Annotated in this window: 101 protein-coding genes, 5 tRNA genes and 1 pseudogene (2 of these 107 running past the window's edge); 40 read left to right on the top strand and 67 right to left on the bottom strand. The window is 63.2% G+C overall.

Translation table 11 applies throughout. From position 1 onward, the window contains the following. Window positions 1-430: the 5' portion of an LL-diaminopimelate aminotransferase gene (locus AAFN55_RS10150; protein WP_347798722.1), read on the bottom strand. 788 nt of this gene lie to the left of the window's left edge; 430 of the gene's 1,218 nt are visible here — the first part of the coding sequence; its start codon is at window positions 428-430; its stop codon lies off the left edge, out of view. Window positions 431-515: 85 nt separating this feature from the next. Continuing rightward, window positions 516-857, bottom strand: a complete 342-nt coding sequence (locus AAFN55_RS10145) for a hypothetical protein (protein WP_347798721.1) — start codon at window positions 855-857, stop codon at window positions 516-518. 196 nt (window positions 858-1,053) lie between these two features. Here AAFN55_RS10145 and phaC point away from each other — a divergent pair, with 196 nt between their 5' ends. From phaC to AAFN55_RS10130, 3 genes are all read left to right on the top strand, one after another. Then, the gene (gene phaC, locus AAFN55_RS10140; protein ID WP_347798720.1) at window positions 1,054-2,886 is read left to right on the top strand and encodes a class I poly(R)-hydroxyalkanoic acid synthase; all 1,833 of its coding nucleotides are present in this window, start codon (window positions 1,054-1,056) and stop codon (window positions 2,884-2,886) included. A gap of 268 nt (window positions 2,887-3,154) precedes the next feature. Beyond that, window positions 3,155-4,459 carry a YcbK family protein gene (locus AAFN55_RS10135; protein ID WP_347798719.1) on the top strand — a complete coding sequence of 435 codons (1,305 nt, stop codon included), beginning with the start codon at window positions 3,155-3,157 and terminating at the stop codon, window positions 4,457-4,459. Between the two features lie 92 nt (window positions 4,460-4,551). After that, window positions 4,552-4,626 (top strand) — tRNA-Glu (locus AAFN55_RS10130). 81 nt (window positions 4,627-4,707) lie between these two features. On the opposite strand, the gene AAFN55_RS10125 is transcribed toward AAFN55_RS10130, so the two are convergent. Further along, the gene (locus AAFN55_RS10125) at window positions 4,708-5,085 is read right to left on the bottom strand and encodes a DUF305 domain-containing protein (RefSeq protein WP_347798718.1); all 378 of its coding nucleotides are present in this window, start codon (window positions 5,083-5,085) and stop codon (window positions 4,708-4,710) included. An 89-nt stretch (window positions 5,086-5,174) separates the two neighbouring features. Further along, window positions 5,175-5,375: a hypothetical protein gene (locus AAFN55_RS10120; RefSeq protein WP_347798717.1), complete on the bottom strand. Its 201-nt coding sequence runs from the start codon at window positions 5,373-5,375 to the stop codon at window positions 5,175-5,177. Between the two features lie 270 nt (window positions 5,376-5,645). On the opposite strand from AAFN55_RS10120, the gene AAFN55_RS10115 reads away from it, so the two are divergent. The 4 genes from AAFN55_RS10115 (at window position 5,646) to radC (ending at window position 9,984) form a co-directional block, all read left to right on the top strand. Next, a complete protein-coding gene (locus AAFN55_RS10115) occupies window positions 5,646-7,094 on the top strand; it encodes an aldehyde dehydrogenase family protein (protein ID WP_347798716.1) in 1,449 nt (482 codons plus the stop codon). Window positions 7,095-7,203: 109 nt separating this feature from the next. After that, window positions 7,204-8,259 carry a hydratase gene (locus AAFN55_RS10110; protein WP_347798715.1) on the top strand — a complete coding sequence of 352 codons (1,056 nt, stop codon included), beginning with the start codon at window positions 7,204-7,206 and terminating at the stop codon, window positions 8,257-8,259. A gap of 61 nt (window positions 8,260-8,320) precedes the next feature. Continuing rightward, entirely contained in the window at window positions 8,321-9,148 is an 828-nt protein-coding gene (gene map, locus AAFN55_RS10105) for a type I methionyl aminopeptidase (protein WP_347798714.1), read from the top strand. 44 nt (window positions 9,149-9,192) lie between these two features. Beyond that, complete coding sequence (gene radC / locus AAFN55_RS10100; RefSeq protein ID WP_347798713.1) at window positions 9,193-9,984, top strand: DNA repair protein RadC; 792 nt, start codon at window positions 9,193-9,195, stop codon at window positions 9,982-9,984. 16 nt (window positions 9,985-10,000) lie between these two features. Here radC and AAFN55_RS10095 read toward each other — a convergent pair whose 3' ends face one another. The 6 genes and pseudogenes from AAFN55_RS10095 to AAFN55_RS10070 form a co-directional block, all read right to left on the bottom strand. Next, a complete protein-coding gene (locus AAFN55_RS10095) occupies window positions 10,001-10,627 on the bottom strand; it encodes an NAD(P)H-binding protein (protein WP_347798712.1) in 627 nt (208 codons plus the stop codon). A gap of 171 nt (window positions 10,628-10,798) precedes the next feature. Further along, window positions 10,799-12,292 (bottom strand): trigger factor, encoded by a 1,494-nt coding sequence (tig, locus tag AAFN55_RS10090; RefSeq protein WP_347798711.1) that lies wholly within the window; start codon window positions 12,290-12,292, stop codon window positions 10,799-10,801. A 216-nt stretch (window positions 12,293-12,508) separates the two neighbouring features. Continuing rightward, window positions 12,509-12,593: transfer RNA gene (locus AAFN55_RS10085), tRNA-Leu, on the bottom strand. 100 nt (window positions 12,594-12,693) lie between these two features. Further along, window positions 12,694-12,816: pseudogene (locus AAFN55_RS10080) on the bottom strand (VapC toxin family PIN domain ribonuclease); the annotation flags it as partial. A gap of 2 nt (window positions 12,817-12,818) precedes the next feature. Further along, window positions 12,819-13,400: a GDYXXLXY domain-containing protein gene (locus AAFN55_RS10075; RefSeq protein ID WP_347798710.1), complete on the bottom strand. Its 582-nt coding sequence runs from the start codon at window positions 13,398-13,400 to the stop codon at window positions 12,819-12,821. Further along, a complete protein-coding gene (locus tag AAFN55_RS10070) occupies window positions 13,397-14,494 on the bottom strand; it encodes a DUF2157 domain-containing protein (RefSeq protein WP_347798709.1) in 1,098 nt (365 codons plus the stop codon). Before AAFN55_RS10070 ends, AAFN55_RS10075 begins: the two co-directional genes overlap by 4 nt. 246 nt (window positions 14,495-14,740) lie before the next feature. Here AAFN55_RS10070 and AAFN55_RS10065 point away from each other — a divergent pair, with 246 nt between their 5' ends. Both AAFN55_RS10065 and trmFO read left to right on the top strand, forming a co-directional pair. Continuing rightward, complete coding sequence (locus tag AAFN55_RS10065; RefSeq protein ID WP_347800233.1) at window positions 14,741-14,881, top strand: DUF1127 domain-containing protein; 141 nt, start codon at window positions 14,741-14,743, stop codon at window positions 14,879-14,881. A gap of 205 nt (window positions 14,882-15,086) precedes the next feature. After that, entirely contained in the window at window positions 15,087-16,511 is a 1,425-nt protein-coding gene (trmFO, locus tag AAFN55_RS10060) for a methylenetetrahydrofolate--tRNA-(uracil(54)-C(5))-methyltransferase (FADH(2)-oxidizing) TrmFO (RefSeq protein WP_347798708.1), read from the top strand. Here the strand turns inward: trmFO and AAFN55_RS10055 are convergent, their stop codons facing one another. The 6 genes from AAFN55_RS10055 to yajC all read right to left on the bottom strand — a co-directional run bounded on the left by AAFN55_RS10055 (window position 16,512) and on the right by yajC (window position 22,154). After that, complete coding sequence (locus AAFN55_RS10055; RefSeq protein WP_347798707.1) at window positions 16,512-17,465, bottom strand: sterol desaturase family protein; 954 nt, start codon at window positions 17,463-17,465, stop codon at window positions 16,512-16,514. Beyond that, window positions 17,462-17,899: a hypothetical protein gene (locus tag AAFN55_RS10050; RefSeq protein WP_347798706.1), complete on the bottom strand. Its 438-nt coding sequence runs from the start codon at window positions 17,897-17,899 to the stop codon at window positions 17,462-17,464. The genes AAFN55_RS10055 and AAFN55_RS10050 overlap by 4 nt, the downstream gene beginning before the upstream one ends. 75 nt (window positions 17,900-17,974) lie before the next feature. Continuing rightward, window positions 17,975-18,817, bottom strand: a complete 843-nt coding sequence (locus AAFN55_RS10045) for a phytoene/squalene synthase family protein (protein WP_347798705.1) — start codon at window positions 18,815-18,817, stop codon at window positions 17,975-17,977. After that, entirely contained in the window at window positions 18,817-19,206 is a 390-nt protein-coding gene (locus AAFN55_RS10040; protein WP_347798704.1) for an Mth938-like domain-containing protein, read from the bottom strand. The genes AAFN55_RS10045 and AAFN55_RS10040 overlap by 1 nt, the downstream gene beginning before the upstream one ends. A gap of 7 nt (window positions 19,207-19,213) precedes the next feature. Beyond that, a complete protein-coding gene (gene secDF / locus AAFN55_RS10035; RefSeq protein WP_347798703.1) occupies window positions 19,214-21,769 on the bottom strand; it encodes a protein translocase subunit SecDF in 2,556 nt (851 codons plus the stop codon). Between the two features lie 49 nt (window positions 21,770-21,818). Beyond that, complete coding sequence (gene yajC / locus AAFN55_RS10030; RefSeq protein WP_347798702.1) at window positions 21,819-22,154, bottom strand: preprotein translocase subunit YajC; 336 nt, start codon at window positions 22,152-22,154, stop codon at window positions 21,819-21,821. Between the two features lie 181 nt (window positions 22,155-22,335). Between yajC and AAFN55_RS10025 the strand changes: the two genes are divergently transcribed. Next, window positions 22,336-23,217: an ATP-binding protein gene (locus AAFN55_RS10025; protein ID WP_347798701.1), complete on the top strand. Its 882-nt coding sequence runs from the start codon at window positions 22,336-22,338 to the stop codon at window positions 23,215-23,217. A 92-nt stretch (window positions 23,218-23,309) separates the two neighbouring features. Here AAFN55_RS10025 and AAFN55_RS10020 read toward each other — a convergent pair whose 3' ends face one another. The 14 genes from AAFN55_RS10020 to AAFN55_RS09955 form a co-directional block, all read right to left on the bottom strand. Continuing rightward, window positions 23,310-24,656 carry a peptidoglycan DD-metalloendopeptidase family protein gene (locus tag AAFN55_RS10020; protein WP_347798700.1) on the bottom strand — a complete coding sequence of 449 codons (1,347 nt, stop codon included), beginning with the start codon at window positions 24,654-24,656 and terminating at the stop codon, window positions 23,310-23,312. 140 nt (window positions 24,657-24,796) lie between these two features. Then, the gene (locus tag AAFN55_RS10015) at window positions 24,797-25,450 is read right to left on the bottom strand and encodes a protein-L-isoaspartate(D-aspartate) O-methyltransferase (RefSeq protein ID WP_347798699.1); all 654 of its coding nucleotides are present in this window, start codon (window positions 25,448-25,450) and stop codon (window positions 24,797-24,799) included. Continuing rightward, complete coding sequence (surE, locus tag AAFN55_RS10010; protein WP_347798698.1) at window positions 25,447-26,205, bottom strand: 5'/3'-nucleotidase SurE; 759 nt, start codon at window positions 26,203-26,205, stop codon at window positions 25,447-25,449. The genes AAFN55_RS10015 and surE overlap by 4 nt, the downstream gene beginning before the upstream one ends. Beyond that, window positions 26,205-27,506, bottom strand: a complete 1,302-nt coding sequence (gene serS, locus AAFN55_RS10005) for a serine--tRNA ligase (protein WP_347798697.1) — start codon at window positions 27,504-27,506, stop codon at window positions 26,205-26,207. The genes surE and serS overlap by 1 nt, the downstream gene beginning before the upstream one ends. A gap of 96 nt (window positions 27,507-27,602) precedes the next feature. Beyond that, on the bottom strand, window positions 27,603-28,469 hold the full coding sequence (tatC, locus tag AAFN55_RS10000) for a twin-arginine translocase subunit TatC (protein WP_347798696.1): 867 nt from the start codon (window positions 28,467-28,469) through the stop codon (window positions 27,603-27,605). Further along, the gene (tatB, locus tag AAFN55_RS09995) at window positions 28,466-29,083 is read right to left on the bottom strand and encodes a Sec-independent protein translocase protein TatB (RefSeq protein ID WP_347798695.1); all 618 of its coding nucleotides are present in this window, start codon (window positions 29,081-29,083) and stop codon (window positions 28,466-28,468) included. Before tatB ends, tatC begins: the two co-directional genes overlap by 4 nt. Before the next feature lie 45 nt (window positions 29,084-29,128). After that, window positions 29,129-29,347, bottom strand: coding sequence for a twin-arginine translocase TatA/TatE family subunit (locus AAFN55_RS09990; protein ID WP_347798694.1), 219 nt, complete (start codon window positions 29,345-29,347; stop codon window positions 29,129-29,131). 57 nt (window positions 29,348-29,404) lie between these two features. After that, a complete protein-coding gene (locus AAFN55_RS09985; RefSeq protein WP_347798693.1) occupies window positions 29,405-30,505 on the bottom strand; it encodes an ABC transporter ATP-binding protein in 1,101 nt (366 codons plus the stop codon). An 84-nt stretch (window positions 30,506-30,589) separates the two neighbouring features. Then, on the bottom strand, window positions 30,590-31,312 hold the full coding sequence (scpB, locus tag AAFN55_RS09980; RefSeq protein WP_347798692.1) for an SMC-Scp complex subunit ScpB: 723 nt from the start codon (window positions 31,310-31,312) through the stop codon (window positions 30,590-30,592). Then, window positions 31,312-32,157 (bottom strand): ScpA family protein, encoded by an 846-nt coding sequence (locus AAFN55_RS09975; RefSeq protein WP_347798691.1) that lies wholly within the window; start codon window positions 32,155-32,157, stop codon window positions 31,312-31,314. Before AAFN55_RS09975 ends, scpB begins: the two co-directional genes overlap by 1 nt. A gap of 9 nt (window positions 32,158-32,166) precedes the next feature. Continuing rightward, on the bottom strand, window positions 32,167-33,186 hold the full coding sequence (nagZ, locus tag AAFN55_RS09970; RefSeq protein ID WP_347798690.1) for a beta-N-acetylhexosaminidase: 1,020 nt from the start codon (window positions 33,184-33,186) through the stop codon (window positions 32,167-32,169). 100 nt (window positions 33,187-33,286) lie between these two features. Further along, complete coding sequence (locus tag AAFN55_RS09965; protein WP_347798689.1) at window positions 33,287-36,496, bottom strand: SPOR domain-containing protein; 3,210 nt, start codon at window positions 36,494-36,496, stop codon at window positions 33,287-33,289. Between the two features lie 102 nt (window positions 36,497-36,598). Continuing rightward, window positions 36,599-38,356 (bottom strand): arginine--tRNA ligase, encoded by a 1,758-nt coding sequence (gene argS / locus AAFN55_RS09960; RefSeq protein WP_347798688.1) that lies wholly within the window; start codon window positions 38,354-38,356, stop codon window positions 36,599-36,601. A gap of 62 nt (window positions 38,357-38,418) precedes the next feature. Beyond that, the gene (locus tag AAFN55_RS09955) at window positions 38,419-39,633 is read right to left on the bottom strand and encodes a deoxyguanosinetriphosphate triphosphohydrolase (RefSeq protein ID WP_347798687.1); all 1,215 of its coding nucleotides are present in this window, start codon (window positions 39,631-39,633) and stop codon (window positions 38,419-38,421) included. A gap of 91 nt (window positions 39,634-39,724) precedes the next feature. Between AAFN55_RS09955 and erpA the strand changes: the two genes are divergently transcribed. The 3 genes from erpA to xth all read left to right on the top strand — a co-directional run bounded on the left by erpA (window position 39,725) and on the right by xth (window position 41,961). Then, a complete protein-coding gene (gene erpA / locus AAFN55_RS09950; protein ID WP_347798686.1) occupies window positions 39,725-40,075 on the top strand; it encodes an iron-sulfur cluster insertion protein ErpA in 351 nt (116 codons plus the stop codon). Window positions 40,076-40,269: 194 nt separating this feature from the next. Further along, the gene (locus AAFN55_RS09945) at window positions 40,270-41,004 is read left to right on the top strand and encodes an SH3 domain-containing protein (protein WP_347798685.1); all 735 of its coding nucleotides are present in this window, start codon (window positions 40,270-40,272) and stop codon (window positions 41,002-41,004) included. A gap of 168 nt (window positions 41,005-41,172) precedes the next feature. Further along, window positions 41,173-41,961: an exodeoxyribonuclease III gene (gene xth, locus AAFN55_RS09940; protein WP_347798684.1), complete on the top strand. Its 789-nt coding sequence runs from the start codon at window positions 41,173-41,175 to the stop codon at window positions 41,959-41,961. Window positions 41,962-42,019: 58 nt separating this feature from the next. On the opposite strand, the gene AAFN55_RS09935 is transcribed toward xth, so the two are convergent. The 5 genes from AAFN55_RS09935 to AAFN55_RS09915 all read right to left on the bottom strand — a co-directional run bounded on the left by AAFN55_RS09935 (window position 42,020) and on the right by AAFN55_RS09915 (window position 50,302). Next, window positions 42,020-42,826 carry a tetratricopeptide repeat protein gene (locus tag AAFN55_RS09935; RefSeq protein WP_347798683.1) on the bottom strand — a complete coding sequence of 269 codons (807 nt, stop codon included), beginning with the start codon at window positions 42,824-42,826 and terminating at the stop codon, window positions 42,020-42,022. Then, window positions 42,813-44,537, bottom strand: coding sequence for a dihydroxy-acid dehydratase (gene ilvD, locus AAFN55_RS09930; RefSeq protein ID WP_347800232.1), 1,725 nt, complete (start codon window positions 44,535-44,537; stop codon window positions 42,813-42,815). Before ilvD ends, AAFN55_RS09935 begins: the two co-directional genes overlap by 14 nt. A 259-nt stretch (window positions 44,538-44,796) precedes the next feature. Then, the gene (locus tag AAFN55_RS09925) at window positions 44,797-45,780 is read right to left on the bottom strand and encodes a TerC family protein (protein WP_347798682.1); all 984 of its coding nucleotides are present in this window, start codon (window positions 45,778-45,780) and stop codon (window positions 44,797-44,799) included. A 253-nt stretch (window positions 45,781-46,033) separates the two neighbouring features. Further along, complete coding sequence (locus AAFN55_RS09920; RefSeq protein ID WP_347798681.1) at window positions 46,034-47,155, bottom strand: outer membrane protein transport protein; 1,122 nt, start codon at window positions 47,153-47,155, stop codon at window positions 46,034-46,036. Between the two features lie 363 nt (window positions 47,156-47,518). Then, window positions 47,519-50,302, bottom strand: a complete 2,784-nt coding sequence (locus AAFN55_RS09915; RefSeq protein ID WP_347798680.1) for a valine--tRNA ligase — start codon at window positions 50,300-50,302, stop codon at window positions 47,519-47,521. A gap of 137 nt (window positions 50,303-50,439) precedes the next feature. Here AAFN55_RS09915 and AAFN55_RS09910 point away from each other — a divergent pair, with 137 nt between their 5' ends. Both AAFN55_RS09910 and AAFN55_RS09905 read left to right on the top strand, forming a co-directional pair. Next, window positions 50,440-50,679: a type II toxin-antitoxin system VapB family antitoxin gene (locus AAFN55_RS09910; protein WP_347798679.1), complete on the top strand. Its 240-nt coding sequence runs from the start codon at window positions 50,440-50,442 to the stop codon at window positions 50,677-50,679. Continuing rightward, entirely contained in the window at window positions 50,679-51,074 is a 396-nt protein-coding gene (locus AAFN55_RS09905) for a type II toxin-antitoxin system VapC family toxin (RefSeq protein ID WP_347798678.1), read from the top strand. The genes AAFN55_RS09910 and AAFN55_RS09905 overlap by 1 nt, the downstream gene beginning before the upstream one ends. 6 nt (window positions 51,075-51,080) lie before the next feature. Here the strand turns inward: AAFN55_RS09905 and AAFN55_RS09900 are convergent, their stop codons facing one another. The 5 genes from AAFN55_RS09900 to AAFN55_RS09880 form a co-directional block, all read right to left on the bottom strand. Beyond that, entirely contained in the window at window positions 51,081-51,746 is a 666-nt protein-coding gene (locus AAFN55_RS09900) for a PopZ family protein (RefSeq protein WP_347798677.1), read from the bottom strand. 207 nt (window positions 51,747-51,953) lie between these two features. After that, window positions 51,954-53,336: a TolC family outer membrane protein gene (locus AAFN55_RS09895; protein WP_347798676.1), complete on the bottom strand. Its 1,383-nt coding sequence runs from the start codon at window positions 53,334-53,336 to the stop codon at window positions 51,954-51,956. A gap of 199 nt (window positions 53,337-53,535) precedes the next feature. Continuing rightward, window positions 53,536-54,210: a protein-L-isoaspartate O-methyltransferase gene (locus AAFN55_RS09890; protein WP_347798675.1), complete on the bottom strand. Its 675-nt coding sequence runs from the start codon at window positions 54,208-54,210 to the stop codon at window positions 53,536-53,538. A gap of 58 nt (window positions 54,211-54,268) precedes the next feature. Further along, a tRNA-Cys gene (locus tag AAFN55_RS09885) sits at window positions 54,269-54,342 on the bottom strand. Window positions 54,343-54,497: 155 nt separating this feature from the next. Continuing rightward, a complete protein-coding gene (locus AAFN55_RS09880; RefSeq protein WP_347798674.1) occupies window positions 54,498-54,776 on the bottom strand; it encodes a PGPGW domain-containing protein in 279 nt (92 codons plus the stop codon). 194 nt (window positions 54,777-54,970) lie between these two features. Here AAFN55_RS09880 and AAFN55_RS09875 point away from each other — a divergent pair. The 4 genes from AAFN55_RS09875 (at window position 54,971) to AAFN55_RS09860 (ending at window position 57,142) form a co-directional block, all read left to right on the top strand. After that, a tRNA-Asn gene (locus AAFN55_RS09875) sits at window positions 54,971-55,045 on the top strand. Between the two features lie 144 nt (window positions 55,046-55,189). Further along, window positions 55,190-55,450: a hypothetical protein gene (locus AAFN55_RS09870; protein WP_347798673.1), complete on the top strand. Its 261-nt coding sequence runs from the start codon at window positions 55,190-55,192 to the stop codon at window positions 55,448-55,450. After that, complete coding sequence (locus AAFN55_RS09865; protein WP_347800231.1) at window positions 55,447-55,833, top strand: DUF1365 family protein; 387 nt, start codon at window positions 55,447-55,449, stop codon at window positions 55,831-55,833. The genes AAFN55_RS09870 and AAFN55_RS09865 overlap by 4 nt, the downstream gene beginning before the upstream one ends. A 37-nt stretch (window positions 55,834-55,870) precedes the next feature. After that, window positions 55,871-57,142, top strand: coding sequence for a cyclopropane-fatty-acyl-phospholipid synthase family protein (locus AAFN55_RS09860; protein WP_347798672.1), 1,272 nt, complete (start codon window positions 55,871-55,873; stop codon window positions 57,140-57,142). A 16-nt stretch (window positions 57,143-57,158) separates the two neighbouring features. Here AAFN55_RS09860 and AAFN55_RS09855 read toward each other — a convergent pair whose 3' ends face one another. The 5 genes from AAFN55_RS09855 to AAFN55_RS09835 all read right to left on the bottom strand — a co-directional run bounded on the left by AAFN55_RS09855 (window position 57,159) and on the right by AAFN55_RS09835 (window position 61,202). After that, window positions 57,159-57,902: a sulfite exporter TauE/SafE family protein gene (locus tag AAFN55_RS09855; RefSeq protein ID WP_347798671.1), complete on the bottom strand. Its 744-nt coding sequence runs from the start codon at window positions 57,900-57,902 to the stop codon at window positions 57,159-57,161. A 45-nt stretch (window positions 57,903-57,947) separates the two neighbouring features. Next, window positions 57,948-59,924: a bifunctional 2',3'-cyclic-nucleotide 2'-phosphodiesterase/3'-nucleotidase gene (locus AAFN55_RS09850; protein WP_347798670.1), complete on the bottom strand. Its 1,977-nt coding sequence runs from the start codon at window positions 59,922-59,924 to the stop codon at window positions 57,948-57,950. Window positions 59,925-60,072: 148 nt separating this feature from the next. Beyond that, entirely contained in the window at window positions 60,073-60,363 is a 291-nt protein-coding gene (locus AAFN55_RS09845; RefSeq protein ID WP_347798669.1) for an addiction module antidote protein, read from the bottom strand. A 1-nt stretch (window position 60,364) separates the two neighbouring features. After that, complete coding sequence (locus AAFN55_RS09840) at window positions 60,365-60,661, bottom strand: type II toxin-antitoxin system RelE/ParE family toxin (RefSeq protein ID WP_347798668.1); 297 nt, start codon at window positions 60,659-60,661, stop codon at window positions 60,365-60,367. A gap of 67 nt (window positions 60,662-60,728) precedes the next feature. After that, a complete protein-coding gene (locus AAFN55_RS09835) occupies window positions 60,729-61,202 on the bottom strand; it encodes an Lrp/AsnC family transcriptional regulator (protein ID WP_347798667.1) in 474 nt (157 codons plus the stop codon). Between the two features lie 151 nt (window positions 61,203-61,353). Here AAFN55_RS09835 and ald point away from each other — a divergent pair, with 151 nt between their 5' ends. Continuing rightward, window positions 61,354-62,469 (top strand): alanine dehydrogenase, encoded by a 1,116-nt coding sequence (gene ald, locus AAFN55_RS09830; protein WP_347798666.1) that lies wholly within the window; start codon window positions 61,354-61,356, stop codon window positions 62,467-62,469. Between the two features lie 147 nt (window positions 62,470-62,616). After that, window positions 62,617-63,228, top strand: a complete 612-nt coding sequence (locus AAFN55_RS09825; protein ID WP_347798665.1) for an inorganic diphosphatase — start codon at window positions 62,617-62,619, stop codon at window positions 63,226-63,228. Window positions 63,229-63,259: 31 nt separating this feature from the next. On the opposite strand, the gene AAFN55_RS09820 is transcribed toward AAFN55_RS09825, so the two are convergent. From AAFN55_RS09820 to AAFN55_RS09795, 6 genes are all read right to left on the bottom strand, one after another. After that, entirely contained in the window at window positions 63,260-63,814 is a 555-nt protein-coding gene (locus tag AAFN55_RS09820; RefSeq protein ID WP_347798664.1) for a DUF1203 domain-containing protein, read from the bottom strand. Window positions 63,815-63,927: 113 nt separating this feature from the next. After that, a complete protein-coding gene (locus AAFN55_RS09815) occupies window positions 63,928-64,482 on the bottom strand; it encodes an OmpA family protein (protein WP_347798663.1) in 555 nt (184 codons plus the stop codon). Window positions 64,483-64,605: 123 nt separating this feature from the next. Beyond that, on the bottom strand, window positions 64,606-65,145 hold the full coding sequence (locus tag AAFN55_RS09810; RefSeq protein WP_347798662.1) for a GNAT family N-acetyltransferase: 540 nt from the start codon (window positions 65,143-65,145) through the stop codon (window positions 64,606-64,608). A gap of 1 nt (window position 65,146) precedes the next feature. Beyond that, a complete protein-coding gene (sseA, locus tag AAFN55_RS09805) occupies window positions 65,147-65,998 on the bottom strand; it encodes a 3-mercaptopyruvate sulfurtransferase (RefSeq protein ID WP_347798661.1) in 852 nt (283 codons plus the stop codon). Between the two features lie 64 nt (window positions 65,999-66,062). After that, window positions 66,063-66,806: an alanyl-tRNA editing protein gene (locus AAFN55_RS09800; RefSeq protein ID WP_347798660.1), complete on the bottom strand. Its 744-nt coding sequence runs from the start codon at window positions 66,804-66,806 to the stop codon at window positions 66,063-66,065. Beyond that, window positions 66,806-67,840, bottom strand: coding sequence for a cysteine synthase A (locus AAFN55_RS09795; RefSeq protein ID WP_347798659.1), 1,035 nt, complete (start codon window positions 67,838-67,840; stop codon window positions 66,806-66,808). Before AAFN55_RS09795 ends, AAFN55_RS09800 begins: the two co-directional genes overlap by 1 nt. A 175-nt stretch (window positions 67,841-68,015) precedes the next feature. Here AAFN55_RS09795 and AAFN55_RS09790 point away from each other — a divergent pair, with 175 nt between their 5' ends. Together AAFN55_RS09790 and AAFN55_RS09785 are read left to right on the top strand one after the other, a co-directional pair. Further along, on the top strand, window positions 68,016-68,825 hold the full coding sequence (locus AAFN55_RS09790) for an SDR family NAD(P)-dependent oxidoreductase (RefSeq protein WP_347798658.1): 810 nt from the start codon (window positions 68,016-68,018) through the stop codon (window positions 68,823-68,825). Between the two features lie 212 nt (window positions 68,826-69,037). Then, window positions 69,038-70,015 carry an alpha/beta fold hydrolase gene (locus AAFN55_RS09785; protein ID WP_347798657.1) on the top strand — a complete coding sequence of 326 codons (978 nt, stop codon included), beginning with the start codon at window positions 69,038-69,040 and terminating at the stop codon, window positions 70,013-70,015. Here the strand turns inward: AAFN55_RS09785 and AAFN55_RS09780 are convergent. From AAFN55_RS09780 to ilvA, 4 genes are all read right to left on the bottom strand, one after another. Beyond that, window positions 69,981-71,210, bottom strand: coding sequence for an MFS transporter (locus AAFN55_RS09780; protein ID WP_347798656.1), 1,230 nt, complete (start codon window positions 71,208-71,210; stop codon window positions 69,981-69,983). The genes AAFN55_RS09785 and AAFN55_RS09780 overlap by 35 nt on opposite strands. Before the next feature lie 106 nt (window positions 71,211-71,316). Next, window positions 71,317-72,675, bottom strand: coding sequence for a DEAD/DEAH box helicase (locus tag AAFN55_RS09775; RefSeq protein ID WP_347798655.1), 1,359 nt, complete (start codon window positions 72,673-72,675; stop codon window positions 71,317-71,319). A 353-nt stretch (window positions 72,676-73,028) separates the two neighbouring features. After that, complete coding sequence (locus AAFN55_RS09770; protein ID WP_347798654.1) at window positions 73,029-73,577, bottom strand: DUF1697 domain-containing protein; 549 nt, start codon at window positions 73,575-73,577, stop codon at window positions 73,029-73,031. Beyond that, a complete protein-coding gene (ilvA, locus tag AAFN55_RS09765) occupies window positions 73,574-74,830 on the bottom strand; it encodes a threonine ammonia-lyase IlvA (protein ID WP_347798653.1) in 1,257 nt (418 codons plus the stop codon). Before ilvA ends, AAFN55_RS09770 begins: the two co-directional genes overlap by 4 nt. Before the next feature lie 151 nt (window positions 74,831-74,981). Here ilvA and AAFN55_RS09760 point away from each other — a divergent pair, with 151 nt between their 5' ends. The 5 genes from AAFN55_RS09760 (at window position 74,982) to AAFN55_RS09740 (ending at window position 80,826) form a co-directional block, all read left to right on the top strand. Beyond that, entirely contained in the window at window positions 74,982-76,439 is a 1,458-nt protein-coding gene (locus tag AAFN55_RS09760; RefSeq protein WP_347798652.1) for a TrkH family potassium uptake protein, read from the top strand. A gap of 116 nt (window positions 76,440-76,555) precedes the next feature. Beyond that, window positions 76,556-77,689 (top strand): alpha/beta hydrolase, encoded by a 1,134-nt coding sequence (locus AAFN55_RS09755; RefSeq protein WP_347798651.1) that lies wholly within the window; start codon window positions 76,556-76,558, stop codon window positions 77,687-77,689. A 158-nt stretch (window positions 77,690-77,847) separates the two neighbouring features. Continuing rightward, window positions 77,848-79,341 (top strand): CHASE3 domain-containing protein, encoded by a 1,494-nt coding sequence (locus tag AAFN55_RS09750; RefSeq protein ID WP_347798650.1) that lies wholly within the window; start codon window positions 77,848-77,850, stop codon window positions 79,339-79,341. 26 nt (window positions 79,342-79,367) lie between these two features. After that, a complete protein-coding gene (locus tag AAFN55_RS09745) occupies window positions 79,368-79,781 on the top strand; it encodes a response regulator (RefSeq protein WP_347800230.1) in 414 nt (137 codons plus the stop codon). Between the two features lies 1 nt (window position 79,782). Further along, window positions 79,783-80,826 carry a histidine kinase dimerization/phosphoacceptor domain -containing protein gene (locus AAFN55_RS09740; RefSeq protein WP_347798649.1) on the top strand — a complete coding sequence of 348 codons (1,044 nt, stop codon included), beginning with the start codon at window positions 79,783-79,785 and terminating at the stop codon, window positions 80,824-80,826. A 27-nt stretch (window positions 80,827-80,853) separates the two neighbouring features. Here AAFN55_RS09740 and ade read toward each other — a convergent pair whose 3' ends face one another. The 5 genes from ade to AAFN55_RS09715 form a co-directional block, all read right to left on the bottom strand. Continuing rightward, complete coding sequence (gene ade / locus AAFN55_RS09735; RefSeq protein ID WP_347798648.1) at window positions 80,854-82,671, bottom strand: adenine deaminase; 1,818 nt, start codon at window positions 82,669-82,671, stop codon at window positions 80,854-80,856. A gap of 111 nt (window positions 82,672-82,782) precedes the next feature. Then, window positions 82,783-82,867, bottom strand: a tRNA-Leu gene (locus AAFN55_RS09730). Window positions 82,868-82,980: 113 nt separating this feature from the next. After that, entirely contained in the window at window positions 82,981-83,220 is a 240-nt protein-coding gene (locus tag AAFN55_RS09725; protein ID WP_347798647.1) for a DUF982 domain-containing protein, read from the bottom strand. Between the two features lie 98 nt (window positions 83,221-83,318). After that, window positions 83,319-84,281, bottom strand: a complete 963-nt coding sequence (locus tag AAFN55_RS09720; RefSeq protein ID WP_347798646.1) for an alpha/beta fold hydrolase — start codon at window positions 84,279-84,281, stop codon at window positions 83,319-83,321. Window positions 84,282-84,347: 66 nt separating this feature from the next. Next, complete coding sequence (locus AAFN55_RS09715) at window positions 84,348-85,388, bottom strand: zinc-dependent alcohol dehydrogenase family protein (protein ID WP_347798645.1); 1,041 nt, start codon at window positions 85,386-85,388, stop codon at window positions 84,348-84,350. Window positions 85,389-85,551: 163 nt separating this feature from the next. Between AAFN55_RS09715 and AAFN55_RS09710 the strand changes: the two genes are divergently transcribed. The 9 genes from AAFN55_RS09710 (at window position 85,552) to AAFN55_RS09670 (ending at window position 97,768) form a co-directional block, all read left to right on the top strand. Beyond that, window positions 85,552-86,295, top strand: coding sequence for a competence/damage-inducible protein A (locus AAFN55_RS09710; protein WP_347798644.1), 744 nt, complete (start codon window positions 85,552-85,554; stop codon window positions 86,293-86,295). 75 nt (window positions 86,296-86,370) lie between these two features. Continuing rightward, window positions 86,371-87,210 carry a universal stress protein gene (locus AAFN55_RS09705; protein ID WP_347798643.1) on the top strand — a complete coding sequence of 280 codons (840 nt, stop codon included), beginning with the start codon at window positions 86,371-86,373 and terminating at the stop codon, window positions 87,208-87,210. Between the two features lie 111 nt (window positions 87,211-87,321). Further along, window positions 87,322-87,819, top strand: a complete 498-nt coding sequence (gpt, locus tag AAFN55_RS09700) for a xanthine phosphoribosyltransferase (protein ID WP_347798642.1) — start codon at window positions 87,322-87,324, stop codon at window positions 87,817-87,819. Between the two features lie 333 nt (window positions 87,820-88,152). After that, window positions 88,153-88,644 carry an NUDIX hydrolase gene (locus tag AAFN55_RS09695; protein WP_347798641.1) on the top strand — a complete coding sequence of 164 codons (492 nt, stop codon included), beginning with the start codon at window positions 88,153-88,155 and terminating at the stop codon, window positions 88,642-88,644. A gap of 99 nt (window positions 88,645-88,743) precedes the next feature. Then, on the top strand, window positions 88,744-90,306 hold the full coding sequence (locus tag AAFN55_RS09690; RefSeq protein WP_347798640.1) for an inorganic phosphate transporter: 1,563 nt from the start codon (window positions 88,744-88,746) through the stop codon (window positions 90,304-90,306). Between the two features lie 626 nt (window positions 90,307-90,932). Further along, window positions 90,933-94,742: a vitamin B12-dependent ribonucleotide reductase gene (locus AAFN55_RS09685; RefSeq protein WP_347798639.1), complete on the top strand. Its 3,810-nt coding sequence runs from the start codon at window positions 90,933-90,935 to the stop codon at window positions 94,740-94,742. Between the two features lie 603 nt (window positions 94,743-95,345). After that, a complete protein-coding gene (locus tag AAFN55_RS09680) occupies window positions 95,346-95,498 on the top strand; it encodes a hypothetical protein (RefSeq protein WP_347798638.1) in 153 nt (50 codons plus the stop codon). 145 nt (window positions 95,499-95,643) lie between these two features. Next, complete coding sequence (locus AAFN55_RS09675) at window positions 95,644-96,486, top strand: DUF3800 domain-containing protein (RefSeq protein WP_347798637.1); 843 nt, start codon at window positions 95,644-95,646, stop codon at window positions 96,484-96,486. A gap of 514 nt (window positions 96,487-97,000) precedes the next feature. Beyond that, entirely contained in the window at window positions 97,001-97,768 is a 768-nt protein-coding gene (locus AAFN55_RS09670; protein WP_347798636.1) for a metallophosphoesterase family protein, read from the top strand. A 74-nt stretch (window positions 97,769-97,842) separates the two neighbouring features. On the opposite strand, the gene AAFN55_RS09665 is transcribed toward AAFN55_RS09670, so the two are convergent. Beyond that, entirely contained in the window at window positions 97,843-98,274 is a 432-nt protein-coding gene (locus AAFN55_RS09665) for a hypothetical protein (protein WP_347798635.1), read from the bottom strand. 134 nt (window positions 98,275-98,408) lie between these two features. Here AAFN55_RS09665 and AAFN55_RS09660 point away from each other — a divergent pair, with 134 nt between their 5' ends. Then, window positions 98,409-98,996 carry a hypothetical protein gene (locus AAFN55_RS09660; RefSeq protein ID WP_347798634.1) on the top strand — a complete coding sequence of 196 codons (588 nt, stop codon included), beginning with the start codon at window positions 98,409-98,411 and terminating at the stop codon, window positions 98,994-98,996. A 30-nt stretch (window positions 98,997-99,026) separates the two neighbouring features. Here the strand turns inward: AAFN55_RS09660 and AAFN55_RS09655 are convergent, their stop codons facing one another. Continuing rightward, entirely contained in the window at window positions 99,027-104,444 is a 5,418-nt protein-coding gene (locus tag AAFN55_RS09655; protein WP_347798633.1) for a DUF4011 domain-containing protein, read from the bottom strand. 755 nt (window positions 104,445-105,199) lie between these two features. Between AAFN55_RS09655 and AAFN55_RS09650 the strand changes: the two genes are divergently transcribed. Next, the gene (locus AAFN55_RS09650) at window positions 105,200-105,667 is read left to right on the top strand and encodes a metallophosphoesterase (RefSeq protein ID WP_347798632.1); all 468 of its coding nucleotides are present in this window, start codon (window positions 105,200-105,202) and stop codon (window positions 105,665-105,667) included. A gap of 27 nt (window positions 105,668-105,694) precedes the next feature. After that, entirely contained in the window at window positions 105,695-105,904 is a 210-nt protein-coding gene (locus AAFN55_RS09645) for a hypothetical protein (protein ID WP_347798631.1), read from the top strand. Between the two features lie 14 nt (window positions 105,905-105,918). On the opposite strand, the gene AAFN55_RS09640 is transcribed toward AAFN55_RS09645, so the two are convergent. From AAFN55_RS09640 to AAFN55_RS09620, 5 genes are all read right to left on the bottom strand, one after another. After that, window positions 105,919-107,727 (bottom strand): AAA family ATPase, encoded by a 1,809-nt coding sequence (locus AAFN55_RS09640; RefSeq protein ID WP_347798630.1) that lies wholly within the window; start codon window positions 107,725-107,727, stop codon window positions 105,919-105,921. Window positions 107,728-107,920: 193 nt separating this feature from the next. Beyond that, window positions 107,921-108,541 (bottom strand): hypothetical protein, encoded by a 621-nt coding sequence (locus AAFN55_RS09635; RefSeq protein ID WP_347798629.1) that lies wholly within the window; start codon window positions 108,539-108,541, stop codon window positions 107,921-107,923. A gap of 215 nt (window positions 108,542-108,756) precedes the next feature. Next, complete coding sequence (locus tag AAFN55_RS09630) at window positions 108,757-110,970, bottom strand: DEAD/DEAH box helicase (protein WP_347798628.1); 2,214 nt, start codon at window positions 110,968-110,970, stop codon at window positions 108,757-108,759. After that, the gene (locus tag AAFN55_RS09625; RefSeq protein WP_347798627.1) at window positions 110,951-112,267 is read right to left on the bottom strand and encodes an ATP-binding protein; all 1,317 of its coding nucleotides are present in this window, start codon (window positions 112,265-112,267) and stop codon (window positions 110,951-110,953) included. The genes AAFN55_RS09630 and AAFN55_RS09625 overlap by 20 nt, the downstream gene beginning before the upstream one ends. Further along, window positions 112,264-114,486, bottom strand: partial view of a TerB N-terminal domain-containing protein gene (locus AAFN55_RS09620; protein WP_347798626.1) — the 3' portion only. The gene runs 141 nt beyond the window's last position; 2,223 of the gene's 2,364 nt are visible here — the last part of the coding sequence; the start codon falls outside the window, past its right edge — the gene reads right to left on this strand; it ends in the stop codon at window positions 112,264-112,266. The genes AAFN55_RS09625 and AAFN55_RS09620 overlap by 4 nt, the downstream gene beginning before the upstream one ends.

The following is a 114,486-nucleotide window of genomic DNA, read 5'->3' as shown; positions in this document are numbered from 1 at the left end:
GCATGGAGCGGATGACGCCGCCCGACATGATGAAGCCGAATGCGTGGATCGGATAGGTCGGGTTCGGACACAGGATCACGTCGCCCGGCGCGGTGATGGCCTGCGCCATGTTGGCGAAGCCTTCCTTGGAGCCCAGCGTCGCGACGATCTGGCGCTCGGCGTCGAGCTTCACGCCGAAGCGGCGCGCGTAATAGTTGGCCTGCGCGCGGCGCAAGCCGGGAATGCCACGCGACGACGAATAGCGATGGGTGCGCGGGTCGCGCACTGTATCGACCAGCTTGTCGACGATGGCCTTGGGCGTTGGAAGATCGGGATTGCCCATGCCGAGATCGATGATGTCGGCGCCATTGGCGCGCGCGGAGGCCTTCAGCCGGTTGACCTGCTCGAAGACGTAGGGCGGAAGCCGGCGGACCTTGTGAAACTCTTCCATTGCGTTTCCCTTGCGCGCGCCCCGCTGCCTGCGGGGTCAATACGGTCGCGGCCTATACACCCAAACGTCGAACCGGTCGATAGAGTCACTCGTTCTCGATCTCGGCGAGCGCAGCATTTCCGTGGCTTTGAGCGATGCGACGAAGCTCGGAACTCGTGTCGGGCACGCGCGTTGCGGCGGACGCGCCCGCCTGCGCACGTCTGGCGCGCAATTCGGCAGTGTCGGCAGCCTTCTTCGCGTCACTGATCTGCTCGCGAGCGGGCTGGGGCGGGACGTTGAGGTTGGGATATTCGCCGGGTGTCGCGAAGACCGCCTGCTGGGCACCTGCGTTTGGCGGCGATGCCGTCGAACAGCCGGCAACGACTGCCGCAAGCATGGCCCCTGCGACAAACTTCACCATATGAGCGGAGATGCGCGGCATTGTCATTCTTCCATCTTCTCGCGCCCATATAGAGCGTGGCTGGACGTTTGGTCCCATGGTAATGTGTCAAGAAAACGCATTAGAGCATCGGAGACCAAAGGGGAATTCGGTTTAATCACCGATCCGATGCAAGGAACAGACTGGAGCGCATTTGCAACGCGCTCGACCGGATACGGCGCACGAAGGAGGACGGACGCACAGCATGGCCAAGGTCGACGATTCGAACAGCAGCCATACGCAGGGACCGGCGTCCGTGGAGCAATATCTGGTGAAGGACCCGGAGCGCTTCGCGGTCAACCTCGCGCGCGTCATCGAGGAGGCCGGCAAGGCCGCCGCCGCGTGGGCCGGCCCGCGCGAAAAGGGCGAGGTGCGCGACACGATGGCCGAACCGGTCACCGACATGGTCAAGACCTTCTCGAAGCTCACCGAATACTGGCTGTCGGACCCGTCGCGGGCGCTCGAAGCGCAGACGCGGCTGTTCTCCGGCTACATGAATGTGTGGACGAACGCCATGCAGCGCATGGGCGACGCCGAGATCGAGGACGCGGTCCAACCCGAGAAGGGCGACAAGCGCTTCCAGGACCCGGAATGGGCGAAAAACGCGTTCTTCGACTTCCTGAAGCAGACCTATCTCGTCACGTCGAAATGGGCCGGCGACCTCGTGGAGCACGCCGACGGCCTCGACGAACACACGCGCCACAAGGCGCAGTTCTACGTCAAGCAGATCACGCAGGCGATCTCGCCCTCGAATTTCATTCTCACCAACCCCGAGATTTTTCGCGAAACCATATCCAGCAACGGCGAGAATCTTGTGCGCGGCATGCGCATGCTTGCCGAGGACATCACGGCCGGTGGCGGGGACCTCAAGCTGCGCCAGGCGGATTACTCGCGCTTCGAAGTCGGCCGGAACATCGCGACGACGCCCGGCAAGGTCATCGCCCGCAGCGACCTCGCGGAGATCATCCAGTATGAGCCGGCGACCGACACGGTCCTGAAGCGTCCGCTGCTGATCTGCCCGCCGTGGATCAACAAGTTCTACATCCTCGATCTCAATCCGGCGAAATCGTTCATCAAATGGGCGGTGGAGCAAGGCCACACCGTTTTCGTCATCTCATGGGTAAACCCGGACGAGCGGCACGGGCGCATGGATTGGGAGGCCTATATTCGCGAAGGACTGGGCGTCGCGCTGGACGCTATCGAGGACGCGACGGGCGAGCGCGAGGTCAACGCGATCGGCTATTGCGTCGGCGGGACATTGCTGGCCGCCGCCCTCGCCCTCATGGCGAAGGAAGGCGACGAGCGCATCCGCTCGGTCACCTTCTTCACCACGCAGGTAGACTTCACCTTCGCGGGCGACCTCAAGGTGTTCGTGGACAACGACCAGATCACCGCGCTCGAACGGTCGATGGAGGGCAAGGGCTATCTGGACGGCACGAAGATGGCGACCGCCTTCAACATGTTGCGCTCGGGCGACCTGATCTGGCCCTACGTGGTCAACAACTACATGCGCGGCAAGGATCCGATGCCGTTCGACCTGCTCTACTGGAACGCCGATTCGACCAGGATGAGTGCTGCGAACCATTCGTTCTACCTGCGCAACTGCTACCTCGAAAACAACCTGACGCGAGGCGAGATGACGCTTGGCGGCCAGAAGCTGTCGCTCGCCGACGTCACGGTCCCGGTCTACAATCTCGCCGCCCGTGAGGACCATATCGCCCCGGCGCGCTCGGTCTTTCTGGGCAGCAGCTATTTCGGCGGCGCCGTCGACTACGTGATGGCCGGCTCGGGCCACATCGCCGGCGTGGTCAACCATCCCTCGCAGAATAAGTACCAGTTCTGGAGCGGCGGCAAGCCGGAGGGCGACTTCGATACCTGGGTGGCCAAAGCTACCGAAACGGCGGGCTCCTGGTGGCCGCATTGGCAGGCCTGGATCGAGCGGCAGGACGGCACCAAAGTCGCCGCGCGAAAGCCGGGAGGCAAGCGGCTGAACGCGCTCGGCGACGCCCCCGGGGAATATGTTCGCGTCCGCGTTTGAGGCCCGCCAGGGCGTGGCGATGCCTCTTCCGTAAACGATTTGGTAAGGCGTTATCGGCAAGAGGTCCGCGCCTGATTTTGGCGGCGCGCCAAAATTGGGCAATTTCGCGGCAAAATCATGATCTTGCCTCAATTCATACTTAGCTCGGTGGTTGCGGAATGGTTCGAGATTCGGTACGTCTCGTCTCCGGGCAGGGGGAATTCGTGGTGCTGATCATTAGTCGGCACGCAACATGATTTCGTGTCCGGCTCTTGGAAGGGGTTCAACATTGAAAGTTGAGGAAACGCGCCTCGGACGCGGCCGCACGAACGCCGTGCTCGCCGCCCTCGCCTCGGTCCTCCTCGCATCATGTGCGACCTCTGGTAGTGAGCAGCCCTACGGCTTCGCCTCGATGGCGCAGGAAATCGCCGATCAGGGTACCGCCGACTTTGCCCAGCCAACCGTCAATTCCGCGACCGGCGAAAACGTCGCCCCGGCCAGCCAGTATGTGATGGAAGAAGGCGATCCCTCGCTTCCCGACGCCATCGCGTCCGCTCCATCCGGCCGACCGCTTTCGGAAGTCGAAGCCCAGACCATCGCCGCCGCGCAGATGCAGGCGCCGGATGCGCAATCGTCGCTTCAGCCGCAGTCTCTCCAGGCGCAGGCAGACGCCATTCTGGCGCAGCAGGCAGCCCAGAATCCGGCGGCACAGCCCGCTCCGCAAACCGAAGCCGTGGCGACAGCCGCAGCGCCGGACAGTGCCGCCCAGCAAGGCATGTCACCGGACATGCAGGTCGCCGCAGCCCATGCCGCCGGCCAGCCGCAGGGCGCTCCCGCCGCGGCGCAAGGCGCTCAGGCGACGCAGTTCGTCGAAAACGGCCCTGGGCCACAACAACAGGTTGCAGCCGTCGAACCGAAGAAGCGCGGCTTCCTGTCGTCGTTCTTCGGCGCATCGTCGGCGCGTGCGGCACCGGCGCCTTCGCGTCCGCTGGTGCAGCCACGCGAACAGGCACGCGGCGACGAGCCTGCAAAGCCGCTCGTCCAGCTCGCCTCGACAGGAGAGCCGACAAAGCCGCTCGTTTCCAGCGCCGCAGCCGACAGCCCTGCCCTTCCCGGCGTGCGCCAGAGCGGCCTGTTCGAAATCTCGCGCCGCTCGGGCATCGATGACGACAGCGACATCGATCTTCATGAAGGCGACGACAGCTATCAGGTCGCGTCGGCCGCGGGCCTGGCGCGTCTAGCGCCAAACGGACTGATCAAGCAGACCGAAAACGTCGATGTCGCCTGCCTCAAGCCTTCGCTCGTTCGCGTCCTCAAAACCGTCGAACAGCATTACGGCAAGAAGGCCGTCGTGACGTCCGGCTACCGGAATCCCGACCGCAACCGCAAGGCACGTGGCGCACGCAACTCGCTGCACATGTATTGCGCCGCCGCCGACGTGCAGGTCGAGGGCGTCAGCAAGTGGGAACTGGCCGAGTATGTGCGGACCATGCCCGGCCGTGGCGGCGTCGGCACCTATTGCCACACGAATTCGGTGCATATCGACGTCGGTCCCGAGCGCGACTGGAACTGGCGCTGCCGCCGCCGCAAATAGCCGCAGGCAAACGACAATTTTTTCGCATACGAGGGAAAAAGACGGGTTGCCCGCGAGCGTGATGCTCACTATAACCCACCTCGTTCTGGTCAGCGCCCTTCGTCTATCGGTTAGGACGGCACCCTTTCACGGTGCAGAGAGGGGTTCGATTCCCCTAGGGCGTACCAGAAACCCGCCGACTTTCGCAGATGCGAAAAGGCCCGCCGAAGCGGGCCGATGTCAGGTCCAGCGCAGCCGATCCGGTACCTTTATTCCTTGTTCTTTTCCAGCCAGTCCCTCAGAAATGCGATCTCGGTTTCCTGCGCGGCAATGATCTCGTTGGAGAGCTTGGTCAGTTCGGGATCACCGTCGCCGCTTTCGAGATAGGCCTTTGCCATGTCGATGGCGCTCTGATGGTGGGGAATCATCATCAGCGCGAAGTCGGCGCCGGGTTTGCCGGTCATCTCCATGTCGCCCATGGCGTCGTCCATCGCCGTCATCGCATCCATGTAGGCCTGCGATGCCGCGCTCATGTCCTGCATGGTCTCCTCGCCGTGTGCGCCGTGATTCGTCTGGGCGTGGGATACCCCTGCCGCAGAGCCGAACCCCAGCGCCATCGCAACGGCACCTGCTGCAATCCTGTTCATGTCAAACTCCTGTTCGAGAACACAAGGCGCAGGATGCCGGTTCCAGTGACTGGAAGGTCAAGCGTGCATTTTCACGACGGGAGAATCGGTCAGCGCGCGCTGCGGCGGCGACGCGTATCGAATTCGACGACGTTGTCCGTGCGCTTTTCGGTCGAAAACTCGGCCGCAAGAAATGCGTCGATAAGAATCTCGAGCGCCTGTCGCGACTTCTCGCTCAACTCGTCCTCACCGGAGATGAGGCGAAAGGCATCTTCAAGATGGCGGCGTGCCGTTGGGAAATTCGATTTCACCGTAGCCTCCTGTTTGCCCTTGCTGCCCTGTCGCTGGTTTGCCCCACCGCCCGTTTCCGTTTCGAAAACGCGATAGGATGCATTTTAGCGATCGGGCAGATAGGCTGTGGACAGGTGGACGCTTTCGCCGCCCGATGTCGGGTTTCGTGTCGTTTTCCCGCTCCACTGATCGCTGCCTGCCCCAATGTCCGTCGTTTCAGTGGCAGTCGCCGGGCTGATTTTCAGCTAGTAAGTCCCATATACGGGCTGCCAACGCTCAAGGAGACCAACATGCTGCGCAAGACCGACTTCTACATCGACGGCAAATGGACCGCCCCTGCCGCGCCCCGCGAGATCGAGGTGATCAATCCGGCGGACGAGCAGCCTTTTGCGGTGATATCGCTTGGCGCGCAGGCCGACGTCGACAAGGCGGTCGAGGCTGCACGGCGCGCATTCCCCTCCTGGTCGCCGACGAGCCGCGAAGAGCGCGTCGACGCCCTGGAGCGCGTGCTTGCCGCTTACAAGGCACGCCTTGCCGACATGGCGAAGGCGATCTCCGACGAGATGGGCGCGCCGATCAAGCTTGCGCTGGAATCGCAGGCGGCCGTGGGTGTCAGCCACATCAAGACATTCATCCGCACGCTCAAGGATTTCGAATTCGAACACGCGCTGGACGAGCGCAATCCGCAGGAGCGCATCCTGCGCGAGCCGATCGGCGTGTGCGGCCTCATCACGCCGTGGAACTGGCCGATGAACCAGGTCACCCTGAAGGTGATCCCGGCGATCGCAGCCGGATGCACGGTCGTGCTCAAGCCGTCCGAGATCGCACCGCTGTCCTCAATCGTCTTTGCCGAAATCCTCGATGCGGCGGATTTGCCGGCGGGCGTGTTCAACATGGTCAATGGCGATGGCCCCGGCGTCGGCGAAGCCATGTCCAGGCATCCCGGCATCGACATGATGTCGTTCACCGGATCCACGCGCGCCGGCATCGCGGTGACCAAGTCGTCGGCCGATACGGTGAAGCGCGTAACCCTCGAGCTCGGCGGCAAGTCGCCCAACCTCGTCTTTGCCGACAGCGACCTTGAGGCAGCGGTGGTTCGTGGGCTCGACCATTGCTTCGAGAACACCGGCCAGTCCTGCAACGCCCCCACCCGCATGCTCGTCGAGCGGCCGGTCTACGAGCGCGCGGTGGAGATCGCCGCCCGTCACACCCAGACGGTCAAGGTCGGCAATCCGGCGGACGATGGCGATCATATCGGGCCGCTGGTCTCCGAAGCGCAGTACAACAAGGTGCAGGGCCTCATCGAGGTCGCGATCAAGGAAGGCGCGCGCGTCGTCGCCGGCGGCCCCGGCCGTCCCGAAGGCTTCAATCGCGGCTACTATGTCCGCCCGACGGTGTTCGCCGATGTCGATAACGAGATGACGATCGCGCGTGAAGAGGTTTTCGGACCCGTCCTCGCCATGATCCCGTTCGACACGGAAGCCGATGCGATCGAGATCGCCAACGACACGCCCTACGGCCTGTCCAGCTACATCCAGACCGGCGATCAGGAGCGAGCGCGTCGCGTGGCGCGCCAATTGCGCTCCGGAATGGTGCAGGTGAACGGCACCGGCCGTGCGCCCGGCAGCCCGTTTGGCGGCTACAAGCAGTCCGGCTTGGGTCGCGAAGGCGGCACGTTCGGGCTGGAAGACTTCCTGGAAGTGAAATCGGTATCCGGCTGGCCCAACGGCGGCGCCTGATCCAAGCCGCAAGACAGGAACGGATCGGGACAATACCCAGCATTGTCCCGATCCAATCTGGACAAGACCCGCCTTGGCGTGGACTATCCCTCTCGAGGGGACTGCACGCATGAGCGAGATCGCACACTTCATTCTTGAAGCGCTGGACGATCGGCGACAGATCGCGCCGATCGTGGATGCGCGGCCGACATTTGGTCTCGCCGAAGCCTATGCCGCGTCCGACGCGGTCCTTGCGGCGCGCATCGCACGCGGCGAAAGGCCTGCCGGGTGGAAGATCGGCTTCACCAACCGCACCATATGGGACGAATACGATGTCCACGCTCCGATCTGGGGGCCGATGTATGATGCGACCATCCATGAATGGACATCCGTAGACGCCCCGATCCAGCTCGATGCCGACAACTTCGTCGAGCCGCGTATCGAGCCTGAGATCGTCTTTCGCCTCGCACGAACGCCGCGCGGCGACATGGACGATTCCGACCTGATCGGCTGCATCGACGCAGTCGGTCATGGCTTCGAGATCGTGCAGTCGCTGTTCCCCGGCTGGCGCTTCAAGGCCGCCGACACGGTCGCGGCCTTCGCTCTCCACGGCGCTCTCGTCCACGGCCCGATGCATTCCATCGCCTATGAAGGCAGGAGCGTCTGGGTCAGGCGGCTCGCCGATTTCCGCATCACGCTGTCGAGGGACGGCGAAGCGGTCGACACGGGCGCGTCCGAAAACGTCCTTGGAGGCCCTCTCTCCGCGCTTCGGCACTTCGTCCTGGGTATGGAACGCGCGCCGATGACGCGCGGCATCCTGCCGGGCGATCTCGTGACCACGGGAACGGTCACGCGCGCCTTTCCTGTAAAGGCGGGCGAAACATGGACGACGACGCTCGACGGGCTTCCCCTGCCCGGCATGTCCCTGCAATTCGCTGCGCCGTTCGGGCCGGAAATCGCCATCTGGATCGAGCGATGCGCCAACGCCCGGTTCCTGTTCGAGACGCCGCCGGCATCGGCGAGCGATACCGAGTATCAGGCTGCGGTCGAGTTGCGGGTCGAAGCGGAGACGGCGCTCTCCACGCTGCTGTTCCACGATCGCCCAGCGCTCGACCGGGCCCGCGCGGCGGTCGGGCGCAAGGCGACCGCGCTCGCAAATGGCTGGAGGCGCAGCAACGGGGCTTGAAGGTTGGCCGCTTCGATGCGACATGGGTGCCATATTTCGACAGACTGGAGCGGCGACTATCATGGTCACCTATCTTGATGCGGACACGGCTCCGCTTCGCAACACAGGTCAGATCAGGCTCTACGGCGCGGACGCGTTCGAGGGCATGCGCAAGGCGTGCGCATTGACCGCGCGCTGCCTGGATGAACTCGTCCCGATGGTCGAGCCCGGCATTGCCACGGACAAGATCGACCGGTTCGTGTTCGAATTCGGCATGGACCACGGCGCGATGCCCGCAACGCTCAACTATCGCGGCTACACCAAGTCCTCGTGCACCTCGATCAATCACGTCGTCTGCCACGGCATTCCGGACGCGAAGCCGTTGCGTGACGGTGACATCGTCAACATCGACGTCACCTACATTCTCGACGGATGGCATGGTGATTCCAGCCGCATGTATCCGGTCGGCCAGATCAAGCGCGCCGCCGAGCGGCTGCTCGAAGTGACGCATGAATGCCTGATGCGAGGCATCGCGGCGGTGAAGCCCGGCCTTCGCACCGGCGCGATCGGCGCGGCAATCCAGTCCTTCGCCGAGGCGGAACGCTGCTCCGTCGTGCGCGACTTCTGCGGACATGGCGTGGGCAAGCTGTTCCATGACGCGCCGAACATCCTGCACTACGGCAGCCCGAACGAAGGCGTCGAGATGCGCGAAGGCATGATCTTCACCATCGAACCCATGATCAATCTTGGCCGCCCGCATGTGAAGGTTCTGTCCGATGGCTGGACTGCCGTGACGCGCGACCGGTCGCTCTCCGCGCAATACGAGCACACCGTCGGCGTCACCGCCGACGGTTGCGAGATTTTCACGCTCTCGCCCGGCGGCCTCGACCGGCCGGGACTTGCCGCCTGAACGATCTTCCCTATCATGAGCCTGCGGCTGGTGATGGGGGATCGATGTCGGACACAGACAACGACGAGCGCGGGTTCTTTTCCGAATTCCCGATGGCGCATCAGCATCGTGTGCCTGAACGCACGGTAGCAGCGCCGGCAAAAGCCAAGGCTCCGCCAAAAGAAAAACCGCATTATCACGGACACCGCGACAGGCTGCGCGCGCGTTTTCGCGAGGGCGGCGCGGCATCCCTGTCCGATTACGAGCTTCTGGAACTGCTTCTCTTCCGCTCGATACCGCGTGCCGACACGAAAGGCCCCGCCAAGGCGCTGATCAGCCGCTTCGGCTCGTTTGCGGAAGTGCTGGGCGCGCCGGAACGGCTCCTGAGCGAGGTCGACGGCATCGGGGAAGCGGCAGCCGGCGACATCAAGGCGATCGCCGCAGCGGCGAGCCGCATGGCCAAGGGCGCGATCGCCAAGCGCGCGGTGCTCGGCTCGTGGACGCAGGTGATCGAATATTGCCGCGCAGCGATGGCGTTCGAGCCGCGCGAGCACTTTCGCGTGCTGTTCCTCGACAAGAAGAACGTGCTCATCGCCGACGAGGTGCAGCAGTCAGGCACCGTGGATCACACGCCGGTCTATCCGCGCGAGGTCATGCGACGCGCACTCGAACTGTCGGCAAGCGCGATCATTCTCGTGCACAACCACCCGTCCGGGGACCCCAACCCGTCACGCGCGGACATCGAGATGACCAAGACGATCATCGATACCGGCCGACCGCTGGGCGTGACCGTCCACGACCACATCATCGTGGGGCGCAACGGTCACGCGAGCCTCAAGGGCATGCAGTTGATCTGAAAGCGCGGCGCGCCGGTCAGTACGCGACGCTGAAATGCTGTCGGCTATGGCTTGGCGATTCCAGTTCGTCGATGACGGCCTTGGCATAGTCCTCGGCGCTGATACGGCTCTCGCCCTTGTCATCGCTCATCAGCGTCGTCGAGCCGAGGCGGTAGACGCCGGTCCGTTTGCCAGGCGCGATCACGGCTGCCGGCGACAGGAACGTCCAGTCCAGCGCGCTCGCCTTGAGCAGATCGCGAACCCCGCGCATGCCGAGCGCCTCACCGCGATAGGCGTCCGGGAGGGTTTCGGCCAGAGGCGTGCCGTCAGGCAGCGACAGGCTTCCCGCACCGCCGACGACGAACACACGCGCTCCGGTCTTACCGGCTGCCGCGACGAGCGCTTTGCCCACGCCTAAGGCTTCCGCGACGGGATCGCCGCCGGAACGCGGGCTCGTGGCACTGACGATGACGTCGGCGTCGGATGCCGCAGTGGCGATTGCATCTGAATTGTTGGCGTCGAGCGCAATCGCCTCGACGCCCGGAGCTTTCGCGACCTTGGCGGGATTGCGAGCCGCCGCTTTCACCTGATGGCCGCGCGAGACCGCTTCCGCCAGAATCCGCGAGCCGACCATTCCACTTGCACCGATGAGCAGGATTTTCATGCGAGCCTCCTTGGTTTGCCGCTCGACTCATCGCGCCGCGAGGCTCGCACGTAAAGCGGAAAGATTGCCGTGAACGTGGCCGAACCGTTCACCGAACCGCGCATCCGTCCGCCGAATGCAAAAAGGCCGCCCCGGAGGACGGCCTTTTCGAATTGATGCACTGACTGGGGACTATTCGTCGCCCTTGTCCTTGGCGGCTGCCTTCTTCTTCGGCGCGGCCTTCTTCTTGCTCTCGCCTTCCTCGGCTGCCGCGTCGTCGGCCTTGGCTTCGGTCTTTGCCTTAGCAGCCTTCTTGGCTGGCTTCTTCTCTGTGACCGCGCCCTCGTCCTCGTCTTCGGCGAGCAGCACTTCCTTGGTGACCTTCTGGTCGTCCACCGTGATCACGCCGAGCAGATGATCGACCACCTTCTCCTCGAAGAGCGGCGCACGGATATTGGCGAGCGCCGACGGGTTCTGGCGGTAGAAGTCGTAGACCTGCTGCTGCTGGCTCTGCGGCACGCGGCGGATCTGCTCGAAGAGCGAACGCTGCAACTCGTCGTCGGTGACCTGCACGCCGGCCTTCTCGCCGATATCGGCCAGAACGAGGCCAAGGCGCACGCGGCGCTCGGCGAGGCGCTGGTACTCGGCGCGCGCTTCGGTTTCCGTCGTCTCTTCGTCTTCGAAGGAGCGGCCGGCCTGGGCCAGGTCGGCGTTGACCTGCGACCAGATGTTGTTGAACTCGGCTTCGACGAGCTTGGACGGCGCTTCGAACTTGTAGGTCTCGTCGAGCGCGTCGAGCAACTGGCGCTTCGCCTTCTGGCGCGTCACGGAACCGTACTGGCTCTCGATCTGGCCACGAACGATCTCGCGCAGCTTCTCCGCGCTTTCGAGACCGAGCTGCTTGGCGACTTCGTCGTTCAGCTCCAGTTCGCCCGGCTTGGCAACGGCCTTCACCTTGATGTCGAACGCTGCTTCCTTGCCGGCGAGGTGCGCGGCTGGATATTGCTCGGGGAACGTGACGGTGATCGTCGTCTCGTCGCCTTCCTTCACGCCGACGAGCTTCTCTTCGAAGCCCGGGATGAACTGGTTGGAACCGATGACGAGATCGGCGTCTTCGGCAGCACCGCCCTCGAAGGCGACGCCGTCGATCTTGCCGAGATAGTCCATCGTGACGCGGTCGCCGTCGGCGGCCTTGCCCTTCTTGGGCTCGTAGGTGCGTGCGGAGTCGGCGACGCGCATGGCCTGCTCGTCGATCTCTTCTGCCGGCACGTCATAGACCTGACGGGTGATCTTGATAGACGACAGGTCCTTCTCCTCGATCGGAGGCAGGACTTCGTAATCGAGCGAGAATTCGAAGTCGGCATTGCCGGCCAGGATCTTCTCGGCTTCCTTCTCGTCCTCGGTCATGGTGACTTCAGGCTGCATCGCAGCCTTCTCGCCACGATCGGCGAGAACCGACTTGCTTGAATCCGACAGGATCTCGTTCACGACTTCGGCCATGAACGACTTGCCGTACATCTTGCGCATGTGCTGCATCGGCACTTTGCCGGGACGGAAGCCGTTGATCTTGACCTTGTCCTTGGCCGAAGTGAGCCGCTCCATGAGGCGGGCTTCCATGTCCTTGGCGGGAACGGTCACCTTGATCTGGCGCTTCAGGCCGGTGTTCAGCGTTTCGGTTACCTGCATCTCAAAACCCTTGTCTCATCAATGCCGCCGGTCCAGCGTCTCGCCGTCCAGCCTGCCGGAAATTCTTGCCGGGAGTGGCTCTGCTGCCGGTAAAAGGACCTGGACCTTCACGACTTTCGTCACGGGAACCTAAATCCCACCCTGCATCGATTTCACTCACCTGTTCGTTCGTGCGCCGTCTCTAGCACACATGGCAGAGCCTTGGCACGCGTCACCTGGTGCGGATGGAGGGACTCGAACCCCCACGCCTCTCGGCGCTTGGACCTAAACCAAGTGCGTCTACCAATTCCGCCACATCCGCAACTCACGCGGCCTCTAGCAGAGCCTTGGCCGCACTGTCTAGGTCTTTCGGGCACAGCCGGCTTAGCGTAGCGCGGTCCGGATGTTCTTGTGAACCATCATCACAGCGCATAGGGCACGCGGATGCCCGGCGCTTCTGACGGGAAATCCTTCGTATTGCGCGTGACGAGCAGCATCGAATGCACGTCCGCCGACGCCCAGATCACCGCATCCGGAAGCTTGACGCCTAATAGAGCGGCTCCGCGTAAAGCATCGTATCGCCGTCCATGAACGCCTTGATCTGTGCGCTGCCGTCCTCTGCAACGGCCACGCGCATCCGAAACGGCCGCTCGCGCAGATCGTTTTCGATCGCCTTTCCCTCGCCCTCGGGAACATAGAAGCGTTCGATGCCATATCGGACATCGACCGAGGTGGTGCCTTCGAACCAGGTGGCGCTGGCGCTGCCCTTGATGTCGATTTCGCCCTCGGTGGCTTCAGGCTGCGGCTTCTCGCCATATCGCGCCGCGATCGGTTGCCAGACGCCTTCATCGTCGGCCTTGAGCCGCACGAAAATGACGCTCTCGTCCGCCCCCTCGTCTCCCGCAGGCTTCTCGGCGAAGAGTTCTGCCGGGATGGACGAGATGTTGTAGCCGAGGATCACATAGTCGCCGCGAAGCAGGTCACGCGGGTCGATCGGCCGGACTTCGAGCAGAACCTCCTGTCCGCCCCGCAGGATTGCTGCCCTGCCCGCGATCATCGAGACGAGAAAGCCGATCTGCACCACCGCCACGGCAAGTGCCACCACGAGAAGCCAACGACGATTGATCATGACACGCCTCCTGCCTGCGAAAACCGCCGCTCCAGACGCGTGATGATCCATGCGAGAACCGAGAGCACAAGCCCGCCGACGACGAAGAAGCCGGCCGTCCCGATCATCGAGCCGAGCATCACCACATAGACGAAGCAGAGCTGGAAGATGAAGGCGGCATAAGCCAGCCATCGCAGCATCGAGCTTTCGCGCCCCGCGACAAGCAGGGCTGCCACAATGCCGGCGAATGCGGCAATCGAGGCGATCAGGAACTCGGGCTTCTCGATCAGCGCAACCTGCATGATCCCTATGCCGAACAGGAACGCGATGAGCGCGTGTACGGGAAGGCCGGAGCCAAGCCCCGACCAGCGACGGGATTGCGCCGGCAGCGTCTGGCCGATGGCAAAAAGTGCGACGGAGGCCGCGATCAGCATCAAAGGCCCGTTGAACGTCTCGTCTCTTATATAAAGGAGGAGGACGAACAGCGAGATCGAGAGCACCACCAGATGTCTTGCCGGCGCGCTGTGTGTCCAGAACGACAGGGCGTAAAGCGCGAGCGCCATCAGAAGGTAGGAGAACGGCAGGTCGCGCATCGACCAGTGCTCCCAGGCATTCATCAGAAGCCAGGTTACCGCGAGCAGGACCGCACCGGCCGTCAAGGCGCTCGACCGCAACGCGGCGGCGGCAAGTGCCGTGCCCGCGCACCAGATCAGGATCGCCTGCTTCTCGTCGCCCGACAGATGGTACATCTGGCCGATCAGGGCGATCGACGCGCCGAATGACGCCGCGGCAACGACCCACACGGCCTCCGCATAGCCGTCATGACCGCGCATCTTCAGAAACGCACCGCCGACATAGCCGAGAACGATCAAGGCAAAGAGCAAGCCGACGCGCAGGAGGCGCGGAAAATCCTCCCAGTTGGCGGCGATGAAGATCAGGATGGCGGCGGCGAACAGAGCCGCGGCCATCATCGACAGAACCGAACCAAAGCTGATCCGCCCTGCCCCGTTCCGCTCGATATCGGACGACAATGCTCCGGCTGTGCCGGCATCGATCATGCCGGCTTCAAGCCAGCGCTCGATGTCGCGTTTCACCTTGGTCGTATAGCCCGCCATGCAGACCCTCCTGCGGCCGGACAGGTCCGGCGTTCGTGCCAGACAAGCGCCGGATTGTGCCCTGATTACGGCTACATAGCCGACTCGGACACGTTTGCGCCACATACCCTCACAGCCATTAATGTTGCATTGCACAAAACGCATTGGTGCTATGCAACATCCTCACTTCAAAAGCGTCTCGGTCGTGGCTATCTTCCACTCATCGCAAGAACAATGAAACACGACGAAACGCTTATAGGTAACGAAATGAACCTGATCCGCAACTACCGCAACTGGCGCCGCTACCGTGAAACCGTCACCGAGCTGAGCCGCCTGTCCAACCGCGAACTCAACGACCTCGGCATTGCCCGCGGCGACATCCCCTTCGTCGCCCGCAAGTCGGTCTAAGAATTCAAGAGATTTCGCCAGGGTCTACCTCCTCCCAGACCCTGACGAATACGGCCGGAGACTACCTCCTCCCAGTCGAAGGCCAACATAATGACACCCGCCGCACCTCCTCCCGCGGCGGGTGTTATTTTTTTGTGCGCTGCACACTCACGATGTTGATCTCCGATCCATTGCATTCGCGGCGCGCGCGGACTAATTCCCCTTCATGACCATCAAGCCAGTACACGTCGTCGGCGGAGGCCTCGCCGGCTCAGAAGCCTCATGGCAGCTCGCACAGGCGGGCGTGCCCGTCATTTTGCACGAGATGCGCCCTGTACGCGGCACCGACGCGCACAAGACCGACAGCCTCGCCGAGCTCGTCTGTTCCAATTCATTCCGGTCGGACGATGCCGAGACGAACGCGGTCGGCGTCCTTCACGCGGAGATGCGCCTGGCGAACTCGCTCATCATGGCATCGGGCGACGCCCATCAGGTGCCGGCCGGCGGCGCGCTCGCCGTCGACCGTGACGGTTTCGCGGAAGCGGTCACCGCAAAACTCGAGGCCCACCCGCTGATCACCATCGCGCGCGAGGAAGTCTCCGGCCTTCCGCCCGCGGATTGGGACCAGGCGATCATCGCCACGGGTCCACTCACCGCGCCTTCTCTTGCCGAGGCGATCCGGGCAGAAACCGGCGCGGATGCGCTCGCATTCTTCGACGCCATCGCGCCCATCGTTCATTTCGACACGATCGACATGAACACCTGCTGGTTCCAATCGCGTTACGACAAGGTCGGCCCGGGCGGGACCGGCAAGGACTACATAAACTGCCCGATGGACAAGGAGCAGTACGACGCATTCGTCCAGGCGCTGCTCGACGGCGGAAAGACGGAATTCAAGCAGTGGGAAGGCACGCCCTATTTCGACGGCTGCCTGCCGATCGAAGTGATGTCGGAACGCGGGCCGGAAACCCTGCGCCACGGCCCCATGAAGCCGATGGGCCTGACGAACGCGCACAACCCGTCGGTCAAGGCATATGCCGTCGTCCAGTTGCGTCAGGATAACGCGCTCGGCACGCTCTACAACATGGTCGGCTTCCAGACCAAATTGAAGCATGCCGAACAGGTTCGCATCTTCCGGACCATTCCGGGCCTCGAGAACGCGGATTTCGCGCGTCTCGGCGGGCTGCACCGCAACACCTACATCAACTCGCCGACCCTGCTGGACGGTTCGCTGCAACTGCGCTCGCGCGCAGGTCTGCGCTTCGCGGGGCAGATCACCGGTTGCGAAGGCTACGTGGAAAGCGCGGCGATCGGACTGCTGGCCGGCCGTTTCGCCGCTGCCGAGCGTCTCGGGCATGCGATCACCATGCCGCCGGTCACCACCGCATTCGGTGCGCTTCTCAATCACATCACCGGCGGCCACATCGTTTCCGACGATGAGCCCGGCAAACGGTCCTTCCAGCCGATGAACGTCAATTTCGGCCTGTTCCCGCCGCTTGAGCCAGGCACGAAGCTTCGCCCCGACGATTTCGAGGGCCGCTTCCGCGGCAAGGAAAAGTCCGTCGCAAAGAAGCGCGCAATGTCGGCTCGCGCGCTTGCAGATTGTCGCGCCTGGCTCGGGACCACGGACGCTGCGGTGGCTGCGGAATAGCTACTCGGCAGGTCCGATGACGGTCGCAACCGGCAATCCCGGCTTGCCCGCCTCGCCGGGGTTGCGGCGTACATAGTCGGCCTTGAGCATGTCCGAGGTCTCGCGCGATCCGTCGTGGCTCCAACCGGGCGGCATGAAGAGATAGCCGAGGCGCTGGCGCATCGTGAGGCCCTTTGCTGAAGCGTCCTTGAAGATGCCGACATATTCGTGAAACGCGACCTTCACGGGGTTGAAGGTGCCGATGTTCTTTACGATGCCGTAGCGCGGTCTATCCTCCTCCAGTTCCTCCACGAACGTTCCGAACATGCGGTCCCAGATGATCAACGTGCCGGCAAAATTCGCGTCGAGATAACGCGGATTGGTCGCGTGGTGGACGCGGTGATGCGACGGCGTGTTGAAGACGAGTTCGATCGGCTTCCACATCTTCCCGATCGTCTCGGTGTGGATCCAGAACTGCCAGACGAGATTGAAGCCGAACACGAAGGCGATCACCGCGGGATGGAACCCCAGCAGGACGAGCGGCGCCTGCAGCACGAACATGCCGGTGAAGAGCCCGGTCCAGGATTGCCGCAGCGCGGTCGAGAGATTGTAGTGCTGGCTGGAATGGTGATTGACGTGCTCGGCCCAAACCCAGCGGATGCGGTGCGCGAACCGGTGATACCAGTAATATCGGAGATCATCGAGCAGGAAGGCTGTGGCGAACACCCAGAGCGACAGACCGAGATCGAAGAAGTGGAACTGCCACAACCACAGCAGGGCCGTATAGGAAACCACGCCCAGCAAAATGCCGGCCGCGACATTTCCGGTGCCCATCATGAGGCTCGTCAGCGTGTCGCGCGTCTCGAACTCGCCTTTCGCGCGTCCTGTGCGAACCAGCCAAAGCTCGAGAAGGATCGCAACGACGAAGAACGGTATCGCCAGTTGCGTCACCGACGGAAACTGATAGTCGTTCATGCCACCTCCTCCCAACGGCGCGCCTTGCGCAGCGCACCGAACATCGCCTCGACGCGCAACGCCGTCTCGCGATCCTCGAACGTGAATTCGCCCCATCGCCAGGTGAAGTCGGCGAGCCGGATCGCGACGGTGCGATCGCTTGCTCGGGGCACTCCGACGAGATCGCCCTGCGCGAGAAGCCGCGTCAGGAACTTGCCGCCGATCGCCTGGACGATGCCCATTCGACCATCGCCAAGCGTCATGACGGCGGCTGTACGGTCGGCCGTCAGGTGAACCGTGCGGATTGCGATCGACGGATAGTCCTCGGCGAGGCGCGCGCGGGCATGTTCCTCGCCGTCGAGTTGCGCACGCTTGCTGCCGCCCGTCAGGTGCACGGACAGCACCACGGCCGCGATGCCGATCGCAACGATGAGGACGAGCGTCACAAGGCTCATCTGGACCCGAATTCCTCCCGGAGCATGCTCCGAGAAGACTCTAGACCAGAATTTACGCTTACGTCAAAGACAGCCTCAGCCCCAGCCTCGGGCAGCGCGGCGCAGCAGAGTCACATGACGGCGGAAGACCGACATGTCGGCGCGTGCCGAGAACGCGTCGAACCCTGGTTTTGCAATGCGGTCCAGGTAGATGCCGCTCAGTGCTGCGGGGAGATATGCCGGCCGCAGCGTCGACGGCATGCCCTTTGCGGCCTTCTCGAACTTCTGCAAATGCTCGCGTGCCAGCGCCACCATCGCCGCAACGGCGCGCTGCTCGGCGGGTTTGTCTTTCCCGTCCAGAACGATATCCCGGCTCGCGCCGACCGATGCGAGGATGTCCGCGGGGATATAGCACTGCCCCCTCGCCCGATGGACCGGCAGCAGGCGCAGTATCCCCGTAATCGCCTGTGCGCAGCCTGCATGCCCTGCAGCGCTCGAGAATGCCGGGGCGGCCTCAGGTTCCAGGATCAGCGATGCAAGCTGGATGATCGCGGATGCGGTCTCGCCGCAATACCCCTCAAGGTCGCCGCGTGTTGGCATCGGATCGTCGTAGAGGTCGAAGATGCGCGCTTCCAGATAGCGGTCGAACGCGTCCAGCGGCAGTCCGTATTCATCGATGATACCGGCAAGGGCTGTCGCGAGAGGATGTCCGCCCGCGCCCTGGCCCCCTCCCGCCAACGCGTCGCGCCACCACTGGATGCGGATTTCGCCCGGCAACGCCTCGTGGATGCGATCGCGAATGGCCGCGATCTCCGCGTTGAAGAGGTACAGGACCGAAAGCGGCTCGCGCAGGCCGACGGGTGCATAGAGCGTCGAGAGAAAGCGGTCCTGGTCGGCGGCGCGCAGGGCCCGGGACCACGCCTGCGGGTCGTCCTGCATCAGTCTACGGCGAGAAGCGCTGCCGCGACGGGACGATTCTCGGCGAGCAGGACATTGTAGGTTCGCACCGCCGCGCCGGTCGACATCGGGTCGGCGGCGATGCCGGCGTCACGCAGGCGCTGGCGCACATCCTTGGGAAGCGGGCGCAGATCGGAGCCCATGCCCACAAGCAGGATGTCGACATCGTCCGCCTCCTCGATCACCCGCAGGAAATCATCCTTGCCAAGCGTCGCCGGGTCGGCTGGCTGCCAGCCATGGATGCCGGACGGCAGGCAGAGGATCGATCCGCGATGCGACATGTCCGCGAAGCGAAAGCCGCCATTGCCATAGGCGTCGATGGGCGCGCGCCCCGGAAAATGCGCCTCGCGGATGATGATGCCCTTGTTCATGACACCGTCAGGTTCTGGCAGTCATTTCGCGTTTCGTCGCGTCGAGCCTGTCCTGCTCGCTGTCGAATATCCCCGCGCGAAGCTTGAAAAGGATCAACATCGGGCCGGCGATGAAAACCGACGAGTATGTGCCCACCAGAACTCCGATAAGGATCGCGAACATAAAGTCGGCGATGACTTCACCACCCCACATGTAGAGCGCGGAAAGCGCGAACAGCGTGGTGAGACCGGTCATGAACGTCCTCGACAGCGTCTGGCTCAAGGACAGATTGAGAAGATCGACGACATCCATCCGCTTGTATTTTCGAAGGTTTTCCCGAACGCGGTCGTAGATGACGACCGTATCGTTGATCGAATAACCAACCACCGTCAATATGGCCGCGATACTGGCGAGATTGAACTCGAGCCCAAGGATGATGTAGAGACCCATCATCATGACGACGTCGTGCAGCGTCGAGACGATCGCTCCGACACCGAACTGCCATTCGAACCGGAACCATATGTAGATCAGCATCGCGATCAGCGACGCGAGCACGCCGATCGCACCGTTTATCGCCAGTTCGGATGAGACTGTCGGACCCACCACCTCGATACGGCGGAAATCATAGTCCGCCTGCAACTCCGCCTGCACGAGCGATACGACGGATTGCTCGACGTTGTCGCCGCCATCCTGGCCTTGTACGCGGATCATGAGTTCGTTGTTCCCGAACTCCTGAACCTGAACGTCGCCCACGTTGAGCGCACTCAATCGGGCGCGAACGTCGCCCGGATCGGCCGCCCCGTCGCGCGCCTGGACCTCGACCATCGAGCCGCCACGGAAATCGATGCCGTAGTTCATCTCGTTGGTGAAGAACGCGCCGACCACGATAAGGCTTGCACCACCAGACAGGGCGAATGCCCAGTTGCGCCAGCGCATGATGTTGAGCTTCGGATCGAGCGGCAGGTAATGAACCAGTCCAGCCGGGAATTCGGTCGGACGCGACCTGCGCAGCCAGACCGAGATGAGCCAGCGCGTCAGCGTGAAGGCGGTGAAAACCGTCGTCACAATACCGATCGCAAGGGTCACGGCAAAGCCGCGGATCGGACCCGTCCCCATGTAGAAAAGGATGATGGCCGCGATGAGCGTCGTGACGTTGGCGTCGACGACGGCGGCCAGAGCACGCTGGAACCCCGAATCGAGCGACTGGATTAGCGACCTGCCTTGCGCACGTTCCTCGCGCACGCGCTCGAAGATGATGACGTTAGAATCGACCGCCATGCCGAGCGTCAGTGCGATACCGGCGATGCCTGGAAGGGTCAGCGTCGCACCGAGTGCGGTCAAGATCGCGATGATCATGATCATGTTCGCAGCCAACCCGATGCTCGCCAGAACGCCGAGTTTGCCGTACGCCAGAAGCATGAAGGCAAACACGAGAACCGCCGCGATCATGGTCGCGAAGGTGCCGGCCTCGATCGAATCAGCACCCAGGCTCGGGCCGACCGTGCGTTCCTCGACGATCGTCAGGTCGGCCGGGAGCGCACCTGCCCGCAGCAGCACCGCGAGGTCGTTCGCGCTCTGGGCGGTGAAGTTTCCCGAAATCTGGCCGCTGCCGCCGAGGATGGGCTCGCGGATCTGCGGCGCCGAGATCACCTGATCGTCGAGGATGATCGCAAAGAGGCGGCCGACATTCTGCTGCGTGGTCTGGCCGAAACGCGTCGCGCCCTGATTGTCGAAGCGGAACGAGACGACGGGTTCGCTGGTGCGCTGGTCGAAGGTCGCCTGCGCATCGATCAGGTTTTCACCCGAAACGATGACCCTGTTCTCGATGACATAGGGGACCGGAGGATCGTCGGTCGAATACATGACCGTGGCGCCTGCGGGTGGACGGCCCTGAATGGCTTCCTGCGCGGGCATGGTCTGGTCGACCATCTGGAAGGTCAGTTTGGCGGTCTGGCCGAGAATGTCCTTCAGGCGCTGGGGGTCGTCGAGGCCCGGCACCTGCACCAGAACACGGTCATTGCCCTGCTGCTGGATGATCGGCTCGGTCGTGCCGAGCTCGTTCACACGCCGGTTGATGACCTCGACCGACTGGCTGACCGCAGTGCCGAGACGATAATCGATACCCTCGTCGGTCAACGTGAACCGGAAGAGACCGGTCTCTGGCTCTGCCATAGATAGTTCCGCGACAGAGCCCGTTCCGAACAGGCCTGAGGAAACCGGCTGGGTCAGCGCATTCAGAGCCGTGCGAGCCGCAGCGATCTGGCCCTCGTCGCGGACGCGAACCTGCACCGTGCGATTTGAACTCGAAAGGCCGGTATAACCGACACGTGCATCGCGCAATGCAATGCGAACATCATCTCGCGCCGTGTCGAGCCGATCGTTGATGAGATCGTTGCGGTCGACCTGCAGCAGGATGTGCGAACCACCCTGCAGGTCGAGGCCGAGCGTCATCTGACTCTTCGGCAGCCAATTCGGCAGCGAAGCCAGCGTCGACTGGGAAAGAAGGTTGGGAGCCGCCACGATGAATGCGACAAAGACGACCAACCAGATAGCAATCGACTTCCAGCGCGAGAAATAGAGCATTGTACCTCGTCAAGTAGGGCGGGAAACAAGTGCCCCGCCCGGCAATGGATTACTTCTTGGCGTTCTGGTTGGCGACAGGCTCGCCCTTCACGCGCACGTCGGCGATGGTTGCACGCAGCGCGGTAACCTTCATGCCGCCGAGATCGACTTCGAGCTCGTTGTCGTCAATGACCTTCGTCACCTTGCCGACCAAACCGCCGCCGGTGACGACCGTGTCGCCCCTGCGGATCGCCGCAAGCATTTCGCCGCGCTTCTTCATCTGCGTGCGCTGCGGCCGGATGATCAGGAAGTACATGATAACGAAAATCAGGACGAACGGCAAAATGCTGATTAGCGTCTGATCAAGGCCGCCCGAGGCCTGCGCATAAGCCGGGGTAACAAACATCGAAATCTCCTGAGAAATGTGCGAAGGGACCGGCAAACCGGCCCCTTGGAAAACTGGCCGGAATATAGTCGGTCGCTGCGCCAATGCAACCGCGCAAGACCGCCGAAACACGGCTTTTCGCGGCTTCACGCGCATGTTAGGCGGGTTTGATCGACTGTCAGGGACCAGAAAGACTTACCGAATGACCAATTTCCAGTCAGAATCCCTCGAACAGAAGCTTGACCGCCTGATCGAGGCGGTTTCGCGTCTCGCGCCCCGCGAGCCCGCAGCAGCCGACATCAATGCTGCGGATTGTTTCGTCTGGTCTGCCGAGCTTGGCGCGCTGGAACCGGTGTCCCGCGTCAATCGCGTCGATATCGGGCTCATACGCGGCGTCGACCGCGTGCGCGACATCCTGCTCGACAACACCACGCGCTTCGCCGACGGCCTCCCGGCCAACAACACGCTTTTGTGGGGTGCGCGGGGCATGGGAAAGTCGTCGCTGGTCAAGGCGGTCCATGCGACGATCAACCGCGACAAGCCGGCGGGCGAACGCCCCCTCAAGCTGATTGAAATCCACCGCGAGGACATCGACACGCTGCCGCGCCTGATGACGATCCTCAAGGCGTCGCCATTCCGCTTTGTGCTCTTCTGCGACGACCTGTCGTTCGATCATGACGACACGTCGTACAAGTCGCTGAAGGCTGCATTGGAAGGGGGTGTCGAGGGTCGGCCCGACAATGTCATCTTCTACGCGACGTCGAATCGCCGCCATCTCCTGCCCCGTGACATGATCGAGAACGAGCGTTCGACCGCGATCAATCCGAGCGAAGCCGTCGAAGAGAAAGTCTCGCTGTCGGATCGCTTCGGCCTGTGGCTCGGCTTTCACAAATGCTCGCAGGACGAGTATCTCGACATGATCGACGGCTATGTCCGGTATCACGACTTGGCGGTCGATGCCGACGCGTTGCGCCGCGACGCGCTGGAATGGGCGACGACGCGCGGCAGCCGGTCGGGCCGCGTCGCGTTCCAGTTCGTCCAGGATCTCGCTGGCCGGATGGGTCAGGCGCTGCGCGAGGCCTGAGATACAAAACGCCCGCCAAAGGGCGGGCGAGATGGGCGATCCGGACTGGAGACACAACAGACCGCCAAACGTCTTCTTGTTGTTTGAGACGTCTATTCCAGGAAGGTGGTGGGATCGACCGGGGTCGAATCCTTGCGCACCTCGAAGTGAAGCTTCGGCGTGTCGGCGGAACCGCTCATGCCAGCCTTGGCGATATCCTCGCCGCGCCGAACCTTCTGGCCGCGCTGCACGTTGATTTCACTCGCATGGCCATAGACCGTCACCAGGCCGTTTTCGTGGCGAACGAGAACGGTGTTGCCGAACTCCTTCAGGCCGTCACCGGCATAGATCACGACGCCGTTTTCGGCCGCCTTGATCGGGGTGCCCGAGGGAACGGCGATGTCGATGCCGTCGTTGCGCCCACTGCCCGACGACCCGCCATAGCCGGAGATCACCCGACCACGGACCGGCCAGCGCATCTTGCCGATACCAGAGGCGTCCGGCGCGGAAGACGTGTCGAGCGAGGCCTGCTGGATCACCTTCTCCGCCTTCTGGGGCGGCGTATACGCATTCGGCTCCGTAGCCGGGGGCTTCGCAGCGGCCACCGCCGCGGTCGTTGTCGCATCCGGCTTCGGCTGAGCCGCGACCTGGACCGCGCCATTGCCGCCCGCAGGGATCGTCAGCGTCTGACCGATGCGGATGAGTCCGCTATCCAGCCCGTTCGCCTGACGGATGGCCGCAGCGCTGACGCCGGTCTTGCGCGCAATCCCATTGAGGGTATCGCCCGAAACCACCGTATATCCGCCGCCACCTGAAGCGTTCGCGGTCTGGGTCCCTGTCGAAGCGGCTGGCGTGCCCTGCTGTTCCTTGAGCTTGGGCTGCTGAGGCAGAACCGCCACACGTTCCACCGGCGCCTGTCCGGGTGTCGGCATATTGTTGGCCGGCAGCGTGCCAAGCGTACCGCCGGCGACGTTGGTCTGGCCGGTCGGCAAGGGCTGCGCGGATTCCACACGCGCCGCTCTGGCCTGCGGGGCCGAAGGCGCCGGGAGTTGATTCGAAGCGACCACTGGCGGCAGCGTGGACGACGTCACGCCCTGGCTCGTCACGGGTGGTGTGTAGCCGGGCTGCGGCGCGGCCGCATAAACCTGCTGCTGAGGATAGGTGTTTTGGCCCACGGCCCCGGCCATCATCGTGCCGCCGGCCTGAACGTCGCCTTGCGGCCGTGGATTGATGCCTGCGCGATTGAGGATACCGCCCCCGCGACCGCTGCTCGCGACCGAACCCGTATAGGTCCGGTCGACCTGCGCCGTATCGCCGGGATATGCCTGCTGGGCCGAGGCAACCTGCTGGCCGGGTCGAGCCGATCCTGTCAGGATCGATTCCTCGAAGCGCATCACATCGGAGCTGCAACCGGCGGCAAGACCACCGATGAGGAGGACCGCGGCGCCTCGCGCCAACATGCGCTGGTAACTGCCTGAAACTCCGTGACGCATCACACTACCCGCATTACCCGATACCAAAGACTGGCATGATTAAAGCGCGTTAATGTTACTGGTCAGTTAAGCGATGCGGCATATTTGAGAAAAGTGCGTGAGAAAATTCAGATCGCGGCGGCGACGGCGCTGGCGATCGGCTGCAAACGCACCTGCGTAACGGCCTCGCGCTCGAAACGGCTGCCGAGCTTGGTCAGCTTCTCCATCACCTGAACGCCTTCGGCCGGCCCGATCGGCGCGACCATGACGCCGCCGGACGACAATTGATCGACGAATCCGCGCGGCAGCGTCTCGTAGGCGGCCCACACGACGATACGATCGAACGGGCCTTCGGCGGGCGCGCCATGCGTTCCGTCGGCCTGCCGGACGATGACGTTGGTGATGCCCAGCGCCTCGTTGCGCTGGCGGGCCAGTTCGACGAGTGTCTTGAACCGATCGAGCGTGAGCACGCGGCCGGCAAGCCGCGCCATGACGGCGGCGGTATAGCCCGAACCGGTGCCGACCTCGAGGACACGCTGGCCCGGCTCGATCGCCAGTGCGGCAAGCACACGCATCTGAAGGTCGATGCCCTCGATAGCCTCGCCGCATTCGATCGGCACCATCCGGTCCGACCAGGCTTCCGACCGCCACTGGGCGGGCACGAAGGCACTGCGTGGGGTCGCCTCGATAGCGGCGATCAAGTCGCGGTTGTCGAGGCCGATGGAGCGCATGCGCAGCAGGAAGGCGGCGAACTTCTCGCGATCCGACGCATCCATGGTCATGCGAGCGCCTTGGCGATCTGGTCCTTCACGGCGTGCGCCGTCAGGTCCATGTGCAGCGGCGTGACCGAGATGTGGTCGGCCTTGATCGCGGCGATGTCGGTTCCGTCGCGAAGCTCTCCCGGCTCGCGGCCGAAACGCAGCCAGAAATAGGGGAATCCGCGCCCATCCTTCCGCTCGTCGAGCCACAGGCCATGCACCAGCTTGCCCTGGTTCGTGACCGAGACGCCCTTGACCTGATCGGGGCCGCAGTTCGGAAAATTGAGGTTCAGGAACACGTTCTCCGGCAGCGACACCGCAAGCAGCTTGCGCAAAAGCGCCGGCGCGTGGGTCTCCGTCGTCTCCCAGTTCACGGTGCGGCCTTCTTCGGTCACCGAATAGCCCTGGCTCAGCGCGATCGAGCGGATGCCGAGGAGCGTGCCCTCCATCGCGCCTGCGATCGTGCCCGAATAGGTCACGTCGTCGGCGACGTTCGATCCGGAGTTGACGCCAGACAGGATCAGGTCCGGCGGCTCGGGCATCAGCTTGCGCACGCCCATGATGACGCAATCGGTCGGCGTGCCGCGCACGGCATAGTGCTTGTCGCGCACCTTGCGCATGCGCAGCGGCTCGGACAGGGATAGCGAATGCGCGAAACCGGATTGGTCCGTTTCCGGCGCCACGACCCAGACCTCATCGGCGAGCTGGCGCGCGATGCGCTCCAGAACCGCCAGCCCCTCGGCGTGAATTCCGTCGTCGTTCGTCAGCAATATGCGCATCAGGCCGCCTCGATCTTGGTTATGCCTCCCATATAGGGCAGCAAAGCTTGCGGAATGCTGATCGAGCCGTCCTCGTTCTGGTAATTTTCCATGACGGCGATCAGCGCGCGGCCGACCGCGACGCCCGAGCCGTTCAGCGTGTGCAGGAAGACCGGGCCCTTGCCGCCTTCCGGGCGATAGCGCGCATTCATGCGTCGCGCCTGGAAGTCGCCGCAGACGGAGCAGGACGAAATCTCGCGATAGGCGTTCTGCCCGGGCAACCAGACCTCGATGTCGTAGGTCTTGCGCGCGCCAAAACCCATGTCGCCGCTGCACAGGACCACGGTGCGGAACGGCAGTTCCAGCCGCTTCAGCACGGCTTCCGCGCATTGCGTCATCCGCTCATGCTCCGCAACGGAGGAGTCAGCGTCGGTGATCGACACCATCTCGACCTTGTAGAACTGGTGCTGACGCAGCATGCCGCGCGTGTCGCGACCGGCAGAACCCGCTTCCGAGCGGAAGCAGGGCGTCAGCGCCGTGTAGCGCAGCGGCAGACGGTCGGTCGCGACGATCTCTTCCCGAACGAGGTTGGTGAGCGAGACCTCGGCAGTGGGGATGAGGCCCAGACGGCCCTCCCCGTGCTTCACGAAGAAGAGGTCTTCCTCGAATTTCGGCAACTGATTGGTGCCGAACAGAACCTCGTCGCGAACCAGCAGCGGCGGCTGGACTTCGGTGTATCCGTGCTCGCTCGTATGCAGGTCGAGCATAAACTGGCCGAGCGCGCGTTCGAGACGGGCGAGTTGCCCCGACAGCACAGTGAAGCGCGAGCCCGACAGCTTCGCCGCACGCTCGAAATCCATCATGCCGAGGGCTTCGCCGAGCTCGTAATGCTCTTTCGCGGAATTCTGGCGCTTCGGCTCGCCGACACGGCGAACCTCGACATTGTCGCTCTCGTCCTTGCCGACCGGAACGTCGTCGAACGGCAGATTGGGCAGGACGGCGAGCGCGTCGGCCAGCGCCTTGTCAAGCTCGCGCTCGGCAGCCTCGCCCGACTGGATGAACTCCTTGATGCCCGCGACTTCGGCCTTCAATTCCTCGGCCCGCGCGGAATCGCCGGAGCGCATCGCATTGCCGATCTCCTTGGATGCGGCGTTGCGGCGTTCCTGCTTTTCCTGCAGCGATACGAGATGGCCGCGTCGTGCCTCATCCTTCTCGATGATCCCGTCGACAGCCGATTGCGCGGACTCCGGCGACTGCCCGCGCTTGACCAGCGCTGCGGCGAGAGCCTCGGGGTTTTCGCGTATCCATCGAATGTCGAGCATGGCTGGGATCGTCCTCTTGAGCCGCAAAGGCGCAGAGGGGTTAGCCCGCAATCGGCGCGGACGCAAGCACCAAGCAAGGTGCCTGCGTGTCCCAGCCTACTCGGCCGGATTGACCTGCTGCTTGGCGGCCTCGGCGGCTTCATTCGCCTCTTCGGCGGCTTCCTTGGCTTCCTTGGCGCGTTGCTCTCGCTCGCGGGTCGCCTCGATACGCCGGGCAAGCCAGATCGATATCTCGTAGAGCAGGATCGTCGGAAGCGCCAAACCGATCTGGCTGACCGGATCGGGAGGCGTCAGGACGGCCGCAACGACGAACGCGATGACGATCGCCCATTTGCGCTTGTCGGCGAGGCCTTGCGCCGAGACGAGCCCGACCCGCGCCATCAGCGTCGTGACGACCGGCAACTGGAACACCAGCCCGAACGCCAGGATGAGCGTCATGATCAGGCCGAGATACTCGGACACGCGCGGCAGAAGCGAAATCTGGATTTCCTGATCGGGGCCGATCTGCTGCATCGACAGGAAGAACCACATCACCATCGGTGTGAAGAAGAAGTAGACCAGCGCGGCTCCCAAAAGGAACAGCACCGGCGACGCGATGAGGAACGGCAGGAAGGCGGAGCGCTCGTTCTTGTAGAGCCCCGGCGCGACGAATTTGTAGACCTGCGTCGCGATCAGCGGGAAGGCGAGTATGATGCCGCCGAACATACCCAGCTTGATCTGCGTGAAGAAGAACTCCTGCGGCGCGGTGTAGATCAGATCGACCTTGCTCGCGTCGAGCCCGGCCCATGCGGTCGCCCACTGGAAGGGCTGGACCAGCATGTTGAACAGCGGTTTTGCGAAGAAGAAGCAGATCAGGAACGCGACGAAGAAGCCGCCGAGCGCCCATATGAGTCGCGTGCGCAGCTCTATGAGATGCTCGATCAGCGGGGCGGATGACTTGTCGAGATCGTCGTCGGTGCTCACGATGCTTTTCCGCCGGTCTTGGGTTTGGCGGCCGCCTTCGGCGCAGCCTTGGGCTTTGAAACCGTCTTTGCGACCGGTGCTTTGGCGGCCGGCGCTTTCGCAGCAGCTTTGGCGGCGGCTGGCTTGGCCGCCTTCGGTGATGCCGTCTTGGCCGCAGGGGGCGTCGCGCCATTCGCCTTGGCGGCGGATGGGACCGGCGTCGACTTAGGCGCAGCCGTCTCACCCGGAATGGTAGCCGCACCCGGCTTCAACGGCTCGACCGCGATCGCCTCGGTTGAAGCGGGTGGCGTCGTCGGCGCGGGCTTGGTCGGGTTCATCGCCGTATCGAGCCCGGCCCGAACGTCCTTGGCGGCCTGCTCCATCGGAGACATCGCCTTGCGGATCTCGTTGGCAGGATTGAGCTTGCGGGCTTCGTCGGCCATCTTCTTCAGATCGTCGAGTTCCGCTTCCTTGAGCGCCTCGTCGACCTGCTTGCGGAAGTCGCCCGCCATTGCGCGCAACTTCGCAGTCGTCTTGCCGAAGGTGCGGAGCATCCCCGGCAATTCTTTAGGGCCCACGACCACGATCATAACGACCGCGATCACGAGCATCTCGGACCAACCGATATCAAACATCGCTTTTCAATCCCGACGCGGAAACCTGCGTACGCGCCAGAGGCCTTAAGAGGTGGTCTTTCCGACCTTTTCCTTCGGGGTGACGATCGTCTCGTCATCACGATGTTCGACGGTCTTGGCCTCGTCCTCGTCGGACATGCCCTTCTTGAAGCTCTTGATGCCCTTGGCCATGTCGCCCATCAGCTCCGGAATCTTGCCGCGGCCGAACAGAAGCAGCACGACGACCAGAACGATGAGCCAGTGCCAGATAGAGAAGGTACCCATAGTTCACTCTCTTTCGAATGTTTCCCCAAGCAGCCGCTTTGCGACCCTTGGAATGATTTATGCGCTTTCGCTCGTTCTTTCAAACACAAGCACATCAGATTTCCTGACCGTAAGCCAGATTTCACGCACTGATGCGGACAAAGCGCCGCACCTTATGCGTGCCCGAACAGGTCGGTCGGCGCCGGGAACGGCAAATTCGAGCAATTCCACGACGCCGAGAAAGCGCCGCGACACCACCCGAGCAGGCGTTTCTCCCTGCGTTTCCGACACATCGAAGGCCGAGAGCCGAACCGCGACCGATACCGCGGAACCGTCCGCGACGCCGGGCGAGGCAAACGTGCCGAGCGGCGTGTCCACTCTACCGTTCAACGTGCGGGCTTCGAAAATATTCAGTTCCGAAAAGAATCCCGCGCCGAAAAGACTTGTCGGGCGGTTGTAGAGCTCTTCCGCCGTGCCGAGCTGAACCAGCCGGCCGTCCTTCAGAAGCGCGATCCGATCGCCCATGCGCATTGCCTCTTCCGCATCATGCGTCACGACTATGGCGGTTGCACGGCTCTGGCGCAGGATCGCCAGCGTCTCGGCCCGCACCGAATCCTTCAGCCTGGAATCGAGGCCCGAGAACGGTTCATCCATCAACAGCACGGCCGGTCGCGGTGCGATCGCGCGCGCCAGCGCAACGCGCTGCTGCTCGCCGCCCGAGAGAATATGCGGGTAGGATTGCGCGTAATCCTCGAGGCCGACGCGCGCGAGCGAGATCATCGCCTCCTTCTTCGCGTCCGTCCCGGAAAGAGCGGTCAGGCCAAACCGCACATTGTCCAGGATGGTCAGATGCGGGAACAGCGCGAAATCCTGGAAGACGAGGCCGATCGAGCGCTTTTCGGGCGGCAGGAAGATGTCCGGGCCCGCGATTTCGCGATCATTGAGGAGAACCCTGCCCCGCGTCTGCGCTTCGATGCCGGCCGCGATACGCAAAAGCGTCGTCTTGCCCGAGCCCGATGGTCCGAGCAGGCACAACACCTCGCCGGGTTCGGCAGCAAGCGATACGTCGTGCAATGTCGGCGCGGTCGGGGAGAACTGATGGCTGATGCGATCAAAAGCCAATCGAGCGGCGAACGAAACGCCGGCGGTTACGCGCGAAGCTGCCGCCTTTCCTGCCATGGTGCCCCGATCCGCGTCTGTGTGTCGTGACGCACCCTTACCCCTTGAGAGCAAGGATGGGCAACCTTTTCAGGCGACGACACATCAATCGTCGGTGATGCGCGGCGTCAGCAATCCAAGCTCTTCCAGATCGAGATCGGTCAGCGGGTCCTCGTCGTCAGACAGAAGGTCGGGATCGGACGGCGGCTGTGGAATCGCGAAATTGGACGGCATGCGCGACGACAGCAGGCCGGCCCCCTTCAATTCGTCGATGCCCGGCAGGTCGCGGATTTCCTCGAGCCCGAAATGATCGAGGAACGCGTCCGTCGTGCCATAGGTGACCGGCCGGCCCGGCGTGCGCCGCCGTCCCCGCATCCTCACCCAGCCCGTCTCCATGAGCGTGTCGATCGTGCCCTTGGAGGTCTCGACGCCCCTGATCTCCTCGATTTCGGCGCGCGTGACCGGCTGGTGGTAGGCGATGATGGCAAGCACCTCGAGTGCGGCGCGCGACAGCTTCTTCTGCTGCACCGCGTCGCGGCTCATCAGGAACGCCAGATCGCCGGCCGTGCGGAAGGCCCAGCCGTCGCCGATCGTCACGAGATTGACGCCGCGATGCTCGTAGAGCCCGTGAAGCCGGGCCATGACGGCACGTACGTCCGTGCCGTCCGGCAGCCGTGCCGCCAACGCCTTCGCCGACACGGGTTCGGCCGATGCGAAGACGATCGCCTCTGCCATGCGAACGGCTTCGGCGAGTTCCACGCCCGCTTCGTTACCCTCGTCTTCCGCGTCGAGGGCAAAGGGGATGATGGTCGCGCCGTTTTCCTTCATCACACGGCCTCCGTCTGCGGCACTGCGGGCCCCGGCCGTCGCGCACGCATAAAGAGCGGCGCGAAGGCGCCGTCCTGCCTGACTTCGATGGCGCCTTCGCGGACCATTTCGAGGCTGGCGGCGAACGAACTCGCAATCGCGGTCGCGCGCTCTTCGGGCGTCGTCATGTAGCGGATCAGGAAACCGTCGAGTGCCGTCCAGTCACGCATGTCGCCGACAAGGCGCGTCAGGATTTCGCGCGCCTGCTTGAGCGACCACACGCCTCGCTTGGCGATCATGACGTTGGTGATCGCCTGACGCTGGCGCTGCGACGCATAGGCTGTCAGCAGATCGTAAAGCGACGCATTGTATTCATTGCGCTTGTCGATGATGACCGTTTCGGGCATGCCGCGCGCGAAGACGTCGCGGCCCAGACGGTTTCGGTTGACGAGGCGCGCCGCGGCGTCACGCATCGCCTCAAGCCGCTTCAGCCGGAATTGCAGGATCGCCGCCAGTTCCTCGCCGCTTTCGCCCTCGTCACCGGGCTGCTTGGGAATCAGAAGCTTGGACTTGAGGAACGCCAGCCACGCGGCCATCACCAGATAATCGGCGGCAAGCTCCAGGCGCAGCGTCCGGGCGTGGTCGACGAAGGTGATGTACTGTTCGACAAGGGCGAGGACCGAGATCTTCGCCAGATCGACCTTCTGATTGCGCGCCAGATGCAGCAACAGGTCGAGCGGACCCTCAAAGCCGGCGACATCGACGACAAGCGCGGGCTCCGAAACGCCGCGGCTCTCGTCATTGTCGGCCCAGAGCTTCTCGAAGGGGATCGCCTTCGCCGGTCTCTGCTCGCTGGTGTCGCCCAATCTACCGTCCTATGCCACTGCCTCGAACATGCTTGCGAATTCCGTGCGGATCGTCGCCTCGTCGGCGTCATCCCGCGCACCAAGGCCTTCCAGTGCGCGATCGGCCCTGCGAAGCGCTTCACCTTCAAGGATGGAGGTGCGGGCGGCAACCGCGCGCATCTCGTCCATGACGCCGTTGCAGTGAAGAACCACATCGCAGCCGGCTGCAAGGATTGCGTCGGTTCTCGCGCCGAAATCCCCAGAAAGCGCCTTCATCGAGACGTCGTCGCTCATCAGGAGCCCGTCGAAGCCGAGTTCGCCACGGATGATGTCCGCGACGATCGTCGGCGACGTGGTCGCCGGACGATCCGCATCGAGGGCGGTGTAGACCACGTGCGCCGTCATCGCCATCGGAGCGTCGGCCAATGCGGCGAAGGGCGGGAAGTCGTGCGCGCGCAGTTCCTCGACTGAGGCATGGACCACCGGCAGATTGTGGTGGCTGTCGGCAAAGGCGCGGCCGTGACCCGGGATATGCTTGATGACCGGCAGCACACCGCCGGCGACGAGACCGTCCATCGCCGCCCGGCCCATGGCCGATACGATGGCAGGGTTCTTGCCGTAGGCGCGGTTGCCGATCACGTCGTGCGCCCCTTCCACCGGCACATCCAGCACGGGCAGGCAGTCGGCGTTGACGCCGTACTTCAGGAGGTCGAATGCGTGCAGCCGCGACATGAGCCAAGCGGCGCGCAGACCGGCATCGCGGTCGTGGCCGTAGAGCGCGCCGAGCGCGGATGCCGGAGGATAATCAGGCGCGAGTGGTTTGCGGAAGCGCTGGACGCGGCCCCCCTCCTGATCGATGAACACCGGTGCATCCGGCCGCCCGACACAGTCGCGCATCGCGCCGACAAGATCGAGCACCTGTGCGGTATCGGCAATGTTGCGCGCAAAGAGGATGAAGCCCCAGGGCCGTTCGTCGCGGAAGAAGGCGATCTCGTCAGACGAGAGCGTCGTACCGGCCGCACCGAGGATGATGGATTTTGATTCGCTCATGGCGTGAATCATAGCGGGAACCTTGTGTTCGTGCACCTTGCCCACATGCAAGAAGCCGCCACGCATGTGCGCGGCGGCTTCGTTGTTACGTGCGATCGGATCAGCGTGAAACGAAGCAGCTTCCGCCGGCCGACTTGTAGCGCGTGCAAAGCTGGATGGCTTCGTCGCGGTTCGAGGCGGGGATGCGCACGCGGTAATAGGTGCCCCTCCCCTCGATGTCGGCGCGAACGATGTTCACGCCTCGGCCCTCGAGAACGCCACCGTAGCGGCGTGCCAGATCCTGATAGGTCGTCTGCGCGCCTTCTGCGGTCGGCTGCGAGGCGATCTGCATGGACCATTCGCTCGTGGCTGCCGCGGCAGGTGCCGCTGCGGCTGGCGCCGAAACGGGCGTCGCGGGCGGTGTCTGCGTCGCCGGCTGCTGTGCGGCAGGCGGATCGGCGCGAACCGGAGCGGCTGCGACCTGCGGCTCTGAACGCTGCGACGGGACGACGCCAACGCTGTCAGGCGTCGCGATATCGGCACCGGCGACAGCCGGAGCAGCAAGCGGCCCGGAACCAGCCGGCGCAAGCGACGGCGTTGCGATCGGCTCGGCGGACATCACATTCTCGACGGGTGCGCCGGGCGTAGCGGCAGCCGCCGGCTCTTCGCGCGGAACCATCGTGCCGTCGGGGCGCACGACCATCGTGCGAACGCGGCGTGGAGCGACCGCAACGAGATCGTTCGATGCCCCAACGCCTTCGGCCTCGGGTGTCGGAACGATGCGATCCTCTGCCTTGGCACCAGCCTGGTCGGCACCTGCTGCGGGCGCGAGCGCGCCGGCTGGCTCGTCCGCATCAAAGCCTTCGCCGTCGCTCAGGGCGGCGATATCTTCACCCCCGCCGACGATGCCGGGCGGCAAGGCCGGTTCGGACTGCGCATTGACGTCGACCGGCTCTTCGGCGGTCGTGATCAGGCTTTCCTGCTCCGGTGCGGCGGCAGTGCCGCCGCCGACACGCTGATAGACTTCGTTGTTCTGGTTCGGGACCGTCGCGCCACCTGGGTTTTCAGGGCGCACCTTCATCGGTTCGGTGTCGGCGCGCACCACGGCAGGCGAATCCGAACCGCCGCCCATGAACGACATGCCGATCGCGCCGATACCGCCGACGACGACCACACCCGCGACGATCGCCCCGATCAGGAGCCCACGGTTGCGCGGTTCCGGCTTGCGTTCCTCGACCTCGTCATAGTCTGCCATCGAGACAGCCTGCTCGAGATCGGTTTCGTAGTCGAAGCCGTCATCGAACGCGTCCCCCGCCTGCCACTGGCCTTCGCCAAGCGGATAGGCCTGAGCCGCCTGCTCGTAATCCGTCGCAGCGGGCATAGCCGGGCCGGACGACTGGGTGGCGCTCGCCGCCGATGCAGTCATCGGGGTGGCCCATTCGGCGGACGGCAAGGGCGCGGACGCAGCCGTGTCCTGATCGTCGAAGGAGACGTCGCCGAACGCCTGCGCGATCTCGCCTTCGAGGTCGTCGTACAAGCGAGGGGTCGCGTCCGACGCCCCATAGTCGAGATCCGGGATATCGAGGTCGTCCTGCATGGCGAAAGCCGCCTCGGACACGTCGACGGTCTCGACATCGGGCGCTTCCGGACCACGGCTCCTGGCTGCCGAGAAGGCGGACATGCCGACAGCGGCCGCAACCGGAGCCGCTGCAACGGCAGCCGCCTGTTCCGGGCGCCACGATGCCAGCGCATCGATACCGGCACGCGCGGATTTCTCGACATCATCGGCCGGCACTGCTCGCGCGGTGGGCGACGCATAGGACGTCGAAGGACCGGGCGTGTAGGCCGGCGCAGGAGCGTAGCTCGGGGTTTCTTCGACCGTCGTTTCGAAATCCGCCTCGTCGCCGAAAATGTCCGCGAAATCGGCTTCGTCGAGCATGGAGACCGGGGCGACGGGTGCAGCAGCCGGTGCCGAATAGCTCACTGAAGATGCCGGTGCAGGCGTATCCGCAGCGGCAGGCGCGACGTATACGGGCGTCAGTTCCGGCGTGTCGTCAGCGAGATCGAAATCATCGTCGCCGAGGTCGAAATCGTCGTCCGAAAACGCCGTTTCCGGCTCCGGCATCGCGTTCTCGACGGGAGGCGTCGGCATCTCGTGAACCGGCGAACGCGAAAAGTTCGCGCGGCCAAACGTGTTCACTGCGGGATGCCAGTTCTCCTCCGAAGGGTCGGACTGATGCGCGGCGGCGGCAATGGCAGGTGCAGCAGCGGCAACCACTGGCGCAGCGGCGACGGGAACAGACGCGGGCGGCTCATCGGACAGGAGAGCGGCCAGTTCGTCTTCGAGGCTGAGTTCGGCGGGTGCTGCCGAATACACCACAGGTTCCGGCTCGACTTCGGGTTCGGCTTCGTAGGACACGATCTCGTCCTCGCCGTCGAACCCGTCCACCGGCGCGTCGAACGCTTCAGGCTCGTCGCTCCAATCGGGGACGGCAGCGACCGACTCGGGCTGCGCGTCGAGCGCAGGCGCCATGTCTGCCGGCTCCGCGGTGGCATCGTCGCCGATCGCGTCGAGTTCGATGTCGAGATCGGCCAGATCGAATTCGTCGGCTGCTTCGGACGCAGGCTGGTCCTCGCTGCGTGTCCAGTCCGGGACTGTTGCTGTCAGCGGCGTCTGATCTCCATCGGAGGCCGTCGCTTCCTCGACATCGCCAAGGGCGGACAACTCGCGATCGAGTTCACCGCCGAAATCGTCATCCAGCGACAGGTCAGGCTCTATTGCCGAAGGCGCGTCCTGAACCGGAGCCGTTTCGAACGATACAGGCGACGCATCATAGCCACGGCCGGCATCGGCGCGATCGTCTACGCTCGCCTGCTCCATGTCGCCAATCACATCGTCAAGCGCAAGCGCGTCTTCCATCTGGAAGCCGAGTTCCGCCTCCAACGCGCCGAGCGCATCACCCTCGTCGCCGAAAGCCTGCGTGTCGTCGTCATAGTCGACGGCGCTCGCATCATAGGCGGCGAATGCCTCGTCGGCGGAGGTGTTTTCACCCGCTACGGGCGCACGCTCTTCAGGTGCCCAGGACGCGGCAGGCTGCCACGCTTCGGCCTGCGTCGCCGCAGGCTCGGCTGCGGCTGACTCCGCGTCGAAATCGGAAAAATCCAGCTCGCCCATCAACTCCTTTTCGAGGTCGATGTCGAAAGCCGAATCGTCGGAAACGGTCGCCTCGGGCTCTTTCGCCCGGGGATCGTGGCCCATGATACGCGTCAGTTCCGCGAACGGATCGTTGTCTGCGAATTCTACGCGTCGGGTGTTGTTGCTGTCTGCCATGCTTTTTCCCGCACTCATACTGGGTCGGACGCCGGCGACGTCACTTAGGGTTGGCCCTTACCAGCGCAATGTGGGTAAAAGGTGTCAGAACGTATTGAGAACCTAGCGCATTTCGGACGGGGCATCCGCTCCGATCAGCGCCAGACCGGATGCCAAAACATCCGCCACGGCCTGCACCAGACCCAGCCTGGCATGGGTGGACTCTGGATCGTTAACCTTAACAAAACGTAAGTCCGGGTTATCGGTGCCGCGATTCCAGTGCGCGTGGAAGGTCTGAGCAAGGTCATAGAGGTAGAACGCAAGGCGGTGCGGCTCCATCGACTGGGCTGCACTTTCAAGCAGGCGCGGATACTCGGCCAGCTTGCGAATGACCGAAAGCTCGCCCTCGTCGGTCAGCCGCACGGCGGCCGCCTTCATCGTCTCGCGCTCGATCCAGTTCTCTCCAAGCTGCTCCTTGGCCTGCCGGAAGACCGAGTGGCACCGCGCCGAGGCGTACTGCACGTAGAAGACCGGGTTGTCCTTCGACTGCTCGGTCACCTTGGCGAAGTCGAAGTCGAGCGGCTCGGTGCTCTTGCGATACAACATCATGAAGCGGATCGGGTCGCGGCCAACCTCGTCGACCACGTCGCGCAAGGTGACGAACTCCCCTGCCCGCTTCGACATGCGGACGGGTTCGCCATCCCGGAACAGTTTCACGAGATTGCAAAGCAGGATCGTCACCTCGACCTTCCCGCCGGAAATCGCCTTGCCGAGCGCTTCCATGCGCTTCACGTAGCCGCCGTGGTCGGCGCCGAGGATGAAAATCATCTCCTCAAAGCCGCGCGCGTACTTGTCCTTCATGTAGGCGACATCGGCGGCGAAGTAGGTGTAGGCACCGTCGGATTTGACGAGCGGCCGGTCCATGTCGTCCCCGACATCGGTCGAACGGAACAGCGTCTGCTCGCGGTCTTCCCAGTCGTCCGACTTCTCGCCCTTGGGCGGCGGCAGCTTGCCCTTGTAGACATGCCCCTTGAGTGTCAGATCGTTGATGGCGGAGCGGATCGCGGATGCGTTGTCGGCATGCAGGGTCCGTTCCGAGAAAAAGACATCATGATGGACGTTGAGCGCTGCGAGGTCCTCGCGGATCATCGCCATCATGGCGTCGATCGTGCGTTCCTTGACGAGCGCCAGCGCCTCGTCTTCAGGCATCCGGTTCAGCCTCGCGCCAAACTCGTCCGCGAGCGCCTTGCCGACGGGTACGAGATAGTCGCCCGGATACAGGCCCGCCGGAATCTCGGCGATCGGCTCGCCAAGCGCCTCGCGGTAGCGGAGCATGACCGACTTCGCCAGGACGTCGATCTGCGAGCCTGCGTCGTTGATGTAGTATTCCTTGGTCACGTCGTAGCCGGCGAACGCCATGATGTTGGCGAGCGCGTCGCCCACGACCGCCCCCCGGCAATGGCCGACATGCATCGGGCCCGTGGGGTTGGCCGACACATATTCGACGTTGACCTTCTTGCCGGCGCCCAGCGTGGAGCGGCCGTAATCCCTGGCGGCGTCGAGCATATCGCCCAGCCTTGCCTGCCAGAAACCGTCCGCCAGACGCAGATTGACGAAGCCCGGACCCGCCACTTCGACGGCGGACACATCGGCGTCGTTGCGCAGGACCACCGCCAGCCGTTCCGCCAGCGCGCGCGGGTTTTCGCCTACCGCCTTCGCAAGAACCATCGCCGCATTGGTCGCCAGATCGCCATGGCTGGCATCGCGCGGTGGCTCGACCGTGATGCGCGACAGGTCGAGCGCACCGCCCGATTGCGGAGTCAGTTCAAGGGTTTCGACTGCCTTGACGATGCGCGACGCGAACTGCGCGAAAATATTCATGGATCAAACTCGGTCGTGATGCGGAAAAAGAGGCGCTAGCGGGCCACGAAGTCGCGCTCCGCCTAGCCCAAATCGGGAGTCCGGTCAAACAGACGGCGGTGTTCCTTGATCGCGTAGGTGTCGGTCATGCCGGCGATGAAGTCGGCAACGTCGCGCGCCTTGACCCGGTCTTCGGCGCGATCCAGACCCTCGCGCCACCCCTCCGGCATGTCACGCGGATTGGCGAAGTAATGGCCGAAAAGGTCCTGCACGATCCGGTCCGCATTCGCCCTCACGGCCATGACGTTCGGATGGCGGTAGAGGTTGGCGTAGAGAAACGCCTTCAATTCCTTCTCCTGAGCCGCCATGACGGGCGAGAAGGTGACGACCGCGCGGCCTGCCGCATGAATGTCGGCTGGCGATCGCGGTGCGATCTGCGTGAGATTGGCCTGCGCCGTCGCGATCACGTCCTCTACCATTGCCGTGATCTGCCGACGCATCAGCTCGTGACCGGTGCGAACCAGATCCAGCGTCGGGTACTTTTCGCGCACCTGACGCAGGATTCCGCCGGGCAGCGCGAGCGGCTCGAGCATGTCGAGCGTCAGCAGACCGGCCCGCAGCCCGTCATCGATGTCATGCGTGTTGTAGGCGATGTCGTCGGCGATCGCGGCAGCCTGCGCCTCGACCGACGCATACCGCCCGAGTTCGAGGTCGAACAGCTCGTTGAAATTGATGATGGTCTGCGGCAGTTCGCCCTTGAGCGGCTGCCCGTCCGCATCGGTCAGCGGACCGTTGTGCTTGACCAGGCCTTCCAGCGTTTCCCATGTCAGGTTGAGGCCGTCGAACTCTGCATAGCGCCGCTCGACCCGCGTCACGATGCGCAGCGATTGGGCGTTGTGATCGAACCCGCCCCACGGCGCCATCATCGCATTCAGCGCGTCTTCGCCCGTATGGCCGAACGGCGTGTGGCCGAAATCGTGTACCAGCGCGATCGCCTCGGCCAGGTCCTCGTCCACCCGAAGCGCGCGCGCCAGCGCGCGGGCGATCTGCGCAACCTCGATCGAGTGCGTCAGCCGCGTGCGGTAGTGATCGCCCTCATGCGCGATGAAGACCTGAGTCTTGTGCTTCAGCCTGCGAAAGGCCGTGGAGTGGATGATGCGGTCGCGGTCGCGCTGGAACGGCGTGCGGGTCGGGCTTTCCGCCTCGTCATAGAAGCGCCCGCGCGACGCCGCCGGGTCGCATGCATAGGGCGCGCGCGGCCGATAGCCGAAGCCGATCCCATCAAAGCTCGTTGCCAAATCCCGCACCTAACGCCGGCCATGCCGACTTGTTGACTTGCCCCGCCCGGCTTCATACCTATGGTGCATATGCGAACGCAAGGTGACCGCCATGGGCGTTGATGCCAAGTCTGGAATGAAGGGTGTGGAGATGAGCGAGTCCGCTGCGAAGCGGATCGTGAAAATCCTCGCAGCCGAACCGAGCAAGATTGCACTGCGCGTCGCGGTCGAAGGCGGCGGCTGCTCCGGTTTTTCCTACAAGATGGACCTGACCGACACCCGCAACGACGATGATATCGCCATCGAAAAGGACGGCGCGACCGTCCTGATCGACGACATGTCGCTGATCTATATGGGCGGCTCCGTGATCGACTTCGTCGACGACCTGATCGGCCAGTCCTTCCAGATCAGGAACCCGAACGCCGTTGCGTCATGCGGCTGCGGGACATCGTTCTCGATCTGACCGCCATTTTATACGAATCGGATCTTCTTCGGTCGGCGTGTCCCGCCGCTGTCGGTTGCGTTTGTGAACGCGCGATGAACGGACGGTTCAAGCTCCCTTCAGTGTGATGGAACCATTGTGCGCATGCGGGGTTCCTCGCGCTGGGACGGTGGCGCTCGCCTCCCCTGGCGCGAGCGATAAGAAGGAAGACATCCATGCTGAATACCACCCTTAGAGCAGCCCTCCTCGCCGGCGCGATGCTGGTACCGGGAGTGGCAGCGGCCGCGACGGCGGCCATCGTGACCACTGATCTGAATGTCCGCACGGGGCCGGGTTCGGCCTATCAGCGCTTCGACACGATCCCTGCCGGAAGCCCCGTCTCGGTCATCGGCTGCATCGCCGGGTACAACTGGTGCGACATAAGCTGGGGTGGCGACCGCGGCTGGGTTTCGGGCGACTATCTCGCCTACCGAGAGGGCGGCGATTACTATAACCGACCGATGACCAGCGTCGGCATCTCGATCGGCGTGCCTGTGGTCGGCTTCGACGCCTATACCTACCACGACCGCTATTATCGCGGCCGTTCCTGGTACAACGACCGCTATCTCGACCGCCCCAGCTATCGTCCGGCCCCACGCGAAGTCCGCCGCGACTATCGGGAGGATCGTCGCGACTGGCGACGCGAAGCGCGCGATGATCGTCGCGACTGGCGTCGGGACGGGCGGGACGACCGCCGTGAATGGCGTCAGGACAATCGCGATGATCGCCGCGAATACCGGCAGGACCGCCGTGACGACCGCAGGGACGATCGTGTCGACAGGCGCGACGACAGACGCGATAACCCGCGCGAGGTCCGCCGCGACGATCGTCCCCAGCAGGCCCGGCCGAATCGCAGCGAGCGCGAAGCGCTGCGTGAGATCAGGCGCGAGTGGCCCGGTTTCAACCAGTAGGCTCACCACGACAGCAATCGAGAAGGGCTCCGCCGCAAGCGGGGCCCTTTTTCATGGTTGGCCATTCTCGATGGCAGGAATGGCGTCGCATCGTGTCTAACGTTCTTCGCAGCCGCTCAAGATTGTGCGAAAAGACGCTCGACCACATCGACGCCGAGGCTCGACAGCATGAAGATCGCGACCTGGAACATCAACGGCGTCAAGGCACGCATCGAGAACCTCGTGCACTGGCTCAAGGAAAGCCAGCCGGACATCGCGTGCCTTCAGGAGATCAAGTCGGTCGACGAAGGATTTCCGAGACTGGAGATCGAGGCGCTCGGCTATCATGTCGAGACGCATGGCCAGAAAGGCTTCAACGGCGTCGCCATCCTGTCGAAACAGAAGCCGGATGAGATCAATCGCGGCCTGCCGGGAGACGACGAGGACGAGCAGGCGCGCTTCATTGAGGGCGTGTTCTCGACCGGGACGGGCGTGATCCGCGTCGTCTCGCTCTACCTCCCCAACGGCAATCCGGTCGATGAGGACCGCAAGTTCGGCTACAAGCTGCGCTGGATGGCGCGGCTGGAGCGATGGGCTGCCGAGCGGCTGGCGCTGGAGGAACCGCTGGTGCTCGCCGGCGACTACAACGTCATCCCCGAAGCGATCGATGCCAGGCATCCCGAACAGTGGATCAACGATGCCCTCTTCGTGCCCGAGACGCGACAGGCGTTCCGGCGGCTGGAAAACCTCGGCCTCACCGACGCGATCCGCGCCACCACCGACGCCGGCGACACATTCACGTTCTGGGATTATCAGGCCGGCGCCTGGCAGAAGAACAACGGCATCCGCATCGATCACCTCATGCTGTCGCCCGAGGCCGCCGGCAAGCTCACATCCGCCTCGATCGAGAAGCATGTGCGCGCATGGGAAAAGCCGTCGGATCACGTCCCGACGATCGCGGTGCTGTCGCTGAATTGAGATTCATCGCGGGAGAGGCTGTCGCACTGAGGCTTTCGACGGAAATGCCCCGAAAACCTCAGTTGCCTTTGGCGATCATGTCCTGAGCCAGCGCGATCGCGGTACGGCGATCGGCTTCGCCGGCGAGCGCGAAGGCCTCTTCCTGCATGCCGCGTATCCACCCCTTGTCGGATGGCTGGGCGCGTTCGAGCGCGGCGGTCATCATGGCCAGTCCACGCACGGCTTTGCCGCTCTGGAACAGCAGGTTTCCAAGCGTCGCCTGGGCGCCCGCATGGCCCTTCTCGGCGGAAAGCTGGAACCAGCGCGCGGCCTGCTGGAGGCTCGCCTTCATCCCGCCCTCGCCGTGGAGGAACATCTTGCCGACTTCGTACTGGGCATTCGGGTTGCGGTAGGTCGCGGCCGCACGCATGTAGTAATCCTGCGCGGCCGCCGGATTGGCCTGTATCGGCGAGTCCGGAATGCCGGTGCGGGCATAGCCGCCCAATGCGACCAAGGCGTCGGCGACATAGCTCTCGTCCGGCGAGCCGGGCTCGACATCCTGCGCCGCGATCTCCTGGAAGAACTTGAACGCCTCGTAGTCGTTGCGCGCGACGCCATCACCCTCGGCATACATGCGCGCAAGCTTCCAGCGAGCGCCGAGCTGGCCGTTCTCGGCCGCATATTTGTAGGCCTCGACAGCCTGCTCCTTGTGGCCGCTCTTGTAGGCGGAGAAGCCGAAGCGGAACACCGCCCACGGGCTGCGTTGCTCCTGCGGAGTGCCGATGACCGACTGGTCGAGGGCGTGCGCCGACGGCACCGCGACGCCGAGCGCGCCGGCGGCGACCGCAGTCAACAAGCCTGCCCTGACGACCTCAGATATCTGCATAGCAGTGCGTTTCTTTCGCGCCACCGGGATGGGTCACGGCGCCGTCGCGGGCCGGCCCGACCGTCTGGGCATATTTCCATATCGCGCCCGACTGGTAGTCGGTCTCGCGCGGTTTCCAATCCTTGCGGCGGGCCGCCAGTTCCTCGTCGCTCAGCGCGACGTCGATCGTGCCCTTGTTGGCATCGATCGAAATCATGTCGCCGTCGCGGAGCAGCGCGATGGGGCCGCCAACGGCTGCCTCGGGACCGACATGCCCGATGCAGAAGCCGCGCGTGGCACCGGAAAAGCGTCCGTCCGTGATGAGTGCCACCTTGCTGCCCGCCCCCTGCCCGTATAGCGCGGCGGTCGTGGACAGCATTTCGCGCATGCCGGGGCCACCCTTGGGGCCCTCGTAGCGGATCACGAGCACGTCGCCTTCGGCATAATCGCGGTTGCTCACCGCCTCAAAGCACTCTTCTTCCGAATCGAAGCAGCGCGCCGGGCCGGTGAAGGCGAGTGTCGACATGCCGGCGACCTTCACGATCGCGCCTTCGGTCGCAAGGTTGCCTTTCAGCCCCACGACGCCGCCGGTCACGGTGATGGGGTTGTTGGCGGGGCGGATGACGTCCTGACCGTCGTTCCAGGCGACTTTTTCAAGGTTCTCGGCGATGGTACGGCCCGTGACCGTCATGCAGTCGCCGTGCAGATAGCCGTGGTCGAGCATCGTCTTCATCAGAAGCGGGATGCCGCCAGCCTCGAACATGTCCTTCGCGACATATTTGCCGCCCGGCTTCAGGTCGGCGATGTAGGGCGTCTTCTCGAAGATCGCGGCAACGTCGAACAGGTCGAACTTGATGCCCGCCTCGTGCGCGATGGCCGGGAGGTGCAGCGCGCCGTTGGTGGACCCGCCGGTCGCGGAGACCACAGCCGCGGCATTCTCGAGTGCCTTCAGCGTGACGATGTCACGGGGGCGGATGTTCTTCGCCACCAGTTCCATGATCTTCTCGCCGGTCGCGAAATTGAACCGGTCGCGCATCTCATAGGGTGCCGGCGCGCCGCAGGAATAGGGCAGCGCCAGACCGATCGCCTCGGCGACGGTCGCCATCGTGTTGGCGGTGAACTGCGCGCCGCAGGAACCCGCGGACGGGCATGCCGCCATCTCGACTTCGAGCAGATCCTCGTCCGAGATCGAACCGACCGAATGCTGGCCGACGGCCTCGAAGACGTCCTGAACCGTGATCTGGCGGCCACGATAGGTGCCCGGAAGAATGGAGCCGCCATAGATGAAGATCGACGGCACGTTGAGACGGACCATCGCCATCATCATGCCGGGTAGCGACTTGTCGCAGCCGGCAAGGCCGACGAGCGCATCGTAGCAATGGCCGCGCATGGTCAGCTCGACCGAGTCGGCGATGACGTCACGCGACACCAGAGACGCCTTCATGCCCTGGTGGCCCATGGCGATGCCGTCGGTGACGGTGATGGTGCAGAATTCGCGCGGCGTGCCGTTTGCGGCGGCGACGCCCTTCTTCACAACCTGCGCCTGGCGCATCAATGAGATGTTGCAGGGCGCAGCCTCGTTCCAGCAAGACGCGACGCCGACCAGCGGCTGCGCGATCTCCTGCTGCGAGAGGCCCATGGCATAGAGATAGGAGCGATGCGGCGCGCGTGCAGGCCCGACCGTCACATGACGGCTTGGCAGCTTTGCCTTCGAGATCGCGCGTGCGTCCATCATCATCCCTGCCGCAAACGGTGCGGCTGTTGTCTCGTTTTTTGCGCTTTATCCGGCGCCTGCTCCAAGAGACCTTCGAGGTGCGCCGGGTTTATGGCGGGAAGTGGGCATTTCATTTGCCCCTCCTGTATAGCGGATGGGTTGTTCAGAAAGTGTTGCCAAAACGCAACAAGCCGCACTCCCGGGGGAGCGCGGCTTGTGTGGTTAAGGAACTCTGACGGCGCGAGCGCGTTTGCCGCGCCGCCGGATTGTCGGTCTCTTAGCTCTCCGGGCCCTCGGCCGCATGGGCCTTGCGCTCGAGATCGGCCACCTCTTCGGGGGTTTTGCCCTGATCTTCATCCTTGATGATGATCGACAGAAGGACCGATCCGAGGATGAGCAGACCGACCACGCCAAGCGCGATCTCGGACGGCAGCTTGTACCAATGCTGGACCAGCATCTTGAAGCCGACGAAGATCAGGACCAGCGACAGGCCGTGCTTGAGGAACCTGAACTCACGCATCATGCCCGACAACACGAAGAACAAGGCACGCAGGCCCATGATCGCGAACACGTTCGACGAGAAGACGATGAACGGGTCGTTCGAGATCGCGAGCACGGCCGGGATCGAGTCGACCGCGAACACCAGATCGGTGATCTCGACCGTGATCAACACCAGGAACAAGGGTGTCATGAACAACACGCCATTGCGCCGCGTGAGGAACTTCGAGCCCTCGTAATCCTCGGTCACGCGACCGGTCGAGCGCAGCCACTTCACGACGCGGCTGTTGCCCGGATCGGCCATGTCGCCATCCGACATCATCATCTTGTAGCCGGAGACGAGCAGCACGATGCCGAGCAGCGCGCCCACCCACCAGAACTGGTCGACCAGTTTGACGCCGGGGACGATGAGCGACAGGCGCATCACGATCGCGCCGACAATGCCGTAGAAGAGGACGCGATATTGCGCCTCCGCCGGCACCTTGAAGTAGGAGAAGATCAAGGCGATGACGAAGATATTGTCCAGCGACAGAGCCTGCTCGACAAGGTAGCCGGTCAGGAATTCGGAGCCGCGCTGCTGCCCCTCGAAGTAGAAGATGCTCGCGGCGAAAAGCATCGCAAGCGAGACATAGCCGCCAACCGTAAGAAGCGCCTCACGGGTGGAGATGACGTGGTCCTTCCTGTGAAGGACGAACAGGTCGAAGAAAAGGATCAAGGCGACGAACGCCAGGAATCCAGGCCAGAGCCATTCATGGTCAAACATGTTTTTGGATTTTCGGTAGCGCTGCGTCCGCGCGTCGTCGATCGGTCCGACATCACAGACGACGCCTCGTCTGTCAGAGGGGCCCGGCCCGGGTGACTGCGCGGGAAGATGAGGCATCTCGGCGCAAAATTCAAGGCGGATCGCGCGATAAACCCGCAATTGCGGTGAATTCAGGCCTCCGCGCAATAGAAAAGGGCCCGATCGACGATCGGGCCCTGTCTCAAATTATGGTCGGTTTGAACGATGCCTGCGATCAGAAGCTCAGCTTGTAGCCGACGTTGAGCGCATAGGCCCAACCGGAATCGACCACGCTGCCCGCGTTGTCGCCGAATTCCTGGGTTGCCGAGGTCAGGTAGGATACGCCGACGCCGCCGCGGAACTCACCGCCCCACGTGTCCTTGACCGATCCGCCGAGGGCGGCGGTCCACGTGTCGCTGGAATGATCCCAGCCGGTGTTCACGCCCTTGTCCCAGGAGAGGCTTACAAGACCGGAAATGCGGTCGTTGAAGGCGTGACCGACACCACCGGTAACCGTCCAGCCATCCTTCCAGTTGTAGGTGTCTTCGCTGTTGGCGGGCGGGAAGCCAGGCACGGAGACGACCAGGGCTTGCTGCACGCTCCAGTCGGTCCACTTGACCGAACCGAATGCGAGCCAACCGGGAGCGATGCCGCTCTGCACCTTGAACTCAAGGCTCTGTGGCAGGTTGCCCGTCCCGAACGCATCGGCCGAAACGCCCAACAGCGGGATGGAAAAGTTGCCGTCGGCGCCATAGGACGTGCTGGAGCGATAGAGCAACTGCGTACGCAGCGCGATTTCCGGCACGTCGTAGGCAATACCGAGACGGTAGCCGTAGTCGCTGCCGCTCAGCGCGAGATCCGCGTTCGCGACACCCGGGATGACCGAATTGACGCGATCATATTCGAAACGCTCCGCGAATGCGCCGCCGAGAATGTAGAAATTGCCCGGTCCGACTCCGAACTTCACCGCGCAGGTCAGCGCATATTCGTCGACACGGAACTTTTCGGTCAGCTTGCCAGGCGTGAGACGTCCCTCATAATTGACGTTGCCGCCATAAGGCTGGGTGTAGGTTCCCGCGCAGCTCAGCGGATCGAAAAGCTGCGCTTTGAACGCGACCGACGGTATCACATAGCTTTCCGTATAATCCTTGCCGACAAGGCCCGGAACCGGATGCGCCGAGAATTTACGGCTCGGGTTTACGAAGGTCACGCCGGCGCGTGCGGCGAAATTACCGGGTTCGAACAGGATGTCCGTGTCGGCTGTGCCGCGGCCGAAGCCACCGGCCTGCGCCGCAGAGGTCACGGTTACAGCGATCGCCGCACCAACCAGAACCGCGCGAATGTGGAAATGTGTCATGAAGTTTCTCCCCGTGCCGCTCACCTCGGCACAACCACGGAGGAAGGTGCCTGCTTCGCTGCCATACGAGAAGCGGTTTTTTTACGGATGAACGCCGCGCCGACAGACATTTTTGTCGAAAGCGCCCAATTCGTTACCAACTTGAATCGGAAAAGAGATGCAAATCATTGATAGGATTGCATTATTTTTGATTGTAACATTGTGGCAACAATTGCCTGAAAATGTGGCGCGGGGTCTTGAAACTCAGCCATCCGACTTCGGTCACCCCTGCCGACCACCCTCGAAAGCGGTAAGCCGATAGCCCATCACGGAAAAAGCGCCGGCTTTCGCCGACGCTTCTGATTCACCCGTCTCAAAACCGTATCAGCCCGCGTCGCGAACCCGTGCCAGCGCCGTCTCCAGCCGCGTGCGCGCTTCCGCGAACTCCGCCAGCTTTTCGCGCTCTGCCGCCACGACATCCTCCGCTGCCTTGGCGACAAAGTTCGGGTTGGCGAGCTTCTTGTCGATGCGCGCCATCTCGTCCGCATTCTTGGCGAGATCCTTGGACAGACGCGCCTCCTCGGCCTTGAGGTCGATGAGGTCGCCGAGCGGCAGGCATGCTGTCGCCTCTCCGAGCACCAATTGCGCGGAGCCCCTGGGCGCGGCTGTGTCGAAGCCGACCTCGCCGATGCGCGCCAGCCTGCGAATTGCCGGATCGTGCCGCGCGACGCGTTCGCGCGTCATGGCATTCGCCCCCACCAGCACCAGAGGCGCGATCGCGGCGGCAGGCACGTTCATCTCGGACCGCACCGAACGAATGCCGGTGACGAGATCGACGAGCCAGTTGATTTCGGCAGCGGCTTCCGCGTCCTCGAAATCGGGCATCGGCCAGTCCGCGTGGCACAGCAGCGTTTCGCGGATCACGCCGCCGCCGGCTGTCTGTGCCCAGAGCTCCTCGGTCATGAACGGCATCATCGGATGCAGCAGCTTGTAAATCTCGTCGAGCACATAGGCCATGCACGCACGGCTTTCGGCCTTTCCCGCCTCGTCCTCGCCATTAAAGACGGGCTTCAGCAACTCGACATACCAGTCGCAGACGAGATTCCAGACGAAGCGATATGCGGCGCCCGCAGCCTCGTTGAACCGATAGCTCGTTATGCCGTCGGTGACCTGCGCGGTCGCACGCGACAATTCCGTCAGGATCCAGCGGTTGACCGTGAGCTTCGCGTTCTCGGGGCGGAAGTTGGCGTCATGCGCCACGCCGTTCATCTCGCCGAACCGCGTCGCGTTCCAGAGCTTGGTTCCGAAGTTGCGATAGCCCGCCACGCGCGCGGGATCGAGCTTCACGTCGCGCCCTTGTGCCGCCATGATCGACAGCGTGAAGCGCAGCGCGTCGGCCCCGTATTCGTCGACCAGTTCCAGCGGGTCGATGACGTTGCCCTTGGACTTCGACATCTTGGCGCCGTTCTTGTCGCGAACCAGCGCATGCACGTAGACGGTGTGGAACGGCTCCTCCTTCATGAAGTGGAGGCCCATCATCATCATGCGGGCAACCCAGAAGAAGATGATGTCGAAGCCGGTCACCAGAACGTCGGTCTGGTAGTAGGTGTCGAGTTCCTTGGTCTTTTGCGGCCAGCCCAGCGTCGAAAACGGCCAGAGAGCGGACGAGAACCAGGTGTCCAGAACATCCTCGTCACGGGTCAGGATTTCGCCCGGCTCGAAGTTCTCCAATTTCTCCTCGACCCACGCCTTCCACGGCGTGTCGACGGCGAGATAATACTCGACCGCGACGTCCAGCGCTTCCTTCTCGCTGCGCGCGACGAAGACGTGGCCGTCCGGGCCGTACCAGGCCGGAATCTGGTGGCCCCACCACAATTGGCGCGACACGCACCAGGGCTGGATGTTCTCCATCCACTCGAAATAGGTCTTCTCCCAGTTCTTCGGGACGAAGTTCGTGCGGCCCTCGCGGACGCTGGCAATCGCCGGCTGGGCGAGCGTCTTGGCGTCGACATACCACTGGTCGGTCAGGAAAGGCTCGATCGGCACGCCGCCGCGGTCGCCATGCGGCACGGCGTGCCGGTGCGGCTCGACCTTGTCTAGGTAGCCGCCCTCTTCCATGATCTGCACGATCAGCTTGCGCGCCTCGAATCGATCCAGCCCGTGAAGCTGCGCCCAGACGGCCTGACGCAAATCCGTCGCCTCGACGCCTTCGAGAAAGTCGTCATTGTCGAGGATGTTGATGGTCGCATCCTGGTTGAGGATGCTCACCATGCGCAGATGATGGCGCTTGCCGACCTCGAAATCGTTAAAATCGTGGGCCGGCGTCATCTTGACCGCGCCCGTGCCCTTTTCGGGATCGGAATAGTCGTCGGCGACGATCGGAATCTTGCGGCCGACGATCGGGAGGACGACATTCGTGCCGACGAGCGCCGTATAGCGCTCATCCTCCGGGTGCACTGCGACGCCGGTATCGCCCAGCATCGTTTCCGGCCGCGTCGTCGCAACCGTGACGTAGGTCGACGGGTCGAGCGGATCGTAGGTCTTGCCTTCGATGGGATAGCGGAAATGCCAGAGATTTCCGTTCATCTCGACCTGCTCGACCTCAAGGTCCGAGATCGCGGTGAGAAGCTTGGGGTCCCAGTTGACGAGGCGCTTGTCCTTGTAGATCAGCCCCTGCTCGTAGAGCGTGACGAAGACCTCGAGAACGGCTTCGGACAGGCCCTCGTCCATGGTGAAGCGCTCGCGGCCCCAATCGCAGGACGCACCCAGCCGCTTCAACTGGTTGAAGATCATGCCGCCCGATTCGGACTTCCACTCCCAGACCTTGTCGATGAACTGCTCGCGCGTGAGGTCACGGCGATGGATCTGCTGCTCGGTCAATTTGCGCTCGACGACCATCTGGGTCGCGATGCCGGCATGATCCATGCCCGGCTGCCACAGCACGTTCTTGCCGCGCATGCGCTCGAAGCGGACCAGAATGTCCTGCAGCGTGTTGTTGAGCGCATGGCCCATATGCAGCGAGCCGGTAACGTTCGGCGGCGGGATCACGATCGTGAACGCCTCGGCGCCCGGCTTCGATCCGGCGCCGGCGGCGAACGCGTCCGCATCCTCCCAGGCTTTGGCGATCCGGGGTTCGACCGCGTTGGAATCGTAGGTCTTCTCGAGCATGGAAAACGTCCGCAATCTCAGGGAATTCGTGGGCCGGTGTAAACCGGATGGGTCGTGCCGAGTCAACTGGGGCGGTTGATCCGCGCCGGCAAGAGCGTATATACAATGTAAAAGCAACGTATATAAGGGCACGCACCATGGCTCTCTCCATACGAGACAAAGCAACTGACGCCGCCGTGCGCCGCTTGGCCGAACTCAGGGGCAAGGGTTTGACGGAAACCATTCGCGAGGCGATCGAGAATGAACTGCGTCGTTCGGAAGAAGGAATTCCGCTGATCGAGAAGATCAAGGCGTTGCAGGATGAGTTCGCCAAATACCCCAAGACAGGAAATGAAGCCGACAAAGCTTTTTTTGACGAACTGAGCGGCGATCTCTGATGTTCGTCGATGCGTCGGCCATCATAGCCATCATAGCGAAAGAACCTGGCTGGGAATCACTATTCGGCCGAATGGCAAGCGCGAACACTATTTATGTCTCCGCCATCAGCATTTGGGAGGCAGTGAGAGGCTTGCATCGGAAAGCCGACATCCCGTTGGACAACACGGAGGAAATGGTTCGCCATCTCCTAACCCGGTTTCGGTTGGAAACGGTCAGCATCGACGATGTGATCGGCCGCGAAGCACTGCGCGCATCCCGGCTCTTCGGTAAAGGGCATCACTCGGCAGCTTTGAATATGGGCGACTGCTTCGCCTATGCCTGCGCCAAAACCCTGGATATCCCCCTTTTGTGCAAGGGGGATGATTTCCCCAGGACGGACATCACGCTCGCGTAGCGCGGTTCAGCCCTGCCCGCCGCGTGCGACGCGCTCGATTTCCTCGCGCACCAGCTTTTCCACCAGCGTCGGAAGATTGTTGTCGAGCCAGTCCTGCAGCATCGGACGCAGCATCTCCTCGGCCATCTCGTCGAAGGAGCGGCGGCGGCTCGCGGCAAAGGCTTCGGACAACTCGCCGAACGCGGCCGCGACCTGACGCCCCGTCTGGTCGGATATGATGGCCGAGCGCGCGTCTCCGGCCGATGGCGCGGGGGCCGGCTTCTCAGCGACGAATACCGGCTCGACGCGCGCGTCGAATGGCGCGTCTTCGGGAAGTGATTCGGGCGCGTCGCGCTCGTTTTCAAGCGTCGATTGATATGAGCCGAAGTCCGGCTTCGACGCGGTGTTGAAGGCATGGATTTCGGCAGCCTTCGGCTCGGGCGTGACGGGTGGTACAACCGCGACCGATGCCTGGATATCGGCCATAGACATGGATGGTCGGGCCGGCTCCGGATTGATCTCCACGTCGTCGAGTTCGGCGCGAAACGCCTCGATTTCGCTCTCAGGCGGCATATCGTCCACGCCAACTGCGGCGGGCTCGGCATCGAGTTTGGCCAAATCTTCAGCGCCGGGCTGCTGGACGGTGTCGCTGTCCTCAATGATCCGTCGGATCGAAGCGAGAATCTCCTCCATGGAAGGTTCCCGCTGTGCGCTGCCAGTCTGTCCCATTGTCACGTCCGCCGCCTCATGTGACCCGATTTCCGGTCCCGCCGATGCCCCGTACATCGACCGAATCATGCATCAGGCTAGACGACATGGCGTATCGAGAGAATCCCCCGCCGAGAACAGACGCAGCTTTCGCACAAGTTTGGCGGCGCCGGTGGCGCTGCCCGTCCGGGCTCAGCGTCCGTCCGGGGTCTTGAGGCCGATCCACTTGTCCTTGACGGCGTCGTAATGCTCTTCGACGCGATAGACCTCGACATTGAGGCCGAGGCGCTGCGGCGTCAGATAGCCGATCGACGAGAGGATCGCATAGCTCGCGGCGATGACGTCACGCTCTGCGGAGGCGAGATTGATCTGCGCAGCAATCACGTCGGCCTGCGCGTTCAGGACGTCAAGCGTGGTGCGCTGGCCCACATTGCGCTCTTCGCTGACGCCGTTCAGCGCAAGCTGGGCGGCAGAAACGAGCTCGCGGTTCGCCGAGACGACCTGCTGGCCTGCAATGTACTGCGTCCACGCGGCCGTGATCGCCTGCCGCACCGTGTCACGCGCCACGTCGACTTCGATGCGCGCCTGGCCGAGGGTTTCCTTCGACTGGCGAACCTGCGCCGACACGCGGCCGCCCTGATAGATCGGGATCGTCAGGTTGAGACCGACCGAAGCCTGATCCGTCGTGCCGTCCTGCGAACTGGTGCCGCCGCCCACGCCAGGCAGGTTCGAATCACGGAAGCTTCGCGACACGCCGGCCTGAGCGCTGACCTGCGGCAGAAGCGTGCCTTCCGTTGCCTTCACCTGAAACGCGGCCGCATCGACCAGATGCTGGTTTGCCTTGATGACGGGGTGTTCCACGAGGCCGATCCCAAAGGCGGCCTCGATGCTGTTCGGGAGCAAACGCCCAAGCGGCCTCGCGCCTTCGAGACGGCCCGGCGCATCGCCGACGATCTGGCGGTACAGCGCTTCGCTGACCTGCACCTGTGCGCGCGCCGCGCTCAACTGGGCGACTGCCGCTGCCTGCTGGGCCTGCGACTGCGCCACGTCGGTGCGGGTGCCTTCACCCACTTCGAAGCGCGAGTTGGCCGCACGCACCTGCTCGCCGAGGAAGTCCAGATTGCGCTCGCGAAACACAGCGATCTGGCGGTCGCGCAGCACATCGACATAGGCCGAGGCGGCATTGAAGAGAATATTCTGCTCGGTATTGCGCAGGCTTTCGTTGGAAGCGAAGACGCGCGATTCGGCGGATCGGACATTGTTCAGCGTCTGGAACCCGTCGAACAGCGACTGCTGGATCTGGACGCCGAACGACCCCGTGGTGATTTCGACACCGGACTGCGTCTGGTAGTTCAAGCTGCCCGTCGCACCGATGACCGGCCGCCAGCCCGACTTCGCGATCGCGACACCCTCATCGGTCACGCGAACACCGGCACGGGCCGAGTTCAGGCTGGAATTGTTGGAATAAGCCTTTGCCAGGGCACCATGGATCGATTCCGCCATCGCCGACGGCGAGGCCAGCATGGCTCCGGACATGAGCAGCGCTGCGACTAGACGATTGCGAACGAAAGACACGACCACCTCATATGCATCTCGATGTGACTTGCCTTGATGCAACCCAACCGAATCAAATCATGCCGGAAACCGGCGTGCAATCCCCTCCACATGGCACTGCCGAGGCCAGCACCACACCCTTCGCGGCGGACGCTACACCAATTCGCCGCGGGGTACCGTTACACATTGGTAACAATTCAGGACTTTTTACTCACCGGAATCAGAAATGGAATGCGGCGGCGCGACGGAACTCTGCGAGCGGCTTTACAGAGGCATCGAAGGCATGGCGGCTCGACACGAGCCCCTCTTCCTTCACGTACAGCGTCGCCCGGCCAGGATTTCCTTCACCCACGATGGCGACAAGACGCCCGCCATCCTTGAGCTGGTCGAGCAGCGCCTGCGACACGGCGTCAACGGCGCCTTCCAGCACGATGACGTCGTAGGGCGCTTCGGCTGCATGCCCCTCGGCCAGCGGCCCTTCGACGACCGCGACGTTCTCATAGCCATGGCCCGACAGCGCCGTATTGGCCTGTGCGGCGAGGGCTGCGTCGCTTTCCAGCGCCACGACGAAACTTGCCATGCGCGACAGCACGGCGCTCGAATATCCGGCGCCGCAGCCGACATCCAGCACGAAGTCGCCGGGACGAATCTTGGCGAGCTGAATCAGCTTGGCAAAGGGCGACGGCTCCATCAGGTATCGCGCGGGGCGGCCATCCCCGGCTGCCGCGATCTCGACGTCCTCGTCGATATAGGCAAGAAGACGACGGCCAGCCGGAACGAACTCTTCGCGCGGCACGCTCAGCATCGCATCGATGATTGCGGCGTCGGTCACGTCCGTCGTGCGAACCTGGCCATCGACCATCTTGACGCGTAGTTCGTGGAAATCAGCCGTCATGCATCACCCGCCCCGCGCCAGCGGCGCGCGCTTCATGGAAAGATCGCTCTGAAAATGATGGAGGCCTCGCCCGGAATCGAACCGGGGTGCAAGGATTTGCAGTCCTCTGCGTAACCACTCCGCCACGAGGCCTCATCGCACAGGGCGTTCTATGGCGCCTCAATAGGTTGCGGCAAAATTGCCGTCAAGCCGCCCGGCTCCTTTCGCAAAACTTTCCTTCGACATCGTTCCAGAGAGGTAACGATGGGCGTCACCCTTTCGGCGCGACCGTTCTGCCCGGATGGCAGTCACTCGCCTCGGTTGCGCCGCCGGCCGCGCTTGTTGCCCCACCAGACTTCCGAGCGCCGGCGCCAGCGCCGGACCATGGCGAATTCATAGGACAGCACGACCAGGCCGAGGGGAATCATCCAAAACCCCAGGATCGGCAGGAATCCCAAAATTCCGCCGATCAGCAGCAGGACGCCGATGACGATCCGCCACAGGCGCGAGCGCGGCATCACGAATGTTCGGCCCAGAATCGTGATGCTGCGCGTCGGCTGCTCGCGAAAATCGTCCGTTTCGTTCATCGTCTTGCCGTTTCCATCATCCATGATCGCCGGGTCACAACGTACCTGACCACGCACCGGGGGTGCGACATATGATGCGCGCACTATGCAAACGCCATAAGTCGTACACATGCCATCGCAAAAAATCGACGAAAGGCGCTTTGCAAACCGGAATACTGTTTGCTATAGGCAGCCACGTTCACACGAGCAGCTGTTCCCCGGTAGCTCAGTGGTAGAGCAACCGGCTGTTAACCGGTTGGTCGCTGGTTCGAATCCGGCCCGGGGAGCCACTTTTTCCGAAAATCCCGAGACATGGCGCAGCGCATCTCAGCCTGCGCATCGGTCTTTTGGCGTGTCCATCATTCAATTGCATGATGTGCGGGGCTGCGTGGTGCCTATTGTGGCCAGATCGTTGTCGATCCTACGGAGCAAGCATGTATGTTGTCGTTGAGCCGGCCAAGCGTCCGGGCAGGCGCCGGGAAATATTCAACCGTCCCGTTGCAAGTACCGATCTCGATCTGGAAGATGGCGTCCTGATGCTGTCCATCGTGGCGACAGGGTATCATTCTGACGGCTCGACCTACCGATTCACGATCGGCCTGACGCGGCGCGATGTCGAACACGTATTGGATGCAGTTCCCGCGGTCTCGGCTGAACACGCGGCGCGCGGACCGCGACGCGAACGTGTTGCCTGACGCTTCGCACGTGCGCGTGTTCACCGCCCCCTGATTGCGGCAGGCCGGTCCGAACGCGCGGATCGCATCCTGCTGCTCGCCTCCCCCCGCATCCTCGGTCACGTGTTCAGTCCGATTCTGCTCCCTGCCTGCGCATCCACGAGACGGAACGAGGCGAATCGCTGCTGCCGGCGCCCTTCATCGGCCACGCCTCGCATCTGGACGATCGGTCGTTAGCCGTCTGCCTCTTGAAGTTCCCCCTGATGACGTGGAAGATTGTCGCAGGCATTCACCGCGAGCCGAGGAGGCTCTGGGTGAAGGGAGCGCGCGTCCATCGCAGCCCGCCGGCGCCGAAGACCGCGCGCTACCGCGATGAAGCAGGCGCGTTCGTGCCAGGCGAATGATCCTGAACGAGGCTTGTCCGGAGGGGCGGTTGGCACGATGACAGGTATTGGGAAGACGGAACACGACAAGTCGGTCTCCAACGGCGCCGACGTGATACATCTGAACCGCGAGAATTTTTCAGAGGCGACGAGGGCATTGCCGGCGCGGGCGCGCATGATGCTGTCCGTCGCCATGGAAATCCCGCGCGGATCGCTGACGGTCAGAACGCCGGAGGGCCTCGCCCTCAAGGTCGGCGGCACGGGTCCCGGCCCCGACGCGGAGATCATCCTGAAGAACTGGAACCTGCCCGGTCGCGCGTTTTCCGGCGCGACGATCGGCGTTGCGGAATCCTACATGGACGGCGATTGGGAAAGCCCCGACGTCACCTCGTTCCTGGAACTGTTCGTCGTCAACGAAGACGCCGGCGAGACGGTCGCAGGCGGTGCGAACTGGCTGCTCACCACGATCCAGCGCCTCCGACACTGGCTGAACGAGAACACGCGCTCCGGCTCGAAGAAGAACATTTCCGCCCATTACGATCTGGGCAACGCTTTCTACAAGCAGTGGCTCGACCCGACGATGACCTATTCGTCGGCGCTCTACTCGACCGGCGCGAACGATCTGGAGAGCGCGCAGACCGCGAAATACCGTGCGCTGGCGCAGGATACCAATATAGGTCAGGGCGACCATGTGCTCGAGATCGGATGCGGATGGGGCGGATTCGCCGAATTCGCCGCGCGCGAGATCGGCTGCAAGGTGACCGGCCTGACGATCAGCCGCGAGCAGCACGACTTCGCCAGGGCACGCATCCAGAAGGCCGGCCTGTCGGACCTCGTCGACATCAAGTTCCAGGACTATCGCGACGAAACCGGCAAATACGACCGCGTCGCATCGATCGAGATGTTCGAGGCGGTGGGCGAGCGCTACTGGCCGGTGTTCTTCGGCAAGGTGAAGGATTGCCTCAAGGCGGGTGGGACGGCCGGTTTGCAGATCATCACCATCAAGGAAGACGCCTATCCGCGCTATCGCGCGCGGCCCGACTTCATCCAGCGCTATGTGTTTCCGGGCGGCATGCTGCCGACGCCGTCGATCCTCAAGCGCCTCGGCGCCGATCAGGGCCTGACCTTCGCGCGCGAACGAATCTTCCCGCAGGATTATGCGCGCACGCTCGCCGAATGGCGGACCCGCTTCTGGGGCTCGTGGGAAAAGATCGTCCCACTTGGTTTCGACGACCGGTTCAGGCGGCTGTGGGAGTTCTACCTGCACTATTGCGAGGCAGGCTTCCGCGCCGAATATATCGACGTGCGGCAGGTAGTCTATAAGGCCTGAGGCTGGTTTGGCGGCGTCAAAGCGCGCCGGCGACGATGTAGAGCCCCATCAGCAGGATGCCGATGAAAAAGACGCGGCGGAACATCGTTTCCGACAGCCGTCCGCGTACGGCCTGACCCAACATCATCCCGCCGATGGCCGGCACGACGGCAAGCGCCGAGGTCCAGCCGAGATCGGCGCTCAGGAGCCCGCTTCCGCCCAACGCGATGGCGAGAGCCAGCGTCGACAGGGCAAACAGCATGCCCATCGCCTGAACCAGCATGTCGCGCGGCAGACCGATCGCCTGCAGGAACATGACGCCCGGCACGACGAAGGAGCCGGTCATTCCCGTCAGAACGCCGTTGGTCGCCCCGATCACCGGCCCGGCCCACACTTCATGACGAGCGGGAACCGCGATCCGGATGCCGGCGAGATTGACGACAGCGTAGACGATCAGCAGACACCCGAGCATTGCCGACAGGATCGACACGTCGAGCCGCGTCAGGGCCAGCGCGCCGATCCATACGGTGACGGTGGCCATCACGAGAAACGGCCATATGCGCATGGTAATGGCGCGAAAGTTTCCGCCGACAAGCGCCTGCCAGACATTCGTCACAAAGGACGGCACCAGCAGCAGGGCCATCGCCTGCGGCAAGCCCATCGTCGCGGTGAGGAGCGCGAGGCTGACGGTCGGCAGGCCGAGGCCGATGACCCCCTTCACCAGCCCTGCCAGCAGGAACGTGCCCGCCACGATCGCAAGCGTCACCGGATCGAGCGCCATCCTCTGTCCTCCATCCGGCTCTTCACACAGGCCGGCAGAGCGATGTTACAGCGTGATGCGGTACTTTGAGAAGCCTTCCGCGCCCTCGCCTGCCGCCTCGATCGTCACGCCCTTCACGTCGGCAATGAACGTCTCGGCTTTCGGTCCGGTCTCGAAGATGACGGTCGCTCCTTCGACCGGCGCAAACGTCCAGTTGGCGTCGGCCGATGGGTTGATCGTTCCCTGTTCCACGATGTAGCGCACGATGACGTCGCGGTTGGTGTCCGGCGCCTCGAAGATCAGCTTGGAGGCATCGATGTCCGGGAAACCGCCGCCGCCGCCGGCGCGATAATTGTTCGTGGCGACGACGAAACGCGCTTGCGGATCGATCGGCTGGCCGTCGAACATGAGATCGACGATCCGGTTCGAATCGGCGTTGATGACCGCGCCTTCGCTGTCGTATTTCGCCGGTTTCGAGAGGTCGATCTTGTAGGTCACGCCGTCGATGACGTCGAAATTGTAGGACGGGAATCCGGGATTGATCAGCACCTGGTCGGCCTTGCCGGGGTTGACCTGGTTGAAGATGCCGGACGACATCTCCAGCCATTCCTTCACCTGCGTACCGGTGATCGCAACCGCCTGCACTGTGTTCGGATAGAGGTAGAGGTCGGCGACGTTCCTGATCGCGACATCGCCCGCCGGCACGTCCGTGTAATAGTCCGGCCCGCCACGTCCGCCGGCCTTGAAGGGCGCGGCAGCCGACAGAACCGGCAAATCCTTGTACTCCGTCTCCTTCAGCATGTCGGTGATGTACCAGATCTGCGCCTGGCTCACGATCTGCACCGAAGGATCGTCGGCGACCAATGCGAAATAGGAATGCAGCGGCGCGGACGTCTTGCCGACGGGCGTGCGCACATAGGCGAGCGTCGCCTCGTGCTCTTCCTTAGCCGCGGCCTCCACCTCCGGCTTGCTCTCGACCAGCGCAGAAGTCTTGCCGTCGACGCGCTGCGAGATCGGGCGCGCCTCGCTGGTCGAACCGACCACGCGCCATGCATTTCCGTCGCGCTCCAGCATCAGGTCGATCAGGCCGAGATGCGAACCCCAGAAGCCGCCCATGACGGCCGGCTTGCCGCCGATCGTGCCGGCGCCGTTGTCGAGGCCTTCGACGCCGTCGAATTTCGGGCCCGGAAAATCGAGATGGCTGTGGCCGGTGACGATCGCGTCGATGCCCTCGATCCCCGCCAGAAGGATTGATGCGTTTTCGAGGTTCTCCTCATATTTCGGCGTGCCCATGCCCGAGTGGGACAGCGCGATGATGATATCCGCGCCCTCCTCCTTCATCTGCGGCACCCAGGCCTCGGCCGACTTGACGATGTCGCGCGCCGCCGCCTTGCCGACGAGATGGCGCGAATCCCAGCTCATGATCTGCGGCGGGACGAAGCCGATGAGGCCGATGCGGATCTGGTGGTCGGACCCGGCGCCGTCCTGCAGCATCTTGTCCACGATGACATAAGGCTTGAGGAACAGATCGTCGTCGCGGGCGCTTGCGGCCAGTTCGCCCTTGGTCACGTTCGCACAGACGACGGGGAAGTCGGCGCCCGCGATCGTGTTCATCATGAAGTCGAGGCCGTAACTGAACTCGTGATTGCCCAGCGTCGACGCGTCGTAGCCGAGCACGTTCATCGCCTTGATCACCGGATGGACGTCGCCCGCCTTCATGCCGCGCTCATAGGCGATGTAGTCGCCCATCGGGTTGCCCTGAAGGAAGTCGCCATTGTCGACCAGCATGGCGTTGGTCGCCTCGTCGCGGATCTGATCGATGATCGATGCCGTCCGCGACAGACCCATCGTGTCGTTCGGCTTGTCGCCGTAATAGTCGTACGGATAGACGTGAACGTGCAGATCCGTCGTTTCCATGATGCGCAGATGCGCCTGATTCGCCTGGGCACGCGCCGAAAACGGGTGCAGCACGATAAAGGCCCCGGTGGCGGCGGACCCCGCCAGGAAGGTGCGTCGTGACATGGGCGGGATCATCGCGGTCATGAGGGTTCTCCGTCTGGGGGCGATCTCGTCGTGGCCTGAGACGCGCAAGTCTTGCCCCTGACACCCCGCCAGTCCAGCAATTTATCGTAACAGCGCTGTGACATAACGAGGAGACGCGTAGCGGTTTGACCGTCGCACTTTAGACGTCTCAGGCAGCGTGCCGCTTGCCCGTCATCTCGAAGCCTATCGCCTTCATCACCGCCAAAGTGGTTTCGAGCGTCGGATTGCCATTCTCGCTGAGCGATTTGTAAAGCTGCTCGCGCGCAAGTCCCGTTTCACGCGCGATCTTCGTCATGCCCTTGACGCGGGCAACGACGCCAAGCGCCTTTGCAATGTAGCGCGCGTCGCCGGTTTCGAATGCGTCGCCGAGAAAAATCTCGATCGCCTCATCGGACTTCAGCGCCTCGGCGGGATCATAGTCGTAGAGCTTTTCTGCCATTCTAGTCGTCCCATTCGGCGGCGAGTTGGATCGCTGCTCTGATGTCTCGGTCTTGCGTGCCTTTGTCGCCGCCGCAAAGCAAAACAATGATTTCCTCGCCTCGCCGCTGAAAGTAGATGCGATAGCCGGGGCCATAGTGAATTCGAAGCTCACTGATTCCCGAACCGACCGGCGACGCATCTCCGGCAAGGCCATTGGCGAGACGGAATAGGCGAGCCGCGATCATTGCCCTCGCATTCCGATCCTTGAGTTTTCGCTCCCATTTGCGGAAAGTCTCGGTTTGCTTAAGCCGGATCATTCCTGAGTGTAATTCTTAAATCACACCCGGTCAAATTACCGGCACTTTTGACTGCCCATCCAGCGCCTCACGCCATCTCCGGCTTCATGCCGATATTCGTCCGGTCGATCACCTCTCTCAACGCAAAGGACGAGTTGATCTTGGTCACGTGCGGCATCGCCGTCAGCCACTCCTTGTGGATGCGCTCGTAGTCCTCCAGATCGCGCGCGGCGATGCGGACGATGTAGTCATATTCGCCCGACATCAGATGGCAGGACAAAACGTTCGGGCAGCGCCTAACCGCCGCCTCGAACTCGCTCAGCGTCTTTTCGAACTGCCCCGACAGCGAGATATGCACGATCGCCGTCATCTTGTGCCCGAGAGCCGCATTCGACAGACGCGCGTGGTAGCCGCGGATCACGCCGTCCTTCTCCAGCCCGTCCAGACGGCGCGAACAGGCCGATTGCGACAGCCCGACCTTCTCGGCCAGGGCCGCATTCGACATGCGACCGTCCTTCTGAAGCGCTTCGAGAATGGCGATATCGATCCTGTCGAGCGGCATAGACGCTGTTTCCTTCGAATTTTGACCCTTTGAACGCAACCATATGCGGTTTCGACGCCTTCGCACAGCCCGATACGCAAACACGTTCGGCGCATGCCGTGTTACCCATGCGTTACTGTGCGAAACTGATCGACGATGAGGAGGAGCGTCCATGCGCGTCGGCTGCCCGAAGGAAATCAAGAACCACGAATACCGTGTCGGCCTGACACCGGGCTCCGTTCGCGAATATGTCGCGCATGGTCATGACGTTCTGGTCGAAACCGGTGCCGGTGCCGGCATCGGCGCCGACGATGCCGCCTACATGGCCGCCGGCGCCCAGATCGCCAAAACCGCGGCCGAAGTGTTCACCCGCTCCGACATGATCGTGAAGGTCAAGGAACCGCAGCCCGGCGAATGGGCCCAGTTGCGCGAAGGCCAGATCCTCTACACCTACCTCCACCTCGCTCCCGATCCGGAACAGACCAAGGGCCTCGTCAATTCCGGTGTCACGGCGATGGCCTATGAGACGGTCACGGACGATCGCGGCGGGCTGCCGCTTCTCGCGCCCATGTCCGAAGTCGCCGGACGCCTTGCCATCCAGGCCGGCGCAACCGCGCTTCAGAAGGCCAATGGCGGACGTGGCGTGCTTCTCGGCGGCGTGCCGGGCGTTCTGCCGGGCAAGGTTGCCGTCATCGGCGGCGGCGTTGTCGGCCTGCATGCGGCGAAGATGGCCGTTGGCCTCGGCGCGGACGTCACCATCATCGATCGCTCGATCCCGCGCCTGCGCCAGCTCGACGACATCTTCAACGGCCGCGTCCACACGCGCTATTCGACGGTCGAGGCGCTCGAGGACGAGTGTTTCTCCGCCGATGTCATCGTCGGTGCCGTGCTGATCCCTGGCGCGGCAGCGCCGAAGCTGGTCAGCCGCGAGATGCTGTCGGGCATGAAGAAGGGCGCGGTCCTCGTCGATGTCGCGATCGACCAGGGCGGATGCTTCGAGACCAGCCATGCCACGACCCATGCGGACCCGACCTACGAAGTCGATGGCGTGATCCATTACTGCGTCGCCAATATGCCGGGCGCGGTGCCGGTGACCTCGGCGCACGCACTCAACAACGCCACGCTGCATTACGGCCTGCAACTGGCAAACCGTGGCATCAAGGCGATCCTCGACGACGCCCATCTGCGCAACGGCCTCAACGTCCACAAGGGCCGCATCACCAACCGTGCCGTGGCCGAAGCGCTGGGCTACGAGATGGCGGAGCCGAAAGTCGTGCTCGCCGCCTGACGGCCGTTTCCGATTCGCGCATCCTCCCGCGCGACATGGCCCGCCGGTCTCATCACCGGCGGGCCTTTTTTGTCCCCATGAAGTGTCACACGCGCTTCAAGCGCAGCTTGTAACGCGTCCGGGTTCACGAATTTCAAAGGAACCCGAATGACCATTTCCCGCCCCAGTATGCTCGCCGCAGCGTTTTCCATCGCCCTCCCTGCCCTTGCCGGCGCGCAGGAATACGTCTCGCCCTTCGCCTATCCGCAGCCGGAGGACACGGCCGAGTTCTTCACCGTCATCGAAATCCCCCAGGGCAGCATGACGAAGTACGAGATCGATGCCGAGACGGGACACATCATCGTCGACCGCTACCAGTCGATGCCGGTCGTCTATCCCGCGAATTACGGCTCCATCCCGAGCTCGCTCGGCGGCGATGGCGATCCGCTCGACGCAATCGTCTATTCCCGCGAGCCGATCGTTCCGGGCGCCATCATTCGCGTCCGCGCCGTGGGCGTGCTCAAGATGATCGATGGCGGTGAGCAGGACGACAAGATCGTGGCCGTGCCGACCACCGACATCGACCCGACCTATGACGCCATCCAGACGCTGGAAGATCTGCCGGCCATCGAGCGTGATCGCCTCGAAGCCTTCTTCCGCGTCTACAAGCAGTTGCCCGAAGGGCGCAAGGTCGTGGAACTCGGCGGCTTCGACACAGCCGAAACCGCGCGCGCCCTCGTCACGCAAGCGATCGAAGCCTACCGCCAGCAGGGCCAGTAGACGTCATTCGTCTTCTCTCCCGCCGTGCATTTTACGCTGCGGGAGAGGAAGTCGCCGGAGCCTCGTCCCGCTCGATGCGCAACTGGTAGCAATTGTTGCGCGCCGAGCGCATGTGGATGTAGGCGACGTCGTCCCGCTCGAACAGTTCGTGCGCGCGACCGCAGATCTTGTGCGTCGGGATCACCCCACCCGTTCCATAGACGATCCGATCATCAGGACCGTAGCCGCGCAGGATATAGTCCGGCGTCGCGCGGAACATCGGCGACAGGACGTCGCCTTCAGGCGCCCGCTCGCATTCGTCGGCGTGAAGGAAGACAGGTCCGGTTTCGGCGTAAGGTTGAAGCGTCGAAAACGGGCGGTATGCCAGCACCAGATAATCCTGCCCCGCCTCGACATGGCGCAGGCAGTGCCGGCACGGAATGCCCGAGCCATCCGATGTCTTTTGCTCCGGCGCATGGCCGTAAGCGTCCGGCTCACCGCGCTGGAACGCGCGCGCTTGATTGGTCGGCATTGCGAGAAAGCGGATCAGGCCCATCGTGGTCTCCATCGCGAAAATGATGACCGACCTTGCGTCCGCAGGCGGCATGCCGCCACCCGAAACACGCCTTCAAAAGCCACGGCCCGCCAGCAGGGGATGCTGGCGGGCCGGGAAAACCACGCGGATGGAGGGACGGAAATCCGCGCGGCTGTTCGAAAGGGTTAGCGCAGGAACTCGTCGACACGGCGCAGCGTGACGCGCCTGTTTTGCCAGTTCTCCGCCTGCGTCTGGACGAGCAGATAGTCCTCGCCATAACCGACCGTCTCGATCGCACGCGACGGGATGTTGAACTCCCGGACCAGCACGCGCTTCAGCGAGTCGGCACGGCGCTCCGACAAGATGAGGTTGGAATGATCGGACCCCACCGCATCCGTATGGCCTTCGATCAGGATGCGCGTGCCCGGACGACGCTTGATGATCCGGTCCAGCGCATTGGCGATCTGCTCGACCTTGCCATATTGCGAATACGGGATTTCGGCCGAGCCGAAGGAGAAGTTGATCGATTGGATTTCGATCGACGGCGCGGCGCGGCGAAGCTCCGGCCGGCGCTTGAATTCGCGCACCGTGACACGCTCGTTCGGACGGACGCGCTTCTGCGGCGCGGCTTCCAGCTGGCGCATGATGCTGTCTGCCGACGGCATGGACGACTGCGCGGTGGCGAAGCCGGGAAGTGCTATGGCCGCGATGGTTGCGGCGATGAAAATGCGGCGGATCATTGGTCGTCTCCTTCAGACTGCGTCAGGCGATGCCTCGTTCGATACACCGACAATCGCAAATCCGAACTGAAACGAAGCTGAACGCGCTGTTGTCTGGCGTTCAGGAACCTTAACGCCGCCCCATCACGCCCAGGGCGTGACGCTTTCCTCGGAGAACGCGTAAGGCGAAAAGCCGATGCGCTGGTAGAGCTGGAGCGCGCGCGGGCTGTCGAGCGTGTTGGTGTGGATCACCAGACGCCGCGGCTGGTGCGCCCAACCGGCAAACACCGCTTCCGACAGGAAGAATTTTGCCAACCCCCTTCCCTGAAAATCGGGCGTCAGGCCGAAATACAAAACCTCCGCTTCCTCCGGCAAACGCGACAGGTCGAGCTCGAAGAAGCCCGCCGGCGAACCGTCTACGTACAGCACCTGGATTTCGGTGTGTTCCGCATGGATCGCCGCGGCCAATTCCCCGTCAGGTGTATCGCGCCGGAACAGCCAGTGATGCGCCTTTCCGACCTGCTCGTAGAGATACCGATAGAAGGCAAGCGGCATCGTCCGCGCGCGCATGACCGCCAGCCTCGGCCCCATCGGCATCTGCACGCGATGGGCAGGTGGCGCCAGCATTTCGAGATGCGTGATGCGGGCGCTCAGCGCCTTCGCTTCGCCAGTCTTGCGCGGCATATCAGTCGTTTCCGGTGACGACAGGCGTGTCGCTGAGGCCGCCCCATTCCGTCCACGAGCCGTCATAGAGACGGTTGTCCTCGTGACCGACCGAAGCGAGCGCCAGCGAAATCACCGCCGCCGTGACGCCCGAGCCGCACGAGGTCACCACCGACTTGGTCAAATCGACGCCCGCCGATTCAAGAACCTGGCGCAACTCGTTGACCGGAAGCAGTTTTCCGTCGCGCGACAGGCTGGTCGCGGGAACGTTGCGGGCGCCCGGCATGTGGCCGGAGCGTATGCCTGCGCGGGGCTCCGGGTCCGTACCGGCGAAACGGCCGGCTGGCCTTGCATCGGCGATCTGCACTGAGCCGCTGTCGACCACGTCGCGCATCTCACTGAGCGTGACCACACGGCCCGTGTCGTCCTCGACCTCGAAAAAGGTCGGCGCGATCTTCGTCGGCTCGGCCGTCACCGGCCGCCCCTCAGCCTTCCAGCGGTCGAAACCGCCATCGAGCATGTAAACGTCCCTCGCACCCATGGTCCGGAACATCCACCAGGCGCGCGGGCCGGAAAACATGCCCGGCCCGTCATAGACGACGATCGTGTCGGACCTGCTGATCCCCATCGACCCGGCGAACTGCGCGAAATGCGCCGGCGAAGGCATCGTGTGCGGGAGCGTCGCGCCCGGCTCCACGACGGTGTCGTGGTCGAAAAAGACGGCACCCGGAACATGCCCCGCATCATACTCGGCACGCGCATCGCGCTTTTGCGCGGGCAGATACCAGGACGCATCGACAATCGACAGTCCCGGCTTACCAAGCCGCTCCTGAAGCCAGTCTGCGGAAACGACGAAGGGACTTTTTTCGGCCATGGTCACACCCTGCTGATCGGTCACCCGATATCGCATATCCGCCGGCGAAACGAAATGTCGTCGCTCAGGATGCAGGCAGCGGGCCAAATCGGATTCGAAAGCGGCGGTTTTCGCGGCCTTTCTTTTCGATCTTGCCGATATGGATCTCGCCGATCTCGCCCGTGGAGGCGACATGCGTGCCGCCGCAGGGCTGGGTGTCGATCGCCCCGCCCTCGCCGATGCCGACGAGCCTGATCCGGCCGGTGCCGACGGGCGGGCGGACGTTCTTGGACTTCACCAGCCCCGGATTGGCCGCCAGTTCCTCGTCGGTGATCCAGCGCGTGAAGACGGGATGGTCGGCGCGGACGAGGTCCATCAGCCGGGCCGTCACGTCCTCCTTGGTGAATCCGGCGTCCGCAGCGTCGAAATCGACGCGGCTGTCCTCTTCGCTCACCGACGCGCCGGTGATCGGATAGGGACACACCACGGTCAGCAGATGGCAGGCGGTGTGCATGCGCATGAGCTTCAACCGGCGCTCCCAATCGATCGCGATCGTCAGCGTCTCGCCAAGCACGGGCACCGCCTCGCCGGCGGCGGGAACATGGATGATCTCGTCCTTGGTTTCGCCGGTGACCGTCGCGGCGATCGCGATCTTCGAACCGTCGGGGCGCTCGAAGAAGCCCGTATCGCCCGGCTGTCCGCCGGAGGTCGCGTAGAAAACCGTCCTGTCGAGCACGATCCCGCCGCGCTCGTTGACCGCGACGACCGTCGCCTCCGTCGATTGCAGGTATGCGTCGTCGCGAAACAGCGCCTCCGTCTTGAGCGCCATCAGGCGACCTCTTCGAAGGGCACGTCGATGTCGACCGGTTTCTCGATCCAGCCGGGAACGGGCAGGTTCTTGCCGCGCAGGAACTCCGGATTGAACAGCTTCGACTGGTAGCGGGTGCCGTAGTCGCACAGGATGGTCACGATCGTGTGGCCGGGTCCGAGGTCACGGGCGAGCCGGATCGCGCCTGCGATGTTGATGCCGCTCGAGCCGCCGAGGCAAAGCCCCTCCTCCTGCACCAGATCGAAGACGATCGGCAGCGCGTCCTCGTCGGGCACCTGGTAGGACAAGTCGGGCGCAAAGCCTTCGAGATTGGCCGTGATGCGGCCCTGCCCGATGCCTTCCGTGATCGACGAGCCCTCCGACTTCAGTTCGCCGGTCGTGTAGTAGCTGTAGAGCGCGGCGCCCAGCGGGTCCGCCAGCGCGATCTTGACCGCGTTGCTCTTGCCCTTGAGGCCAGTTGCGACGCCGGCGAGCGTACCGCCCGTGCCAACGGCGGAAACGAAGCCGTCAATCTTGCCTTCAGTCTGGTTCCAGATTTCGATGGCGGTGGTTTCGATATGGCCGTCGCGATTGGCGACATTGTCGAACTGGTTGGCCCAGATCGCACCGTTCGGCTCGGTCTTCGCAAGCCGTTCGGCGAGCCGGCCGGAAACCTTGATGTAGTTGTTCGGGTTCTTGTAGGGGACGGCCGGCACTTCGATCAGCTCGGCGCCCAGGAGACGCAGCGCGTCCTTCTTTTCCTGGCTCTGCGTGTCGGGGATCACGATCACGGTGCGGTAGCCGAGCGCCTTCGCCACGACGGTCAGGCCGATGCCCGTATTGCCTGCCGTGCCCTCGACGATCACGCCGCCCGGCCGCAGCAGGCCCTTCCGTTCCGCGTCGCGAATGATGAAGAGACCGGCGCGGTCCTTGACCGACTGGCCGGGGTTCATGAACTCTGCCTTGCCGAGGATTTCGCAGCCGGTCTCCTCCGATGCGCGCTTAAGGCGGATCAGCGGCGTATTGCCGATGACGTCGATCACCGAACTTGTCATGGGAATTTCCTCGTCACTGTGTTTCGCGCGACCCTAGAAACGGAAGCGACGGCTTTCAAGGTTGGATTTTCCAAGACAGCGTTCTATTTCGACAACGGATTGACGCACGCCGACCTTCCACCCATCACCAATAGCGACTACCACCCTCCAGACCGAACCAGCCTCGGATGACATCATGACGCTTTACAGGGCAACCCCCAGGGACGGCGCAGCCTGGATTACCGGCGCGAGCACCGGCTTGGGCCGCCAACTGGCGCTCGACCTTGCGAGGGAAGGCTATGTCGTCGCGGTCACGGCGCGCGATCTGGACAGGCTGGACACCCTGGCGGAAGAGGCTGCCAACCTGTCGGGCCGCATCGTGCCGTATCTGTGCGACGTCACGGACGAACAGGGCATGGATCGCATCGTCGCCAGGATAGAAGCCGATCTCGGGCCGATCGTTCTGGCCGTCTTCAACGCCGGCAATTACTACCCCTCCCATGGCGAGCGGCTCGAAACCTACAATTTCGTCTCGACGTTCCAGGTTAATCTCCTGGGCGTGATGTTCGGCCTCGTGCCGGTGGCCGACCGCATGCGCGATCGCGGTTTCGGCCAGATCGCGATCGTGGGCTCGGTGACGAGCTATTTCGGACTGCCGTCTGCCGCCGCCTATGGCGGGTCGAAAGCGGCCCTCAACGCCATCGCCCAGTCGCTGCGCTACGATTTCGACAAGCTCAACATCCGGCTGCAGATGGTCAATCCGGGCTTCATCGCGACGCCGCTGACCGACAAGAACAAGTTTCCGATGCCGGCCCTGATGCCGGTGGAAAAGGCCGCGCAACGCATGGCCGACGGATTTCGCACGGGCGGCTTCGAGATCACCTTCCCGCGCAGGCTGACCTGGGTTCTGAAGGTCATGAGCTATCTGCCCAACGAACTTCACTACCGCCTCATCCGGCGCATCACCGGATGGGACCAGCGCCAGTTCGGCCGCAAGCGCCGCTAAAGCATCGGACCGAAAGTGGAATCCGGTTTTGGGTTATTCCAATGCTCAAACAAAGAGATAGATCGCCACTCGTGCGTCCGTAAGGATGCACGGCGATCGAGCCCGCCGCGCGGTCCAAACCTGCTGGAAGGCTTGCGACGGCGCGGAGGTTTCGGCACTGTGCCGCCAGACTGGACCGGTCGGTGCCGGTTGCCAGCCCGCCGGAGAGACATGTGTTCCGTATCACCGCTATCCTCGTGACGCTCGCGCTTGCCGTGCTGCTCGCACTCTACCTGACAGGTCCGAGGGTGGACGCCGATACGACCGTCAGCTTCGACCCGACCGCCATCGGCCCTGACCCGCAGGCCTATATCGAGGCGGAGGAAGCCGATGTTCCCGGGCTGCGCCCCGACCTCGCGAAGGAAATCGTCTGGGCCTATCCGCAATCGCGCGCGAAGACCCCGCTCGCAATCGTCTATATCCACGGATTTTCGGCCTCAAAGGGCGAGCTTCGGCCGATGCCCGACAAGGTCGCGGCGGAGCTTGGCGCCAACCTTTTCTATACGCGCCTTGCCGGCCACGGCCGCGACGGTCCAGCGATGGCGGAGGCGACGGTCAACGCCTGGGTCAACGACTATGCCGAGGCCATCGCCATCGGCCGCGCGATCGGCGAAAAGGTGGTCGTCATCGCGACCTCGACCGGTGCCTCGCTCGCGACATGGGCGGCCACCGACCCCGAGCTTTCGCGCGATGTCATAGGCATGGTGCTGATATCGCCCAATTACGGCGTGCAGAACGCGGGCGCGTGGCTTCTGACGATGCCGTGGGGTGGCCAGATCGCCCATCTGGTCGCCGGCAGGGAGCGCGAATTTCAGCCGCGAAGCGAGGCGCATGGGCGCTACTGGACGACCCGCTATCCCACATCCGCGACCCTGCCGATGGCAGCGCTGACGGAATTGGCGCGGGCAGCACCCGTCGAGACGGTCGCGACCCCTGGCCTCTTCATCTTCTCCGATGCGGACAAGGTCGTTCAGCCGGAGCGGACACGCGCCATCGCCGAGCGCTGGGGGGCTGCGCACGAGACGATGATCGTGGAGGGTTCGGACGATCCCAACAACCACGTCATCGCCGGCGACGCGCTGTCGCCCTCCACCACGGCGCTGGTTGCCGGGCGGATCAGCGCGTGGATCGGCTCGCTTCAGCCGCGATAGCCTCGTCTACCTGCTCGGGCTTCGCGTCCCGCGCGAAGGAATAGATGACCAGGGAAAGCGCGAGCATCGCGGCGTAGAACCAGTACAGCGCCGCGTAGGCTGCGGCCGGGTCGCCCGGATCCGCACTCGCCGTCACCACGCCGCCGGTCGCGAACTGCATCAACCCCACGGTGCCGATCGAGAAGAAGTTGAGCAGCGTCATGCCCCGTCCGGTCAGGTGCGCCGGCAGGAACGCCCGGCCATGCGCCATGACGAGGCCGAAGCTCGAACCTGTCAGGCCGATCAGCATCAGGAGAATGGCGGCCGTGACGATGCCGGTGACGGGGTTGATCGCGATGAAGACGATGGTCACCAGAGCCAGGGCGTTTCCGACCATCGCAACCCATTTGCGGGTGCGGAAGACCGTGTCGAGCGGGCCGTAGATGAAGCTGCCCGCCACCATGGCAAGCGCCATGAACAGGGTCACCTGGCCGATCACAAGCGCGTCGGCGCCATAGACGTCGGCAAGGTAGGGGCCGGCCCAGAGGCCGCGAATGCCGGCTGCGGCTGCATAGTTGAGCCCGACGATCGGCAGGATCGGCCACAGCACCTTCAACTTGAGAAGTTCGACATAGCCGGCAAAGCCGTTGTCGCTGCTATGCTCGATCCGCGCCGGGTCGCGCACGAAGACCATGATCGCGGCTGCGGTCGCAAACGTGGCGACGGCGAGCCCCACGAGCACGGGCCGCCAGCCGAAGGCGTCCGCTGCCGTTGCCAGCGGCGACGCGCCGATGACGTTGCCCAGCGTGCCGAACCCGATCATCCATGAAATGAGAATCGCCAGCCGGGCCGGCGAATAGGTGCGCGCGAAGATGAAGACGGAAGCCATCAGCACCGGCGCGCAGCCGATGCCGATGAGCGCCATGGCCACGGTGACCATCCAGGGCGTTGTGGCTGATGCAAAGACAAGCGCGCCGCCGCCGCCGCATACCGCGAGCAGGACGGCTGCCGTTCGCTTCGGACCGTAACGGTCCAGCGAAACGCCGATGGCGAATTGGGAGAGTGCGAAGGTGATGAACCACGCGCCGGACGCGAAGGATAGCTCCGCCTTCGTCGCGCCGAGCTCGCTGATCAGCGATGGCGTCAGGACCGCAAGGAACGAGCGATAGAATTGCGACAGCACATAGGCGATCGCGAGTGCCGCCAAGCCGGCCATGAGCGTTTCCCGTCGTTTGTCTTTATTGGACGGCTCGAAGCAAGCCGACGGGAAACGCCTTAGTGGATCAGCAGGCCCGGCGCAATTGTGCCAGGCCCAACTTCAACTATGCCGCGCGTTCGGCGGGGCGACGTGCGCCCTGCGGCTTGCGCTTGCCGCGGAACGGCTTGTTGCCGGCCGGCTTGCCGGCGAAGCTGCGGTTGCCCGAGGGCTTGCCGCCAAAACGCTTCGGCTTGCGGTCCGAACGATCGTCGTTGGCCGCTTCCTGGCGTGGCGCATTCGGATCGCGCTTCTGCGGCGCCGGATCCGGCTGGTCCAGATGGCTGGCTGCAACCGGCAGCTTCATGCGGATGATGCGCTCGACCTGGCGCAGCTTGGCGTTCTCGCTCGGGTCGCACAGCGTGATGGCGATGCCGTCCGCGCCGTTGCGGCCGGTGCGGCCGATGCGGTGAACGTAGCTCTCCGCCTCGTCCGGCAGGTCGAAATTGACCACGTGGCTGATGCCCGGCACGTCGATGCCGCGTGCTGCGATATCGGTCGCGACGAGGATACGGACCTTGCCCTCGCGGAAGCCGTTCAGAGCGTTCTGGCGGGCGTTCTGCGACTTGTTGCCGTGGATGACGGCGGCCTTGAAGCCGTCGCGCTCGAGATCCTTGGTGACGCGGTCGGCGCCGTGCTTGGTGCGCGCGAAGATGAGCACGGAGCGCATCGCCTCGTCGGCCAGCATGTCGGACAGGATTTTGCGCTTCTGCTTGGTGCGCGCCATGACGATGCTCTGCACGATCTCGCCTGCGGTCGTGCCCTGCGGCGCGACTTCGACGCGCGCCGGATTCTTCAGGAGGCCTGCGGCAAGCTGCTCGATCTCATGCGGCATGGTGGCCGAGAACAGCGCCGTCTGGCGGTCCCTGTGGGTCGCCTTGGCGATGCGCTTCACGTCATGGATGAAGCCCATGTCGAGCATGCGGTCGGCTTCGTCGAGCACCAGGAACTTCGTGTCGACGAGGCTGATTTCGCCCTCGCGGACGAGGTCCGTCAGGCGGCCCGGCGTTGCGACGAGAATGTCGACGCCCTGCGCCATGCGCTTGACCTGCGAGAAGCGCGACACGCCACCGAGGACGAGCGCGGTCGATACGTGCAGCCCCTTGGAGAGGACGCGGATCGTCTCCTCGATCTGGACGGCCAGTTCGCGGGTCGGGGCCAGGATGAGCGCGCGGCAGGTGCGCGGAGCGCGCTTGGTGCCGAGGCCGACGATCTTGGCAAGGATCGGAAGGCTGAACGCAGCCGTCTTGCCGGAACCGGTCTGGGCGATGCCCAGAATGTCACGGCCCTGGAGCTGCGCGGGGATCGACTGAACCTGAATCGGCTTCGGCTCGGTAAAGCCCGCATTGTGCGTCGCCTTGAGCAGCACGCCGGTGATGCCGAGAGCCTCAAAACCCTCAAGGCTGGACGCGTCGACGGCTGGCATGGTGTTTTCGTTTGTCAAAACTATCTTCTTTCGTGCGTGCGCCGGCACATGCCGGGCCGCAAATGGGTCCACGGCAGGGCGCAACCTGTCGCTTGAATCTTTATGTGAACGACAAGGCGGCGAAGCATTCGCTTCGCTCGGCTGCGCTGTCGCGCCCCGCGCGCATCATACGGCGGGGCTGTTCGCCACCTTCGGCCAACGAGCCTCGAGGGGAAAACGTAGACGCAACCAGTCCTGTGCAAAAAGGAAGGCCGGTCGAACCGGCCCATGCGCCTTGTAAGCCGCATATGGGACAATTCGCGCAGAAAAGCAACCGGTCATTTGTGCAGCGCACAAAAGCGCGGATGTGCGGATCAATCTGCAGACGCTGCCGCCTCCGCCAGTTCCGCGAGCTTCAGCACTGTGTTCCAGTTGCGGGCGGTGTTCGGCACGCCGATGCTTTTGTCGAACCGTACGGCCAGTTTCGAGGTGCCGAAGCCGTTCGGCGTGTGGAGATAGGCGACGCGATCGACCACGGCGATCCGCTCGCCGCCGCTGGCGAGCGCTTGCAACGCGTCGAGCGCGCCCTTCGCGGGATCGCCGGCCAGAACCGCTGCATGAAGGAAGTTCGGCGTTTCGATCGCGTCGGGAAACGGGTTCTGCGCGATCAGCTTCGCCCATTCGTCACGGGAGCGCAGGTGGATGTCCTTGTCGAACCCGAACTCGGCGCGGCAAATATCCGCGATCGTCTCCGTGGCCTTGTCACGCGACAGGCTGCTCGAGACGATCGCGTTGCCGGAGTTGATGTAGGTCGCGACGTTGCCGAAACCGGCCTCGGTGAGTTTCGCGCGCAGAGGCGCGGTCGGCAGTTGCGTCTTGCCGCCGACGCCGCGAAACAGAACGATCCAGACCGTGTTTTTCATATGATCAGCCCCGCCAGCACTTCGTTGTCGGTGATGTCCTGATACGCCCAGCCCTCTTCGGCGAAGCGCTTGCGCAACACGTCGAAGTTCTTCGCGTCCTTGGTTTCGATGCCGATCAGCACCGAGCCGAAATTGCGCGCGGACTTCTTCAGATATTCGAAACGCGCGATGTCGTCATCGGGACCCATCAGGTCGAGAAAATCCCGCAATGCGCCGGGGCGCTGCGGGAAGCGGAAGACGAAGTATTTCTTCAGGCCTTCGAACCGAAGCGCCCTCTCCTTCACGTCCGGCAGGCGCTCGAAGTCGAAATTGCCGCCCGACACAACCAGCACGACCGCCCTGCCCTTCAACTCCTTGCGCGTCAGATCCTTCAGCGCGTCGATCGACAGCGCGCCGGCAGGCTCGAGCACGATGCCCTCGACGTTCAGCATCTCGATCATCGTCGCGCAAAGACGGTCTTCGGGGACGAGATGCACCTGGCTCTGGTCGAACTCCTTCAGCAGCCGGAAGTTCTCGCGGCCGATCTCGGCCACGGCGGCGCCGTCGACGAAATTGTCGACCCCGCCCAGCTTCGCGCGCTTTCCCGTCGTGAGGCTCTGCTTGAGGCTGGGCGCGCCGGCCGGCTCGCAGAACACGAACCGCGCATCGAGCGACGTCTCATGGAAATACCGCGTCACGCCCGCCGCCAGGCCGCCGCCGCCGACCGGCAGCACGACGATGTCCGGCGTCACGCCGTCGGGCATCTGCGCGGCGATCTCATGCGCCACCGTCGCCTGGCCCTCGATGATGTCCTTGTGATCGAAGGGCGGCACCATCAGCGCACCGGTCTCCTGCGCATAATCCTGCGCTGCGCGGTAGCACTCGTCGAAGAAGTCGCCGACAAGTTTGATCTCGACCGCGCCGCCGCCGAACATCCGCGTCTTGTCGATCTTCTGCTGCGGCGTCGTCACCGGCATGAAGACCATGCCCTTCCGGCCGAACTGGCGGCAGACGAACGCAAAACCCTGCGCATGATTGCCCGCCGAGGCGCAGACGAAGCTCTCGGGACCGTCCCCGGTGGCCAGCGCCTTGCGGAAGAAATTGGAAGCGCCGCGTATCTTGTAGGACCGGACGGGCGACAGGTCTTCCCGCTTGAGAAAGATGCGCGCGCCGGTCCTGCGCGACAGATAGTCATTCTCCTGAAGCGGCGTTTCGGGGAAGACCGCGCGCATCGCAGCGGCGGCACGCGCCACCTGGTGAGGAAATCCGCTCATCTGTTCGTCCCGTTCCAATGCCGCCGCGCAACGCCTTGGCATGTGCGGCGCTATTGCATATTCGGCGCGGTGAAGCCACTCTTCGCCGCAGCGGCAGGGTTGACCAAGAATCGACGAGCAGACCGCGCAAGGCAAACCGAGGCAGCCTCTCGTGCAGTATTCCGCCGTTCGTGCCGCAATTCACATTGCCGCGGTGTTTGCCATCTATCTCTCGCTTGCCATGCTGATCCCGGCTTTCGTGGATATCTACTACGGCAACGACGACTGGCAGGTGTTCGCGTTTTCCGCGATTTTCACGGGCGGACTGGCGCTTGCCGTGGCGATGGCGACGCAGGGTCGGCTCCCCGTGCCGTCGGCGCGGTTCGGGTTTCTCCTCGTCAACCTGCTCTGGCTGACGACGGCCATTGCCGGCGCCGTGCCGTTCATGTTGTCGTCGCTGTCGCTCAGCGTGACGGACGCATTTTTCGAGTCCGTGTCGGGCATTACGACGACCGGTTCAACCGTCATCTCAGGCCTCGACATGGCCCCGCCCGGCATCCTGATGTGGCGATCGCTCCTCACCTTCATGGGCGGCCTCGGCGTCATCGCGTTCGGGCTTTTCCTCCTGCCGCTCCTCAACATCGGCGGCGTGACCTATTTCAAGATCGAATCGTCCGACATCGAGGACCGCCCGTTCGAGCGTTTCGGCACGTTCACGATCAGCCTCTTCGCGGTCTACACCTCGCTCGTGGCGGTTTGCGCCATCTCCTACACCGCGGCGGGGATGAGCGGCTTCAACGCGGTCAACCACGCGATGGGAACGCTCGCCACGGGCGGCTTCTCGACCCACGACAGTTCGTTCCTGCAATATTCCGACCGGCCGGCCATCCTCTGGATCGGCTCCTTCTTCATGTTCATCGGCGCGCTGCCGTTCTCCATCATGATCCTGTTTGCGGTAAAGGGTCGCTTCGACGCGATCCGCGATCCGCAGATCAAGGTCTTTGCATGCTACTCGCTGGCTTTCGCTGTGACCGTGGCGATCTATCTGCGGGTGCGTGACGACGTGCCGTTCTTCGACGCACTCACCCACTCCGTCTTCAACTTCATGTCGATCATCACGACGACCGGTTTCGCCAGCGACGACTATACGCTGTGGGGACCGCTCGCGGTCGTCGGCATATTCGTCGCCACATTCCTCGGAGGCTGCTCCGGCTCCACGACGGGTGGCATCAAGGCCTATCGCTTCCTGATCCTGTTCGAACTGCTCAACAACGGCCTGCGGCGGCTAGTCTACCCCAACACGGTGCTCAGCGTGCGCTATGGCGACCGGGTGGTCGACGAAAGCGTGCAGCGCGCGGTGGTCCTCTTCATCGCCTCCTTCGTCGTCATCTGGCTGATCGGCGCGATCCTGCTGTCGGCGACCGGTCTCGACTTCGTCACCGCGACGACCGGCGCGCTGACGGCGCTGACCAATGTCGGCCCCGGCCTGGGTGACGTCATCGGTCCCGTCGGCAACTTCGCGTCGCTGAACGATGCGGCGAAATGGATCCTGTCGCTGCTGATGCTGATGGGGCGGCTCGAAATTCTCGCGGTCCTCGTCATCTTCACCCCAGTCTTCTGGAGTCGCTGACCGCCGCGCATTGTGAATGGACTGCCGCTCGGATAGTCAGTACCGACGTGATGCAACGCTTTGGGGAACATCCGTCCGTGTCGTCGCCTGGTCTTATGCCCTTCCGATTGATCTGCATGATCCTCCTCACGCTTGCCGTCGCGGGCTGCGGCGGCAATCAGTCCCACAGCCTGCTCGACGTCATGGCCGCGCAAAACGCCTCGCAAATCGCAGCCAGCCACTCCATCCTCGTCACCACGTCACGCGCGCCCGCCAGCGATCCCGCGGAAGTCTTCAGCGGCCAGCGTGGCGATGAACTCGGCTTTGCCCGCATCGAGGTCACCGTCCCGGCCATTCATACCACGGGCGCATTGGAGCAGCCGCGCGGCCGCGCCAGACGGGACGCGGCGAAGCATTTCGCTGCGTCTGAAGTCGGCGTCTTTCCGACCGAGGGCGATTTCGCCCAATCGCTGCGAAAACGGCTTGCGAGCACCAAAGGCCGCGCGCTCGTCTTCGTGCACGGCTATCGGACGTCGTTCGATCATGCCGTCTACCGCATGGCGCAGATCGTTCATGATTCCGGATATACCGGGACGCCGGTTCTCTTTACCTGGGCATCGACGGGCCGGACGGTCGACTACATCTACGACAACAACTCCGCCACCATCGGCCGCGACGGGCTTGAACAAACCCTCAAGCTCCTGCGCGCCAACGGCGCGACCCGCATCGACATCGTCGCGCATTCGATGGGCAACTGGGCGACGATGGAAGCGCTGCGTCAGATCGCCATCACCGACGAACGGGATATTGCCCGAAGCCTCGGCGATGTGGTGCTGGCTGCGCCCGATATCGACGTCGATGTCTTCAAAAGCCAGCTTCGGCGAATCGGAAAGCCCGAGCGGCCGTTCTTCGTCATGCTCTCGCGCGACGACCGGGCGCTGCAGGTGTCATCGATCATCGCGGGCAACCGCCCGCGCGTCGGCGACTTCGACAATGACGCGGAACTCGCCGAGCTCGGCGTCGTCGTGGTGAACGTTTCCGGCCTGTCGTCGGGCGACCGGCTCAACCATGCCAAGTTCGCCGACAACCCGATGCTGGTGCAATTGCTGGGCGACCGCCTCGACGAGGGCGACGAGTTCGGCACCGGCGAGGACATGGTCGCCGACCGCATAAACCGTCTCACCAAGGGCCTGGGCCAGACGGTCGGCACCGCCGCTGAAATCATCATCACGACACCGCTCGAGGTCATCAGCGTCGCCGTCGGCGGCTGATCCACGCCAAGCGCAAGCTCTTATGGGTGGATTTTCGGGGCATCGCGTCCGGTAAGTGCTTGCAATACGCTTTTTTCACAAGCTTCTATGTCTTTTTTTAATGGAGTCGGCTCCCTGTTTGAGCGAAGTACTGCCGAACCACCTGCAAGAGCGACTCCGTGCCGATAACAAGAGCCACTTTCGTCCGAACCAGTGCGATCCTGCTGATCGCGGGCCTCCTCGCATTGCTTGCCATCGTCGGCACGACGATCTGGCTTGTCGAGCGAACACAGGGCTATTTCGACGAGGTTCTGGAAGCGCGGCAAATTCGGGCCGCGACTGTCAATTTGAGGACGGGGCTCCAGGATGCCGAGACCGGTCAGCGCGGCTACCTCCTCACGCTCGAGGAAAATTACCTGGCGCCCTATGACGCAGCCGTCTCGGATATTCTCCCCAACTACGAGCGCCTCGCGCAGGCGCTCGCATCCAATCCGGCCGCACAGGAGCCGATGCGGCGGCTTCGCGAGGGGCTCGTCATCAAGATCGGGGAAATGGCCGAGACGATCCAGCTCGCTCGGGACGGGCGACGCGACGCCGCCCTCGCGATCGTGCAGACCGATCGCGGCAAGCGGATCATGGACGAATCCCGCGCCTTCTTCGACCAGACCATCGAAGCGGCCGACGAACGCGTCACCGCGGGGGGCGCAGCCCAGCGATCGAGCTCGAAAGCGCTCGAGTGGGTGAGCATTCTGGGCGGCCTCGCGATCGTCGTCGTCGGCGGCGGCTCCGTCTGGACGGCACTCGCCTATACACGCGAACTCGTCGAGGCGCGCACGGAAGTCGACACGCTCAATCTGGGGCTTGAAGAACGCGTCAAGGAACGCACCCAGGATCTTGTCCGGGCCAATGAAGAGGTCCAGCGCTTCGCCTATATCGTCACGCACGATCTGCGTGCGCCGCTGGTCAACATCATGGGTTTCACCGCCGAGCTCGACGAGACGATGAAGTCGATCCAGTCCTATGTTCTGGCCGATGGCGACACGCTCAGCGAGCAGGAAATCCAGGAAGCGCGCACCGCCGCATCCGAAGATCTCCCCGAGGCGATCGGCTTCATCCGCTCGTCGACCCGCAAGATGGACGGCCTGATCAACGCCATCCTGAAGATTTCGCGAGACGGACGTCGGCCGCTCAAGCCGGAGACGATCGATCTGAAGGCGCTGCTCGAGGCCAATCTGGCGACCGTCCAGCATCAGATCGCCGAGGCGGACGGCACCGCGACGCTTGATGTCAAAGTGCCGACGCTCGTCACGGACCGGATGTCGCTGGAGCAGATACTCGGCAATCTTATCGACAATGCCGTGAAATACCGTGCCAACCGCCCGCTCGAAATCAACGTGACGGCGCGGCGCGCGCCTGCCGGCCAGGTTCTCATCGACGTCTCGGACAATGGGCGCGGCATTGCCGCCAAGGACCACGAGCGGGTGTTCGACCTGTTCCGGCGCTCCGGCCAGCAGGACAAGCCCGGCGAAGGCATCGGCCTTGCCCATGTCCGCACGCTCGTGCGCGGACTTGGCGGCGACATCTCGCTGTCCTCCGAACATGGCGTCGGAACGACATTTTCCATTCTCCTGCCGATCGACGTCAGGACAGTGACAAGGAGTAAAGAGACGTGAGCAATGCAAAGCCGGTCACGATCATCATGGTCGAGGACGACGAGGGCCATGCGCGGCTGATCGAAAAGAACATCCGCCGCGCCGGTGTCAGCAACGAGATCATCCCCTTTACCGACGGAACCTCCGCGCTCGACTATCTGCTCGGGCCCGATGGCTCGGGCAATGTCAGCTCCGGCCGCCAGCTTCTGGTTCTGCTCGACCTGAACCTGCCGGACATGACCGGCGTGGACATCCTCGAGAAGGTGAAGGGCAACATGCACACCAAGCGCTCGCCCGTCGTCGTGCTGACCACGACCGACGACGAACGCGAGATCCAGCGCTGCTACGATCTCGGCGCGAACGTCTACATCACCAAGCCGGTGGACTACGAAGGCTTCGCGAACGCGATTCGCCAGCTCGGTCTGTTCTTCTCTGTCATGCAGGTCCCGGAGACTGAATAGAGTGCCGAACAGGACGTACAGGGTTCTGCATATTGACGACGATCCGGCGCTTGCCCGGCTCGTCGAGCGCGCGCTGACGCGCCGCGGCTACGCATACGAACATGCCGGCGACGCCCAATCCGGCATGGATCGCATCGCCATGGGCGGCGTCGACGTCGTAGTGCTCGACCATTTCCTGGATGCCGGAACCGGCATCGGCGTTCTGGCCGAGTTGCAGGCTGCCCCCTCGCCGCCGCCGGTCGTCTACGTCACCGGATCGCAGGAACCGACGGTCGCCGTCGAGGCGCTGAAGGCCGGTGCGGCGGACTACGTCCTCAAGACCGTCGGCGAGGACTTCATCGTCCTTCTGACCAGCGCCATCGAACAGTCGATCGAGAAGGCGCGGCTGGAGCGGCAAAAGGAACTCGCCGAGCAGGAAGTGCGCGCCGCGCGCGACCGCGCCGAAATCCTGCTCACCGAAGTCAACCATCGTGTCGCCAACAGCCTCGCGCTTGTCGCGGCGCTGGTGCGCATGCAGGCGTCTGCCGTTACGGACCCGAAGGCCAAGGACGCGCTCAACGAAACGCAGGCCCGCATCTCCGCGATCGCAGGCCTCCATCGCCGTCTCTACACCTCCGACGACGTGCGTTCGGTTTCGCTCGATTCCTATCTCTCCACGCTGGTGGAGGAACTCGACACGGCGATGAAGGCCGCTGGGCACCAATCCCGCGTGCGGCTCGACCTCGCGCCGCTGACGATCCCCACCGACCGGGCGATCTCGATCGGCATGATCGTCACCGAGCTCCTCACCAACGCCTACAAATACGCCTACCCGGACAATGCGGCCGGCGAGGTTCGGATCGTCATCCGCAAGGCATCCGAGAACCGTGCCACCTTGCTGGTCGAGGATGACGGCGTCGGCTGGGACGGCACCGGCAAGGCGAAGGGCACCGGCCTGGGCACGCGCATCGTGTCCGCGATGGCGAGCCAGCTCGGCACGACGATCTCCTATGGCGACGGTCGCGGCGGGACACGCATGTCGCTGGAGCTGACTCTGGACGGGTGAGCGGGGCGGCGACCCGCCCTCACCCTGTCACACGAACAGGTCGACCTTCTCGAATTTCGTCACGTCGATGATGCCCGCATCCGAGATGCGCAGTTCGGGGATCACGACGAGCGCCAGAAGCGAGTGCTGCATGTAGGCGTTGTTGAGCGTGCAGCCGACCTCGCGCATCGCCACCGTCAGCTTCGCAGCTTTCCCGGCGACGATCTCGGCGCGCTCGTCGGACATCAGGCCGGCGATCGGCATCTCGACCAGCGCCAGTTCCCTGCCCTCGGAGAACAGAACGACGCCGCCACCGACTTCGCCGAGGCGGTTGGCAGCCAGCGCCATGTCCTCCTTGTTGGTCCCGACGACGATCATGTGGTGCGAATCATGCGCGACCGTTGATGCGATGGCGCACTCCTTCGTGTAGCCGAAGCCCGAGACGAAGCCGTTGACCACGCCCCCCGTCCCGCGATGGCGCTCGACCAGCGCGATCTGGCAGACGTCACCGGCCCGATCCATCTCCACGAACCCGTCGCGCACGGCGAGATCGGCCTCGAGCGCCTTCGTTGGCGCCTGATTCTCGACCACGCCGATGACGCGCACCCGCACCTCGTTCGCGCCGGCGGGGGCTGCGACGTCGTAGTCCTGCGCCGACAGGGTCTTGCCGAGATGCACCGTGTTCTTCGCGGTGTCGGGATAGTCGTAGGCTGGGATGTCGATCTCCAGCCTGCCTTCGCTGGCGAGCCTGACGCCGCGTGCGTAAACGGCGTCGATCGCCAGCGCCGCGAGATCGGATACAATCAGGAAGTCGGCCAGCCTGCCCGGCGTGATCGAGCCGATGTCCCGCTCCAGCCTGAAATGCTGCGCGGTGTTGATCGTCGCCATCTGGATCGCGGTGACCGGCTTCAGCCCCTGCTCGATCGCATGACGCACGACGCGGTCCATATGCCCGTCATGAACGAGCGTGCCGGAATGGCTGTCGTCGGTGCAAAGAATGAAATTGCGCGAGTCGAGCCCGAGCTCCGTCATGGCCTTGATCTGCGTCGCAACGTCGTACCAGGCCGAGCCCAGCCGCAGCATCGCCTTCATGCCCTGCCGCACGCGCGCGACGGCGTCCTCCACGCAGGTGCCCTCGTGATCATCCTCCGGGCCGCCCGCGACATAGCCGTGGAACGGCAGCCCGAGATCGCGCGAGGCGTAGTGTCCGCCGACGGTCTTGCCGGCCTTCACGGTCGCCGCGATGCCCGCCACCATCGTCGGATCGTTGGCGGCGACGCCCGGAAAATTCATCACCTCGCCCAGCCCGATGATGTTCTCCCACGTCATCGCCTCGGCGATATCGGCCGGCGAAAGCTCCGCGCCGGCGTTCTCGAGTCCCGGCGCGGACGGCACGCAGGACGGCATCTGAACATGCACGTTGATCGGCATCGCCAGCGCCTCGTCATGCATCAGCCGCACCCCGGCCAGCCCCAGCACATTGGCTATTTCATGCGGGTCGATGAACATCGACGTCGTGCCGTGCGGGATGACCGCGCGCGAGAATTCCGTGACGGTGACCATGCCGCTCTCGACATGCATATGCGCATCGCACAGGCCGGGCACGAGATAGCGCCCGCCGGCGTCCACCACGGTCGTCGCCTCGCCGATCGCGTGGCTGGCGTCGGGGCCGCAATAGGCGAACCGGCCGGCCACGATGGCGATATCGGTGCCATCGATGATCTCGCCCGAATGGACGTTCACCCACCGCCCGTTGCGCACCACGAGATCCGCCTTCTTGCGCCCCGTCGCGACATCGACCAGCAGCGGCGCGACATCCGTCCAGGGCTTCGGCTTCGTGAAAGCGGGCGATCGTGTCTGCGGCATGCTTACTCTCCGGTTTGTCGCGACTGTGCCAAGCCCGCGCACGAAACGCCAGCATCCGAAGCGGCGATTACCGCAGTGGTGACATCGGACGATGCGGATCAGATCAGAAAATGGTGCGGGCGGCGGGGGTCGAACCCGCATGACCAAGGCCGAGGGATTTTAAGTCCCTTGCGTCTACCAGTTTCGCCACGCCCGCGGCTCCGTTCCCCTACCTGCGCGATTTGCTCGCTGCAAGGGTTTCACGGGCAAGCAGGCGCAAGGCCCACGATGCGGACTGTGGCGCGGCGTGCGAGACGGCGATGCGGGATTTTACGCGCGGACGCGTGATTCTTCCGCGGCCTGCAGGAAGATACGGCGCGCGACATGCGGCGACGTGCGGCCTTCGGCAGCAGACGCACAGGCGCGGTTTGCCGCATGATACCACTTGCCGCGAGCCTCCGGCCACTGGAGCTGCAACGCCTCGGATGCCTCCACGGCGGTTCGGATCGAGGTAACGCCCCCATTGCCGCGCAGGAGAACCGGTTCGTGGAATGTCGTGTTTATGGTCATGACGCCGCCTCACATCACAGAATGTTTCGTTGGTAACGAACCCGTTCCCATCCGGTTCCGCAAGTCTTTAAAAAAAATGGAACCAAATCGCGACACGCTCAACGGGCGAAGGCGCGCTCCGCGATCCGGCGGATAAAGGCGACGACGCGGGCGGTTTCCGCATATTGCGGCATGTGGCCGATCCCGTCGATGATTTCGAGGTCGAGCCCCTTCACCTTGCCCTCCATGGCAACACCGTTGGTCCGGTAATCCACGATCCGATCCTGCGTCCCGTAGAGAATGCCGACCGGCATATCGAGTTCGCCATAACGGGTCTCCTGCCGGGGCAGTTCGCGTTCAAGCGCGGTGAAATCCGTCGCCGTGGCGTAGAAATGCGAGGGTCTCAGACCCACCAGCGCGCCACCCGCCACCGCGTAGTCCGCCGGCGGCTTTTGCGGGCCGAACACATAGTCCAGCACCATCGGCGCGTTGCGGATCGAGATCGGCAGCGCAATCGTGTTGGCGATGATCCGGCGCTTGAGCGGTGAGCGGATCGCCAGAGCCGCAAAGGCCGACGATGGCTCGGATGTGTGCGTGAGCGGCGAAATCAGCGCCAGTCCCGCAACCTTGCGCGGATGATCGAGCGCTGTCGCCAGCGCCACCGCGCCACCCAGCGAGTGGCCGACCAGAAGCGGTTTCTCGAGGCCAAGAGCGTCGATCAGACGGGCGATAAAATCCGCCTGTTCGCGAAGTCCGCCGCTTCGCCCGTTTGCCCGGGTCGAATAGCCCGAGCCCGGCCGGTCGATCGCGATCAGGCGATAGCCGTCGCCGAACACCTCCATCAGCGGCCGGCGCAGGTGATGCAGCGTGCCGCCGAGCCCGTGGATCATCAGGATCGGCCGCCCCTCGCCGCGCTCGACATAGTGGATGCGCTCGCCATCGACCGTGATGAAAGCGCCGACGGGCGGCACCTTCTGCTCGGCATTCCGCGCAATCCGCCGCGTGACGTAGACGAAATAGAGCGCCACCAGCAGACATGCTGCAAGGGTCGCGACGACGACGCCGATAAGGGCTGAAAGCATGATCCGGACGTCCCCAAGCCTGATCCGCTTACCTTAGACGTGCAAACCCGTCTGGCAAGACGCGGATCAGAAGCGGTCGACCACCGTCACGCCGACACCCTTGAAGCTGTCCATCGACGTCAAAGCCTCCGGCGCCTCATCGAGCGCGATGCGGCGGCCGACGAGCAGGTCCGGCTTCAGCCTGCCCGCCTCGATCATCGCCAGCATCGGCTGATAGCGGAACGCCTGCATGCCGTGGCTGCCGAGGATTTCGAGTTCATTGGCGATCACCTTGGCCATCGGAACTCTGGGCGTGGCGTGATCGGCGAGCATCAGGCCCACCTGCACATGGCGGCCGCGCTTGCGCAGATTGGCGATGGAATTGAAGCACGTATCGGGATGTCCGAGCGCATCGAGTGAAAGATGCGCACCGCCCGACGTGATCTCGGCGACGGCCTCGACCACATTCGCCACGTTGCGCGAGTTGATGGTCGCAACCGCTCCCAGCGACCGCGCGAAGTCGAGCTTGTCGTCGGCGATGTCGATGGCGACGACATGCGCGCCGGCGGCCGCCGCGATCATGACCGCCGACAGCCCGACGCCGCCGCAGCCATGCACCGCGACCCATTCGCCGGCCTTCACCCGCCCTTGGTCGATCACGGCGCGAAACGACGTCACGAAGCGGCAGCCGAGGCTCGCCGCCGTCACATAGTCCATCGCCTCGGGCAGCCGCACGAGGTTGATGTCGGCATGGTCGATGCGCACCAGCTCGGCGAACGAGCCCCAATGGGTGAAGCCCGGCTGGAACTGGTGATCGCAGACCTGGTGATTGCCGGACGTGCATTCGAAACACGACCCGCATCCGGACACGAAGGGAACGGTCACGCGGTCGCCGACGCGCCAGTTGCGCACGTCGCGCCCGACCGCCGCGACTACGCCGGCCAGTTCGTGGCCGGGAACGTGCGGCAGCACGATATCGGGATCGTGTCCCATCCAGCCGTGCCAGTCGCTGCGGCACACACCCGTCGCCTTGACCGCGATGACCACGCCGTCCGGCTCCGGCGCGGGGTCGGGCAGCGTACTGATCTTCGGTGCTGCGCCAAAGGCTTCGTAGAGAACGGCTTTCATCTGGGCTCCAGGCGATGGGGGCTGAACGGCGAGCGCCGTGGTTAGCATGCGCGGACACGCCTGCAAAACCGCTGGCCCAAGCGATTTCGCTTCCGAGCCTGCCATTGCGGTGCTTTCGCCACGGCGCTATGCCTTTTCTCCGCAAAGAGCCAGGGAGCGCCGCATGGCCGATATCATCACCGCCGCCATGATCGTCATCGGAGACGAGATCCTGTCCGGGCGCACCAAGGACAAGAATATCGGCCACCTCGCCGACGTCATGACCGCGATCGGCATCGATCTCAAGGAAGTCCGCGTGGTCTCCGACCAGGAGGACGACATCGTCGCGGCGGTCAACGCGCTTCGCGCGCGCTACACCTATGTCTTCACCACCGGCGGCATCGGCCCGACCCATGACGACATCACGGCGGATTCGATATCGAAGGCCTTCGGCGTGCCGTGCGAATACGACGCCCGCGCCTATGCGATGATGGATGCACACTACCAGAAGCGCGAGATGGAGTTCACCGAGGCCCGCAAGCGCATGGCGCGCATGCCGCGCGGCGCCGAGCACATCGACAACCCGGTCTCGCTCGCGCCCGGTTTCAGGATCGGCAACGTCCATGTCATGGCCGGCGTGCCGGCAATCTTCCAGGCGATGCTCGACAATGTCGTACCGACCCTGTCGACCGGCCAGAAACTCATCTCCGCGACGATCCACTGCCCGTTCGGCGAAGGCGTCATCGGCGGACCGCTCGGCGACATCCAGAAGAAATATCCCGAGACGATCATCGGGTCGTATCCCAAATATCTCGATGGCACGTTCTGGACCGAACTCGTCGTCCGTGCCCGCAGCCAGGAGATGCTGGACGCCGCGGCTTCGGAGGTTCAGGCTATGGTGGACGCGCTCGGCTCGGAGCCTGCGTAAAGCGTCGTCGATGCCCGATGCGGGAACCACGGCAGGTGACTATATGTTGTTTGCAGACGTCCCATGGAGGCTGACATGACATACAAGACCCTACTCGCCGTGCTCCAGAACAAGTCGGATGTCGATCGCGTGCTGGATTGCGCCTTGCCGCTCGCGGCGCGCTTTTCCGCGCATCTGATCGGCGTGCATGCGGAGGCGATCCCCGTCCCCTATGTCACGCCGATGGGATTTCCCGACACCGATTTCCTGACGGCGAGCGTCGAAATCAACGACCGGCGCAGCGCCGAGATCGAGGCGGTGTTCCGGGAACGCGCCGCGCGCGAGGGCGCGTCCTACGAGTGGCAGGCGATGGAGAACGTCTCGGGCGACAGCGCCGTCAGCGCGCTGACGGCCGCACGCGCCGCCGACCTGATCATCGTCCAGCAGACGGACCCCGACGCCGATTCCGGCTCGATGGCGAATGTCGAGGCGCTGCTCTACGAGAGCGGAAGGCCGGTTCTGTTCGTGCCCTATGCGGTTTCGGTCAAGCCGGAGTTCAGAAAGGTGCTCGTCGCCTGGAACGGCACCCAGCAGGCCGCGCGCGCGACATTCGACGCGCTGCCCTTCATCGTCGCCGCGCAGGAGACCGAAATCCTGTCGCTCGACCGTCGCGACACCGGCCATGACGACGGTGCGATGGCGGGCGTCGATATCGCGGCGGCTTTGTCCCGCCACGGCGCGAAGGTCACCTTCGCCAGCGAAACCAGCGGCGATCTCAGCACCGGCGAGGCGATTGAGAACCACATTGCCGAAAGCGGCGCCGATCTTCTGGTGATGGGCGCCTACAGCCAGTCCTGGCTGAAGGAGTTCTTTTTCGGCGGCGCGACGCGAACGCTCCTGAAGTCGATGCCGACCGCGACCTTCATGGCGCGCTGACCCGGCGCTCGCGCGATGTGGATGGCCGCACCTGCGGCCTTGCCAATCGCGCCTGTTTGCCTGTAACTCCGGCTGCATTCCAACCACGCTTTGCGCAGCCGGAGTGCTTCCATGTCGCTTCCCGAAAAGGCCTTCCCGGTTTCCTGGGACCAGTTCCACCGCGACGCGCGCGCACTCGCCTGGCGGCTGTCGGGCATCCGGCCTGAATGGAAAGCCATCGTCTGCATCACGCGCGGCGGCCTCGTACCCGCCGCCGTCATCTCGCGCGAGCTCGGCGTGCGCCTGATCGAAACGGTGTGCGTGGCCTCCTATCACGACTATACGTCGCAGGGTGAACTCCAGGTCCTGAAGGAAATCACCCCGACGCTGCTCGAAAACGAGGGCGAAGGCGTCTTGATCGTCGACGACCTCACCGACACCGGCAAGACCGCGGCGATCGTGCGGGCGATGATGCCGAAGGCGCATTTCGCCGCCATCTACGCCAAGCCGAAGGGCCGTCCGATGATCGACACCTTCGTCACCGAGGTCAGCCAAGACACGTGGATCTATTTCCCCTGGGACATGGGCTTCACCTACCAGAAGCCGATCGCCGAAGACGGTCGCGGATAGTCCGAGGCATCGACGACGTCCTGCCTCTCCTGCCGCGCAAGCCGGCACGCCGCAAGCGGGCTGATTCGGTCTCTTTCCGGGTCGAAATGGCGATCCGCCGGGTATTCGTGATCGCCTGACGATGTTTCGGGAGCGGCGATACGCCGGTCCCACGCGCCTGTGCACGTTCGATTCGGCGCCTCAAGCTTGCGCGAGACTTTCGCTCACTTGCACTTTGCCCGCGAATAACCCACTTTTAGACGTGTTTACGCTTTTTTTGCTTTATAAACACATCATTACCCGCAATATTTGTGAGGCGGCAAACGAAACTGTCCTCCAACCGATCGCCAACCCATGATAGTGAGCTACACCACCCGAAATCACCTCCTCGACCGGATACGTCGCATGTTCGGCGGAATGCCTTGCCGCGTGCAGGTCGCAGCGCTTCCGTGGCGCAAGACGGCGGATGGGTTCGAGGTGATGCTGGTGACGAGCCGTGGCACCGGACGCTGGGTTCTGCCGAAGGGCTGGCCCGAGAAGCGCGAGACCCCTTACGAGGCCGCCGCGCGCGAAGCGGCCGAGGAAGCCGGCATCGACGGTGCGATCTCGAAGCAGGAAGTCGGCCGCTTCTATTATGGCAAGCAACTCCCTTCAGGCATGGAGTGGCGCTGCGAGGTCCATGTCTATCCGATGGAAGTCGATCGCATCGCCGACAAATGGCCCGAGCGCAAGAAGCGCAAGCGCCGCTGGTTCGCGCCGCAGGATGCCGCACGTCTCGTCGAGGAACCCGATCTGCGCGAGCTGATCGCCGGTTTCGGCGTTAATCCACGGAAATATGCCGCCTGAGAGCGGCGATGAAGCCCTTTCGCTTGTGATCCGCCCGAGCGTTTCCTAGTCGTCTGTCCGACCGCCTTTCCCGGCGCCGCATCGAATGGCAGGATTTCCATGGCCGACACGACCGCCGAAGCCCGCAAGAACACGCTCGACAAGGACCTCGACAAGCTCGTCCATGTCGAGGAGGCGACGAGCTTCGTCGCGCGCAGCCTCGTCGGTCCTGGCCTCGCACTTCTGTTCCTGGCGCTTTCGGCCATCGTCGCCTCGTTCTTCGCCATCGGTGAGCCGCGCGCCGTGATCATCGTCGCGGCCGCCGCTGTCGGCGGCTATATGGCGCTCAACATCGGCGCGAACGACGTCGCCAACAATGTCGGTCCCGCCGTCGGCGCGAAGGCGCTGACGATGGGCGGGGCGCTGGCGATTGCGGCCGTGTTCGAAAGTGCCGGCGCGTTGATCGCCGGCGGCGACGTCATCACGACGATTTCGAGCGGCATCGTCGCGCCGTCAGCGGTAGCCACCCCCGACGCCTTCATCCGGCTCATGCTGGCCGCTTTGGTCTCATCGGCGCTGTGGGTGCATCTCGCCACCTGGATCGGAGCGCCGGTATCCACCACGCATGCGGTGGTGGGCGGCGTTGTCGGGTCGGGTGTCGCCGCTGCCGGCCTCGGTGCGATCAACTGGTCCATGATGAGCGGCATTGCCGCGAGCTGGGTCATTTCGCCATTGCTGGGCGGTATCGCGGCGGCGGTCTGCCTCGCCTTCATCAAGGCCGCGATCATCTATCAGGACGACAAGATCGCCGCCGCGCGGCGCTGGGTGCCGCTGCTCGTCGCGGTGATGGCGGGTTCCTTCGCGGTCTATCTCGCCACCAAGGGCTTGAGGCGCGTCATCCATCTCTCGGACCTGCATCTGACGATTCTCGGCGTCGGCAGCTTCCTGCTCGTCTGGGGAATCGCCAGGGTCGGCGTCCGGCGGCAGTCGGAACATCTGGAAAACCGCAACCAGTCGCTGCGCACGCTGTTCCATCTCCCCCTGATCTGCTCGGCCGCCCTCCTCTCCTTCGCGCATGGCGCAAATGACGTCGCCAACGCGGTCGGCCCGCTCGCCGCGATCGTCCATGCGGCATCCGGCGACGGCCTCTCCGCGACCGTGACGATCCCGCTCTGGGTGATGGTGATCGGCGCGTTCGGCATCTCGATCGGCCTTGTCCTGTTCGGACCGAAACTCATTCGCATGGTCGGCGAGCAGATCACCAAGCTCAACCCGATGCGCGCCTTCTGCGTCGCGCTGTCTGCGGCCGTCACGGTCATCGTCGCATCCTGGTTCGGCCTGCCGGTCAGTTCGACTCACATCGCGGTCGGTGCCGTTTTCGGCGTCGGCTTCTTCCGTGAATGGTACACCGCCAATTCGCCGCGTCGCCGCGCCTATCTGGAGCGCAAGGCCGAGCGGCGGCGTGCGGAGCGGGCATCGCAGGCAACCGTCGAAGACGACGAGGACAAGGAGACCGGCGATCTTCAGACCGATGGGCCGCCCATCTCTCGCGAGGAGATCGCGCGGCGCAAGCTGGTGCGGCGCGCCCACGTCACGACGATCGTCACCGCATGGGTGACGACCGTGCCCGCCTCGGCGCTTCTGTCCGCCGGCGTCTTCCTGCTTCTGGACGCGCTTGCCTGAGCAGCGCGAAGCGCAACGCCTGACGCGGCAACGGGTGTGGAAAGCACAAATGCTGGTTTGGTTTCTCCCCGATATCCACATTCCTTCACACAAGATGTTGGGGTCATAAAAGTTACAGAAACGATCCCTTGACGACTCCGTGCGAGTCGCCTTTTATGGGCCATGCGTCCTTGTTGAGGACGCGGCAGGCAAGTTTGTAGCCCAGCCGTTTTTTCCAGATTTGCTTTCGTTTCAGGGGTCTGACCGCCGGTCACCGCGGTCGGGAGCGGTGCGTTCTGCGCCGTTCGAACAGGTGTCCGTGGACGCGGTGGAAGGCTTGGCGAAATCTTTTGTTAACGCTATATTTAGTGTTTGCGCCCACAGTCACCACTAGATAATGTGACGGAATGGTGACGGGGAGTCGCCATCGAGAATCACAACAAGGCGTCAGATAGAGGGTCCGCCGAGGGCGATTCAGGGCACGAACGGCTCCAGACAGCCGCGCGAAGCCGGTTTGCGTCCGAGGTGGGAAAGCGTCGTCACGGGTGGGTGGCGGCAATTGGCGGACTGGTGTCAGGAGGCTTTGCGGAACGCCGTGCGTTCCCGGCCATCAGGCACTATATTTAGATATCCAAGGGACAAAGAAGATGCGCATCGATCGTCGTTTCACCAAGCCGGGCCAGTCGGCCTACGCAGAGGTAGAGTTCCGTAAGGCCACGAGCGAGATCAAGAACCCTGACGGTTCGGTGGTCTTCCGCCTCGCGGATATCGACGTTCCCGCGCAGTTCAGCCAGGTCGCCGCCGATATCCTCGCGCAGAAATATTTCCGCAAGGCAGGCGTCCCCGCCCGCCTCAAGAAGGTCGAGGAAAACGACGTTCCGTCCTTCCTGTGGCGCTCCGTGGCCGATGAGGCCGAACTCGCCAAGCTGCCCGAAGCTGAGCGCTACACGTCCGAGATCGATGCGCGTCAGGTCTTCGACCGTCTTGCCGGCACCTGGACCTATTGGGGCTGGAAGGGCAAGTATTTCGCGTCCGAGGACGATGCGCTGACCTTCAAGGACGAGCTGTCCTACATGCTCGCCACGCAGCGCGTCGCGCCGAACTCCCCGCAATGGTTCAACACCGGCCTGCATTGGGCCTACGGCATCGACGGCCCCGGCCAGGGCCACCACTATGTCGATCCCTTCACCGGCAAGCTCACCAAGTCCAAGTCGGCCTACGAGCATCCGCAGCCGCATGCCTGCTTCATCCAGGGCGTGCAGGACGACCTCGTCAACGAGGGCGGCATCATGGATTTGTGGGTGCGCGAGGCGCGCCTGTTCAAATACGGTTCGGGCACCGGCTCGAACTTCTCCTTCCTGCGCGGCGAAGGCGAGAAGCTGTCGGGCGGCGGGCGTTCGTCCGGCCTGATGTCCTTCCTCAAGATCGGCGACCGCGCGGCCGGCGCGATCAAGTCCGGCGGCACGACGCGCCGCGCGGCCAAGATGGTCGTGGTCGACGCCGACCACCCCGACATCGAGGCCTATATCGACTGGAAGGTGAACGAGGAGCAGAAGGTCGCTTCGCTCGTCACCGGCTCCAAGATTGTCAAGCAGCACCTCGCCGCGATCATGAAGGCCTGCGTCAATTGCGACGGCGACAATGACGATTGCTTCGACCCGCTGAAGAACCCGGCGCTGAAGCGCGAGATCAAGGCCGCCAAGAAGAACTCGGTGCCGGAGAACTACGTCAAGCGCGTCATCCAGTTCGCCAAGCAGGGCTACACGCAGCTCGACTTCAAGACCTACGACACCGATTGGGATTCGGAGGCCTACCTCACGGTTTCGGGCCAGAACTCCAACAACTCCGTCTCGCTCAAGGACGACTTCCTGCGCGCCGTCGAGACCGATGGCGACTGGAACCTGACCGCCCGCAAGGACGGCAAGGTGATGAAGACGCTCAAGGCCCGCGAGCTGTGGGAAAAGATCGGCTACGCCGCCTGGGCGTCGGCCGATCCGGGGCTGCACTTCAACACGACGATGAACGACTGGCACACCTCGCCGGCGGCAGGCCCGATCCGCGCCTCCAACCCGTGCTCGGAATACATGTTCCTCGACGACACGGCCTGCAACCTCGCCTCGATCAACCTCCTGCCCTACCGCAATGCGGATGGCACGATCGACATCGCGGCCTACGAGCACACCGTGCGCCTGTGGACCATCGTGCTCGAAATCTCGGTCATGATGGCGCAGTTCCCGTCGAAGGAGATCGCGCGGCTCTCCTACGAGTACCGCACGCTCGGCCTCGGCTACGCCAATATCGGCGGCCTCTTGATGACCTCCGGCATCCCCTACGATTCCGATCAGGGTCGTGGCATCGGCGCCGCACTCACCGCGATCATGACGGGCGTCGCCTATGCGACATCGGCCGAGATGGCGGGCGAGCTCGGCGCCTTCGCCGATTATGACCGCAACGCCAACCACATGCTGCGCGTGATGCGCAACCATCGCCGCGCCGCCTATGGCGAGCGCGACGGCTACGAGAAGCTGGCGGTCAACCCGGTTCCGCTCGAGCCTGACCACATTTCGCAGAAGGACCTCGTGACGCACGCCCGTGCGGCCTGGGATCGCGCGATCGAACTCGGCGAGGAGCATGGCTATCGTAATGCGCAGGCGACCGTCATCGCGCCGACCGGCACGATCGGCCTCGTCATGGATTGCGACACCACCGGCATCGAGCCCGACTTCGCGCTGGTGAAGTTCAAGAAGCTCGCCGGCGGCGGCTACTTCAAGATCATCAACCGCGCCGTGCCGGAAGCGCTGCGCACGCTCGGCTATGGCGAGGCGCAGATCGCCGAGATCGAGGCCTATGCGGTCGGCCACGGCAACATCAACCAGGCGCCGGGCGTCAACCCCTCGACACTGAAGGCCAAGGGCTTCACCGACGAGAAGATCGCCGCGATCAACGCCGCGACGGCTGCCGCCTTCGACATCAAGTTCGTCTTCAACAAGTGGACGCTCGGCGAGGATTTCTGCCGCGACGTGCTCGGCTTCACCGACGAGCAGCTCAACGACTTCTCCTTCGAGGTCCTGCCGGCGCTCGGTTTCTCGAAGAAGGACATCGAAGCCGCCAACATCCACGTCTGCGGCGCGATGACGCTGGAGGGCGCACCGTTCCTCAAGGACGAGCACCTGCCCGTCTTCGACTGCGCCAATCCGTGCGGCAAGATCGGCAAGCGGTATCTCTCGGTCGAGAGCCACATCCGCATGATGGCGGCTGCCCAGCCCTTCATCTCGGGCGCGATCTCGAAGACGATCAACATGCCCAACGAGGCGACCGTCGACGACTGCAAGGAAGCCTACATGCTGTCGTGGAAGCTGGCGCTGAAGGCCAACGCGCTCTACCGCGATGGCTCGAAGCTCTCCCAGCCGCTCAACGCTTCGCTCATCGCCGATGACGAGGAGGACGAGGACGACGTCATGGAAGCGCTGATCGCGGCACCTGCTGCGGCGCGCGCTGCCATCGTCACCGAAAAGATCGTCGAGCGCGTCATCGAGCGCCTCTACCGCGAGCAGGAGAAGCTCCCGTCGCGCCGCAAGGGCTACACCCAGAAGGCGAAGATCGGCGGCAACACCATCTTCCTGCGCACCGGCGAATATGATGACGGCCGCCTCGGCGAGATCTTCATCGACATGAACAAGGAGGGCGCGACGCTGCGCGGCCTTCTCAACAATTTCGCCATCGCGATCTCGCTCGGCCTGCAATACGGCGTGCCGCTGGAGGAATACGTCCACGCCTTCACCTTCACCAAGTTCGAGCCGGCCGGCATGGTGCAGGGCAACGACGCGATCAAGAGCGCGACGTCGATCCTGGACTACATCTTCCGCGAGCTCGCCGTGTCCTATCTCGGCCGCAACGATCTGGCCCATGTCGACACGTCGGACTTCTCCAACACGCAGCTCGGGCGCGGCATCACCGAAGGCAAGACGACCGCCTTCTCCAAGGGCCTGACGCGTGGCGCCTCGCCGCTCAAGGTGGTCTCGGCCACAGAGCCCAAGGGCATGGGCGGCCAGACCCTCGCCCCTGCTCGCGCCGCGCCGACCGCGACGTCGAACTCCAACATCCGGGCGATCTCGGCCGGCGCGACCGTCACCGCGCTCAAGCAGACCGTCTCGGAACTGCGCGAGGAGGCCACCGCCTTCAAGCGCGACTATGAGGAACGCGCGAAGGAGTTCGAGGACGAGGTGGCTCTCGAAGAGGAGATGACGCAAACGCAGTCGTCGGCCTCCGCCCTCTTCACCGACGCCGCCGCGAAAGAAGCCTCCGCCGCCAAGGCACTCGCCGCCGAACGCCGCCAGCAATCGATGATGCAGGGCTATACGGGCAATTCCTGCTCGGAATGCCAGAACTTCACCATGGTGAGAAACGGCACCTGCGAGAAATGCGACACCTGCGGCGCGACCAGCGGATGTAGCTGATCGCTCGGCAGCAGAAGCCTGACGCGTCACGCTATCTCGCTCTACGTCATGATAGATGGCTCGTCCGACACACGAAGTTGGCTCACCCTCCCAGCTTAGGTCGGAAACCCAACAATTTCGGGCGCTGCGGCGCCCGAAATTGCGAAGGGACGAAACAGCGACTGGTCTAGGATGAAAACGGCGATGACACGAAGACCGGCGGACATCGTTCCGCGGCGTATCGTTCTCGACACCTGCACATTCCAAGCTCTCGCGGACTGCGGAGGCTTCGTCTTTGACACAGACGAGTTTCCGCAACCAACCGACTATGGTCCTGGCAAATGCCCATAGGATGGCGCGCCGATGGCCGATACCGTCGGCAATGAACGCCGAGAGGAGTTGGTTCAGCGACACGTTGTCTTCTGCTGCAGCCTGCTTGGCTGTCAATGACCGCGGAATCGTGACCCTGGCTTTTCGCGCAAAAGGGACCTCGGTATTGGGGTGTTGAGAGGCACGCCGGTATCCGTGGCGGATCGACCTCGGAGACGGCACCTTGATCGGCCCAACCGACGCCTCCAGCGCCTCGTCGACCGGCATCCCTTCTCGCGCCTCTGCGATGCTCGCGTGGATCGGATCGGCCGTTCGTCGCTGCCGATCCTCGATCAACTCCTGCACACGGCGATGCATCCGCTCCTTTGCCTTCGCTATCCTCCGTGGCTATCGCGACTTCTCCTCACCGTGATCTCGGTCATCGTCGTCGACAGCCGCTTCGTGTAGGCAGGACACCCAAGGAATTGCTTCTGTGGTACGTGCCCACTGCCGACGCCCAAAAGACTCGTACGCAATACAATCTGTAAACCCGGGCAGATGTAATTGTCACAAGACCTCAGTGCCGAAAGCATTTGTAATGGAAAGAAATACCGTGAACGATGAACAGCCTCATCTAACTTTTTTCATGGACGATTTCGGAACTCGTACCATGTGTAAGCCAAGTGACTCCCTACCTATGGAGGCTCATATATTCAGCTTTGGCCTAGGTGGGATAATCGTTCCTTCAGAGGCGGTCCAGGCGCTGTCTGATGCAACCATTAAGTTTTGCCAACGCTGGGATGTACCGGAACTGCACGGAAATAAGATTCGATCAGGAAAGGGAAAATTCGGTTTCTTGAAAAAGGACGAAGAGCGGAAGAACCGCTTCTTCGAAGAGCTGGAGGCCCTGATCATCGATGAGCGCATTACAGGCCATGCTTGCGTGATCTGCCGTCCTGGCTATCGCGATAGATATTATGAGAAGCACGCCGAAGGTTCGCGGTGGCAGATGTGCCGGACAGCCTTCGACATCGCCGTCGAGCGTGCGGCCAAGTACGCGAGGCTCGTCGGCCGGAAACTCTCCATTGCCTACGAGCGCACAGGAGCGACCGAAGACCGCCTAATCGAAAATTATTTCAAGGGACTTCTCAAAAACGGAACTGGCTTTGATGCGACAAACTCATCGAAGCATAGGCCTTTAACGAAAGACGAGCTAACGGAGACGCTTCTGACCATCTGGCCAGATGGGAAAAGCAATCCCATGCTACAATTGGCCGATCTCGTACTACACCCCCTCGGTCACCGCCCAACTGGCCTAAAAAATCGAGCGCATGACCGTTTGTCAGAAGCAGGGCAGATCATCGACTTGAGAAGCAATGGCGACGAGACGATCGCTGTTAAGTACTCCTGCTATGATGATCCATACAAGGAATGGGTGAACCCTAGAAACACATAAGGGACCCGAAGGTCCCTTAAGGCGGTCGGCGTAAAGCCTGACCCCGTGGCAAAGCCATGTACACTGTTTAGAGCATTACTTGAGATTTTTCAAGAGCCTTTAGACCATCAAACTCGAAGGCTCCGTGGAGCTAGTCCTCGGCGGCACGGTCTTGGATTATTCAGGGGACGGCCGTAGACGCTCTCCTACCAGGCGTTGGGAACCAGGGCTTCTTACCGCCCTAAGAGGCATCCAATCATGCTCTCGCCAAGCATCAGGAAGGCAGCGACGGATTCGAAGCCGTACTGAAGGGAGCAGCTTTGCGAGCGCTGGAATAACAAACGCACCGAGAGCGAACACCCCTCAAAATGGCAGGTGTGGTTGACCGGAAGTTGTTTAGCTGGTGATCGAGCCATCGGCCTGATCACTTCCCCGATCGGTCTTGTGCCTCAAGCATGCCCCGTGGGGTCGCGCTTTCGGTTAACAAAGGCCTAACCGTGGAGCGGCTACGTACGAATCTGAAAGGACTCCCCGGTTGACATACACCACCTACGCCATAGGCGACATCCATGGCCGTGCCGACCTTCTCTCCTCGCTCCTCGATGCCATCGCTGAGGAATCGGACGCATCCGGTAGCGAACCCCGCGTGCTCTTCCTCGGGGACATTGTCGACCGCGGACCATCGAGTAGGCAGGCGCTGAACCTGGTCTGCGAAACGTTGGTGAGATGGCCGCGATCGCGGCTGATCCGGGGCAATCATGATGCATACCTCCTCGATTTCATGACGGCTGACGCGGTCGACGAAACCAGGTTCGAGAAGTGGCTACTAAACCTCGGCGGCTACGTGACCTTGGAGTCCTACGGCCTCCTCTCCGAAAACACCATTGCCGAGACTGCCGCCGCTTTCAGGGCAAACTTTGCCCAGCACGTGGATGTGCTACGGAACTCATCACCCATCGTTGTCGACAGCCGCTTCGCCTACGTTCACGCGGGGATCGATCCCTCGCGCCCCATCGCGGAACAGGATCCGAAGGACATGATGATGATCCGGGAACCGTTCCTCCAATACGAGGGCGACCTGTCGCACGTTGTCGTCCACGGCCACACGCCGACCTCGTCTCGCCTACCGGAGAGCGGGCGTTGCCGGATAGGCATCGATACAGGGGCATACGCCACGGGCAGGCTCACCTGCCTTGCAGTCTCCGCTGATGAACGAATCCTCCATTTTCTGTTTGCTATCAGTTCCCCGGGGCGGATCGAGATCGCGAGACAAGAGGCAACCGATCTCGACCTCGCCGCATAGGGATGCTTCGGGAGGCAGCGGCATGAGGCAGTTTTCTAGTTGCAGGGCGCACGCGGCCAAGCGACAGCGGAGTGCTACGCGAAGGCCCTTGCTGGCGGTTCCGACGAATATGCCACGAGTGCGGCGTGCTCCTGGAACTCTGTCCCACTGTGGTCGAGCACCGTCTCGCGGCCTAAACCAGAGGTGGCATAGACTTCCCCGATCTGCATCAGGCTGTCTCCAGGCTCGTCGATCCGTAGATACCATACGTGCGGGTAGATAATTCCTCGGCCGTCAGTTTCCTCGGTAGAGGGCACGAACACGGCGATGCCCGCCGTCGCCTTGACGCCGTTCAGTTCGCGGGACGCAGGCGGAACCTGCCTGGCCACGTGAAGAACCTGGGCTTCTGGAAACCAGGCGCCGTAAATCTCGTACGAATAGGGTCCGTTGACCATGGTGAGCCTGGTGACCCGGTAGATCGTTCCCGGATATCCAAGCTGTTCGTAGATCGCCCGGCCCTGCGCCATGGTGCGGGACTTCCTGATATGTATGCGCGGTTCTGACACAGCAACCTCCCTGGACCGTTCGTCTCCGTCGATTGTCGTCGTGGTGACGAAAGGAACCAGACAGGCTGAGGCTTCAGCCTCTGCGGCGGGCGGCAATGGGCAATGCTGATGGATTTAGAGGCCCTGCCCTTCTGGATGAACGGAACCTTCACCTCCTGTTTGCTACCGCTGCCGCGGTCGCGTCAACATCACACGTGAAAGGCTTGCCTGTGACAGACTTCCCGCGCTTGAAGACGAAATATCCTGATCTCATTCCCGAACGACAGCACTTCCAGTGCGGACCGGGATGGGAACAGGTTCTTGACAAGTATTTCGACGAGGTAGGACGGGCCCTCCCGCTGGGAGCAAGCCTGGGTCTCGGGCGCATCTACCAAAAGTACGGAAGCCTGAGAATTGATGCCATGCCGGAGGGCGTCGTCACCGACGATGTCCAGATCGCGCTCGACAAGGCAGAGAATCTCGCGGACTCGCGTTCCTACCGATACTGCGAGACCTGCGGCAAGCCGGGCAATCTCCGCGACAAGCATCGGTGGCTGTACGTGGCCTGTGAAGCACATGCCGATGGGGCTCCTCCACTGCCACCGGACGAAGGCGTACTCCAGCTGAACGGCGTCGCCTATGAATACGACGAAAATCTCGATGATCTGGTCGTTGTCGAGGATGAGCACGAAGCGGCCGGCTAGATCGAAGTCGGCGTTTGGCGGCTGGACCAGCTACGTCCCATTCTTCGTGATGCTCTCGACCACCGCGGGCCGAACATATGCCCCGGCCAATACCTCAACCTCATCACCCTCCTCCGCGCCAAGCAAAGCTCTGGCGATGGGCGCATCGAAGTGCACGAGCCCGCTGCCGGGGTCGCTCTTTGCCTTGCTGATGGTGAGCTGCAGGATCTTGCAGTCGCCATTCAGATAGCGAACGCGGACAGTGTCGCCGATCTCAATGGCTCGATCATTCGTGGACTTGGCGATCGGCAGCGTCAGGACCTCTGCTCCGATTTGATCGAATAGCGATGGTCCAGGATCCGGCATTGGTTCGGGCAACTCGATAACGGGCGATGGCTCTGGACGGGCGGGCTGCACAGCAAACTCAGCTTCGCGCGCTTTCAGCTCCTCCATCCGAGCCGACAGAACCGCGCGCAAGCGTTCCGCCTCCCGACGGGGATTATTGAACCAGTCAGTCGACCAAATACGGTGGAATCGCCAACCTAGGCCTTCGAGCACTTCCTGACGAAGACGATCACGGTCACGTGCGGATTTAGCCGAGTGATAGCTGGCACCATCGCACTCGACCCCGAGCACAAACCCATGCGGCCAATCGGGATGCCGGACGCCGATATCGACAAAATATCCGGCAACGCCGACTTGGGGCACAGGCTCGTAGCCCATGGCCCGTACCTGATCCATTACGAACACTTCAAATTCAGAGTCGGCTTCACGCTGCGTTTCCGAGCCGCCGTCGAGCAAGCCGCTGGCGCAGTATTCCAGCCAGCGCTTCAGCATATGGGCGCCCGCATTACCCGTTTCCTCGGCGAGGATGTCGGCAGCGGTCATGGAGGAGAAGGTGACGATCTTCTCCTTGGCGCGGGAAAAGAGCACGTTCAGGCGGCGCCTTCCGGCGAGGCCGTTGATCGGACCGAACCGTTGGGCAGTCCGAGCGCCCCTCGCCTCCGGCCCGTACACGGTGCCGATGAACATCACATCACGTTCGTCGCCTTGCACGTTCTCGAGGTTCTTGACGAAGAACTCTTCCAGCCCGTCATGCTTCTCCTTCCACGCCTCGACGTAAGCCAGCGCGTGACGGTCGCGGCCGAGGGCATACTCGAACTCCTCGCTGATCAGGTCACGTTGCTTCTGGTTGAGCGTGACGATGCCCAGGGAGCGGTTGGGATCGGTGCGCATGAAATCGAGCGCGGCGTCGACGATCGTTCGGGCCTCGATCGGGTTCGTTCCCGCCTTGTAGAGGCCGTCGACCGCCCTGAACTCAACGCCCATCCGGGCCATGGATTCGGTCGCCGAAGGAAAGACAATGAGGTTGTCTTCGTAGACGAGGCGGTTTGAGAACTTGATGAGACCCGAGTGGCGCGAGCGATAGTGCCACCGCAGCCTTCTTGCTGGGCGGAAGGTAGCGTTCGCCATCTCGAGGATGGATTCGTTCAGGACGTTCTCGTCCTCGTCCGCCTCCTCGTCGTCGATCATTTTCTTGAAGAAGCTGCTCGGAGGTAGCTGGTTGGTGTCTCCCACGACAACCGTCTGCTTGCACCGAAGCAGGGCGCCGATCGATGCCTCCGGAGGCATCTGGGATGCCTCGTCGATGATGCACAGGTCGAACGTGATCGCATTCTTGGGCACATACTGCGCCACCGCCAGCGGCGACATCATCCAGCACGGCTTCAGCTCCAGGAGCGCGCGGCCGGCGCGCTGGGTCAGATCGCGGACGGAGATGAAGCGCTGCTGCTTGTTGATCTCGTTGTCGATCAGCGCCATTTGCGTCCAGGTGGACTTTTTTCCGGTGCCATTGCCGAAGGGCGGCTTCGCGTCAGCGTGCACCTTCCACCGCAGCTGCTGACGCGCAATCTTGATGATCTCCCTGTCCTGCTTCGCCAAGCTCGCCCGGAGGTCGTCGAGGCGATTCCCGGGATAGCGCGAAAGCGTCGAACCATGTTCGGCATAGACCGCCCGGGCGAGTTTGCGTACTGCCAGTGCCTCGAACTGCGCCGCCAACCCGTCAGGGACGCCCGCCTGCATTCGATAGGCCACGAGCGGATACGTTCCTGTTCCCTTCAGTTCGACGAGCGCCGTCGCCAGCACAGCATGGGCAAACAGCCCGTCCTGATCAGCGGACGCGCTCTCCAGGAACATCGCGATGGCATTCTCGTCACGGTCATTCGTGAAGTGGAGTGCATCCATGCGCGAAATCTCGCACAGCTCGGACAGCAGGCCTCGTGCGCGGACGTCGGCGTCAAGCACGCGCTTGGCATGCTCGGCCGCCTCTGCGGGCCGACCCGTGTTCAGGACCGAGGTCACCTGCTCCCGAAGCGGCAACGACTCCCTTGCCCACGCGCATGCCTTTCCTGGAGAAGCGGTCGCCGTCCGCGCTCCTTGAAACTTCCCGCCAAGCAACTTCGAAACGGCCTTGTCACCGTCGAGCTTCTTTCGGTGGACTAGCAGCGCTTCCAGCCTTGTCTCTAGCTCGGGCAGCGCATTGGGATCGAACGATGCAGGGTCACGGAACGCCCCGAGCAGCGGCCGCAATGCGTCCAAGGCTTCGGCGAGATCGTCGATCTCCTTCTGAGCGACAACGAGGTCGCGCTGCAGGGTCTGAAGACTGTCCACGGGGACGTTCCCGGATATTGGCGGCACGAGCTCCAGATCGTCGAAGTCGGCGTCGCGCAAGAACGTGCGCAACGAACGATGTTCTGGTCCCGCCATCGATTGGGCCACCTCGTAGAACTCGGTCAGGCGCTCGAATGGCGAGAAGTCGGTTCCGGTGCCCCGGAAGTGCAGGCCGAACACTGCGATTGCCTGCGGGTTCTCGACGAACTCCCGCTCGGTCCTGCGATAGGATGCGAGGGCTTCGAGCCGCTCGAGGGCATCACGTTTGTCGAAGCGGTCTGACAGTGACAGAGATCGGGCCAATTTCTTGGCCTGTCGAAACTCCCCGGACAAAAATGCGAAGATGCCGCCAGCCCTGAGCGAGGCGATCGTCTGCACCAGCGTCTGAAGCGGCGCGTCCACGCTCAGGGAAACGCGGCTTTCCAGGCCGTTCTTGGTTGCCTGGAGGGCACGCCCCTCGGAGCATAGCTTTCTCAGAATCGCCGTCGCAGCTGGATCGCCAGTCGCGGCGTTTCTGCACATTAGGGCTTCGCGCCCGGCACTGGCGATCGCCCCGTGAGCCTTCGCGATGCTGTCGAACTTCCAGTTCGCGGCCTCCGGACACGCGCGAACCAGCGGGGCCATGGCGGCCTCAAGGCCCCTCGCCCTGTCCAACGTCTCGCGGCGCTCGCCAAGCTCGGCTTCGAGTTCGGCCAGGTCCAGTGTCTCCAGCGACGCGGCGGCGCAAATTCCCGCAACGCGCTTCACCAGCGACAAGGTTTCGCCAGACAGTTCGGCGTCGAGTATTTCCGTCAGCTCACGTTCCGACTCGAGGCTTGCGTCACATTCGCCAAGAAAAGCGGATAGCCGATCGAGGTTTCCGCCATCCAGCAAGCGCACCAACAAGTCTCGAGGAAGCTCGCTCGGCAAGTTCAGTAGTCCGTTCAAGGCCTGCTGCAGAGTCTCCAGCGTTTCATTGTCCGTTCGCGGATCGATCCCGTGAGCCAAAAGACCATCCCTTAACGCGGCGAGGCCCCGGTATGCACGCGCCGAATTCAGGGCGAGATTACACGACTCCTCGACTGTAAAGCGTTCCGCATGCACCAGGCCTGTGGACTTCCAATACGAAGCCGCCTGCGCGGCGCCCTGCGCTCCTTTCTCCACAGCAACCGCCAGCGCTCGCAAACGTCCCATCCCGGCCAAGCTCAGAAAGCTGTCCGGTATGTCGGTTTCCGCAACCACTTCCGCGGGCATGCCCTCCAGGCACGGACTCGTGGCGATACTCTTCCCGAGTATCTCGTGGATGGTCAAACCGCTGCTGGCGAACGGCAGAGTCAGAAGGTCAATGTACTCGGCGAGCTGAGAACGGATTCGCCTGTATTCCTCGAGCTGCCGATCATAATCTCTGATCGCCGCCGGCCGTCGCATCTCGACACGTGACCGGACCGAGCCAATGACCTGCTCCCTCGTTGACCGTTCAGCCTGCAGTGGCAACAGGAATTCGCCGAGTCCCACCGCTTCGAGACGGGAGCGCACAACGTTCAGCGCGGCAAGCTTCTCTGCGATGAAGAGCACCTTCTTGCCCTCGGCAAGAGCGGCGGCGATCGCATTCACGATCGTCTGCGATTTCCCGGTGCCGGGAGGCCCCTCGACGGCGAGGTTCTTCCCGTTCGCAATATCTACGAGGGTGCTGAACTGCGACGAGTCGGCGTCGAGAACGACGCAGGGCACGCAACGCTCGATATCCGGCTCATCGACGTTGTACTCTTCGGCGAACGGCAGCGCGGATTCCGAATTCATTCCCCCGAGCAGCGAGCGGACGATCTCGTTGTCCGGGAAGGCCGGATTTGAGGGGTCGATGTCGTGATACATCGCCATCCGCGCCGAAGGGAAAACACCAATGGCAACCTGCCGGCGTACCCGCCAGACAATCTGCTTCGGGGAGATCTTGGCGACTGTGGCCAGATAGTCTTCGACAGAGGCACCCTCGAAGGGCGGCAGTTCGATACCGAACTCGATACGCATTTTTTCGGTCAGGACGGCATTTACTTCGGGCTCTTCGCCCGTCCCGGAAATTCGGAACTCGACGCCTTCCCGCGTTCGCTTCTTTTCGATCTGGGCGCCGCAGAGGATCAGAGGCGCGTACGACGTGTCCGTCTGGTTGGGCTCGGACCACTCCAGGAAGCCATAGGCCACTTGCAGCACGTTGATACCTGTTTCCTGAATCCACGTGCGGCATTTGGAAGTGACGTTATTAAGCTTGCGCTCCAAATCCTTTGGAAGCAGCAAAGTCTGGATATCATCGTCTGTATGGCGGTCGTGTTCCGACTCGTCCTCGGGATCAGGCAGCTCGTATGATGGGGTGATGCCGTTGTTGCGCGCATGTTGCGCCAGGTTGACATCGGCCTTTTGGGGCCGAGGCGGAAGACCGAGATCCACCCGGATACGATCCTTCAACGCGCGCTCGATCGCGCGGGCGTGGTCGAGATAGTCGTCAGCGTCACGTTCAATCGCATCGAGTTCGGCTAGATAAGCGTCATCGGTGATGCGGGCGTTGGCGAGCGCATCGCGAAACGTCTTGGTCTCTTCGTCCCGCGGGTCGGCATCGATCTCCGGCAGAGGGACGAGACGCATCGTCTGTCCGTTGTTCAACTTGTAAAACAAAACTTCGGGGAGCTCGTCGACAGCACGGATGTGCGCGTTCGACCGGGGTGAGAGCTTGGTCGCCAGCAGCGGATTTCGGCGGCTTAGGTCGAGCAGCTTGGGCCGGAGATTTTCAACCTTCTGTTTAACAAGCTCCAGCAGGGCTTCGTTTTTCATCGACTTCCGCTATTCTTCTTGGCGCACGAGGCGCAGGTGATTGCGCCGCTCGACCACGAGACCATGATTCAAAACGCATGCGGAAAGTCGAGGTATATGATGCTTGGTAGCCGCCTCGCAGGCGTTGCCCCAATTCTTCTCCCCCGCACGCCCCTGACCCGATCAGGTCGAACAAACGGCATTTTCACTCATTTCGTGCGTTCTGCAACCGTTCTTCTGCGGCTCGTCTTGCCGCGCACAGCTAAATCACACGCTTCGATTATGTGGCAGACAGGCGTATTCTGGTATTGAAACGGTCACCCTGCACAAGGCACCAGTCGACGAGGCGCTGCAAGCGCTTGCCCTGGAACGGGTGGGCAGGCGGCATGCCGCCTGCCCACCGCTACGACACTTTCCCTGCTGGACGCACCATCCAGTCAATTAAGAAATCCGTCGACCAACGTTCTAAAATTCAGGCTTAGCTGCAGTCAGTCTCCAGCCCACCTCGGCTATTGCTGGACGTCGGAAGGAGATTCCGATATCTGTGTTTGAACTTCCGTACGCGTGTGCGGTGATCGGACCGGAATGAAGATCATGCAGAAACTCTCGATACGAATAGCGATGTGATACCGCCAGCGCGTCCCGGACGCGCGGTTCCACGCCACTTTCGAGAGATTGCTTCCGATGATTTTCCGCTACACCGCAGACACCCATTTTTCGCATGCGCTGATGCTGTCCCCGTCAGCCTGCGCCAGGCCTTTCTCAGCACAGTGGAAATGGACGAGTTCCTAATCCGCGCCTGGAATGCCGTAGTTCGACCCGAGGACACCGTTTTCCATCTCGGCGATTTTTCGATGGGGCTGCAAGATGGTGCCCGCGTGCGCTCGATCTTCGCGAGGCTCATGGGCCGAAAGATGCTCGTGTTGGGCAACCATGACTGCGAGAGGCCGAACCTCGTTCACCCGGTCATCGCATCCTTGGAGTGGGCGCAGCCGCCGGCCCATCAACTTGAGATCACGGATGGGGGGCAGCACGTCTTCCTAGCGCATTACGCCTGCCGGACGTGGCCGAAAATCAGAAAGGGTGGCTGGCACTTTTATGGCCACTGTCACGGCGAGATGCCGAATTACTACCGCTCGCGCGATGTCGGGGTCGACTGCCCCGATACGGGTTTTGCGCCCCGCACCCTCAGGGAGTTGACGCAGCAGATGAAAGACGCAGGTGTTCCGGAAGGCGCAGTATGATACCTTTGCTCATCAAAGAGGAGCGTCATGACGGAGAAGGACAACAAACCGACGGCCCCTACGGATGACAAACGGGCCGGAAAGGTCTCGTACTGGGATGCCCTCGTGGCCGAAGGCTTCGTTCCGGCGCGCAGGCCCACGCGGATGGTCGTCCGAGAGGGCCATCCTGAAATTCCGCTAATCCGGCATAAGCCGGACAAGCGGGTGAAAGATAAAAAATCCGGTGCCAAGCCGTGACCTAGCCGCGGTTCTCAGCCCGCCTTCATCTCCGCATCGTCGACCAGCCTCAGCCGCGGTTGCTGATTCAACAGATCGCTGATTTCATCCGCCGAGAGTGTCCCCCTGACGAGCAGCGCCTCCGCGATCCGCTCGACCTCATGGCGATGAGTCCCGACAATGCGTTTCGCCCGGGTGAACTGCTCGCCCAGCACCTTGTCCACTCGCGCGTGCAGGAAACGATCGAACCGGAGGGCGTTGAACAGTTCGTCTTCGTCCTCGGAAGCGAGGTAGGCGAAGCCTTCGCCGAGGCCGTAGGAAGCTTCGACCGTCAGCGCAGATCGGGTCGCGTCGTAAAGGTCGGATCCTCGCCCCCCGCCGCCTCCCGCCGAGCGGTCGCCCAATGTGACCTCCTCAGCCGCTAGGCCGCCCAGCCGAAGGCAGATGTCGTCGAGCAACTGCGACCGCGTGCGTTCCCGCATCGGCCGCTGCCGGATGAATACTCCCCCACCATCCTGAAGTTCGCCTACGGTCGGCGCGAGGGTGCTGGCGATGGTGACCGAGACGAGATCGCCAACGTCGAGAACAAGGCAAACGACGGCATGCCCCGCTTCGTGAAGAGCCGACCTCCGGCGAAGGTCCTCCGGGATCGCAACGCGAACGGGAAGCTCGGCCACGAGATCCTCGAGTGTCAGGTCCCGCCGTGCCCGTCGCGCCCGACGTCTGCCCTGGCGGACCAGCTGCTCGAGCGAGGCTCCGTTCCAGCCATCCGTCCTCGCCGCGATGCCCGACAGGTTCGCGCCGGGAAGGAGGCCCTGCAGGTGCCAGCGGAGGATGCCCTCCCGCCCCTTCTGGTCAGGCAAGGGGATGCGGACGTGCCTGTCGAGGCGGCCGGCTCGGAGGAGCGCGGCATCAAGCCTGTGCGGGTGGTTGCACGCGCCGACAACAACGACGCCTTCGCGGCCCTCCACTCCATCGATGCACTCGAGCAGCGCGGCGACGACCTCCGTGCAGTACTGCGAATTGTGGTCGCTGAATTTTTCGCGATCGCCGACTGCGTCGATTTCGTCCAGGAAGATAATGGACGGTGCGTTCTTACGGGCCTCGTCGAATGCTGCGCGCATCGCTTTCAACATGTCGCCGAGGTGGCCTTTGGCCTGCCAGCGGCCGATCGACCCGAGCACGAGATGGACATCGCAGGTGCGCGCTAGAGCGCCCGCGAAGGTGGTCTTGCCCGTCCCGGGCGGTCCGCTCAGGAGAACGCCGCGATCGACGTCTTCCCAGCCGATCTTGCCTGATCGCCAGTCCGCGAGATCGATAGCCAGTTCACGCCCCCAGTCGCCTGCCTCGCCGAGACCGTGGAGGTCATCCAGTGTTGGCCCGGAAAAATCCCGGAGCTTCGGCAGCATAGCCTTCTTCATCAGGTCGATCGCCTTCGTCACGGGCCTGCCCCTTCGTAGCGCGACGGCGACGACATCTAGCGGCACGGTGGCAATGAATCCGGCCTGTTCCGCCGTGACCGTGAGGCCGAGGCAGAGCTTTGCCCCCGCGATGACGTGGCGCGGCTGAATCGGCCCGATTTCGATGACCGCGTCGGCCGCCATACGGAAGGTCTCCGGCACGCTGGCAGCGTCCTGGGCCACCAGGATCACGCGCGACTTCTTGGCCAGCGCCCCTGAAAGTTCGGCGTCCGAGGACCGCTTTCGGTCGCTGGTCTTCAATCGGACTTCGGTGCCGTCCAGACCGCCAGCATACGTCGTGACGGCCGGACCATGAGCGGCATACCGCGCCGCGTCTTCATAGGCGTTGGCATCCGCCCCATCGGGCAACACGAGGCCCAGCACGACAGGCTCGAAGGCCCGGAACTGCCAGACCGGACGGCACGCATGCATGATGGAGCAGTACGCAAGGAAACGCGGGAGATAGCGATAGAGCTTGCGCCGGAATTCAGCGTCATTGCCTCCGGCGAGCGCCTGAAGTGGATGGAGCTTTGTCATCGTGACTACCTGTCGAAGAGAGCGCTCGTCGCGCTAGAAGTCAGCCGTGGCTGCGCCGGACCTGCGTTTCGGGGCCAATCCGCGTTTCATCGAGATCGATCTCAACGAAGCGGTGCAGGATCAGCGACGACAGCCCCGCTATCGGCGGTGTCTCCCGAAAGGCAGGAAGACATTCCGCGACGGTCATGGAGCTGTTCTCGTCCAAGGCGGCAAGCAGCCTTATGCGATCGCCCAAGGGACAGCGCCATCTTGCGTAACGAAGGAGATCGCGGGCATTGACGAGCCTGGCCCCTGACCGGATTTCCGCATCCAAGGCAGTCTCGCGCCGATTGCCGACGCGGGTCGCAACCTCGTCAATCCAGTCACCGCATTGCGGGGTTGCGGGATCGACCGCATCGAGGAAGCAGGTGCCATTCCCTCTTACGACCTGGAAATCAGGGACATGGGTTTTCGCTCCGTCCCGCAGGAGCACGGGTAGGCACTTCCAGGAAACGACATCAGGGTCGACGTCCAGCAAGCAACCGAGATCACGGGCGAGCTGGGTTCTAAATAGCGGCGTTCCGGCGCACCGAACAGTCCCGAGCGGTTCAAATCGCAAGGGGGACGCGGAATCGCGAACGCTCTGCAATGACTGGATTTCTACCTCAACATGGACAGTCACGTTACACTCCATACGCTACGGGCAACCGAATGCCGCAAAGGCGGCGGCGCGATCGATCAGCGTATGAGGTGATGTGCCTGGGTCATGATGACGGAACAAATATAGAACGATCGCCTGGCCGTCAAACCTGTATTTGGCGCATGGTAAACAGCCGGTATGTGTGTGCAAGAAAGACGATGGCTGCGGACAATGCAGCACCGAAAACCGCGATAGGTCTAGGCAATCAGCTCCCGGGCCATCGCACAAAGATCGTCTCCGAGGCTCGCATGCGCCCGCGCCCACAGGCGCCTTAGCAGGCTTACAGGAACCATCTCGTCGAACTTCGCGACCTGCAGGTTCTCCACGAATTCCGCGATCGAACTGATGTCCGGAGGGTTGTCGGCGACCTGACGGACGATTGCAGCAGCCTCGTCAGGCGTCGTTTCGATCGCCGTCACGCCAACGTCGTGAAAGGCGCAATCCAGGCCCGCTGAAACGAGGGTGAAGGCGAGAACCGAGTTGGTCTCAGTGCCTCTCCAGGTAAAAACGTGAGTGTCCTTGCCTGCAGGCACGAACCTGGTCTCGTCAAGCTGGAGGTCTTTGTAGGCCGTTCGACCCTTGAAGAGGAAATGCCTGGCCGCGGGATCGAGATAGGCGGGAATGTCGTCCCCCTGCAGCACCGAACGCATCTCCGCCGACAGTCTGTCATGCACGGGTTCGTTCATAAGGTTGTCGAACTTGGGGATCTTGCCGGAGCGGTGCCTCTCGATTTCGAGAACCTTGCTACGGTCATCCACAGTCGTGATGCGCCATCGTTGACCCGCGAACGCTATGACTACGCCGACACCGACGGGGTTCGAGATCGGGATGGTGCCGAGCGTCCGCCCTCCTGACACCAGCCGCCATTCCTCGTCGGTCGAAAAGATGGCGTAGAAATCGCGGGACGCCGTCAGCCTCTCGCCGATCTCCCCAAGCATGATGGTGCCATCGGGGGCCTGCTCCAGAAGACGCTGCTCGGGAGAGGCCATGCCGCGGAGAAGTTCGACATAGTCACCCTTTCGGAGCGCGGAAAGCGGGCCGGCAGAGCAGATGATGTCGAACAGGCGGTCTGCCCTCGCCCCGCCCTCCTGGGTGACCACCGAGAGTGTCTGGTGTAGCGCCACGGTAGCCGTCGCGCTGTCTATCGACGGCGGCTCAACGAACTTCGCGACGAGAAGGCGAACGGCGGCAACCGCGCGAACAGTCTCCAGCCGCAGGTGATCCAAGGGGTCTGCGTCCTTGCCAAGGTCCTGCTCGCGCACATACATCCGAAGGATGGCAGGCACGCCGCGCCGGCGACCGCTGCGGCCCAGCCGCTGGCGCAATGACGCCAGCGATCTTGGGGCCCCGACTTGAGCAACGGACTTGATGGAGCCGATGTCGATGCCGAGCTCCAGCGTCGTTGTAGCGACGCCTGTCGTGGGCAGACCGCCCTTCTTCAGCCTGTCTTCGAGTTCCTCTCGAAGCTCCTTCGACAGGCTGCCGTGATGCGGAAAGAATTCGTTTGGAACCGTACGCGCCTCAGATCGCGTCCGCAGCCTGTCGGCGAGCGCCTCGACGCGTTTTCGTGACCCGGCGAACACCAGATTGTTGGCGCCGCGCAGCGTAGAATAGAGATGGTCGGCAATGAGATCGAGCGCCACTATCTTTTCCTCGGTCTCGAGACCGTCCACGTCTTCGACGTCATCTGGATCGGAATAGGCTCGAATCTGGAGCTTTAACTCGGGCGCGTCCGCAGATGACTCGACGATGGTCACCGATTTCGGCTCTGCAGGATTGAGCCATGCGGCGGCGATGGAAAGGTCGCCGATCGTCGCCGAGAGTCCGATCCTGCGGGCGGGCTTTGCAGAAAGGCGGTCCACGCGCCGCAGCAAGCTCGCCAGATGCAGGCCTCGCGGTCCTTTCAGGAAAGCATGGAGTTCGTCTATGACGACGAAATCGATTGCTCCGAGCATCGTCTTCGCGTCACCGGGGCGGCGGATCAGCATCGCCTCGATGGATTCCGGCGTGATAAGGATCAGCCCGCGAGGGTTCTGCCGCGCACGATGTTTCGCTGACTGCGGCGCGTCTCCGTGCCAGCGCACAGCAGGGATATCAAGCCTCTCACAAAGCTGGTCGAGCCGCCGGAACTGGTCGTTGATCAGCGCCTTGAGCGGGCTGACATAGAGGACAGAGAAGCCCTTTGCTTCCCGATCAGCCACTTTCGTAAGGATGGGAAGGAACGCGGCCTCGGTCTTGCCAGCAGCCGTTGACGCGGCGATCAGGAGGTCGCCTTCACCATCGAGCACGGCTGAGATCGAGCGATCCTGAACGTCCCGGAGCTCCTCCCACTTCTGCTCCCAAATCCAGCGACGGATGTCAGGGTGGAGGCGGTCGAAGCCCGTTGTCGCTTCAGAGCCTGAGGGAGGCAAGATCCTCGTCCCCGCCGCCTTCGCCATCCTCCGTTTCGGCATCACGAGACGCCTCGGCGTCGGCCACCACGTCCACCTTTCCGACGAGTTCGCGCCAATCGGTTCCCGGATTCTGCTCGAGCACCGCGAGGAACTGGACGAACGCCTTGATCGTGTTGCGAGGAGTCCTGAAGTAGGCCTCACCGACATGCCTGTTGCAATGTTCCATAAATGCGGGAAGAGCATCGTCGGGGACAAGGTGCTTTGCGGGGTCTCCGTGCGCGAACACCGATCTGATGTTCGAAAGCAGAATCAGCAGGTCCTCCGGAGTGAGGTTCTGAAGCCGCAGGACCGGGCCGGACAGGTCAATGAGACCATCCCGCGCAAATGAATTCTCGGCCAGGCGCGACTGCAAGGCAGCATAGCTGTAGAGGCCGCGTCGCGTGTCCATGAGGAATTCCGGCGTACCGCCAAGAACGAACCCGATCCCAGCGAAGTTTCCCTGCAGCACGTCGTTGAGCATCCGCAGGATCTGTTCGAAATTCTGGTTGCGCGCCTGGCTGCTCTGCAGCTTGTAGAGATTCACCATCTCGTCGAAGACCACGAGCAGCCCGGAGTACCCTGCCAGCCTCACAAACGCCGCCAAAAGCTTCAGCGCGTCATATACGTCGTTGTCGTCGATGATGTTGCGAACGCCGAGCGCCTGCCGAGCTTCCGTCTTCGTCGAGTACTCTCCGCGCAACCACCGAAGCGCCGATGCCTTTAGGACCTCGTCGCCATCCTCGCTGCCGCGCCAATACGCCTTGAGCACCGTGGCGTAGTCATAGCCTCCAACGTGTTCTTGCAGCTGGGCGAGCCGCTCATCGATGACGGTCTCCACCGGCTTGGACCTCTTCCCTGCTTCGTTCATGCAGTCGGTCACGAACCGTTCGACGATGCTTGCTAGCGCGCCACCCTCGGGCTTTGTGCGCGTCGCCATGTTGCGGACAGCCTCTGCATAGAGGCCCCTCGCCTGCCCAGCCGAGGCGTGGATGCGTCTGTCGGGCGCAAGGTCTGCATGAATGGTCACGCACTTACGCTCCAGGGCAATCAGGCGAACGAGATTGAGGAAGAAAGTTTTTCCGGCGCCATATTCACCGATGACGAAGCGGATCGCAGCGCCGCTGTCCGACAGACGGTCAATGTCCCTGACCAATGCGCCCACCTCGGCAGCGCGGCCTACTTGAACGTGACGCAACCCGGTTCGTGGCACTACGCCCGCGGCCAACGCCTGAAGGATAACGTCGCGGTCCCGCGGCCTGATTGCTCGCTCTGTCATTCCGCTGCTTCCGCCCCCTGCAGTTCTGTCTTGACGTGTTCAACGATCGAGATCGTGTCATCGCCCTCGATCAACGGCTCGTCGAAGCGTTCAAAGCCCCAGTCATTTATCGTTTCGATCGCGCCGTCCGGCAACAGCCGAAATCCACGCGCAGCCTCTTCGAAATCTGCACGCTCCATTTCGCCCGCCGTCAGCAGCTTCGAGAGAAGGCCAGCATGAGCAGCATCCAACCCTTCGAAGCGGCGGTTTCCATTCTGAGCATTCTCGTCGTGCACCGGAGCCGGAGGCACTGGAGCCGGCTCCTCCTCCACGAAGATTCCAGCCAGCAATTCCGACACCGCCGAAGTCTCTGACCTGATCCGGGCAAGTCTTGCCTGGTCAATCTGAAGGCCCGCCCCTGACTTGGCCGATGGACGTGGGGGTATCGGAGTCCCGCTCGATCGCTGTTCCGGCACGACGGAAACGGGTTCGTCCACCACCACAGAACCTCGGTGCAGCACCGAATACACGTCCTCGACAGGAAGACCCAAGGACTTGTAGAGGCGCTCGAGGAACTTGACCTCGTCCGGACCCGCGTGACCATCCGCGAGAATCGCGGACGTTGCGGATCGAATCACGCGATCACGCGCACCAGGCGTAATCCGGCGCATCCTTTGCATGGCCAACTGCTGACCCGGAACGTCCGTCAGCAGCGTGCTGGCATGCGCCATCAACCTGCCCCGTTCCACGCCGCCCAATCCCGGGAATGCGCGGATGTCCGCCTTGATGGCTTCGAACTCACTGGCTTCAACCTTTCCGTCGGCGGCGGCGGCGAGCGCTGCCACGTCGACCATTGCGCGAGCGGCGACGTAGGCCGGCGCGGCGGCATCGACGGGCGCGCCGCCCTTGGCCTTGAAAAGCAGCATCCGACTCTCGGCGTCGAGATTGCGAGAGCCGTAGCGGCGATCCGGCTCGAAACCTATGTCCAGCTTGTCGAGAAACGCTCCGATCTGGTTGCACAGCCCAGCCGACAACTTCCCCGCTGTATCATGGTGGAGACCCAGCGCCGCTGCCAGCTGCGGGAACCTGACCGCGGCCAGGTTTCGGCCACCGAACAGATGCTCGAGGCGCTTTACAACGGCCGTTCCCATCACAGAGGGCGACGTCAGCAATTCCCTCGGCAGGAGGAAGGCGGCGTCGATCGTTCCCCTCGCCTCCGGCGTCCTCCCGAGCAGCCGGCTGTAAGAGGCGAGTTCCTCGGTGCAGGAGTTGAGGATATCCCTCAAGCCGTCCAGCGGGGCTGAGATCGCCGTGATGTCCGGCAACGGTCCCGCGCTGTCCGAAAGGTCCAGCCTGCATTCGAAACCGCCGCTGGCGGCACGGTAGTCGAGCTTCAGTCGGGTCTTCGGGGCATTTACCTTGAGCCCTTCAGGGTGCCTAACCGCGAAGCGGATGTGCCAGAGCTCGACGAGTTCCTCAAAACATCGCGTGGCAGGAGTACGCAGGTTCGTGTCAGGCAACGAAAGCACCCATAGGAGTGAATCCCTGCTGTCGAAGGGTTCCTTGGAGGCAAGTTTTCGGCCGAGATACAAACGCACGGATAGCGGCATCTCGTAGCCGTTTCGCAGATCGGGCGACAACGCGGGACGGTAGATGTCCGGGCCACGGACGAGTTCGGCGGCGTCGAGGAATTTCGTCGCGTAGCTCTTGAAGGAATAGTTCTCTCCGTGGAGCGCCAGCAGGCGCCGCACTTCCTCAATAAGGACAGCCGCTTCGTCCTTTGCCCCGTCGACAAAGAGGCGACGTTCCAGGCCGTAGAAGAAGATGAAGACATAGCCGATGCCTATCGACGGGTCGTTTCTTCCGGCCGTGAGCCACTGGAGATACGTTCGGCGCGCTGTTGGAGAGATCGATTGATACGAGGGCCAATAGGGCAGCGTGCGCCCTTCGGGATCGCTTCCGGATTTCGCCACCTCGCAGGTGGGATCAACTAGACAGTTCTCGGCACCACCTCGTCCGGAAAACGAGCCGCCGAGATAGAGCATGCCTGCGTCAATTGAGAAGCCTGCCACGCGGACGCCCTCTCCGGGAGGTATCCATCTGGTGGGGGTTCGGTGCGGATGCCTGTTGTCGGCAAAACGCGGCTCCGGTGCAGGCCGTCGCTCCCACTGGTTGGAGCCTTCAGTGAAACGCGGATCGGGGTGAGATCGAGGGTCGCTCCAAGGCTGGCTGGTCCGTCT

The sequence above is a fragment of the Mesorhizobium sp. CAU 1732 genome, from assembly GCF_039888675.1.
GTDB lineage: Bacteria > Pseudomonadota > Alphaproteobacteria > Rhizobiales > Rhizobiaceae > Aerobium.
The sequence above is the reverse complement of the archived record's forward strand: the minus strand, read 5'-3'. Positions and strand labels throughout refer to the sequence as shown.

Excerpts from the sequence above, each read along its gene's own strand:
- AAFN55_RS10145 (WP_347798721.1), bottom strand. The coding sequence starts at position 857 with ATGACAATGCCGCGCATCTCCGCTCATATGGTGAAGTTTGTCGCAGGG.
- phaC (WP_347798720.1), top strand. The coding sequence starts at position 1,054 with ATGGCCAAGGTCGACGATTCGAACAGCAGCCATACGCAGGGACCGGCG.
- AAFN55_RS10125 (WP_347798718.1), bottom strand. The coding sequence starts at position 5,085 with ATGAACAGGATTGCAGCAGGTGCCGTTGCGATGGCGCTGGGGTTCGGC.
- AAFN55_RS10115 (WP_347798716.1), top strand. The coding sequence starts at position 5,646 with ATGCTGCGCAAGACCGACTTCTACATCGACGGCAAATGGACCGCCCCT.
- AAFN55_RS10110 (WP_347798715.1), top strand. The coding sequence starts at position 7,204 with ATGAGCGAGATCGCACACTTCATTCTTGAAGCGCTGGACGATCGGCGA.
- map (WP_347798714.1), top strand. The coding sequence starts at position 8,321 with ATGGTCACCTATCTTGATGCGGACACGGCTCCGCTTCGCAACACAGGT.
- radC (WP_347798713.1), top strand. The coding sequence starts at position 9,193 with ATGTCGGACACAGACAACGACGAGCGCGGGTTCTTTTCCGAATTCCCG.
- AAFN55_RS10095 (WP_347798712.1), bottom strand. The coding sequence starts at position 10,627 with ATGAAAATCCTGCTCATCGGTGCAAGTGGAATGGTCGGCTCGCGGATT.
- tig (WP_347798711.1), bottom strand. The coding sequence starts at position 12,292 with ATGCAGGTAACCGAAACGCTGAACACCGGCCTGAAGCGCCAGATCAAG.
- AAFN55_RS10075 (WP_347798710.1), bottom strand. The coding sequence starts at position 13,400 with ATGATCAATCGTCGTTGGCTTCTCGTGGTGGCACTTGCCGTGGCGGTG.
- AAFN55_RS10070 (WP_347798709.1), bottom strand. The coding sequence starts at position 14,494 with ATGGCGGGCTATACGACCAAGGTGAAACGCGACATCGAGCGCTGGCTT.
- AAFN55_RS10065 (WP_347800233.1), top strand. The coding sequence starts at position 14,741 with ATGAACCTGATCCGCAACTACCGCAACTGGCGCCGCTACCGTGAAACC.
- trmFO (WP_347798708.1), top strand. The coding sequence starts at position 15,087 with ATGACCATCAAGCCAGTACACGTCGTCGGCGGAGGCCTCGCCGGCTCA.
- AAFN55_RS10055 (WP_347798707.1), bottom strand. The coding sequence starts at position 17,465 with ATGAACGACTATCAGTTTCCGTCGGTGACGCAACTGGCGATACCGTTC.
- AAFN55_RS10050 (WP_347798706.1), bottom strand. The coding sequence starts at position 17,899 with ATGAGCCTTGTGACGCTCGTCCTCATCGTTGCGATCGGCATCGCGGCC.
- AAFN55_RS10045 (WP_347798705.1), bottom strand. The coding sequence starts at position 18,817 with ATGCAGGACGACCCGCAGGCGTGGTCCCGGGCCCTGCGCGCCGCCGAC.
- AAFN55_RS10040 (WP_347798704.1), bottom strand. The coding sequence starts at position 19,206 with ATGAACAAGGGCATCATCATCCGCGAGGCGCATTTTCCGGGGCGCGCG.
- secDF (WP_347798703.1), bottom strand. The coding sequence starts at position 21,769 with ATGCTCTATTTCTCGCGCTGGAAGTCGATTGCTATCTGGTTGGTCGTC.
- yajC (WP_347798702.1), bottom strand. The coding sequence starts at position 22,154 with ATGTTTGTTACCCCGGCTTATGCGCAGGCCTCGGGCGGCCTTGATCAG.
- AAFN55_RS10025 (WP_347798701.1), top strand. The coding sequence starts at position 22,336 with ATGACCAATTTCCAGTCAGAATCCCTCGAACAGAAGCTTGACCGCCTG.
- AAFN55_RS10020 (WP_347798700.1), bottom strand. The coding sequence starts at position 24,656 with ATGTTGGCGCGAGGCGCCGCGGTCCTCCTCATCGGTGGTCTTGCCGCC.
- AAFN55_RS10015 (WP_347798699.1), bottom strand. The coding sequence starts at position 25,450 with ATGACCATGGATGCGTCGGATCGCGAGAAGTTCGCCGCCTTCCTGCTG.
- surE (WP_347798698.1), bottom strand. The coding sequence starts at position 26,205 with ATGCGCATATTGCTGACGAACGACGACGGAATTCACGCCGAGGGGCTG.
- serS (WP_347798697.1), bottom strand. The coding sequence starts at position 27,506 with ATGCTCGACATTCGATGGATACGCGAAAACCCCGAGGCTCTCGCCGCA.
- tatB (WP_347798695.1), bottom strand. The coding sequence starts at position 29,083 with ATGTTTGATATCGGTTGGTCCGAGATGCTCGTGATCGCGGTCGTTATG.
- AAFN55_RS09990 (WP_347798694.1), bottom strand. The coding sequence starts at position 29,347 with ATGGGTACCTTCTCTATCTGGCACTGGCTCATCGTTCTGGTCGTCGTG.
- AAFN55_RS09985 (WP_347798693.1), bottom strand. The coding sequence starts at position 30,505 with ATGGCAGGAAAGGCGGCAGCTTCGCGCGTAACCGCCGGCGTTTCGTTC.
- scpB (WP_347798692.1), bottom strand. The coding sequence starts at position 31,312 with ATGAAGGAAAACGGCGCGACCATCATCCCCTTTGCCCTCGACGCGGAA.
- nagZ (WP_347798690.1), bottom strand. The coding sequence starts at position 33,186 with ATGAGCGAATCAAAATCCATCATCCTCGGTGCGGCCGGTACGACGCTC.
- AAFN55_RS09965 (WP_347798689.1), bottom strand. The coding sequence starts at position 36,496 with ATGGCAGACAGCAACAACACCCGACGCGTAGAATTCGCAGACAACGAT.
- argS (WP_347798688.1), bottom strand. The coding sequence starts at position 38,356 with ATGAATATTTTCGCGCAGTTCGCGTCGCGCATCGTCAAGGCAGTCGAA.
- erpA (WP_347798686.1), top strand. The coding sequence starts at position 39,725 with ATGGGCGTTGATGCCAAGTCTGGAATGAAGGGTGTGGAGATGAGCGAG.
- AAFN55_RS09945 (WP_347798685.1), top strand. The coding sequence starts at position 40,270 with ATGCTGAATACCACCCTTAGAGCAGCCCTCCTCGCCGGCGCGATGCTG.
- xth (WP_347798684.1), top strand. The coding sequence starts at position 41,173 with ATGAAGATCGCGACCTGGAACATCAACGGCGTCAAGGCACGCATCGAG.
- AAFN55_RS09935 (WP_347798683.1), bottom strand. The coding sequence starts at position 42,826 with ATGCAGATATCTGAGGTCGTCAGGGCAGGCTTGTTGACTGCGGTCGCC.
- ilvD (WP_347800232.1), bottom strand. The coding sequence starts at position 44,537 with ATGGACGCACGCGCGATCTCGAAGGCAAAGCTGCCAAGCCGTCATGTG.
- AAFN55_RS09925 (WP_347798682.1), bottom strand. The coding sequence starts at position 45,780 with ATGTTTGACCATGAATGGCTCTGGCCTGGATTCCTGGCGTTCGTCGCC.
- AAFN55_RS09920 (WP_347798681.1), bottom strand. The coding sequence starts at position 47,155 with ATGACACATTTCCACATTCGCGCGGTTCTGGTTGGTGCGGCGATCGCT.
- AAFN55_RS09915 (WP_347798680.1), bottom strand. The coding sequence starts at position 50,302 with ATGCTCGAGAAGACCTACGATTCCAACGCGGTCGAACCCCGGATCGCC.
- AAFN55_RS09910 (WP_347798679.1), top strand. The coding sequence starts at position 50,440 with ATGGCTCTCTCCATACGAGACAAAGCAACTGACGCCGCCGTGCGCCGC.
- AAFN55_RS09905 (WP_347798678.1), top strand. The coding sequence starts at position 50,679 with ATGTTCGTCGATGCGTCGGCCATCATAGCCATCATAGCGAAAGAACCT.
- AAFN55_RS09900 (WP_347798677.1), bottom strand. The coding sequence starts at position 51,746 with ATGGAGGAGATTCTCGCTTCGATCCGACGGATCATTGAGGACAGCGAC.
- AAFN55_RS09890 (WP_347798675.1), bottom strand. The coding sequence starts at position 54,210 with ATGACGGCTGATTTCCACGAACTACGCGTCAAGATGGTCGATGGCCAG.
- AAFN55_RS09880 (WP_347798674.1), bottom strand. The coding sequence starts at position 54,776 with ATGAACGAAACGGACGATTTTCGCGAGCAGCCGACGCGCAGCATCACG.
- AAFN55_RS09870 (WP_347798673.1), top strand. The coding sequence starts at position 55,190 with ATGTATGTTGTCGTTGAGCCGGCCAAGCGTCCGGGCAGGCGCCGGGAA.
- AAFN55_RS09860 (WP_347798672.1), top strand. The coding sequence starts at position 55,871 with ATGACAGGTATTGGGAAGACGGAACACGACAAGTCGGTCTCCAACGGC.
- AAFN55_RS09855 (WP_347798671.1), bottom strand. The coding sequence starts at position 57,902 with ATGGCGCTCGATCCGGTGACGCTTGCGATCGTGGCGGGCACGTTCCTG.
- AAFN55_RS09850 (WP_347798670.1), bottom strand. The coding sequence starts at position 59,924 with ATGACCGCGATGATCCCGCCCATGTCACGACGCACCTTCCTGGCGGGG.
- AAFN55_RS09845 (WP_347798669.1), bottom strand. The coding sequence starts at position 60,363 with ATGGCAGAAAAGCTCTACGACTATGATCCCGCCGAGGCGCTGAAGTCC.
- AAFN55_RS09840 (WP_347798668.1), bottom strand. The coding sequence starts at position 60,661 with ATGATCCGGCTTAAGCAAACCGAGACTTTCCGCAAATGGGAGCGAAAA.
- AAFN55_RS09835 (WP_347798667.1), bottom strand. The coding sequence starts at position 61,202 with ATGCCGCTCGACAGGATCGATATCGCCATTCTCGAAGCGCTTCAGAAG.
- ald (WP_347798666.1), top strand. The coding sequence starts at position 61,354 with ATGCGCGTCGGCTGCCCGAAGGAAATCAAGAACCACGAATACCGTGTC.
- AAFN55_RS09825 (WP_347798665.1), top strand. The coding sequence starts at position 62,617 with ATGACCATTTCCCGCCCCAGTATGCTCGCCGCAGCGTTTTCCATCGCC.
- AAFN55_RS09820 (WP_347798664.1), bottom strand. The coding sequence starts at position 63,814 with ATGCCGCCTGCGGACGCAAGGTCGGTCATCATTTTCGCGATGGAGACC.
- AAFN55_RS09815 (WP_347798663.1), bottom strand. The coding sequence starts at position 64,482 with ATGATCCGCCGCATTTTCATCGCCGCAACCATCGCGGCCATAGCACTT.
- AAFN55_RS09810 (WP_347798662.1), bottom strand. The coding sequence starts at position 65,145 with ATGCCGCGCAAGACTGGCGAAGCGAAGGCGCTGAGCGCCCGCATCACG.
- sseA (WP_347798661.1), bottom strand. The coding sequence starts at position 65,998 with ATGGCCGAAAAAAGTCCCTTCGTCGTTTCCGCAGACTGGCTTCAGGAG.
- AAFN55_RS09800 (WP_347798660.1), bottom strand. The coding sequence starts at position 66,806 with ATGGCGCTCAAGACGGAGGCGCTGTTTCGCGACGACGCATACCTGCAA.
- AAFN55_RS09795 (WP_347798659.1), bottom strand. The coding sequence starts at position 67,840 with ATGACAAGTTCGGTGATCGACGTCATCGGCAATACGCCGCTGATCCGC.
- AAFN55_RS09790 (WP_347798658.1), top strand. The coding sequence starts at position 68,016 with ATGACGCTTTACAGGGCAACCCCCAGGGACGGCGCAGCCTGGATTACC.
- AAFN55_RS09780 (WP_347798656.1), bottom strand. The coding sequence starts at position 71,210 with ATGGCCGGCTTGGCGGCACTCGCGATCGCCTATGTGCTGTCGCAATTC.
- AAFN55_RS09775 (WP_347798655.1), bottom strand. The coding sequence starts at position 72,675 with ATGCCAGCCGTCGACGCGTCCAGCCTTGAGGGTTTTGAGGCTCTCGGC.
- AAFN55_RS09770 (WP_347798654.1), bottom strand. The coding sequence starts at position 73,577 with ATGAAAAACACGGTCTGGATCGTTCTGTTTCGCGGCGTCGGCGGCAAG.
- ilvA (WP_347798653.1), bottom strand. The coding sequence starts at position 74,830 with ATGAGCGGATTTCCTCACCAGGTGGCGCGTGCCGCCGCTGCGATGCGC.
- AAFN55_RS09755 (WP_347798651.1), top strand. The coding sequence starts at position 76,556 with ATGATCCTCCTCACGCTTGCCGTCGCGGGCTGCGGCGGCAATCAGTCC.
- AAFN55_RS09745 (WP_347800230.1), top strand. The coding sequence starts at position 79,368 with ATGGTCGAGGACGACGAGGGCCATGCGCGGCTGATCGAAAAGAACATC.
- ade (WP_347798648.1), bottom strand. The coding sequence starts at position 82,671 with ATGCCGCAGACACGATCGCCCGCTTTCACGAAGCCGAAGCCCTGGACG.
- AAFN55_RS09725 (WP_347798647.1), bottom strand. The coding sequence starts at position 83,220 with ATGACCATAAACACGACATTCCACGAACCGGTTCTCCTGCGCGGCAAT.
- AAFN55_RS09720 (WP_347798646.1), bottom strand. The coding sequence starts at position 84,281 with ATGCTTTCAGCCCTTATCGGCGTCGTCGTCGCGACCCTTGCAGCATGT.
- AAFN55_RS09715 (WP_347798645.1), bottom strand. The coding sequence starts at position 85,388 with ATGAAAGCCGTTCTCTACGAAGCCTTTGGCGCAGCACCGAAGATCAGT.
- AAFN55_RS09710 (WP_347798644.1), top strand. The coding sequence starts at position 85,552 with ATGGCCGATATCATCACCGCCGCCATGATCGTCATCGGAGACGAGATC.
- AAFN55_RS09705 (WP_347798643.1), top strand. The coding sequence starts at position 86,371 with ATGACATACAAGACCCTACTCGCCGTGCTCCAGAACAAGTCGGATGTC.
- gpt (WP_347798642.1), top strand. The coding sequence starts at position 87,322 with ATGTCGCTTCCCGAAAAGGCCTTCCCGGTTTCCTGGGACCAGTTCCAC.
- AAFN55_RS09695 (WP_347798641.1), top strand. The coding sequence starts at position 88,153 with ATGATAGTGAGCTACACCACCCGAAATCACCTCCTCGACCGGATACGT.
- AAFN55_RS09690 (WP_347798640.1), top strand. The coding sequence starts at position 88,744 with ATGGCCGACACGACCGCCGAAGCCCGCAAGAACACGCTCGACAAGGAC.
- AAFN55_RS09685 (WP_347798639.1), top strand. The coding sequence starts at position 90,933 with ATGCGCATCGATCGTCGTTTCACCAAGCCGGGCCAGTCGGCCTACGCA.
- AAFN55_RS09665 (WP_347798635.1), bottom strand. The coding sequence starts at position 98,274 with ATGGCGCAGGGCCGGGCGATCTACGAACAGCTTGGATATCCGGGAACG.
- AAFN55_RS09660 (WP_347798634.1), top strand. The coding sequence starts at position 98,409 with ATGGGCAATGCTGATGGATTTAGAGGCCCTGCCCTTCTGGATGAACGG.
- AAFN55_RS09655 (WP_347798633.1), bottom strand. The coding sequence starts at position 104,444 with ATGAAAAACGAAGCCCTGCTGGAGCTTGTTAAACAGAAGGTTGAAAAT.
- AAFN55_RS09650 (WP_347798632.1), top strand. The coding sequence starts at position 105,200 with ATGGACGAGTTCCTAATCCGCGCCTGGAATGCCGTAGTTCGACCCGAG.
- AAFN55_RS09645 (WP_347798631.1), top strand. The coding sequence starts at position 105,695 with ATGACGGAGAAGGACAACAAACCGACGGCCCCTACGGATGACAAACGG.
- AAFN55_RS09625 (WP_347798627.1), bottom strand. The coding sequence starts at position 112,267 with ATGACAGAGCGAGCAATCAGGCCGCGGGACCGCGACGTTATCCTTCAG.